Source organism: Streptosporangium sp. NPDC049046 (assembly GCF_040649155.1).
Lineage (GTDB): Bacteria > Actinomycetota > Actinomycetes > Streptosporangiales > Streptosporangiaceae > Streptosporangium.
In genome coordinates this window covers 343,933-457,176 of the sequence record NZ_JBEZEZ010000001.1, presented here as the reverse complement: position 1 = coordinate 457,176, position 113,244 = coordinate 343,933, and the positions used below count along the sequence as shown (strand labels likewise).

Genomic DNA, 113,244 nt, shown 5'->3' with positions numbered 1-113,244 from the left:
CGTCCGTGGGAGCCGGCATGAGCCGAGGATGCCGGGCCTGCGCTCCGGCTCGGCCCGTGCAGGCCGAGGTCATACCCCGGTGCTCGCCTACATCGTCTCCGTCAGTCGGACTCGCCGAGGCCGATCGAGAAGGCGGCGTCCAGGTCGTGCCGCGAGTAGGCGCGGAAGGCGACGTGGGTCTCGGTGTGCAGCACTCCGTCGACCTTGTTGATCCGGCCGGGGACGACCTCGGCGATCTCCTCGTAGGAGGTGACGCGGACCATGGCCATCAGGTCGTACTCCCCGGTTATGGAGTAGACCTCGCTCACCCCGTCGATCTCGGCGACCGTCTGGGCGACCTCGGGGATCCGGTCCACCTCGGCGTTGATGTGAACGATCGCGGTGACCACGAGCTTCCTCCTCGTTGAGTGCGGCTTGCCGCCTCAGAAGCTATCAGCGCGGCCGTCAGCGCAGCGGGCGGCCCTCACGTGCCCTGCGCGGCTCGGCCGTCTGGTAGGCGCGGTCGATGCGGGCCTTGAGCCGGCCCGCGCCGGAGACGGGCAGGCTCCAGGTGCCCTCCACCTGCACCAGCCGCACCCCCGGCGACTCCAGCCAGCGCAGGACGCACTCCGTCTCCTCCGCGCTGGCGGCGTGGACCGGCCCGGGCCCTCGCGCCACCGTCTCCGCGGTGGCGGTCAGCGCCTCGACGAACGGGGTGGGGTGGGCGCCCCTCGGCATCACCCCGGCCGAGGCGAGCCGCCCGTAGCGGACGACGTGGATCTCCCAGGCGCCGTCGGGCAGGGGGGCGGCGGCGACCATCTGGGAGATCGTGGTCAGCGATCGCAGCCGTTGCATGCGGGCCGAGGTGCGGACGTAGGAGGCGAGCCGGTCGCGGTCGGCCGCGGCCTCCTCGTAGCGCTGGTCCAGGGCGAGGCGCTCCATCCTGGCCTCGATCGCGGAGAAGACCGGGGCCGCGTCCAGCTCCATGGCCCGGCGGGCCGCCACGACGTGCACGGCGTACTCGTCCGGGCTCTGGCGGCCCTCGCACGGCGCCCCGCACCTCCCGATCTCGGCGAGGGCGCAGGCGGAACGCCTGGTGCGCGGGGTGATCCGTTCGGTGCACTGCCGCAGCGGGACCGTCTCGTGCAGGGCCGTGCGGGCGTCCTCGGCGGCGCGGACGCTGTTGAACGGGCCCAGGTAGGAGGCCGCGTCGTCCTTGACCTCGCGGACGACCGACAGGCGGGGGAACGGCTCGTCGGTCAGCTTGAGCCAGAACATCTTCTCGGGGAAGCGCGACCTGCGGTTGTAGCGGGGCTTGGCCGAGCCGATCAGCCGCAGCTCCCTCACCTCGGCCTCCAGCGAGGTCGCACAGCCGATGGTCCGCACCCTCGCGGCGATGCCGATCATCTCGCGGACGCGGGGCCTGGTCTCGCTCGCGGTGAAGTAACCGCGCACGCGGTTGCGCAGGTTGGTGCTCTTGCCGACGTAGAGCGGGTCGCCGCCCTCGTCCTCGAACACGTAGACGCCGGGACCCGCGGGAACCGCGTCGGCCAGGTGCCGCTTGCGACGCTGCTCGGGGGTGGGAGCGCGGACGAAGCCCTTGAGCTCCTCCAGCGTCCGCACCCCGAAGGAGCCCGCCCGCTCCAGCAGGGCGTGCAGCACGTCGACGGTGGCCTGCGCGTCGGCGAGCGCCCGGTGGCAGGGCTCGGTGCCGCTGAAGATCCTGGCCAGGGTGGCCAGCTTGCAGTTGGGCGCCTCGTCGCGGGTGAGCAGCTTGCGGGCGAGATCGACGGTGTCGACGACCTGGTGGGCCGGCGGGGGATACCCGTGCGCGGCGCAGGCCGCCTTGAGGAATCCGAGGTCGAACCCCGCGTTGTGCGCCACGAGGGTGGAACCCGTGGCGAACTCCAGGAAGGACGGCAGCACCGACTCGATCCTCGGCGCGGCCACCACCATGCTGTCGGTGATGCCCGTCAGCACCGAGATGAACGGCGGGATCGGCGAGCCGGGGTCGACCAGGGTGGCGAACTCGCCGAGCACCTCGCCGCCCCTGACCTTGACGGCGCCGATCTCGGTGATCGCGTGCTCGCCCGCGGAGACGCCGGTGGTCTCCAGGTCGAACACGACGAAGGTGACCTGGCTGAGCGGGGTGCCCAGCTCGTCGAGTGTTCCCTGTACGGCGTAGTCCACGATTCACGACCATAGAAGCCTCGACCGACATTTACCGCACCGGCCTCTTCCGCGCCCGGTGCGCGCCGGGCGCGGGGAGAGCCCGCGGCCTCCACGGATCCGCGAGGGCCTCCGACGGGCCTTCGATCGGGCTTCCGACGGGCTTTCGAGTGCCTTCACGAGTGCCTTCAGGGGGACTTTCACGGGTGTTCTCTCCGGGGCCTCAGCCCCAGTGGCTTCCGTCCAGCATCCGTTCGAGGGCGGCCCGGTGCATCACCAGGTCGTCGGGATCGCCCGGCATGACCCGCTCGCCGAAGTGGATCCTGCGGTGCTCGATGCGGGCCATGATGATGCCGTGCCTGAGGGCGGCGTACGTCTCGTAGAACTCCATGTCCCGAGGCTTGTATCCCGTTATTTCGTAGTACGTCTGGCAGACATCCTCGCGCCGCATGAAGTCCGGCATCCCCGGCAGTTCCATGAACTCGGTGATCTCCTGGAAGAAGGCGTGCAGGAAGATCATCCAGGAGATGTCCAGCTCACGGGGGCCGATCGCGGCCATCTCCCAGTCGAGCACCGCCACGGGGGTGAAGTCCTGGTACATCACGTTGCCGATACGGGCGTCACCCCAGTTCAGCACGTCGGGTCCGGGATCCGCCGGCCAGTGCTCCTCCAGCCAGGCGAACGCCCGCTCCAGCAGCGGCACGGGCATGGAGCCGTGCGCCCACTCGTAGTAGGCCCGCTGTTCCTCGACGTGCCTGCGCAACGCCGTTTCGCCCGTCCCCGGGCTCCGCAGGGGGCGTAGCTCCTCCGCGGTGAACCGGGCGTCGTGCAGCGTGGCCAGGATCTCGACGCTGCCGCGCTGCAGCCGGTCGCGGTCGGCGGGGGAGGCGTCCAGCAGCCGGCTCCCGAAGGTGTAGGGCATCACGTCCGGCGGTATGTCGCCGGTGAGCCGCTCCATCACGAAGAACGGGGCGCCCAGCGGGCCGGGGTCGGGCTCGTACCACAGGGTCCGGGGCGCGAGCACGCCCGCGCGCTCCCTCGCCAGCCGCATGACCTCGTACTGCCTGCCGAGGTCGTAGCCGGGGAAGACCGGGACGGCCTCGTCCGCCGGGGCCATCCGTGCGACGCACGGAAGGTCGTACCCGCCCTCGGCCGAGGTCCAGGAGGCGTCGAAGAACAGGGTCTCGCTGGACATGCCGTTGTTCAGGGGACGGGAAAGCGGAGAGATCGTGACCGGGCCTCCCACCCTCAGGGAGAGCCACGACCTCATCCGCTCGCGTAACTCCCCGAGGTCGCGGGTCGAGGTCCGTATCTTCTCGCTCCGCCGGTCGTGCTCGTTCGTCGGCTCATGCATCGCGCTCTCCCGGGTGGCGTACGTCACAAGGTGATCCGCACAGTCGTAACCCAGCAGCAAGCGCTTGTCCATAAAGCGTTCACGGCCTCGTCGATCACCGGCCCACGTACGGTCAGGTCGGGGTCACGGTGCGGTAGCCGTACCCTTGACGTGAAGACCGATCCGAGTAGGGGCCGTGATGAGTTCAGCCGGAGAGGGCCTGTCTCGTCCGTTACCCGAGCAGGTTCGCTTACACGTCGTGGAGCTGGCCGCCCAGATCCTCGGTTCGATGCCCGCGGCCTCGGTGCCACTGCCGCTGAAGGGGATCGCCAGGTTCGATCCCCGCAAGAGGGCCAGGCTGGGCGGCGCCCCGATCGCCGCGCAGCTGGAGGTCGACAAGAAGTTCCGTGAGCTGGTCGCGGAGACGCTGACCGCGGGCTGGCCCGAGCTGGTCGCGAGCCTGGCCGAGGGCACGGTCCCGCCGGCGGCCGAGCCCGTCATGGTGGCCGCCGCCGCATACCTGACCAGGCCGCCGGGCTGGGCGGACATGGTGGAGGCGGCCCGCGCCGAGCTGGAGAGGTCGGCCGTCGCGGCCGAGGGCTCCGCCCAGGAGCAGACGGTCTCCCGGCTGCGCGAGCAGCTGGCCGCCCAGAAGACCGCGGCCAAGGAGGAGTCCGAGCGGCTGCGCGAGCAGCTCAAGACCTCACGTTCGGAGGTCTCCGACCTGCGCCGCAGGCTGCACGAGGCCCGCGAGCGGACCAAGGCGGCCGAGGCGCGTGCCGCCGCGGCCCAGGAGGTGGCCGACGAGGCCAAGGCCGCCGCGCTCTCGGCGGGCAGCACCGTGGAGAGCGAGCTGCGCCGCCTGCGCGAGCGGCTCGCCGACGCCGAGCGGCAGCTGGAGTCGACGCGCAGGGCCGCGCGCGAGGGCCGCAGCGTGGAGGACACCAAGGTCCGGATGCTGCTCGACGCCCTGCAGGACGCCGCCGCCGGGCTGCGCAGGGAGCTCGCCCTGCCCTCGGGCATCCACCGTCCCGCCGACTCGGTCGCCTCGGTGGCGCCGGGCAGGCAGGGGGTCCAGGCGGTTCCCGCGCGGGCGCTCGCCGACGACGACCCCGCCCTGCTCGACCAGTTGCTCGCGCTGCCGCAGATCCATCTGATCGTCGACGGCTACAACGTGACCAAGGCCGGTTACGGAACGTTCACCCTGGCCGACCAGCGAAGCCGCCTTCTCACCGGTCTCGGCGCGCTCTACGCGCAGACCCGCACCGAGCTGACCTGCGTCTTCGACGGCGCCGAGCTGAACGGGCCGGTCCCGGTGTCGGCACCCAGGGGGGTGCGCGTGCTGTTCAGCGCCCCGAACCAGATCGCCGACGACCTGATCCGCCAGCTGGTCCGCGCCGAGCCCGCGGGACGCGCGATCGCGGTGGTCTCCTCGGATCGCGAGGTGGCCGAGTCGGTGCGCAGGATGGGCGCGAGGCCGGTGCCCTCGGTGCTTCTTCTCAGACGTCTGGGCCGCGCGTAAACCTTTTGAGGTCGTGGGGCATCGGATCACCCAGGAGGCTCGATTCGTTGACTTTCTCCCCACGGCTGAAGGCGGGGGTCTCCGTGCTGAAAGGGTCCAGATGAAGAAGATCATAACGCTCGCCCTCGCCGTCCTGGCCGCAGGGGCGACCGTCACCACCCCCGCGACGGCCGAGGCGGCCGCCATTCCCAGGGGTTTCCTGCTGTACGAGAAGGACGCGGCCAAGAAGGACAACGATCCCGAGACCAACTGGACGGTCGGCAACTCGGCGAAGGCCAGGCTCGCCGTCAACCCGTGCGACAGGCGCACACTGGCCGCGACCGGCCGCGTGGCCGCCCGGACGGTGACCTTCACCGGCGTGCCGGACTTCATGAAGGTCGAGCAGGTGATCCTGTACGGCTCACGGGCCTCGGCCGCCTCGGCCGTCGCCCAGGTGCGTGCCGCCCTGGTCAAGTGCGCGGCCAGGACCGACTCCGGCGCGAGTTACCGCTACGCCTCCTCGCGCCTGACCGGGCTCGGTGACGAGGCGCTGAGGATCTCCGGCCAGGTCTACTACGGCAGGAAGGCAGGGGTGGGCGGTGACCGGAGCGTGCTGGTCAGGAAGGGCAACGCCGTCCTGGTCTATCTCTGGGCGGGGGAGTACGACAAGCCGGGGAAGGGGGACTGGAGCGTCCAGTTGCGCGACGCCAGGAGGATGACCGCCAAGATCTGCGACATCGCCGCCTGCGGGTAGTGCGACCGGAGTACCGGCGGGGGTGCTTCCCGCGGCCGGGACACCACCTGTTCCCAGAGGGCGCTTCCCGCGGTGCCCCCCTGCGGCCGAGGTACCGCTCCTGACAGGGCCGTCTCCCGCGGCCGACGACGCCCTCCGGGGAGAAAACCGTCGGCCGCGGGTAAAGCGGTCACCTGCGAACAAGGAGCAAACCCGGTGAAAAGGTGAGTCAACCATTACTTCTTCTGTACTATTCGCCGCAGGTCTGGTGCAGTCGGGAGGCGTTGACGTGGCCGTGGCGGGTTTGCCGGTTGGACTGATTCGGATACCGGTGGCGGTAGGGCTCGCTCTCGCGTTGTTGACGATGCCGGTGAGCGGAGCGTCCGCCCAGCTGAGGCCGACCCCCGCCGAGGCGAAGAAGAAGCTGGAGAAGCTCAACGAGCAGGCCGACCAGATCGTCGAGAAGTACAACCAGGCCTCGGAGAAGTGGAAGCGGGCCAGGAAGAAGTACGGCGATCTGAACGCCGATCTGACCCGCCAGAACAAGCAGGTCGCCGGGCTGCGCAAGGAGCTCGTCTCGATGGCCGTCAGCAGCTACCAGGTCGGGTCGATCAACGGCTGGGAAGGCATGATCTACCAGTCCGACCCCGGTGCCCTGCTGAGCGGCCTGGCGGCCGCCGACCAGATGTCCACCTCCCGCGCCCAGTCGCTGAACGCCTTCGACGAGGCCACCAAGGCGCTGCGGATCGGCCGGGACGAGGCGAAGAAGGCCCTGGTCGACGCCGACAAGACGCGGGACGAGCTGGCCGAGGAGAAGGCCAAGGCCGAAAAGATGGTGAGGGCACAGACGAAGCTCCTGCGCGAGCTCAACGCCTTCAAGGTGGGCAACCCGCAGAGCACCGGGGTCCAGTACACCGGCTCAGCCTCGGGCAACGCCCGCGCCGCCCTGCAGTTCGCCTTCGCCCAGATCGGCAAGCCCTACCGGTACGGCGGCACGGGTCCCAGCGGCTGGGACTGCTCCGGTCTGGTCCAGAGCGCCTGGCGCAACGGGGGAGTCTCCCTTCCCCGGACGACCTGGGAGCAGTGGAGCTGGGGTGCGAGCCGCAAGGTCTCCCTGAGCGACCTCCAGCCCGGCGACCTCATCTTCAGCGAGGGCCTCGGCCACGTCAGCATGTACGCGGGCAACGGCCAGATCGTGCACGCCCCGCAGACGGGCGACGTCGTCAAGACCGTTCCGCTGTCGTCCTACGGCCGTCGCATCGTCGGAGCCGTCCGCCCCTGAGCGTTGCCCCCGCAGCGTTGCCCTGCAGCGTTGTCAGTGGCCGTCAGTGGCCGCCATGGCTCCCCGGTGGCGCCCGGTGCCCCAGGCGGTCCCCCGGTGCTCCCCTGTGGCTCAGCGGCCCCACGGCGGCTCCGTCCGCAGTGGCCTGCGAGGCGACGGCGCGGCTCCCGGCCGGGTGAGGTGCCGGGAAAAACCGGATGTGCCGGGCGCGGTGCTGCTGCGAGCATCGGAACATGATCAAACCATGGATACCCGACGAGCTCGCGTACGCCGGACCTGAGCACCTCGACGCCGCGTTCGTCGCCGGGTTCGACCGGAAGCAGGGCAGGCCCGACCCCGAAGAGGACCTCGCCGTGCTCGCGAGGCACGGCGTGGGGGAGAGCGCGACGGTGGTGGAGTTCGGCGCGGGGACCGGACAGTTCGCCCTGGCCGCGGCGCGGCGGTTCTCGCGGGTGGTGGCGGTGGACGTCTCCCCGGCGATGCACGACTTCCTGGCCGCCCGTGCCGCCGAGAACGGGCTCTCCGCCGTCGAGTGCGTGCGGGCGGGCTTCCTGTCCTACGAGCACACCGGGCCGCCCGCCGACGCGGTCTACACCCGCCACGCACTCCATCAGCTCCCCGACCTCTGGAAGGCCGTCGCGCTCGACCGCGTCGCGCGGATCGTACGGCCGGGGGGCGTCCTGCGCCTGCGTGACCTGATCTTCGACTTCCGGCCGGACGAGGCCGACGCCGTGTTCGGCCGCTGGCTCGACGGCGCGGCGGACGACCCCGCGCTCGGCTACACGCGCGAGGACTACGCCGAGCATCTGCGCACCGAGTACAGCACCTTCAGATGGCTGCTCGAACCGATGCTGGACGCCGCCGGCTTCGAGATCGTCGAGGCGGACTTCCAGCAGTCGATCTACGGGGCCTACACCTGTGTCAGGCGCTGAGAGCGTCCGGCCGACCGTCCGGGAACGGTCCATCATCAGTGGATCGCGATGAGTGTGACGAACATTACGAAACCGTGATTTGCCGGGCGTGATGCGAAGGATGTGACGAGGGTCATATCTCATTAGCATAAATGGCCATTAAGCAGGGATAACAGGAAGATCAAGAAGGGTGTCGGCTCTCCCGGATTTGGGGAATGCTTTGCCGAACGTTGGGGATCGGGGTAACTTCTGGCGTCGCGACGTGCAAGCCACGCCGTCGCGGCGAATGTCGGTCTTCGGGCCGGTTCCCTTATAAGAATCCAGCCGGCCGCCGTGCCCCCACCCGGGGGTGGAGATCATTACGGCGGCCCGCCGAATCCATGCAGCCAGGAGGCATGGAACCGGGGACCCAAAAGGCCCAGCACGCTGCGGCCAGGGGTGAATCGGCATGTTTATGCCGTAGGGCATCTTCCAAGCCCGAATCCGTCAGCTAACCCGGTAGGCATCAGTGGAAGCCCCAAGGAGAAATCCTGTCCAGCACCCTGCACAACCCTCGTCTGTCGCGCCTTTTCCGCCTTTCCCTCGGCGGTATCGCCCTCACGTTGACCGCCTCAGCCGGAGCGGTCACCCTCGGGCCCACGGCGGCGCAGGCGGCGGACGGTCCTCCCGAGATCCTGGTCAACAGTGCGGCCGGCGTCTCTGAGAAGACCGAAAGCACCACCAAGACCGTCACTCAGGCCTCGGCCACAGCCACGGCGAAGGCCAAGGCCACGGCGAAGGCCAAGGTGAAGGCCAAGGCCAAGATGAGCAAGGCGGCACGACAGAAGGTACGGGCCGGTAAGGCGGTCTCGACGGCCAAGAAGCAGATCGGCACCCCTTACCGCTGGGGAGCCTCCGGGCCCGGAGCGTTCGACTGCTCGGGGCTCGTCCGGTACGCCTGGAAGAAGGCGGGTGTGTCCCTCCCCAGGGTCACGCACAGCCAGTACAGGGCGATCAAGAAGAAGGTCTCGTGGAGCAAACTGCGCCCCGGTGACCTGATGTTCTTCAGCGGGAAGGGCCACGTCGGCATGTACGTCGGCAAGGGCAGGATGGTCCACTCGCCGAGCAGTGGCAAGACGGTTCGTGTCGTGAAGCTGGCGGGCTACTACAAGTCCTCCTTCGCCGGAGCGGCACGGCCCGGAGCCTGAGCCCGCGCCCGGGTGGGGGACCCGGGACCGCGTCGAGCGCGGCTCCCGAACTCCGAACCCGAGTGCCGGACCCGAGCACGGCGCCCGAGCGCCGGACCCGAGCACGGTGCCTGAGCACCGCGCCCGAGTACGGGAGCCCGAGCCCGCGTCCGGGCACACGCCGGAGGCGCGTCGAAAGCGCGTGCCGAAAGCACACGCCCGAGCACGGAAAAGCGGCCCCGGCCCTCCACCAGGAGGGCCGGGGCCGCTCCATGCCGGTCGAGATGCCGGTCAAGTACCATCGGCTCGTATGTCCGTCCCGAAAGGGCGCCGCGCCGTGCTCGCCGGGATGCTGGCGCTGATGAGCGCCGGTCCGTTCGCCGGGACGGGCCCCCTCCTGGCCGGAGCCGCCCCGCTCCTCCCGCACGGCCCGTACGACGCCCGGCGCCTCCTCCGGGACCCGGGCGACCTCCGCGACCTGTGGCCGGGTGCCGCCGTCACCGTCACGGGCGAGCACTCCCTCGTGATCGGCCACGGCGTCCCCGACGCCGTCCTGCGGGATCTGGCGGCGAGGGCCGACCGCGCCCGCGCGACGATCGCGGAGATCTGGGGGCCGGTCCCCGCGGTGATCCTCTTTCCCGCCGACGACGCCGAGGCCGCGACGCTCGCCGGAGCCGGCAGCACCCGCGGCCTGGCCGCGATGGCGACCGCGGACCGGGTGATCGTCCTGCCCTCGGGATACGCCAGGCTCACCGAGACCGGCAGGGACGTGGTGATCACCCACGAGCTCGCCCACGTGGCCACCGGCGCGACCCGTGGTGGCCGGGTGCCGATGTGGCTGTCGGAGGGCTTCGCCGACTACGTGGGCTACCGCGACGCCGGGATCGCGGTGCGCACGGCCGCCGCCGAGCTGGCCGCCGAGGTGCGCGCGGGCGTCCTGCCCGAGCGTCTGCCGGGACCGGCCGACTTCGCCCCCGGTGCGCCGAGGCTCGCGCAGGCGTACGAGGAGGCGTGGCTCGCCTGCCGGTTCGTCGCGGAGCGCTTCGGGGAGAAGGCGCTGGTGAGGCTCTACGGTAGCGATGTCGGGAGCGCGCTCGGCCTGTCGCCGGCCGAGTTCACCGCATCCTGGCGCGACTACCTCGGGAAGGAACTCACGTGACGCTGAGCACGAAGGACGCGCCCTCGGGCGTGCGGTCGGCGGGATGGGCGACGGCCGGCCTGGGGGCGGTCACGCTGGCGGTCGTGGCGTTCACCACGCCCTGGAGCGTGCTGCCCGACGGAGCTCCGCCCGTCACCCCTGATCCGGCCCGCGACTTCACCGCCGAGCAGATCGCCAGGGCCGAGACGTTCGACGCGCTGGTCAGCCTTCCCGGCTACCTGTCGCTCGGCCTGACGCTGGTCGTGGCGGGGGTGCTGATCGCCACCCCGCTGGGCGCGCGGCTCGTCGACCGGCTGCCGGGGCCGTGGTGGCTGCGGACGCTGCTCGGCGTGCTGGCGCTGTCGGTGGCCGTGGCGATCCTGCGCTGGCCCCTGGGGATGTGGTCGGAGGGCTACCTGCGCGACTTCGGGCTGTCCACCCAGGCATGGCCCGCGTGGGCGGCGGACCGGGCCAAGAGCACCGGCATCGGCGCCGGGCTGACCGCGATCATGGTGGTGGCGGTGATCGGCCTGGCGCGACGCTACCGGCGCTGGTGGATCCCCGCGGCGGCCGGGGCGTTCGTCCTGACCGTCGCGGCCTCCTTCGCCTACCCGGTGCTCATCGAACCGGTCTTCAACGACTTCAGGCCGCTGGAGGCCGGGCCACTTCGCGACGACCTGCTCGCGATGGCCGACAGGGACGGCGTGCCGGTCGAGAACGTGCTCGTCGCCGACGCCTCCCGGCGGACCACCGCGCTCAACGCGTACGTCTCCGGATTCGGCGCGACCCGCAGGATCGTGGTCTACGACACGCTGCTGCGCGCGCCCGCCGACGAGGTCGAGCTGGTGGTCGCGCACGAGTTGGGCCACGCCAAGGCGGACGACGTGCTGTGGGGCACCCTCGTCGGCGGTCTGGGCGCGGCGTTCGGGGCGTGCCTGCTGTACGTGGTGACCTCGGCGGGAGGCGTGCGGCGCAGGGCCGGGGTCACCTCACTCGGCGACCCGAGGGCGGTGGGACTGGTGATGGGGGTGCTGAGCCTGGCCACGGTCCTGTCGGGGCCGGCCCAGAACCTGGTGAGCAGGCATATCGAGGCCCGCGCGGATCTGCACGCGCTCGACCTGACGAGGGATCCCGCGACGTTCGTGGCCATGCAGAAACGGCTGGCATTAACCAATATTTCGGATTTGTCGCCTGATTTCGTTGAGTATGTACTTTATGTATCGCATCCCACGGCACCGCAGCGCATCGCCATGGCACGTTCCTGGGCCGGGCTGAACGGCCTCCCCGAGCCGTGAGCCGCACGCTGGTCGTCACGAACGACTTCCCGCCCCGCGCGGGAGGGATCCAGTCGTTCGTGTACGGTCTCATCGCCCGACGCCCGCCCGGCTCGGTCGTCGTCTACGCGCCCCGGTGGACCGGCAGCGCGGCCTTCGACCTGCGCCAGCCGTATCCCGTCGTACGGCACCCCACCTCGCTGATGCTGCCCACGCCCGCCGTCGCCCGCCGGGCCGCCGAGCTGGTCGCCGAGTTCGGGTGCGACACCGTGGTCTTCGGGGCGGCGGCGCCGCTCGGGCTGATCGCGCCCAGGATGCGCGAGGCCGGGGCCCGCCGCGTCGTCATGGTCACCCACGGCCACGAGGCGGGCTGGACCGGGATCCCGGTCGGCCGCCAGGTGCTCGCCAGGATCGGGGCGAGCGCGGACGTGGTCACCTATCTGGGGGAGTACACCCGGCGCAGGCTGGCCGGGGTGATAGCCGAGGACAAGCTGGTACGGCTCGCTCCCGGCGTCGACACCGAGGTCTTCCACCCGGGGGCCGGGGGAGGGCGGGTGCGCGCGAGACTCGGCCTGGGAGAGCGGCCGGTGGTGGTCTGCCTGTCCAGGCTGGTGCCGCGCAAGGGGCAGGACACGCTCCTGCGGGCCTGGCCCGGCGTGCTCAGGGACGTGCCCGGCGCGGTGCTCCTCATCGTCGGCGGGGGCCCGTACCGCAGGACCCTGGAGCGGCTGGCCCGGCCGCTGGGCGGCTCGGTCAGGATGACCGGCCCCGTGTCCGAGGCCGAACTGCCCGGCTACCTCGCCGCGGGCGACGTGTTCGCGATGCCGTGCCGCACCCGACTGGGCGGCGTCGACGTGGAAGGGCTCGGCATCGTCTACCTGGAGGCCTCCGCGAGCGGCCTGCCCGTGGTGGCCGGCTCCTCGGGCGGCGCCCCCGACGCCGTACTGCGCGGGGAGACGGGCCTGGTCGTCGACGGCACCCGCCCGCGGGAGGTCGAGGCGGCCCTGATCGGCCTGCTCAAGGACGGGGCCGGGGCGCGTGCCATGGGGGAACGCGGGCGCGAGTGGGTGGCGCGCGAGTGGAGCTGGGACCTCGCGGCCTCCCGCTTCGCGCGCCTCCTGGAACCGGCGGAGACCCCCTGACGGCAGAGGGGCTCCGCGAGGACCTGCCTCCTGGCCGTGCAGGGGCCGCTGAGACCTCTGGCGGTGGAGAGACACGAGGCCCCGGGGCCGTGAAGGGATCCCGCTGAGACCTCTCGCGAGAGGTCTCAGATGGGCACCCGGCCGTAAGCGGGGCCGCGCGGACCTCTCAGCCGTAGAGGGATTCGACGGGGACCTCTCGTGAGAGGCCCCAGCGGGCATCCGGTTGTAAGCGGGGCCGTGAAGATCAGCCGTAGAGGGATTCGACCTGCTTGGCGAAGTCGCGCATCACGATATTGCGCTTGATCTTCAGGGTCGGGGTGAGGTGCCCGCTCTCCTCGTTGATGTCGAGGTCGAGGATGACGAACTTCTTGATCTGCTCGGCCTTGGAGACGGACCTGTTGGCGCCGTCCACCGCCTTCTGCACCTCGGCGACGATCGCCGGATCGGAGCTGAGGGTGGCGAGGTCAGCACCGGTCCTGTCGTTGGCGGCCTTCCACTGCTCCAGGGCCTCGACGTCGAGCGTGATGAGCGCCGCGACGAACGGCCTGTCGTCGCCGACCACCATCGCCTGGCTGATCAGCGGGTGGGCCCGGATGTGGTCCTCCATCGGGGCCGGGGCGACGTTCTTGCCCGCGGCGGTGACGATGATCTCCTTCTTCCTGCCGGTGATGCGGAGATAGCCGTCCTTGTCGAGCTCGCCGATGTCGCCGGTGTGGAACCAGCCGTCCGCGTCGATCGCCTCCGCGGTGGCCTCCTCGTTGTTCCAGTAGCCCTTGAAGACGTGGCGCCCCTTGACGAGCACCTCGCCGTCGTCGCCGATGCCGATGGTGACGCCGGGGAACGGCTTGCCGACGGTGCCGATCTTGTTGGCTCCCGGCATGTTGACCGAGGACGGCGCGGAGGTCTCGGTGAGGCCCCAGCCCTCCAGGGTCTCGATGCCCACGCCGCGGAAGAAGTGGCCGAGCCGCTCGCCAAGGGCGGAACCGCCGGACACCGCCGTCGTCAGCCTGCCTCCGGTCGCGGCGCGGATCTTGCCGTAGACGAGCTTGTCGAACAGGGTGTGCTTGAGCCGAAGGCCCAGCCCCGCGCCACCCGCCGACTCGGCCCTGCTCCAGGCGACGGCGGTGTCGGCCGCGGCGTGGAAGATCTTCCCCTTGCCCTCGGCGGTCGCCTTCTGCTCGGCGCCGTTGTAGACCTTCTCGAACACACGGGGCACGCCCAGCAGGAACGTGGGCTTGAAGGCCTGCAGGTCGGGGGCGACGTTCTTCATGTTGGGGGTGTGCGCGAGGATCGTGGCCGTCTCGATCAGCACGATCTCGATGATGCGGGCGAAGACGTGCGCGAGCGGCAGGAAGAGCAGCGCCGCCCTCTCCTCCACGACGAACAGCCGCTCCAGCGGGCCTTTCGCGACGTTCCTCGCGGTGAACAGCAGGTTGTCGTGGGTGAGGCTGCAGCCCTTGGGCCTGCCGGTGGTCCCCGAGGTGTAGACGATGGTCGCCAGGTCGGCGATGCCGCGACTCGACCTGCGCTCCGCGAGCGTCTCGTCGGTGACCTCGGCGCCGAGCGCGGTGAGCTCCTCCAGGGCGCCGCCCTCGATACGCCAGATGTGCTTGAGGCCGGGCAGGCCGGACGCGTCCTCGCGGATCGTCTCCTCGTGCGACTCCAACTCGGCGAACACGGCCTTCGCGCCGCTGTCGGAGATGATCCAGGCGACCTGGTCGGCGGAGGAGGACTCGTAGATCGGCACGCCCACCGCGCCCGCGGTCCAGATCGCGTAGTCGATCACGGTCCACTCGTAGCGGGTGCGCGACATCAGGGCCACCCGGTCGCCGGGCTCCACCCCGGCCGCGATCAGGCCCTTGGCCACCCCGGCGACCTGGTCGCGGAACTCACGGGCGGTGACGGCGATCCAGTCGTCGCCGACCTTGCGCCGCAGGGTGACGACGTCGGGCTCCTCCTTCGCGCGGCGGAACACGGTGTCGGTGAGGTTGGCGGAGGCGGGGACATCCACCAGCACGGGGACGCTGTACTCGCGCACGGGTCACTCCTGGAGACGCACGATCGATGGGCTGTCTGGAAGTTATCGCGATAAGTTACGTGTGGGTAAATTCGTCACCCAGGCGTTATGAAGACTGATTTCACCGTAGCAAGTACCGTCGCAGCGGACCGTCGGCCGCGCCGTACGCCTTCACGCCGGGCTCACGCCCTGCGAGGTTCATCCCATATGGCCCTACTCGTTGGTGGTGAGGATGCCTGACATGCGGGTTCACGTCGTCAGTGACGTACACGGAAGAGCCGACGCGCTGGCCCGCGCGGGAGACGGCGCCGACGCGCTCATCTGCCTGGGCGACCTCATCCTGTTCGTCGACTATGAGGACCACTCCCAGGGCATCTTCGCCGAGCTCTTCGGGGCCGAGCGGGCGGGGGAGTTCATCGCGCTGCGTACGGCCAAGCGGTTCGAGGAGGCGCGGGCCATGTCCTCCGCGCTGTGGGCCTCGCTGGAGGGCGACCCGCGCGACCACATCGAGCGCTCCGTCCGGCGGCAGTACGGCGAGATCTTCGCCGCGATGCCGACCCCCGCGTACATCACCTACGGCAACGTGGACCTGCCGGTCTACTGGCCGGAGTACGTCAGGGAGGGGCACCGGGTGCTCGACGGCGAGACCGTGGAGATCGGGGGGCTGCGGTTCGGCTTCGTGGGGGGCGGGCTGCGCACCCAGTACCGGACCCCGTACGAGATCGACGACGAGGAGTTCGCCCGCAAGGTCGAGGCCGTCGGCGAGGTCGACGTGCTCTGCTGCCACATCCCTCCCGCGATCCCCGAACTGCTCTACGACGTGGTCGCCCGGCGCTTCGAGCGGGGCAGCGAGGCCACCCTGGAGATGATCAGACAGACCCAGCCGCGCTACGCCCTGTTCGGCCACGTCCATCAGCCCCTGGCCGCCCGCACCCGGATCGGCAGGACCGAATGCCTCAACGTGGGGCACTTCAGAAACAAAGGCGTCCCCTACGTGCTGGAGCTTTAGCCGATCCGGCGCCGGACGGGCGCCTCGGGGGCACGGCTTCCCGTCGTCGGGTTCCCGTCACCGGCCCGTCACCGTCCACCGCCGTCGTGGTGTCCCCGCCTGGCCACGCCCGGCCCCGCCGGGCGTACATCGGCGATCGTGAGGCAGTACGGTTGCCCCATGGCTGATCGCACCACCTCCAGCATCAAGATCGGCGCGGACCGGTCGACCGTCATGACGGTCATCGCCGACTTCCCCTCGTACCCGGAGTGGGCCGGTCAGGTGAAGGCCGCGCGCGTCCTGTCCACGGGGGAGGACGGCCGGCCCGCCACGGTCCGGTTCGTCCTCGACGCGGGTGTGATCAGCGACGAGTACACCCTCCGCTACACCTGGCACGGTGAGGAGTCCGTCGACTGGAGCATCGCCGAGGCCGGAAAGATGGTCTCCGGGCTCACCGGGAGCTATCGTCTTGCCGACGCGGGCAACGGCACCGAGGTGACGTACGAGCTCGCCGTGGATCTCAAGGTCCCGATGATCGGCATGATCAAGCGGAAGGCGGAGAAGGTCATCATCGACACCGCCCTGAAGGGGCTGAAGAAGCGCGTCGAGACCCCATGAGGGTGGGGGAGGCGCGGTACGGCGCGGAGCGCGGCTCCACGTTCTTCCGCCGGGAGGTGGCGTGAGCAGGGTCCTGCTCTTCACCGGCAAGGGCGGCGTCGGCAAGACGACCGCCGCCGCCGCGACGGCCACACTCGCCGCCCGGTCCGGGCTCAAGACCCTGGTGGTCTCCACCGACACCGCCCACTCGCTCGCCGACGCCCTCGGCGTGCGCGCGGGCGGGGAGCCCACGGAGATCGCGCCCGGTCTCTCCCTCTACCAGGTCGACACCCAGAAGGTGCTGGAACGCCAGTGGGGCGAGCTGCGCGACTACGCCAGGGGCGTCTTCGCCGAGCTCGGCCTCGACGAGGTGACCGCCGAGGAGATCACGGTGCTGCCCGGCGCCGAGGAGATCATCGCGCTCCTCGAACTGCGAGAGCAGGCGCGCACCGGCCTGTGGGACGTCATCGTCATCGACTGCGCCCCGACCGCCGAGACACTCCGGCTGCTCGCTCTGCCCGAGGCCCTCGACTGGCACGTGAACCGGCTGCTGCCCGTCGGCAGGCGGCTGCTCGGCGCCCTTTCCCCGCTGGTCCGCCGCCTGGCGCAGGTCAGCATGCCGGAAGACCACGTGATCGGCGCGGGCGAGCGGCTCCACCGGGGCCTGCTGGAGGTTCGCGAACTGCTCACCGGACCCGACGCGAGCGTCCGGCTGGTGCTCACCCCCGAGGCCGTCGTGCTCGCCGAGGCCCGGCGCACGCTGACCTCCCTCAGCCTGTACGGCTACCGGGTGGACGCGGTGGTCGCGAACCGTGTCTTCCCCGCGGAGGGCGCCGACCCGTGGCGGGAGAGATGGGTGCGAGCCCAGGCCCGCCACCTGGCCGAGGTCGAGGAGTCGTTCGCGCCGCTGCCCGTGCACATCGTGCCGTACCTGGAGGCCGAGCCCGTCGGCCTCGATGCCCTCATCACCGTCGCCGAGGCCATGTACGGCGAGAGCGACCCCTTCGCGCCGCCCTCCGTCGACCCGCCGCTGCGGATCACCGCCGACGGCGAGCTGTTCCTCGCCCTGCCGCTCGCGGACAAGGACGAGGTGGATCTGGCGCGCAAGGGCGACGAGCTGATCGTCAACGCCGGTTCCTACCGCCGTGTCCTGGCCCTGCCCGCCGCACTGGCCCGCAGGTCGGTGCGGGACGCCGCGCTCCGAGATGGGTTTCTCCGGGTACGGTTCGAATCGGGAGGGCCTGATGACCGATAACACGAATGACGCTGAGAAGACCCCGAAGCCGCGTGCGCCGAGGAAGCCGCGGAAGAGTGCCGCCGCGAAGCCGCCGCCCGAGGTCGGAGACATCGGGGGCGCCGGGAGTGCCGAGAGCACTGAGAGCACTGAGAGCACCGGGAGCACAGGAAACGTCGAGGCCGCTGGGGGCGGGGCCGCGGGCAAGGCTCAGAGGAGCCGCCGACCGGCGAAGACGACGGCCAGGAAGAGCCGGCCCGTAGAGCCGGTCGAGGAGTCCCCGCAGGGAGGACCTGCCGGGTCGTCCGAGCCCGTCGAGCCCGTCGAGCCCGTCGAGCCCGTCGAGCCCGTCGAGCCCGTTGTGCGGGCTGAGCCGGTGGAGGCCGTCGAGCGACAGCAGGACGCGGGGGAGCCCGTGCGGGCCGAGCGCGTCGAGAAGGTCGCGCGCCTGGAGGTGGTCGAGGTGGAGACCGTGGCCGAGGCCGCGCCCTCCGAGCGGCCCCCGGGCTCCGGCCAGGCTCCGGGCTCCGAGCAGGTCTCGCCCGCCGAGCAGGCCGAGCGCGACGCGCGCGCCGAGTGGTTCGAGCGCGCCGACCGGGCCAGGCGTGAGGAGCGGGCGGCCGGATGGACCCCTTGGTCCCGGCCGGGCGACCGCGCCGAGGCCACGAGCCGGGAGAAGGACACCGCCGCCGAAGAACGAGCGCGTGAAGAGCGGGCACGTGAGGAGCGTGCGCGCGACGAGCGGGCGCGTGAGGAGCGGCGGGCACGGGAGGAGCGGTCCCAGGGGGGCAAGGACCCGCTGGGCACCGCCGCCGAGGAGGCGTTCAAACTCTTCGACACCCTGCAGCAGAAAGCCACCAGGGAACTGCGCAAGAATCTGATCAAGGGCACGATGACCGGGGTCGGCAGCGCGCTTTCCGGTGGCGGGCGCGGAAGAAGAGAGCGGGACGTGTGGGAGGAGGCGGTCTCGGAGCATGAGGAGTACATCTGCCGGGCCTGCCCCGTCTGCCGCGCGATGGCCGCGCAGCGTGAGTCGGGCGGCGGCGCCGTCACCGACCACCTCATGCAGGCGGGCACCGAGCTGTTCGCCGCCTTCAAGTCGGCCGTCGACGGACTCGGCAAGCCCGCGCCCGCACAGCGGGAGCGCGAGCGCGAGCGAGGAGACACCCCCGTGGAGCACATCGACCTGGGGTGAGCCCAGGGGGAGAGGATGAATGGACAATGGCGCTGACCATCGGTGTGGACATCGGCGGTACGAAGGTCGCGGCGGGAGTCGTCGACGAGGACGGCCTGATCATCGAGCATGCTCTGCGACCCACCCCGGCGGAGAATCCGGACCAGGTGGCCAACACGATCGGTGATGTGATCCTGGAGCTCTCCAAGGACCGGGAGATCGAGGCCGTCGGACTCGGCGCGGCCGGGTTCGTCGACGAGACCAGGTCCATTGTCCGCTTCGCCCCCAACCTCGCCTGGCGCGAGGAGGCGCTGCAGAAGAAGGTCTCCGACATGGTCGGCCTTCCCGTCGTGGTGGAGAACGACGCCAACGCGATGGCGTGGGGCGAGGCGAGGTTCGGCGCGGGACGCGGCGAGACCCACCTGGTGTGCGTGACCGTCGGCACCGGCATCGGCGGAGGCATCGTCTTCGACGGCTCCCTGTACCGGGGGCGCTGGGGCATGGGTGCCGAACTCGGCCATATGCAGGTGGTCCCCGACGGGCGCCTGTGCGGGTGTGGCAACCTCGGCTGCTGGGAGCGGTACGCGAGCGGCAGCGCCCTCGTGATGGAGGCCAAGCTGATCGCCGAGGCCGAGCCGGACCGGGCCGTCAAGCTCCTGGAGATCGCCGGAGGAACGCCCGACCAGATCGAGGGCCAGGAAGTCACCGAGGCGGCCAGGCAGGGCGACCCGGCCGCGCTCGCCGCGTTCTCCTCGATGGCCCGCTGGATCGGCCAGGGCCTGGCCGACCTCGCCGCCGTCCTCGACCCGGGCTGCTTCGTCCTCGGCGGCGGCGTCTCGCGCGCCGCGGACCTGTGGATCGACGAGACCCGCGAGTTCTTCAACACCCACCTGAGCGGACGGGGGCACCGCCCGCTGGCCGAGGTCCGCTGCGCCGAACTCGGCCCCTCGGCGGGCCTGGTGGGCGCCGCGGACCTCGCCCGCAGGCGCTGACGGCTTCCTCGCCATCCGTACCGGTCGCCCGCATGCCAATCGGAGCGGGCGACTGGTATGCCCTGCGGCGCGCGGTTATCCTCGCGGCACGCGTCGCGAATCGAGGTGGCCGGGTGCTCAGGATCGCCAGCTACAACGTGCGCTCCATGAAGGACGACGTCCCGGCGCTGGGACGGGTGGTCGCCGCGCTCCGCGCTGACGTGCTCTGCGTACAGGAGGCGCCCCGTTTTCTGTTCTGGCGTCGCAGGAGAAGGCGGCTCGCCTCATTCGGCGGGCTCGCCGTGGCCGCGGGCCGCCGCAGGGGCGGGGTCGCGGTGCTGACCGGCCCCGGGGTGCGGCTGCTGCACGGGGAGGGCCGTCTCCTGGAGTCCTTCTTTCCTCTGGAGCGGCGCGCCATCGCGATCGCCGTGGTGGAGTCGGGGGGACGGCGGGTCGCCGTCGGCTCCGTCCATCTGGATCTCGACGAGACCGCCCGGCGCCGCCACGCGGACGAGGCGGTGAGGTTGCTGAGGGCGGTGGCCGACCGGTTCGACGCGCTGCCGGTGCTGGCGGGAGACATCAACGAGCAGTCCGGTCAGCCGAGCTGGCGTCACCTCACCGAGCGGCTCACCGACTGCTACCCGGTCTCGCCGCGCGGCGACGGTTTCACCTTTCCCGCCAAAGGCCCGCACAAGCGGATCGACGCGATCTTCGCGGTGGAGGGCCTCTCGGTGGTCTCCTGCGGCGGGGCCGACGCGGACCCCGCCGACCTGGTGGCCGCCACCGACCACCTGCCGGTGATCGCCGAGCTTGACCACTCGCGCTCCGAGACCGGCCAACCGGCTCCGGTCACGGGTACCGGCTCCGGTACGGGTCCGGTGAGGTCACCCGATGTGGGCGGGCCGCCGAGCGCCACGCGGGGCGACCCCGATACGGGCCTTTCCGGGGAGCCGGACGTGGGTCTTATGAGGGAGCCCGGATGACGAGTGGTTCCGTGCCAGGGAAAATTTCCGTGACGGGGGAAGGACGTCTTTCCAGATAGCGCCCGTCAAGTGAGGAGACCGGCACGCGGGGAGTGGATGAGCCCCGTACCATTTGAAACATGACCCGTCGCCTTCCGCGGCGTGCGCTGGTTCTCTGCGCGGGAGGCCTGCTCCTGCTGTCCTCGCAAGCGTTCCCAGCCCATGCCGACCCTGTCAGCCCGCCCGCGATCGAGGCGTGGCAGGCTCCGGTGAGCGCGGGCCTGAGCAGTGACGGGTCGCTGTCCGACGTGGTGGGCGTCTCGGCCACGAGCGTCTGGGCGGTCGGCCAGCAGAGTGTCTGGGACGTCTGGCAGAGCCGGGGCGCGATCACCCACTGGGACGGCTCCTCGTGGAGCGAGGTCGGCATCCGCAACGACCCGACCGGCGCCGGGCCGCTGCGCTCGGTCGCGGCGGCCTCGCCGACCGAGCTGTGGGCCGTCGGCGAGGGGCACGACGGCCTCCCCTACCTGGCGAGGGGAGACGGGGCGTCCTTCGACAGGGTCATCGTCGACAAGCTGCACGCCGGCGACTGGCTGGGCGGGGTGGCGGCCGTTCCGGGCCGGGTGGTCGCCGTCGGGCGGCGCGACAAGGTGCCCATGGTCGTGACCGGCACCGGCTCGAAGTGGAAGCTCACCCAGCTTCCCGACAAGGGCGCGCTGTACGGGGTGGCGCTGTCGGGCAAGAGCGACGGGTGGGCGGTGGGCGACACCGGCGGCAAGCCGTTGATCATGAAGCAGTCCGGCGGGCGCTGGAAGACCTACAAGACCCCCCGGATTCCGGGCGGCTACCTGCGTGACGTCCACCTCGACGGCCCCAAGCGGGCCCTCGCCGTCGGCGGCGTCTACCGGGAGAACGGGGGGATCGTCCCGCTCGCCCTGTCGTGGAACGGCAAGAAGTGGTCTCGGGTCTCCCTCCCCGAGGGAGACGTCCGGCTGTACGGGGTGACGGGCGACCGCAAGGGCCGCTACTGGATCTCCGGGGTCGATCTGGATCGGCCGGGGGAGGCCTTCCTGCTCCGGTACGACGGGCGCAAGGTCAAGACGCTGCGCGGTCCTGAGACCGCCGCTCCCCGGACGGTGCGGCTCCAGTCGGTGGCCTACCTGCCGGGCACCGACACCGTGTGGACCGTCGGCCACGTGGTCGACGCCTCCGGCAAGTACACCGACGTGATCGAGCGCTTCGGCAACTCGGCGCGTGCCGGCTCGGCACGCACCAAGCAGTAGCGGACTCGGGGCGCACCGACTCGGGGCGCCAAGCAATGGCGGACTCGGGGCGCACCGAGCAGCAGGCCGCTCAGATGACCGCGCCGTCGTCCCAGCCGGAGTCGTTGGGCGGGCCGTCACCCATGCGGACCACCAGCGCCACGAAGCCGCCGATGAACGCCGCGACCGCGGTGAAGAGCATCCATCCCTGCAGGTTCCAGCCGAGCGCGGCGCTGAGCAGCAGGTAGGCGGGGCCGCCGAACAGCGCGAGCCATGCGATCTTGGTGGTGGCGTCGGTCTTGGGCAGCGGGGGTGGGGGCGGAGGCACGTAGTGCCCCTCCTCGTCCTCGCCGCCGGACTGCTCCGTGCCGGTTTCGGCCTCGTCGGCGGGATCGTCCTCACGCAGGAGGTCTTCCTCGTCCGATTGCTTGATCACCCGTCGCGGAGGCTCGGCCGGGAGGTTCTCGCTGTCCGGCCACGGCTGATCTGCCGAGTCGCGCTCGGCGGTGTCGTTGAAGGACGCGACGATCTGACGCCAGACCTCGTCCTCATCGCTTTGAGGTGTCACCTAGTTGGGCTCGTTGCTCATCGGTCGATCACTTTCTCCCGAAGACCGCGCATCCCCCGCTCGCGATCAGTCTCTCTGCAAGGGTACAGACGCGTTCGAGGTGATGAACTCCAGGCTCCCCGCGAAGATCCGTTCAGCGTCGTTGTCAAGCGTCGCGACATGGTAGCTGTCGGCGAGCTCCACCACATTCAGATTCCCCTTGGTCAGCCTCTCCCGCAGAATACGCACACTCATCGGTTTCACAACATGATCCTGCGGACTATGGAAAACCAGGACGGGTTGGGTGATCTTACCCAGCTCCGATCGGGTCAGCGACCACAGCCGCAGGAGGGTGGCCGCGGCCTTGACCGGCGTACGCGTGTAGCCGAGCTCGGCCGCCCCCTCCTTCTTGATGTCCCCGGCCACGCCCGGCACCGACGCGACCACGAACTTGAGCAGGGGAGCCAGTCTGAGCAGTGGCACGTCGTTGACGATCGACGGGTTGACGACCACCACTCCCTTGATTCCGTCGCCGTGCACCTCGGCGAGCCGCAGCGCCATGCACCCGCCCAGTGAAAGGCCCATCACGAAGACCTCGGCGCAGCTGCCGCGCAGGTCCGCCAGGGCCTTGTCCAGCTCGGCGTACCAGTCCTCCCAGCCGGTGCGGGCCATCTCCCGCCAGGTGGTGCCGTGGCCGGGCAGCCTCGGCAGCGCCACCGTCAGGCCCGCCGCCGCCAGGTATTCGCCCCAGGGACGCAACGACTGCGGCGATCCGGTGAATCCGTGGCAGAGCAGGACGCCGATCTGTCCTCCCGCATGGTGGTACGCCTCCGCACCGGGCATGACTGGCATCGCGGCTCCTAGTAAGGTTCGCCTGATCGTCGCACGACTGGGACATGTTTTGCGAGAGGTCGATTTGGGTGGTTCGGTGGGGTAGGTGGCCGGGATCTGAAGTGGGAGGATAACTCCAGATTCTCGGCTGTCAATCGAAGGAGCATCGAGTGTTCTACTGGGTGGTGAAGGCCATCCTCTCGCCCTTACTTCATCTGATTTTCCGCCCCTGGGTGGAGGGTGTGGGGAACGTGCCGAAGCAAGGGCCGGTGATCCTCGCCGGAAACCACCTGTCGTTCGCCGACCACTTCTTCGGGGCGCTGTTCCTGCGGCGCAAGGTGATCTCTCTCGGCAAGTCCGACTATTTCACCGGCCGAGGTCTCAAGGGGCGGTTGAGCAAGGCCTTCTTCAGCGGCGTCGGCACCGTGCCCATCGACCGCTCCGGCGGCAAGGCGAGCGAGGCGGCGTTGCGCACCGGCAAGCGCATCCTCGGCGAGGGGAACGTGCTCGCCATCTATCCCGAGGGTACGCGTTCCCATGACGGCCGCCTCTACAAGGGCAAGACCGGTGTGGCCCGCCTCGCGCTGGAGGCGCGGGTGCCGGTCGTCCCGTGGGCGATGGTCAACACCTTCGAGATGATGCCCCCGGGCAGCGTCCTTCCCAAGCTGGGCATCCGCCCGGGGGTGAAGTTCGGCAAGCCGCTCGACTTCAGCCGCTACTACGGGATGGAGGAGGACCGCCTCGTCCTGCGCGCCGTCACCGACGAGATCATGTACGCGCTGATGGAGCTCTCCGGCCAGGAGTACGTCGACAAATACGCCGCGAGTGCCAAGGTCGAGGCCGCCCGCGCCGCCAAGGAGGCGAAGGAGGCCGCCAGGCAGGCCGCGAAGGAGGCGCGCAAGCGCTCCTGACCGGGCCGGGCGTCGTCACCGGTGCGGCGGGATCAAAGGGCGGTGAAGCCGATCCGAGGGCTGGGCGGAGTGACCGGCGAATCGGGATCAAAAGGGTGAGGCAGGGTGACCGGTGAGGCGGGTCAGCGGGTCGACTCGCGGATCACCAGCTCGGGTTGGAACATGATCTGCTGATGGGCGTGCGAGTCAGGGTTGTCGCACTCGTCCAGCAGTAGCTCGGTGGCGACCCGGCCCAGCCGGTGGGTCGGCTGCCGGATGGAGCTGAGCGAGACCGTCGACGCCGAGGCGAAGTCGATGTCGTCGTAACCGATGAGGGAGACGTCCTGGGGGACCCGTACGCCCGCCTGGAGCAGCCCGCGCAACATGCCCAGGGCGAGCAGGTCGTTCGCGCAGAACACGGCGTCGGGCAGCCGCCCCTCGGCGATCAGCTTCTCCGCCGCCTGCTGTCCCGACCTGGCGTTCATCGTGCTCACCGCGATCTCCTGCAGCACCTCCCCGGGGTCGTGGCCCGCCGTGGTCAGCGCCCGCTCCGCGCCGGTCAGGCGGTCGGCGCACTGGCGGATGGTGTGCGGGCCGGTGACGTAGGCGATCCGCTCGGCTCCGATGGAGAGCAGGTGGGAGACCGCGAGCGAGCCGCCGGTGACGTCGTTGACCGCGACCGAGCACTGGTCGGCGCGTTCGGCGGGGTGGTCCACCAGGACCACGCTGATGCCGCGCTCCTTGAGCTGGTCGAGTTTGGCCAGGTTCTCCCCGGCGGGCGTGATGAGCACGCCGCGGACCCGCTGTTCGGCGAAGACCAGGAGGTTGCGCTCTTCCTTGAGCAACTCGCCCGAGGAGTTGCCCAGGATCACCGCGTACCCGCGCTCGCTGGCCACCTCCTCGACCCCCGCCGCCACGTCGGTGAAGAAGGGGTTGCCGATGTCGATGACAGACAGACCGACTGTGCGGCTGTGCCCGGCCCGCAGGCTGGAGGCGGAACCGTGCCGGACGAACCCCAGGTCGCGGATGGCCTCCTCGACCCGGGCGCGGGTGGACTCGGCGACCTTCTCCGGCCAGTTGAGCACGTTGGAGACCGTTCCCGGGGAGACCCTGGCGCGCGTCGCGACTTCCTTAATACTCACCGAGCTCATGTGCACTGATTAAAACGTAACAACCTTTGATTCGCTAGTGACTTTAGGCGCTTTTGTGCCACTTGACTGGTTTCGTCTCTCGACCCGACGTGGCGGTGTTGACGGTGCCCGTGGGTGTCACGCGACTTTTTCGCCGTCGTTGAAACGTTTTCAAGAAGCGCTCGGATCTTGCGCGACGGTCTTCCCGGCGTCCGGGGGAGGAGCGAGCGGAGAGGATCGTCCGGCCTGTTCACGCTCTCGCCGACAGGCCGGACCCCCTTCAGACAGGGGATCCGGCGTTCGCGGGTGTGGGAGGCACGGTGGCCGCTCAGGGCCTCACGGGGTGTCCGTCCCCGTGAGGTGGGCGCGGATCTGGCGGATGTGCTCCGGGGTGGTGCGGCAGCAGCCGCCGACGAAGGCCGAGCCGGCGGCGGTCCACTCGGCCGCGGCCTCCCCGAACTCCACCGGGTCGGCCAGCCCGAGCCAGCGCCGGTTCGCGGAGTCCCAGACCTCGCCCGAGTTGGGGTAGACCATGGTGGGCTTGCCCTTGATCTGCGAGATCAGGCTGGGCACGTGGCGCGGTGCCGTGCAGTTGACGCCGATCGCGATCACCTGGGGGTTGCCGGCGAACAGACCGGCCGCCATCTTGAGCGGGGTGCCGTCGTTGATGTGCTCGCCGTCGCGGCAGGAGAAGCTCACCCACGCCCGCATCCCCGGCGTCTCGGCGAGCAGCCGCCTCAGCGCCCTCGCCTCGGTGTAGGACGGGATGGTCTCGCAGGCCATCAGGTCGGCCTCGCTGTCGGCCAGGATGTGCCAGCGGTCGCGGTGCCAGTCGGTGAGGCCGTCCTCGTCGAGGTCGTAGGCGCCGGTGTACTCGGCGCCGTTCGCCAGATAGGCGCCGTACGGGCCGACGCTCGCGGCCACCGTGCCCGAACCGTGGGCGTCCCTGGCCTGGGCGGCCAGGTGCACGGAGAGCAGGATGAGGTCCTCGGCCTCGGTGGCGCTCAGCCCTCGCTTCACGAACGCGGGGATGCTCGCCTGATAACTCGCCGTTATCGCCACCTCGGCGCCGGCGGTGAAGTAGTCGAGATGCGCCTGCCGGATCACGGAGGGGTTCTCCAGCAGGAGTTTCGCCGACCAGAGGTCGTCTCGCAGGTCCGCGCCCAGCTCCTCCAAATGGGTGGCCAGGCCGCCGTCCAGAATCACCATCCCGCTACTTTATGTGGCACGGCCGAGGTTGGAACCCCGCTCTTCCTGACCTTGGTTCCGCTCTGTCCCATATCGGCCTCGTGGCGTCTTCGCCGCGTACGGTGATCCGCGCCCGCACGAGCGCCGGATTCGCAGGGGGCGCCGTTGACCGCGAAGGGCTCGTGCCTCGCTCGCGCGAGGCGAAGGAAAACGGCCACACGTCACCTCCCGCTGTCGTCCGAATCGGCCCGCCGCCCGGTAGATGTCTGTAAGGCCTCAGGACGGAGATCGTGAATGGACGACGGGTTCGACGGTTACGTGGCGACACGTTACGAGCGGCTCCGACATACGGCGTATCTGCTCACGGGGAACAGGGCGACCGCCGAGGATCTCGTGCAGACGGCGCTCGCCAAGGCATGGGTGGCGTGGCGGCGGATCGAGGGCGATCCCGATCCGTACGTGCATCGGATCATCGTCAACACCCACGCCTCGTGGTGGCGCAGGAAGTGGCGCGACGAGGTGCCCGCCGAGCACCTTCCCGAGCACGCCGATCCGAGGGACTTCACCACCGAGGTCGGTAGCCGCCAGGTGCTCTGGGAGGCGATCGGCGGCCTGTCGAGGCGGCAGCGCGCGGTCATCGTCCTGCACTACTTCGAGGAGCTCACCCTCGCGCAGTGCGCCGACGCGCTCGGCTGCTCCCTCGGCACGGTGAAGACCCAGCTCGGCCGGGCGTTGAAACGCCTTCGCGTCCATTCCGAGATCCAGACGACGGGGGCGAAGCGATGACCCATACCGAGGACGAGTTGCGCGCGGTGCTGGCCGGGAACGTCTTGGAGGGTCCCCCCGACATGCGGGAGATCGTGCGGCGTGGCCGTCGCATCAGGCGGCGCAGGGCCGTGACGGGCGTGGTGGGCGTGGCGCTCGCGGGGGCCGCCATAGCCGTCGCGGCCTTCCAGGCCCAGGGATTCCGGGAGGGCGCCGAATCGATGGAGAAGGAGCCGCCGACGGCGGCGAGGGTCTCACCGCCGACCGAACTGCCCTCGCAGGACGTCCTGGACGCCCCTTTGATCGCGTCATACGGTTCCGCGACCGTGCCCGGCGGCACGACGCTCACGTTCCGGCCGTTGAGCGACTACACCTCCTACCGGGTCGTGTGCGCTGATCCGAAGGCGGTGGTGGTGATCCGGGCGAGCGACGGAAGCAGCTCGGTCGGTACCTGTGGAGAGGAGGGCAGACATCAGTACCACTATGAGAGGCCGCTGACCTCCAGCTGGTCGGAGCGACCCCAGCGTCTCAAGGTCTGGGTCCTGCCCGGTGACGCGCCGATCGATCCTCCCGCTCCTCCCTCGCCGTCGAAGGATGACTGCAAGGTGGTCAAGAAGGAGCTGGGCATGTGTGACGGCAGGTACAAGATGACGTGGTTGACGGATCCAGGGGTCATCGAACGGGTGATCGCCGAGTTCGAGCGGCGACCGGGGCGGTGGGCGGTGGGGGTCTACGACCGGACGGGCAGGCCCGCACCGTCGAGGACGACCCCGATGCCGACGAGGACCGTCACCGTCGGACCGGACGACCGAGTCGGTACGGCGACACCGCCGGGGCCGATGCCCACGAGGACCGTCACCGTCGGACCGGACGACCGAGTCGGTACGACGACACCATCGGGGCCGATGCCGACGAGAATCGTCACCGTCGAACCGTGAGCCGGACCGTGCGGAGAGTGGGACCGCCCGCCGGCGGGTCCGGGAGACCTGCCCGGAACGCACTCCTCTCGGGTGCTCGTGCCGGGGGTGGTCCGGTGACCGTTCGAACGGTCACCGGACCGGGCCGGTCCCGCCGGGGCGCCCCGATCCGGTGACCGGAGAGGGTCAGCGCTTCCAGAACGGACGTCGCCCGGTGGAACCCGTCAGAGACTCCAGGACCTCCACGGCCCTCCGCCACAGGACGTCCACGTCCCCACCGGCCTGCAGCTCGCTCGCCAGGGCGGCGAGTTCGGCGTGGCCCCCGAGGTAGACGACGAGGGCCGCGAGGCGGCTGCCCAGGTCCTCCAGCAGGAGCAGCCGCTCGGCGGCGGGCAGGGAGGCCGCGGCGCGCAGCCGCTTCAGCTCCTCGGCGAGCTGCTCCTTCGGCGGGTCCTGGGGGGCGCCCTGGGACTTGCCGCGCTTCGGGGCGGCCCCCGCCGGTGCGGGACGCAGCATCCTGGCGCGGTCGTCGAAGCCTCCGGCCGCCGCCTCGTGCGGCATGCCGCCGACGGCGGGGCTCGCCGCGAACCTCGGCATGGAGCCGGGGCGGGCCATCCCGGGCGGTCCCGTGGGCGCGGGGGGCGGCGGGGCCGCCGCGTTCTCGAAGGCCATCGAGGTCATCATCATCGGAGCGGCGGCGATCGGGTTCTCCCAGCCGCTGGGCGGCTCCACCGGCTGGATCACCCGGTGTCCGGGACCGCCCTCGGCGACCACCTGCGTGTCGACCGCGACGAAGGCGGTGAACCTGCAGAGCACCCCGTACCTGAGCGAGGTCTCGACGATCTCGGCCTCCAGCGACCGGTCACCGGCCGCGTAGCGGTCCTCCAGGGCACGCAGCCGCGCCCGCGCCCAGATCGCCCGTACGGCCGGATTGTGCACCACGGAGGCGGTGACCCTCCGCTCCCACGGCGAGCCGTCGGCGCCCACGCCCCGTACGGTGATCGCCCCTTCGGCGGGGCCACGGTAGCGGCCGAGCACGGTGAGCGGGACGCCCGAGTAGACCGAGCCGATGTGGCTGACCGTCTCGGTGATCAGGTCGATCCCGTCGGCCTCGATGGACAGGTCGGTGACGAGTGGGGCGCCGATCCGGCGGTGGATGTGCTCCATCGCCTCGTCCAGCCGGTCCTCGGACTCGACCAGCTCGCACCTACCCCCGCCCACCCCGGCCAGCCTGCCCAGGAAACCGGCGTTGACCGCCCTGTCGATGCCGACCGTGTGCACCCGAACCCCGGCCAGCGCGGCGCCGGTCCGCGCCAGGATCTGGTCCTCGTTGCCGACCTGTCCGTCGGTGACGAGCACCAGCACCCGGTCCCTGGCGGAGTCGGCGAGCAGCTCGGCGGCCCGCTCCAGCGGGGACAGCATCTCGGTGCCGCCGCGCGCCTCCAGCCTGGCCAGGTGCTCCACGGCGCGGTAGCGGTTGCGGTCGGACGCCTCCGACAGCCCTTCGCCGAGACCCTCCGGGTATTCCACGACGCTGTCGAAGGAGAGCACCGCGAACCGGTCGCCCGAGGTGAGCGTGTCGACGATGCGCGCGGCCGCGCGCCGGGCCGCCACCATCTTCCAGCCGGTCATGCTGCCCGAACGGTCGAGGACGAGCACCACGTCCTTGGGCCTGGCCCTCGCGGGGGCAGGTTCAGGGACGACGGTCAGCGTGAACGTGCCTTCATCGTTCTCCGGGCCGTTCTCCTCGTCGTTCTCCTCGGGGGCGAGCGCGAGGGAGGTGGAGGCGCCGGTGGCCAGGCGCAGGATGAAGTCGCGGTCCAGCCGCTCACCCGGCTGGAGGCGGATCACACCGCCCTCTTCCTGGACCACGTGCAGGCTGGAGCGGACCTCGCGCAGCTCCAGGCCCGCGGGGTCGACGGAGACGGCGAGCGAGAGGCGGACCGGGTTGGGGAAGCCGGGCAGCAGCACCGGCGGGGTGATCCGGGAGGCGTCGGGGACCGCGTCGGTGTCCGGTGCCCACCCGTCGCCCGCCCGCTCGCCGTCCAGCGGGGTGCCCGGGATGTAGCGGGGGGCGACGACCAGCGGGAAGCGGAAGGTGGCCGCGCCGTCCTCGTACGGGAGCGGCTGGTTCAGCGTGAGGTGCACGGTGACCCGCTCGCCCGGCACGATGTTGCCGACCCTCATGGTGAAGACGTCCGGCCGGTCCTCCTCGGCGATCGCGGCCCGCTTGCCCTGGGAGATCGCCTGGTCGTAGTCGGCCCTGGCCTGGCCGCGCTCCTTGAGCACACCCTCGATGACCCGGCCGTCGGCCTCCATCCTGAAGGCGGTCACGGCGGCCCGGTCGGGCAGCGGGAAGACGTACGTCGCCTCAAGCGCCACGTCGTGCGGGTTACGGAAACCCTGGACCACCTCGACCCCGGCGCTCAGGCCGGACACGGCGGCGGTCACGTCCACGCTCTCCAGCGGCAGGTTGCCGAGCTCGGTGGCGAGCGCCCCCAGCCCGGTGTCGGGGACGGGGTGGCACTCCTCCGGCGGCAGTGTTGTGATTGAGGTAATCATGAGCGAGTTCCTTCCGGAGGTGTGAGGCCGCGTTCGCGGAGGAGTGACAGGAGCCCTTCCGCGGCGGCGGCGATCTCGGCGAGGTCATCGGGAGTGGGGGCGTGCTCGCCCGTGTCGAGCAGGAGCGTCACGCCGTTCGCGAGCCGTACGCCGTGGACGGCCACCGCCTTCGGGACGGGTGGCGAGGACGGCGCGGGCCGGGTCTCGGTCGCGGGGGGCGGGGGCGGCTGTGCGGCGTGTGCGGCGGCCGGTCGGGGCGGCGGTGCGGGCACCTCCGGTTTCACCGGTTTCACTGGTTTCACCGGCTTGGCCGGCTCCGGTGACTTCGGTGGCGTCGGCGGCTCTGCGGGGGAGGGCGGTCCGGCCCAGAAGCGCGGGCGTGCCGGCGTGCCGGTCGCCGCCGGAGGGGGTGGGGGTTGTGGTGGGTGGTCGGGGAGGCGGGCGATCGACTCCAGGGTCTGGTCGGTGGCTCCGGCCAGCTCGGCCTGGATCTCGGCGATGGTGCGGCCGTCGGACTGGCGTCGCTTCACGGCGACGATCTGGAGCAGGTGGCGTCTGCCGTACATGGCGACGCGACCTCGGCGGGCCGACGGGGGGTCGAGGAGGCCGATCGTCGAATACCAGCGGATGAGGCGTTCGTTGGGCATGTCCCGCACCCGCCCGTTGAGCTGGGCGGTGGGGGCCAGCGCCGCGGATGCCCGCTCAGCCAGTTCACCGATGGTCCATTCCATGCCTCGATAGTGACACTGTAATCATGACAGTGTCAACATTTCGACCGGCGTAGGGGGCCGATAGATGGGTACGGACATTTAGCAGCAAAGAGGAAACTAGGTTCGAAACAGGGGGAAACTCTATGTCTGCGATCACCAGTCCACTCAACCCGGAAGACAAGAAGGTCGTCGGCAACGTGCTCCAGGGGGCGCTCATCGACCTGCTCGACCTGTCACTCCTGACCAAGCAGGCGCACTGGAACGTGATCGGCCACAACTTCCGGTCGCTGCACCTGCAGCTCGACAAGATCGTCTCGTCGGCGAGGAAGCACGCGGACACCGTCGCGGAGCGCGCCGTAGCCCTCGGGTGCAACCCCGACGGCCGGGCCTCCACGCTCGCCAAGACCAGCGAGGTGCCGCAACTGGAGACGGGCTACATCCACGACGGCAAGGTCGTGGCGGCGATGACGGACATCCTCGGGTCCATCGTCCGCCGGATGCGCGAGCGCATCGAGGCCACCGAGAAGCCCGACCTGGTCACCCAGGACATCCTCATCGAGATCACGCAGGATCTGGAGAAGCACCACTGGATGATCGAGGCCCAGCGCTAGATCGTCTCGCCAAGGCGCCCCGGCCGGGGCGCCTTGGGTGTTCTCCGGAGTCCTTCTTTCGGCGGCGACGTCATCGGGACCGGCACCAGGCCCTTCCGCCGGGCCCAGACCCAGACGCCGCCTCGGTGTCAGGGGCTGGCGCTCCTCGCCTGCGGGCGGTAGGACCGGCTTCCGGGGAGATTGGAACCGGATTCGGAGGTAGGCCCAAGCCGGGTGACAAGGCACACCGGAGAACGTGAAAGCCCGTGGTCCGCGTAGGGGGCTACGGGCGGGACGATGTCGATCAGATGCAGTTCACTGGATACGCGGCCTGCTTGGTCGGCTTGTTGTGGTTCAGCACCTCGATGGCGACCGTTCCGCTGGTCTTCGAACTCCTGGTCCAGTGAGCGGACTGGAGACCGAGGAATCCGCTGGATCCGACCTTGAGCGTGCGGGTGTCATCCGGCTTCCCGTCGATGACCCAGCGGTAGCTGATCTCCGTGTTCGGAGCCGCATGGAGGTCCGCCCACGCGGTCGGGTACGGCGCGGCGTCGCAGTCGCCGTGGTAGGCCACCGAGGTCAGCCCGCCGATGCGGACCGTGCCCGGTGTCGGGTCCTTCGGCACACAGGTCCAGGAGTAGGTCTGCTGGGTGAACGGCTTGTTGTGGTTGAGCACCTCAAGCCGTACGGTGCCGTTTCCGCTGCTCTGCGTGGACTTGTTCCAGAAATCGCCGATCGTCTGGACGACGCCGGGCTTGAGCACCTGGCTCCTGACCGGCCCCGGCTGGCCGTCGGCCACCAGGCGGTACCTGACCTCGGTCTCCCGGTCCGTCGTGAACAGCCCGTCCACACGCATGCTGAAGGAACGGTCACAGTCGCCCGCGTAGAGCGGCACGAGCACGTAGCGGAAGGTCACATTGGCGTCGTTGGGCCCCTCGTCGCAGGTGAAGGTGTACAAGCGCTCGTCAGGCTGGGAGGGGCCGCCCTCGACCATGAGGCCGACCTTGTGCGGGCCGCCCCCTGCGGCACCGAGGGTCCAGGAGGCGGAGACGTCCTGGGAGCGGGCCTGGGCGGAGGCGGGGAAGTCCAGCACCTGTTTCTGCCAGGCGGCGCCGTCCACGAGCCACCAGTACGTGACCCGCTGCGCGGTTCCGGCGGGGAGCGTGACCCGCCCGGTGGCCCGGTACGCGACAGGCTCCACGCAGGTGCCCGCGTAGTCGCCCGGGGTGAGCTCCACGATCTGCCGTCCCGGCGTCACCGGAGGCTGCGTGGGCGTGGACGTCGGCGTGGACGTCGGCGTGGAACTAGGCGTGGAACTCGGAGTGGACGTCGGGGTGGGCGCCGGGCCGCTCTTGCAGGTCACCGCGTAGTCGGCGCGGCCGGAGTCGTGTCCGCCGAGGGTGAGGATGTGGACGGCCTTCCAGCCGCGGGCGGAGCTGCCCACGCTCATCGGCAGCGTGACCTGGCGGAGGCGCGGCCCGCCGGCGGCGAAGTACAGCGACTCCGGCCGTCCCTCGCCGGTGATGCTGTCGATCCACCGGTAGTCGACGGTGGCCGGGGTGCGCGAGACCTGGATGGTCGCGGTGAACCGCACCGTCGCCGGGCAAACGCCGTTGTGGGCGGCCGGGCTGACGTCCACGTCCGCCGCGGACTCCATCGGCCGTCCGGGCTGGGCGGGCAGCGGGTGGGAGATGTCCCACACCTGTGCGGGACCGTCACAGGCGACGCTGAAGCGTGCCTTGCCCGACAGACCCTTCTTGCCCAGGATCTCGACGGCCTGCCAGCCGGTGGTGTCGCGGTCGAAGGTCTGCCGGTCTCGCACGACCACCTTGCGCGAGCCGTTGACGCGGAAGCTCTTGACGACGCTCTTGCCGCCGTCGCCGCGTACCCACCTATAACGGATGATGCCCTTGCCCTTGGCCGCCACCACCGCGGAGAATCCCACCGTGGTCGGACACGCACCCGACCGCTTGGCGGGACTCGCCTTCACCTGGGCCACAGCGGTCTTGGGCGCGAGGGCGGAGGATGTGGCGGCGTACGAGGGGGTGGTGGCCAGCAGCCCGCTGAGCACCACCGTGCTCAGCAACAACGCTGTCCTCTTCATCATGATCCTTTCTGCTTCGCGAAAGGATCATGATCGAGTTCCTCACTTGCTGATCACTTGGTCTTTAGTTGTCACCCCGGCAGACCTGGCGGTCGGTGCGAGGTCGATGAGCGGTCCTGTGCCTTTCGCTTGCCTTCGCCGCGCTTCCGGCCATGTGCGATGCCGCATTCCTCGGCGGTGACCGCCTCCCGGCAGGGCGGCTCGTACCGGGAGCCGATGCCGGTGGCCGTGCCGCCGCTGTCTGTCGCACACCGACGCAGTGAATGCGAGCCGGGCATGGCGAGCGGCGGAGCCGGTGGTCGTCACCACCAGTAGGTGGGGTAGCGCGGGGTCACCCCGCTGCGTCCGACGAGCATGCCGACGAGTACCAGGATGACGGTCGCGGCGACGAGTATCGGCAGGAACGGCACCAGGGGCTGCTGCTGGGCGACCACGAGCGTCGCGGTGGCGGCGGCGGGCGAGTGCGGCGTACGCGTCAGGGCCGTGACCCCGAGGGCCAGGCCGCCGGCGACGGCGGCGGCCCAGACGGAGGAGCCGGCGACGGCCAGTACGGCGAATCCGGTGAGCGCCGCCAGGAACTGGCCGCCGATCACGCTTCGCGGCTGCGACAGCGGCAGGGTCGGCGCGCCGAAGACCAGGGCGGCGCTGGCGACGAGCGGGGGCATCAGCCAGACCTGGTCCAGCACGGTGCCGAACGCGACCAGGGTGAGCAGGGCGATCGTGGCACCCGCGGTGAAGACGGCGATGGCCGCCGTCTTCGGCCGGGCGGGTGCGCGGCTCCTGAGGCCACGCCAGGCGTCCGTCGCGGTGGTCTCGTCGTTCCCGCTCGCCGGCGAGACGAATGCCGTCCTCTCGTCGTCCCCGCCGAAGGCGACCGGGGGCGCCACATAGGCGGTCCGCCAGGGGCGCGACGGCTCCACCCGGGTCTTCGGATCCGGTCTGGCCTCGATGGGCCCCTTCAGGTGCGTCCTGCCTCCCGGCGAGACCTCCTTCGTGTCCTCGACGGCCCGCGGATCGAGCCGCGCGGCCGCCAGGACCTCTTCCGGTCCGGATGCCTGCGGCGGGAACGGCGTCGTCCACCTGCGCATCCGGTCGGCCGGAAAGAAGTTGCGAACCCCCATGGAAAATCTCCTGCGATCTCGGTATCGGTCACCAAAAGTCGCAGAAGGTACTTGTGCCTTACTTGGAGGTCGGCGCAAGCGCCCGCTCACGGGCAAACGTTGGCTGATACGGCACTACAGCGGCTGGGAGGGAAGCGCACGTCTCGTCCCCCTGACGGCGATCTCCAGGCCGAAGCCGACGACGAACCGCTGTCCGGCTCACAGGAGATAGCGGGCCAGGTCGGCGATGGGGTGGGGGGAGAGGAGGTCGCGGAGGGCTTCCAGGTGGGTGGCCGCGTCGTGCAGGACGGCTCTCGGCACGGTGTCCCGTGCCGGGAGTCGATGCCTGTGCATACCGGGATCTACCGGGTGGATTCCTGCATGCCGCCGTCGCCGAACCAGACCAGGTCGGAATGGAGTCGGCGGGCGGCGCTGCGGGGGCTCGCCCACAGGCCGAAGCCGCGGCCGTTCGCGCCGACGGTCGTCGCCGTGCCGCCCGGCAGCGCCAGCCCGTAGGCCACCACCTCGGGGTGACTCTCCTCGCCCTCGGCGAAGTCCTGGACCAGGGCGAACATGCGGGGAAGATCGCCGGTCAGCGTGTACGCACGCTCCAGAGCCACCTCTCGCGGGTAGTGCTCGCCGAAGTCCGGGCCATGGCAGGCGGATGGCTGGTCGGAACCAGGGTGGTGCTCCATGCCGGTGCTCCCTTCCGATGCTGAACGTGGGTGAAGATCTGCCGTACGGCTCCGCTCCGCCCTGATTCCTCTACGTTTTCGAGCGAACACCGAGCGTAACGGCCGATGCTTCGGTAGCGTTGCATCGAATTCGAATTTGCGCAAGCTTACGTAATGAGCTTGCCGGATTTGTTCGGATTTACCCAGAAGTGGCGACACGGTGAACTCGAAGGAGGCGGAGATGGGTGCGAGGCGAGGACCCACCCTGCGGGCGCAATGGCTCGGCAAGCATCTGAAAGACTTCCGTGAGTCGGCAAAAATAACGCTCAAGCAGGCAGGCGATTACCTGCAGCGTGACGCCGCGACCATCAGTCGACTGGAGTCCGGAATTATCCCGGCGAGGGTGTCTGACGTGCTAGCACTCCTCAACCTGTACGGTGTCGACGACCATAAGATTCGTGACGGACTGGAAGAACTGAGTCGCGATATCTGGCGCAAGGGCTGGTGGGACGGTTATGCCGCAGCTCCCCTTGGCGTGATGTTTGATCATGCCTGGCTCGAAACCCGGGCGGAGAGAATCCGCTTCTACGGAGCGATGGTCATTCCCGGTCTCTTCCAGACTCGGGACTACGCGCAGACGGTCATCGCGGCAGGTGGTATGGATGCTTCCGGCGAGCAGATCGAGCGCTGGGTGGACTTTCGGATAGACCGGCAACGTGTGTTCGATGCCGAACCCGCTCCGCACCTGGAGGTCATCCTTGATGAGGCTGTATTGCACCGCATGATCGGCGATTCGAAGGTGATGGGTGCCCAGTTGGAGCATCTGGCCGAGGTTATGAACAGGCCGAATGTGACCATTCGGATTCTGTCGTTCACTGCTGGGGCGCACGCCAGCCTGGAGGGCTCTTTTTCGATCTTCGACATGCGAGAGCCATATTCCGACATCGCCTGTGTGGAAACCCGGAGCGGCGCTGTTTATAGCGAAGCAGAGGGCGCCGAGAACTTCACGCGAGCGTACAATTCCATCCGGAGCATTGCTCTCAACCCGGATGAGTCCGCGACTGTCATCCGGACTGCGATCGGTCGTGTCAGACGAGCGAGAGGGAGAAGCACATGACGATCGACCCCAAAGAACTGGCGGGTGTCGCCTGGCACATCAGCACCAGAAGCCCTGATGCGGGTGGTCAGTGTGTTGAGGCTGGTCCGTTGGCTGATGGTAGTGGGCGGGTTGCTGTGCGGCACAGTCGTCGGCCTGGGGCTGAGGTGATTGTTTACACCCGCGCTGAGTGGGAGGCGTTCGTCGGCGGCGTCAAAGACGGTGAATTCGACTTCTCCGCCGGAGAAGGGAACGTGTAATGGCGGCCAGCGAAGAATTAGCCAACGTCGCTTGGCATGTCAGTGCCAGGAGTGCCAACGGTGGTGGTCAGTGTGTTGAGGCTGGTCCGTTGGCTGATGGTAGTGGGCGGGTCGCCGTGCGGCACAGTCGTCGGCCTGAGGCCGAGGTGATCGTCTATACCCGGGCCGAGTGGGAGGCGTTCGTCGGCGGCGTCAAGGACGGCGAGTTCGACTTTCCTGCCCGCTGACCGTACCGGTTCACGATGAGGCGTGGCCTCGGGTGACGGTGTAGCCGTTCGGGGTAGTGGACGCGGTCGAGTGTGGCGCGCTCTCCGGTTTCGGCCTTCGCGAGCCCGCCCTACCTCGGCGGTAATCGACGGGTGGCATTCGAAATAGGGATGCTTGCGACATGAGTGGTGAAACCCGTGACGTCGTGGAAGAACTGCTGGGTCGGATGGTCAAGGGCGATCATGATCGTACGGCGGAGTTGTTCGCCGAGCCGGTCGACTGGCAGTTGAACTGGCCCGCCGAGGGGCATCCGGCGGTGCCGTGGATTCGTCCCCGGTCAGGCCGGGCCGAGGTGGCGGACCATTTCCGGTCGCTGGAGACCCATCATGTGCCCGAGCTGAACGGCACGTCGGTGACGCGGATCCTGGTCGACGGGGCGGACGCCGTCGTGTTCGGGGAGATCGTGCAGACGGTGCGGGACAACGGGGCCGCGTACACCTCGCCGTTCGCGCTGCACCTCACCGTCGAGGACGGGCTCATCACCCGCTATCACATCTACGAGGACAGCCTCACGGTCGCGCGGGCCCTCAGCGCCTGAAGGTGCCCGAGCGTGCCCGAGATGTGATCGTGAAGGGGGCCGTCTCGTGTACGCAGGGGACTCTCGGCAGCCCAGGCCCGGAGGGGGCCTGGGTTTCTTCGTTGACGGGGGCCGTTCTCAGAACAGGTCGTGGGAGGGCCAGGCGGCGAACTGCTGGAACACCTCCCACATCATCGTGTCGAGGTCGATGCCGTTGCCGTTGGCGAGCGCCGCCCAACAGAACTCGTTGCTCGTCCGGGCGAGGATGCTCTCGGTGCCGTAGGGGATCAGCCGGCCGTCGTGCCACCAGTTGCCGAGGGCGTTGACGTGCCAGCCGCAGGCGTACGTCGGTTCGGCCGCGGACGGCGCGGTCATCGTCGCGATCGTGTCCGGCCGGAGCAGGTCGGGGACGGTGGGAAAGCCGTCGGCCCGCAGGGCGAAGCGGACGATGTCGACGGGTGACGCGAGCCAGCCGCCGTGGGAGTCCATCCGTCGCGCCGGGATGCCGTAGGGGTCGCCGGCGCCGTAGTAGACCACCTCGTCGGAGCGTCGTTCGGCCCGGGTGTTCCCCGCGAGGTGCATGTTGGTGATTCCGCTGGGCGTGAGCACGATCCGGTGTACGGCGTCGGCGTAGGGTTCCCCGGTGACCTGTTCGATGACCCGGCCCAGCAGGCAGTAGCCGAAGTTGGAGTACAGGTAGGTGGTGCCTGGCGTGTGCAGGAGGGGCCGGTTGTCGAGCACCCAGCCGATCAGCTGGTCGTGGTTCATCGCCGGGTTGCCGAACATGGGGTCGTTGACGTCGTTGGTCCAGCCCCCCGCGGTGTGCTGGAGCAGGTGCCTGATCGTGATCGCCCGAAGTTCCGCAGCGTAGGGCCTGCTGCCGTACCGGGTGCCGAGGATGCCGCTCGCGCCGAGGACGCGTTGGTCGAGCGTGAGCCGACCGGCTTCGACGAGCCGCATGACCGTGACCGCGGTGATCGGCTTGGAGACGCTGGCGATGCGCATCAGGTGCCGTTCGGTGAGCTGCTCGCCGGTCTCCCGGTTCGCCAGCCCGTACCCTCGGGCGAAGACGAGCGCGCCGCGCCGGGCGATCGCGAGTGACACGCCGGTCACTCCGGAGGCCCTCATGTGGCGGTCGACGACCGCGTGGACGGCGGCGAAGTTGCCGTCCACGATCTTGTCGCTCAGCCAGATCCCCGCGAACCGCTCCGAACCGGAACCGTAGCCGCTGACCCGGGCGGGCCGGTAGCCGTCTCGCCGGTGCTCCTCGAAGACCCCCTGGTAGTCCGCCCCCGCCACGCCGTGGCGGGCCGACCAGGCAGGGCCCGCACCCCGCACCCAGATCGCCGCGTACAGGTCGGTGCCGCCGACGGTGTAACCGCTGACGTGGAAGGGGCGGTATCCCTTCTTCGTCAGCTCGTCGAACTCGGCCTGGTACTGCGCCCCTGTCAGGTTGTGGCGGGCCTCCCAGTCGGGTCCCCGGGCTCCCCAGACCTTCTCCCAGATCGCCGCGAAGTGTGACTTTCCTCCGAGGCCGTACCCGTCCACGTGGATCAGCCGGTATCCCTCCTTGAGCAGCCGGTCGAACTCGGCCTGGTACCGCTCCGAGGGCATGTCGTGCTGGGTGACCAGGTGCGGCCCGCCGGTGAGCTCCCAGATCGCCGCGAAGTACACCTTCCCGGCGACCTCGTATCCGGCGACGTGGAGCAGGCGATACCCCTCCTTCTCCAGCCGCTGGTATTCGGCCCGATACTCCGGCTCGGTCAGGCCGTGGCGGGCGAACTGCGGCGGTCCCGGCGCGTTCTCCCAGATGGCCGCGTATCCCGCCCGGTCACCCATCTGGTAGCCGTCCACCTGGATCAGGCGGTACCCCTCCTTGGCCAGGCGGTCGAACTCGGCCTGGTACTCCTCCGAGTTCAGGCCGTGGCGGGCCACCCACGGGAACGTCCCCGCCGACATCGCCGTCCCGGTACGGAGCCTTTCCACGCTTTCCGCGACGCGGGCCGCCGAGGCGACCCCCGATCGTTCGAGGCCGAGGAACGCGGCCAGCCCGAGTCCCGCCAGGAGCGCGCCGCGACGGCTGAACGGCACCGATGAATCCCGCACGTCGAACTCCTGTCCTGGGCTGCCGTGCCCGGCCGGATAGCCGGATGTTCTGAATGTTCGATGATCCGAATCATCGGAATCCGCGAGACGTGAGCCGTACCGGCGATCGTTTCCCGCGGCCTTCGAGCGCGCGCCGTCGCCGACGAGCCGGGCGGAGCCGCCGTCTCAAGTGTGCGAACCCGCGTCGTCCGGCAGATGAGTACACCCCTACTCATTTCCGTCTCCATTGGTCGGAGCCGGAAGGACGCGTGCATCAGAGGAGATAGCGGGCGAGGTCGGCGATGGGGTGGGGGCGGGAGAGCAGGTCGCGCAGGGTGTCCAGGTGGGCGCCGCCGGAGGTGTGGTGGGCGACGAGGCCGGTGTCGCGGACGGCCCGCTCCCAGCCCGCGTCGTCGTTCGCGGCGTCCTCAAGCCGTCGCAGCACGCTCTCCCCGCCCGTCTCCATCGCCAGCAGTGTGAGCAGGTGCGGCCACTGGACGGCGAGCGCCGCGAGCTTGGCGACCTCGCCGTCCGAGGCGGGGGCCGCCCCGGCGAGGGCGCGGCGGTAGGTGAGGAACGAGTAGAAGCGGAAGACGTTCACGTACCGCTTGATCTCGCGCGGGTTGAAGAACGTCAGGGCCGGGAGCACGAACTCGATCGCCCGGTAGGCGTTCTCGTCGCTGTAGAGGTCGTCGAAGACCCGGTCGGCGGCCTCGCGGGTCGCCGCGCAGAGACCGCCGACGGCGTCGGAGCACTGGATGCCCAGGGCGTCCTGCGCCAGGCGCGCCGCCTCGTCAAGGGTCGTCGTGGTCGGGCGCAGCGCCCAGATGGCGTCCTGCAACCGGCTCACCTGGACCGGATCGGGCGGTTCCGCCGCCTGTGATCCGGGTTCCGGTGTCTCCGTCGGCGTTCGCGGTCCTGGTCTTCGTGGTTCCGCCCGCTGTCCCGACACGGCCGCTCCCGGTGGCGCGGTGGTGCCGGGACAGCCCGGTGTGACCGCGCCGAGCGGGGAGGGCCGTGCGGGAGGCAGGGGACCGCGCGAACGCGGTCCGGCCGGATCCGGTGGCGGGTCGAGCCGTTCCAGGGCGGCTGGGGGACCCGCCGGACGCGGTCCGGCCGGATTCGGTGTCCATGTGGTCTCCGGGGCCTGGGGTCGCGTGGTCTCCATGCTCGTGGAAACGTCTCCCGGGGAGATGCCGAGCGTGGAGACACTGCCTGTGGGGACGCTCGCGACCACGTCGGTCGCGGGCCGCGCCAGGTCGGGCACGCCCAGCAGGGCGCGTACGAAGGCGGGCAGCCGGTCGGCGTCGTCCAGCAGCGGCACGCTCAGCGGGAGCTGCACGATCTTCTCCAGGAACCGCCAGCCGAGGCCGGACCGCCCGGCGCCCGGCAGCGTCCCGGCCAGTTCCGGGTAGGCCGCCTCGACGTGCGCGGCGACCACCTCGGGCTCCATCGCCAGGACGAACACGCAGTTGGGGAACTCGCCGGCGAGGAACAGGTTGATCGCCTCGATGACCTGCGCCACCGTGGCGGACGAGCAGCGGTCCAGGTCGTCCACGAACACCACCAGCGGGCGCTCCCCGGTGGCGACCAGGTCGAGGACCTGGCGCATGTCGGTCTGCACCAGGTGCAGGAAACCGGTCCTCGACCGGTACCCGGGGCCGGCCGTGGCCTCGTTGACGAGTCCTTCCGCCGCTCCGGGGCCGAGCAGGTCGGGCTGCGTGACCAGGCCGCGGAACGCGTTGTCCGCCGACTCCCCGAAGAACCGCGCCAGCCGTAGCGCGCCCGCCCCGACCACCACCGCGGATCCGGCGGATCCGACGGCCGCCGCGGTGTTCCCCAGGAAGGTGCCGAGCGCGGGCAGCAGCGTGGCGGCGGCGAGGAGCGCCCCGGTGAGGACGACGGTGGCGACCAGGCCGAGGGCCACCGGGGCCAGGCGGGTGAGCGCGAGGTGGTAGGCGCGGCTGCGAACCGCCTCCCGGTCGATCCTGGACAGGTTCAGCTCCAGCCAGAACCGTTCCCGCTCGGCGCGGGGCAGCCGCCGGGTGACCTGGCTGATGATCTCGTGGGCCAGTCCGGCCCAGACCTGCTCGCCGTTCTGGTACATCCACGGGTTGAACCAGACCGTGGGCCGCCAGTCCGCCGGCCGTAGCGGGAGCGGGCCCGGCTCGGCCCGCCCGGCGTTCTCCCGGGGGCGCCGTCCGGTCCTGGCCAGCACCTCGGCGTTGGTCAGCGCCCGTTCCGCGCGGGAGCCGGGCAGGTGGATCGGGGCGGGGGCGTCCCCGGCGGCCCCGGGGTCCAGAAGGTCCTGGATCATCCGCATCAGGGAGGTCTTGCCCGCCCCCCATGGTCCCTTGACGCCGATCGTGAGCGGGGGCCTGGTCTCCGGGTGGCGGACGAACGCGGCGATCGCCTCGGCGTAGACACGGTGTCCGAGCTGGTCCTCGGTGGTCCACCGGTCGGCGGTGAGCCTCGCCCTGGGCCGTACCGTCCGCAGCCCGGCCCTGCGACGGCGCAGCAGTGCCGAGGTCTGCGCCCGCTCGGCCGCCGACAGCCGGGAGTGGCCGAAGGCTCGGACGTCGGGGTGGACGAACGTGGTCGTCTCGCCCAGCAGGCCCCATTGCCGCAGCTCGGCGGCGTCGCCGAGGATCTCGTCGATCGGCTCGTCCTCGTCGAGGAGGGCGGCCCTGCGCAGCAGCTCCCTGGCGGCCTCACTCAGGTGCAGCTCGTAGACCCGCCGTACGATCTCGACTCCGCAGGCGGGCGGGGCGTGGTCACCGAGCCGCGCCAGGACGTGGGCGAAGGCGGCGTGCGGTACGGCGGCGGTGTCCCTCGCCGGGGTGAGGGCGACCCCCGTGACGGCCCCGTACGAGATCAGGATGGGGGTGCGGGCGGCGGAGGCCGCGGCGTAGCGGGCGAGCGCGTAGGCGTGCAGGTCCCCGACGCTGATCGTCCCGTCCCCGTCGAGGTCGGCGGCCCGTGTCAGCAGGCCCTCCGCGATGACGTCGGTCAGCGTGCGCGCCGGTCCCGGCACCGTCTCGTCGAACCTCAGCGTGAGGGTGAGCGCGGCCGCGGCGACCCTCGGCTCCCCGGCCACGGCGAGCTGCCTGACCGGTTCCGCGGAGCCGCTCAGCGCGCTCCAGCCGAAGTCGACGATCATCAGTACGGCGGCGGCGAGCGACTCGCCGACCTGCCGCCCGAACGCGCCGATCATCGATCCGAGCTGTCCGGAGGTCCAGCCGCCGTCGGCGGGCAGCCGGATCACCAGCAGGTCGCCCTCCCGCGCCGAGCGCAGCAGGTTCCACACGCGTTCGCCGTCCGGGCCCGCCCCCTCGCTGACCTCGGCCTCGACGGTGAACCCCTCGGCGCGCAGGGCGCTCGCCAGCCGCGCGTCAGGTCGCGTCTCCTGGAGCGTTCCCGGCAGGGCGGTGTGCGGTCCGGCGACGGGGGTGCCCGTGCCCACGCCCGAGTCCGGCGCAAGTGAGGACGGGGACGGAACCGGGGACATGGGGGCGGACGGTGGCGAGGGCGAGGCGGGAGAAGAGTCGAGGAAGACGAGAGCTCGGCGGGTGCCCACGTGGGGCGTGGTCTCGAAGACTGGATTCGCGAACGCGAGTCCCTCGCTCAACGGTCCTCCCGATCTGACGGCGGTCATCTAACTGTGGACGCGTCGGGCGGGGCAGATGGCGATCTTGGCGATAGGTCGACCTGTTTTGACGGATGTTTGCTCCGCGGTTTCCGCAAAGTTTGCGGCGGCGGAGCCCTGGCGTTCGTGCGGGTTCGATCGACCGGTCGCCTGCCGAGAGGAGCGAACAGCCATGTTTCGCCGTATGCCGTCGAGAGGGCCGAAGGAGCCCGCTTCGCCGTGCACTGTCGGCCGCTGCCGGGACCGGCGGGCCGCACCTACGAGGTCATCGGCTCCGCCTGGCAACGTCGGGGGCGGCCGAGCCCCCCTCCGACGGCGTCACCCACGAAGTCACCGGCCGATCCTCGCACTGAAGACCACGATCAACACCATGGTCCGACGATCTCACCTATCAGGTCACCGGCCGTTTCCGCCGCTGAGCGACGCGGCCTGCCTGACGACCTCCGTCAGCTCCTCGCGCAACCCCGCGAAGAGCGGGTCGGTGCGAGGGTGGTCGCCGTACGGCAGGTTCGAGGCGCGGTCGAGGACCACCCGGCCCGGCCTGCCGCTCAGCGCGAGCACGCGGGTGCCGAGGTAGACGGCCTCGTCCACGCTGTGGGTGATGAAGACCACCGTCGTGCCCGCCCGCCGCCACAGCTCGCGGACCTCCTCCTGCATGCGTTCCCTGGTGAAGGCGTCCAAGGCGGCGAACGGCTCGTCCATCAGCAGCAGCGCGGGTCCCGGCGCGAGGGCGCGGGCGATCGCCGCGCGCTGCTGCATGCCCCCCGACAGCTCGTACGGTCTGGCCCTGGCGACGTCGGTGAGCCCGGTCAGCTCCAGCAACTCGGCCACCCGCTCGCGCCGCGCGGCCCTGGGCAGGCCGCGCAGCCCGAAACCGACGTTCCCCTCGACCGAGAGCCAAGGGAAGAGCCGATGCTGCTGGAACACGTACCCCCTGGCCGGGTCGGGGCCCACGACCGGTTCGCCGGAGGCCGTGATCGTCCCCGCCGACGGCGCGGTGAAGCCCGCCACCAGCCGCAGCAGCGTGCTCTTGCCGCACCCCGAGGGGCCCACGACTGTGACGAACTCCCCGGCGGCGATCTCCAGGTCGATCGGCCCGAGGGCGTCGACCGTCCCCGCGCGCCCCCGGTAGGAGTGCGACACCCCGGCGAGCGCGAGCGCCGTGGCGGGAGGGCCGGCGTCTTCGGATCCGGCGCTCCCGCCGGAAGCCGTGCCGAGGCCCGTACGGGCGGATCCGGTGTTCCGGCCGGTTGTGTCGGGATCGGGGTGAGCCGGGCCGGGAGTCGCGGCCGTGTCGGGGGCCGTGCGGGCACGGCCGGAGTCCGTGCCCGCGCGAGTGGTCTCAGCTTCCGGCGAAGGCATCGGCGAGCTCCTGCGTGGCCAGGCCCTTCTGGAAGACGCTCAGCTCGGGCACGGCGTCCACCTTCTGCTGGCCCTTGAGGAACTCGGCCGAGCTGCGCAGGTTCTCGGCGAACTTTCCCGGGGCCGAGGGGGTGCCGAGATACTCGGCCGAGCGCTGTTCCGTCGCGTCGAGGAGCACGAGCTGGCCGAGCTGGCGCGCGGCCTCCGCCGGGTCGAGGTTGAGCTGGCGGCCGATGGCCGCGGCGGCGGCGTCCTTGTCGCTCCTGGCCAGTTTGACCGCGCGGTCCTGCTGCTGGAGCCAGACGTGCAGCGCCTTCGGGTACTTCTTCGCGAAGTCGTCGCTCACCACCGCGAGGTCGGCGGTGAGCTTGCCCCGCTGGGCCAGCTCACGGCTGGTGACCAGCGTCGTGCCGCCGTTCTTCTGCAGCTCGGCCAGGGTGGGCGTCCAGACGTAGGCGGCGTCGACGTCGCCGCGCTGCCAGGCGGCCTGGATGTCCGGCGGCTCCATGTCGAGGATCTTCACATCGGCCTCCGACAGCCCGGCCTCGTCGAGCGCGGCGAGCAGGCTGTAGTGGGTGGTCGAGGCGAAGGGGGCGGCGACCCGCTTGCCCGCGAGCCCCTTGACGTCAGTCACGCCGCCCCTGGCGACGAGCGCCTCGTTGTCGCCGATCACGTCGAAGATCCACGGCACCCGGTACGGGATGTTGAGGGGCGCGGACAGGCCGCGGGTGACCGGGCTGCTGCCCGCCAGCCCGATGTCGAGCGATCCGGCGATCATCGCGGTGTTCACGTCGCCGCCCGAGTCGAACTTACTCCAGACGATCTTGGTGTTCGGCAGCGCCTTCTCCAGCCACTGCTGGTCCTTGACGATCAGGTCACCGTTGGGGATGAGCTGGTAGCCGATGCGCAGGGTCGCGGGGGAGCCGTCGGCGGCGGGCTTCGCCTCCTCCGTGCCGGACCCGCAGGCGGTCAGGGCGAGTACGGCGGCGGTCAGGGCGAGCGCGGCCCGCTTCACGGGGGTCATTGCCAGGTGTTTCATGGGGGTCTTTCCTAGGTACGGCCGCGCCAGGGAACCAGGCGGCGGTCCAGCGTTTGCAGGAGGAAGTCGATGAGCAGGCCGGACAGGCCGATGACGATGATCCCGAGCACCACCACGTCCGTCTGGTTGTAGCGCTGGGCGTCGCGGACCATCCCGCCGATGCCGGGCACGCCGTTCACGGTCTCGGCGGCGACCACGGTGGTGTAGGCGACGCCCACGGCCACCCGTACCCCCGTGATGATCTCGGGCAGCGCGCTCGGCAGTACCACCCGCAGCGGCAGCTCGTGCCGGCGGGCGCCCAGTGAGCGGGCCGCGTTCAGGTAGTCCTCGTGCACGCCGCGTACGGCGTCGGCGGTGGCCACCGCGACCGGCGGGAGCGCGGCGAGCAGCAGGAGCCAGATCTTGGGCTCCTCGTCGATGCCGAACCAGATCACCAGCAGGCTGAGGTACGCCAGCGGCGGCAGGGTGCGCACGAACGTGACCAGCGGGCCGAGCAGCGCGCGCAGCGTGGGGACCATGCCGATCAGCAGTCCCAGCGCGATGCCGCCCGTCACCCCGTACAGGCAGCCGAGCAGGATGCGGCGCAGGCTGGTCAGCAGGTGCTCCTGGAGGGTGTGGCCGCTCACCCCCTCGGCGGTGGTGCGCAGGAACCGGTCCCAGACCGCGACGGGCTCCGGCACGAAGACCGGTGGCCAGATCCCGGCCATGGCCACCGCCTGCCAGATCGCGACCAGCGCGACGATCGCCCCGGCCCGCAGCGCGAGGGCCCGCCAGAGTCCGGGGCCCTGCTCGCCTCCGGAGACGCCGGTGCGGCGGGGGCGGAGACGGGGGAGGCGGGGAGGGGCGGTGAGGACGCTCACGTGACGAGCGCGGGGGTCGCGAGCCGGGGAAGGACGAAGTCGCCCACCCGCCAGGCCTCCTCCAGATGCGGCCAGCCGGACAGCACGAACTCCGACAGGCCCAGCTCGGCGTATTCGCGGACGCGCTCGGCGACCTCCGCGTAGCTGCCGACCAGCGCGGTGCCCGCGCCCTCCCTGACCAGCCCGACCCCCGCCCAGAGGTTGGGCGAGATCTCCAGCGCGTCCGCCGACCCCCTGTGGAGGTCGGCCATGCGGCGCTGTCCCACGGAGTCCATCCGGGCGAACCGCGCCTGGGCGGCGGCGATCCTGTCCGGGTCCATGCCGTCGAGCAGGCGCCGGGCGTGCGTCCAGGCCTCCTCGGAGGTGTCGCGGGCGATGACGTGGAGCCGGATGCCGAACCGCAGCTCGCGGCCCGCCTCGGCGGCGAGCTTGCGCATCCTGGCGACCCGTTCGGCGATCATCGCCGGAGGCTCGCCCCACATCAGGTAGACGTCCGCCCCGGCGGCGGCCACTCGCTCCGCGGCGGGGGAGGCCCCGCCGAAGTAGATGTCGGGGGTGTCGAGGAGCGGTGTGGCGAGCCCGCCCCCCGACACCCGGTAGTGCGCGCCCAGGTGGTCGAACGGCTCGCCCGCCCAGGTGCGCCTGAGCACCTCGATGAACTCGCCGGTGCGCTCGTAGCGGGCGTCGTGGTCGAGGAAGTCGCCGTAGGCGCGCTGCTCCAGGGGATCGCCGCCGGTGACCACGTTGAGCAGGAGCCGTCCCCCGCTGATCTCCTGGAAGGTCTGCGCCTGCTGGGCGAGCAGCGTGGGGAGGGTGAAGCCCGGCCGGAAGGCGACCAGCAGCTTGATCCGCTCGGTTCGCGCCGCGACGGCGCCGCACACCACCAGCGGGTCGGGGCAGCCCGCGCCGACCGGGGTCAGCGCCGCCTCGAAACCCGCCGCCTCGGCGGCGCGGGCCACCTGGGACAGGTAGTCGAGCGTCGCGGGCCTGGCCGCGGCGCCGCCCGCCGCGACGGTGGTCGTGGCAGGCCTGACGTGGTGGCCGTCGCCGGTGGTCGGCAGGAACCAGTGCAAGCGCATCTTCGCCTCATCGGGCTCATACGGAACGGGGTGGTGCCCCCGATAGTAACCACATAATACCTATCTATAAAGAGGGAATTAGGGGGTGGTCGGGACAGGGTCCTGACCTCAAGGTTCATGGCCGGCCGCGCGGGATGGGCGGCCCGCGGGCCTTCCGGGCCGGTGATTCAGGTGCCCGGTTCCCGGCCGGAGTCCGTGGAGGCCGACAGGTAGCCCGTGAGCAGGGTCTTGAGTTCGGCGGTCAGTTCCGCCGCGCGTTCCGGCGGTCCGGCCGCGACCAGCGGGAGCACCGCCCTGATGGTGGCCAGCATCATCGTGGCGATCAGCAGGCGCCGCTCCTCGCCGAGGCGGGGTGCGCGTACGGAGAGGGCTTCGGCGATGCGCCGGGCGATGTCCCGGTGGAGCCGCTCGGACGCCGCCGCCAGCCGGTCGCCGGTGGCGGAGCCGTGCAGCAGGGCCCAGTAGGCCGGGCGGGAGGCCTTGTAGGCGACGATCTCGTCGACCACCTGGTCGATCAGGTCGGCCGCGGGCATCCGTATGGCGTCGCCGGAGAGCCTGGCCTCCCAGTGCGCGCTCCGCCCATCGGTGAAGCGGCTGAGCAGGCCGTCCAGGATCTCCTCCTTGTTGCGGAAGAACTGGTAAAGCGAGCCTGGGGACATGCCCGCCCGCTCGGCCACCGCGTTCGTGGTCATGTCGGCGTAGCCGACCTCGGCGATCACATCCTCGGCGGCGTCGAGGATCTCCTCCATCCGCCTGAGGCCGCGCGCCTGCCGTCTGACCGGCCGCCGCGCGGTCGCGGCCCGGCTGTCGCCGGCCTGGTCGTCGGCGGCTTGGTCGGTGGCGTGCCGGGCGGTCCGTCGCGTGGTCGTGGGCCGGTCGTCCGCCGGCTGTCCGGTCGCCGGACGTTTCTCAGGCATGCGTCATCCCGTTGACAAATACGAGCATTTACTTGTATTTCTGTCTCGAACCCTAAAACACGAGCAGTTTACCGAATTTCGGGGATGATCATGAAGACTGATCCGCGTCCGGTCGCGGCGCCTCCCGGGCCGCCGCTGAGACGGCTCGGCCGCCTCCTCGTACGGCGACGCCGCCTGGTGATGGTCCTCGCCCTACTCGGCGCCGTCGTGCTGGGAGCGCTGGCCTCGGGTACGGTGTCCGCGCTCTCCCTGGCCAGGTACGAGGCGCCCGGCTCGGAGTCCGACCGGGCGCAGGCGGAACTGGCCGGGAGGTTCGGCACAGGGAGCGCCGACCTGGTCCTCCTGGTCACCGCCAGGAACGGGACCGTCGACACCCCCGCCGTCGCCGCCTCCGGACGGGCGCTCACCACCCGGTTGGCGGCTTTCGAGGGCGTGGCCGAGACGGCGTCCTACTGGTCGCGGGGCAACCCCGCCACGCTGCGCAGCGAGGACGGCAGGCACGCGCTCGTGGTCGCCCGCATCCCCGGCGACGCCGATCGGGTCCGCTCCGAGATCCTGCCAAAGATCATTCCCGAGGTCCTGCGCGGCGACGCCGCGACCACCGTCAGGGCGGGCGGCGGCGAGGAGGTCTTCCGTCAGGCCGTTCCCCTGGCCAGGCAGGACTTCGTCCGTGCCGAGCTGGTCGTCGTCCCCATCGTGCTCGTACTGCTCTGGGTCCACCTGCGGCGCGTCCTCGCCGCGGTGCTACCGGTCGTGCTCGGCGCGCTGGCCATGGTGATCGGGCTGGCGCTGCTGCGGATACCGCTCCTGTACGCGGACGTGTCGACGTTCGCGCTGAATCTCACCCTGGCCATGGGACTCGGCCTGGGCGTTGACTACTCACTGTTCATGATCGCCCGTTTCCGGGAGGAGGTGGGGCTGGGCAGGGACAGGCACGAGGCGGTCGCCCACGCCGTCGAGCGGGCCGGCCGTACGGTGATCTTCAGTGGGGTGACGGTCGCCGCCTCGCTGAGCGTGCTCCTGTTCATGCCCTTCGACTTCTTCCGCTCCTTCGCCTATGCCGGGATCGCGGTCGTCGCCGGGGGAGTGGTCGGCGCCGTGGTCGTGCTGCCCGCGATCCTCGCCGCCGTCGGCGACCGGGTGCTGTCGCGCCGGCCCGGGGCGGCGGGAGGAACCCTCTGGCGCGGCCTGGCGGCCCGCGTCATGCGCAGGCCGGTCGTCTACGGCGGGGTCGCGGCCGCAGTGCTCCTGCTGCTCGGCTCACCCTTCCTCGGCCTGCGCTTCGGCGTCGCCGACGACCGTGTCCTGCCCGTGTCCGCGCCCGCCAGGCAGACCTCGGACGTGATCCGCGCGGAGTTCCCCGCCGAGGAGACCGACGCCCTCCAGGTCGTCTCCGTGGGCGCGGCCGGAGCGCCCCCCGAGGCCGTACCCGGTTACGCCGCCGCGCTCTCCCGCCTCCCGGGCGTCGCCCAGGTCGACTCCGCCGCGGGGTCGTACGCGAAGGGCACCCGGATCTCGGCCGGAGACCCGTCGAGGTTCGCGGGAGCCGGGGGCACCTGGCTGTCGGTGGTCCCCTCCGCAGAGCTGATGGAGGACGACCCCGTTCGGCTGGTCCACGACGTCAGGGCGCTGAAGGCGCCGTTCGAGGTGCTGGTCGGCGGCTACCCGGCCGAGCTGGCCGACTACCGGCAGGCCGTGATCGAGCGGCTGCCGCCGCTGCTCGGACTGGTTTTGGCGATCACCTTCGCGGTGCTGTTCGTGATGACGGGCAGTGTGCTGATCCCGTTCAAGGCGACGGTGCTCAACCTGCTCAGCCTCTCGGTCATGTTCGGCGCCCTGGTCTGGATCTACCAGGACGGCAACCTGTCGGGCTGGCTGGGCTTCACCCCCACGGGGACCCTCGACCCGAGCATCCCGATCCTGATGTTCTGCGTCGCGTACGGGCTCTCGATGGACTACGAGGTCTTCCTGCTGTCACGGATCAAGGAGGAGTACGACCTGACCGGCGACACCTCGGGGGCCGTGGTGACCGGGCTCCAGCGCGGTGCCCCCCTCATCACGGCGGCGGGCGGGATCCTGGCGGTGTCGTTCGCGGCCTACGGCACCGCGGAGGTGGTCTTCGTGCAGATGCTGGGCGTGGGGATGGCGGTGGCGATCCTCGTGGACGCGACGGTGATCCGCGCGATCCTGGTTCCCGCCACGATGCGCCTGGCCGGTGAGGCCAACTGGTGGGCCCCGGGCCCCCTGCGCCGCCTCCACGCCCGTATCGGCCTGTCCGGCTGAACCCCGCCCGCCCGCCGGACGGAGGGCGGGCACGTCCGGCGGGGAGACGCGCCGTCGTGGCGGATTCGGCGCTCCCGCTCCGCCGCGAAGGGGGTGGGGTCAGAGGTCGCAGGCCCGGGTCTCCTCGAAGAAAGGGCCGGGGATCGTGGGTCCAGATCTCCTCCACGGGGTCAGAGGTCGCGGGCCCAGATCTCCTCGACGAAGTCTTCGCCGCCCTCGTTCCGCTCCTTCTCGACCAGCTCGAAGCCCGCCGCCCGGTAGATGCGCCTCGCGCCCAGCAGCACGTCCCTGGTCCACAGCATCATCCGCCGGTATCCGGCGGCCCTGGCGAAGCGCATGCACTCGTCCACCAGGTGGGTGCCGATCCCCATTCCGCGCGCGGACGGCTCGACGAGCAGCATCCGCAGCTGCGCCGTCTCGTCGTCCCTGCGTACGCAGAAGACGCACCCGGCGCGCTCGCCGTCCACCTCGGCGATCCAGCCCGCCTCGCGCCGGGGGTCGTGGTCGTTCACGTATTCGGCCACGACCCCGGCCACCAGCGCCTCGAAGTCCATCCCCCAGCCCTGCTCCTGGCTGTAGAGCGCGCCGTGGCGGTAGACCACCCAGCCGAGGTCGCCGGGACGTGGCGGGCGGATGACGTACGGCCGATCCGGCTTCGGCGCGCGGCCGAGGATCTCCTCGATCGTCGCCATGCTCGCGACCAGCCGTCCGCGGTCCTCCTCGGTCAGCCCGGCGAGCAGTTCGCGCACCTCCGCCGCCGCGCGCTCGTCGAAGCCCGCGAACCTCGTCCTGCCCTCGCCGGTCAGCTCGACCACCTGCCGCCGCGCGTCGGCGGCGGACCGCTCGCGCACCACGAGCCCTTCGCCCTCGAACCTGCCGAGCATCCGGCTGAGGTATCCGGCGTCGAGGCCGAGCAGCCGCCGCAGCTCGCTCGCCTCCATCCGGCCCGCCCGGTCCAGCTCGAACAGCACCCTCACCTCGGTGAGCGAGTAGGAGCTGTCGAGGATCCCCTGGTGGAGCAGGCCGATGTGCCCGGTGTAGAAGCGGTTGAAGGCGCGGACGTCCGCCACGTGTCTTTCCATGCTTGACAGCATCAACCGATTTATTGACGCAGTCAATGAATTAATCGGCGCGGGCCGATGTGAGATCGGCCGTTTACTGCGCTAACTTCGCATTTTGGCCGAGAACAGATGATGATTCTGGGGGCGGCGCGTGCCGTGCCCATGACGGGAGCATGATGGCTGAGGTCGCGTACATCGGTGGGTACACCCCCGACACCGACGGGTCCGGGCCGGGGATCACCCTGGTCGAGCTGGGGAGCCTCGCGCGGCTCGGGGAGACGACGGCTTCCGGCCCCTCCTTCCTCGCCGTCCACCCCGCCCTCCCGATCCTGTACGCGGTGGGAGAGAGCGAGCGCGGCACCGTCGGCGTCTTCGCCCGAGCCGAGGACGGCACGCTGAGCCCGCTCGCGCAGCGGCCCAGCGAGGGATCGGCCCCCTGCCACCTCGCGGTGGACCCCACGGGCACGCGTCTGGCGGTGACCAATTACGGCGACGGCACGGTCAGCGTGCACGGTATCGACGGATCCGGCCTCCTGACCGACGTGTGGATCTTCCCCTACCGTGAGGGCGCCCACGCCCACCAGGCGGTCTTCGGTCCCGACGGGGTGCTGCACGTGAGCGACCTGGGCTCCGACGAGATCCGCCGCTACCTGGTCGGGGACGAGGTGGTCCCGCACCCCGCGGGGCCGGTGCGGCTCGCGTCCGGCATGGGGCCCCGGCACATGGCCTGGTCGGACGGCCACTGGTACGTGGCGGGCGAGCTGGACGGCACCGTGCGCGTCTACGAGGCCTCCGACGGCGCCGGTCCCGCCGACGCCTCCGGTCCCTCGGGCGGGCAGTGGCGCGAGATCACGGTCGTCGCGGCCAGTGGGAGCGAGGGGCGCAACCAGCCCTCGCACCTGGAGGTCTCCGGCGGCCTCGTCTACGTCGCCAACCGTGGGCCCGACACGATCTCGGTCTTCTCCGGCCCCGAACTGGAGCGGGTGGCCGAGGTTCCCTGCGGTGGTGTCTGGCCGCGGCACTTCGCCATCGCCGACGGTCACATGTACGTGGCCAACCAGCGCTCGAACGGTGTCGCCGTGCTCCCGCTCAAGTCCGGCCTCCCGCAGCCCGCGGAAGAGGTCTTCGCCGTCGGCACCCCCTCCTGCGTACTGCCCCTGTCATAGGGTCGTGTCATAGGACGCCGTGTCGCTGTCACGGGGCCGCTCCCGCAGGGCCCCGCCGCCCTCGTCGTGAAGGTGCTCACCGGAGGCTTTCCCGAGGCGTCCGGTGAGCCTCCGACGTGCGCGCCGGGCAGGACGCGGGAGGAGACGGGCGCCGCCGCGCGGCCCGGACGCTCCACCGTCGATCGTGAGAAACGACATGTGAGGCCTACTACACTTGGTCTAGACCACTGGGGCATCTGCGGGCAGAATGCGTTGCGTCGGTGGCGAAAATCCGTTGCCGGACGACCAAGCCACCTAGTCTGGCCATCTTGAACCGACACTCATTACCGGAGGATGCCATGCGTATCGGAGTGCTCACCGGCGGCGGCGACTGCCCCGGCCTGAACGCCGTTATCCGCGCCGTCGTGCGCAAGGGAGTGGGTGTTCACGGGCATGAGTTCGTCGGGTTCCGCGACGGCTGGCGGGGTCCCCTCGAGGGCGAGACCATGCCGCTCGACATCAATGCCGTGCGTGGAATCCTGCCCCGTGGCGGAACGATCCTGGGCTCGTCGCGGACGAACCCGATCAAGATCGAAAACGGTGTTGAGAGGATCAAGGAGAACCTCGCGAAGAGCGGGGTCGACGCGCTGATCGCGATCGGCGGCGAGGACACCCTCGGCGTGGCCAAGCAGCTCTTCGACAAGGGCGTGAAGGTCGTCGGCGTGCCCAAGACGATCGACAACGACCTCAACGCGACCGACTACACCTTCGGCTTCGACACGGCCGTCAACATCGCCGTCGAGGCGATCGACCGGCTGCACACCACGGCCGAGTCCCACCACCGCGCGCTGATCTGCGAGGTCATGGGCCGCCACGCGGGCTGGATCGCCCTGCACGCCGGAATGGCGGGCGGCGCCAACGTCATCCTCATCCCGGAGAAGCCCTTCGACATCGACAAGGTGTGCGCCTACGTCGAGTCCCGCTTCGAGACGAAGTACGCGCCGATCATCGTCGTGGCCGAGGGTGCGCACCCGGTCGAGGGCCAGATGGCGCTGCAGGCGGGCGAGCTCGACGCCTTCGGGCACGTGCGGCTCGGCGGCATCGGCGAGACCCTCGCCAAGGAGATCGAGAAGCGCACCGGCAAGGAGGCCCGCACCACCGTGCTCGGCCACATCCAGCGCGGTGGCACCCCCACGGCCTTCGACCGGGTGCTGGCCACCCGGTTCGGCCTGCAGGCGATCGACGCGGTGCAGGAGGGCGACTTCGGGAAGATGGTCGCCCTTCAGGGCACCGAGATCGTCCGGGTCGGTCTCGACGAGGCCACCAAGGAGCTGAAGACCGTGCCGACCGGCCGTTACGAGGAGGCCGAGGTCTTCTTCGGCTGAGCCACGCTTTCCGAGGCGTCCCCCTTGAGGGGACGCCTGCAAGCGTTCTGCAAGCGGCCTCTCCTAACCTCCCGGCAGGGCGGCCGCCCGCGATTCCCCTCCGTGTACGGCTTGCGCCTTGACCAGGCAGAAGCGGGGGCGCAAGCCGTACACCATCGCCCTCCTCGCTCCGGGACCCACCGGGCGCGAACCGCTCGGGGACGAACGGGAGCCGAAGAGGGACGGATCTCTCGTCGGCGAATCATCGCGGCTCGTCGCCTTTCTGATGAGCGGCTCGTCGCCTATCCGATGAAAGGTGCGGGCGACGGGTGACGGGAATCGAGGATCCGTTCTGGCGTGCGATCGCGGTCTTCCGCGTCGCGTCCCTCGCGTACGCGGCGGTCCTGCTCATCCGCGCCGGAGGGTACGCCCACCCGGCGACCGGCTGGGTGGTGATCGGCGTCATGGCGCTGTGGACCATGGCGACGATCTTCGCCTACTCCGTCGAGGAGTTCCGCGGCCGGCCTCTGCTCGCCGCCGACATGCTCGTGACCATGGGTTGCCTGCTCGCCACCCCGGCCGTACAGGGCGTCTACCAGCAGGGCAGCCTGCCGATCACCGGCACCTGGATGGGCGGGGCGGTGCTCGCCTGGGGAGTGTACGGCGGGCGGCGGCTGGGGGCGGTGGCCGCGCTGATCGTCTCGCTCGCCGACCTGTGGCTGCGCGGCATTCCCGGTGGCGACTTCGAGACGCTGCCGATCAACGGCACCGTCCTGCTCTTCCTCGCCGGTGTGGTCGTCGGGCACGTCGCCCGGCTGGCCAAGAAGGCCGAGGAACGCATGCAGCAGGCGATCGAGCTGGAGGCGGCCGGCCGGGAGCGGGAACGGCTCGCGAGGGGAATCCACGACTCGGTGCTCCAGGTGCTCGCGCTGGTCCAGCGGCGCGGGCAGGAGATCGGTGGTGAGGCGGCCGAGCTGGGCAGGCTCGCGGGCGAGCAGGAGGCCGCCCTGCGCGAGCTGGTCAGGCTCAGGCCGGAGCCGCCCGCCCTCGGCACCGCGGACCTGTGCGCACTGCTGCACCGGTACGGCTCGGCCACGGTCACCGTCTCCGCCCCGGCGACCCCGCTCACCCTGCCCGCGGCCACCGCGACGGAGCTGGCCGCCGCGGTCGGGGCCGCCCTGGACAACGTCGCCCGCCACTGCGGGGCGCGGGCGCCCGCCTGGGTCTTCGCCGAGGGCGAGGACGGGCTGGTCACCGTGACGGTGCGGGACGAGGGGCCGGGCATCGCCCCCGGACGCCTGGAGGAGGCCGCCGCCGACGGGCGCCTCGGTGTCGCGCAGTCCATCAGGGGCCGTATCGCCGACCTCGGCGGCACGGTCACCGTGATCTCGGGTCCCGGCCGGGGCACCGAGATCGAGATGTCGGTCCCGGTCGGTTAGGTCGGTGAGAGAGCCGGTCGAGTGACCGCACAAAGTGTCGATCAACACCGGACGCGGCCGGGCCGACCTGTCGCGACCTGCGGTTCACCCGAAGGCCGAACACCGCGTGGGCTGTACTCGACCGCCGCTCCAGGCGTGTCGCCCGGGACGGAACAGTCCTAAGGTGGGCCAATGCGCGTGATGGTGGTGGACGACCACCCGATGTGGAGGGACGGGGTGGCCAGGGATCTGGCCGAGGCCGGGTACGAGGTCGTGGCCACGGTCGGGGAGGGGCGCCAAGCCGTCCGGGTGGCCGCGGCGGTCCGGCCGGAGCTGGTCGTGCTCGATCTGCAGCTGCCCGACCTGCCGGGGGTCGAGGTGGCGAGGAGCCTGGCCGCGTCGAAGCCGCCGCCCCGCGTGCTGGTCCTGTCGGCCAGCGGCGAGCAGGAGGACGTGCTGGAGGCCATCAAGGCGGGCGCGTCCGGATATCTCCTGAAATCCGCGAGCAAGGAGGAGTTCCTCGACGCGGTCAGGCGCACCGCCGAGGGCGACGCGGTGTTCACTCCAGGGCTGGCGGGACTCGTCCTGGGAGAGTACCGCAGGCTGGCGGCCAGACCCGCGCCCGAGGCGACGCCCCGCCTGACCGAGCGGGAGACCGAGGTGCTCCGCCTGGTGGCCAAGGGCCTGTCGTACAAGCAGATCGCCGAGCGTCTCGTGCTCTCCCACCGGACGGTGCAGAACCATGTCCAGAACACGCTGAACAAGCTCCAGCTCCACAATCGGGTGCAACTGGTCCGCTACGCGATCGAACAGGGCCTCGACGGGTCGTAGGGACGACCCGGGTGTGGCGGAGGCGCCCCGGACGGCGATCACGTGGACGGGTCTCGGCGGGGTGCGGGCGACGATCCGGGCGACGGCGCAATCGGATTGACGGCGCGACTAAAGTGGCAAGGTCGAGACGTTGTCTTTACGCGAGAGACTTGACGGTGACTCCCCGACGTCCCCGACTCCCCGTTCCCCTCGAAGCTCCACCGGAGGTCGCACCATGACCATGTCCGCCTTGGGCGAGCCCTGCGTTCTGCTCAAACTGGGCGAGGTCGTCCTCAAGGGCAACAACCGCGAGCTCTTCGAACGCAGGTTGCAGGCCAACATCAAGGCCGCCCTGAAGGACGTCGGCGTCAAGGTCGACGTACGGCAGCGCCACGGTGTCATCGCGCTCTTCCTGCCGGACGGCAGCGAGGTCGAGGTCGCCGACGCGGTCGCCGAGCGCGTCTCGTACGTCCCCGGCCTGGTCTGGGTGCACCGCGCCTGGCGGGTGGAGAAGGACCCCTCGGCGATCACCAAGGCGGCCATCGAGTTGCTGGCCGACCGCGACGACGTGAGGCGCGGCGTCTCCTTCGCGGTCCGCTCCCGTCGCCGCGACAAGCGCTTCCCGCTCACCTCGATGCAGCTGGACCGCTCGGTCGGCGGCGAGCTCAACGACATCTACGGCCTGCCGGTCGACCTGAAGCGCCCGGAGTTGGTCGTCTCCATCGAGGTCGACCGCGACGAGGCGTTCGTCTTCACCGGCGGGCAGCCCGGCCAGGGCGGGCTGCCGGTCGGCACCAGCGGCAGGGGCCTGGTGCTGATGTCGGGCGGCATCGACTCCCCGGTGGCCGCCTACCGGATGATGCGCCGGGGCCTGCGGGTCGACTTCCTGCACTTCTCCGGCATCCCCTTCACCACCTCCGAGTCCATCTACAAGGCGTACGCGCTGGTCAGAGCGCTCGACAAGTTCCAGGGCGGGTCCCGGCTGTGGGTCGTCCCCTTCGGCAAGGCCCAGCAGTCGATCAAGGCTTCGGGACAGGACCGCCTGGCGATCATCACCCAGCGGCGCCTGATGCTGAAGACCGGCGAGGAGGTCGCCCGTCGCCTGCGCGCCGGCGCCCTGGTCACCGGTGACTCCCTGGGACAGGTCTCCTCGCAGACGCTGCAGAACATCACCGCCCAGGACGACGCCGTCGACATGCCGATCCTGCGCCCCCTCATCGGCCTCGACAAGACCGAGATCATGGCCGAGGCGCGCCGCATCGGCACCCTGGCGATCTCCGAGCTGCCCGACGAGGACTGCTGCACGCTTCTCGCCCCCCGCCGGGCCGAGACCGCCGCGAAGGTCGCCGACCTGAAGAAGATCGAGCGCCGCCTGGACGCCGAGGAGCTTGCCGTCCAGCTCGCCGGGTCCCTGCAGGAGTACAGGCTCGACGCCTGAACCACCCCCCTCGGGCGACGGGCGTCGCCCGAGGGGGGTGGCTACCGGGGCCACCGAGGGGCCACGAGGGCCACAGGGGCGCTACTGAGGGGCTACCGAGCCGACCGGTGAGACCGAACCGGCGGCTCCCGTCAGGCGGGGGCGAGAAGGTCGCCGGCGGCGACCTTGCCCAGCAGCGGCGGGAGGTGCTCCATCACCTGGGCGAGCTCCTCCAGGTCTGCGTCGACCAGCGCCTGAGGGCCGTCGCAGAGGGCCTGGGCGGGGTTCGGGTGCACATCGATGATCACACCGTCGGCGCCGACGGCGATGGCCGCGCGGGTGAGGGGCAGGACCAGGTCGCGGTGCCCGCCCGAGTGGGACGGGTCGACGATCACCGGCAGGTGCGACAGCCGCTGGGCGAGCGGCACCGCCGAGACGTCCAGGGTGTTACGGGTGGCGGTCTCGAAGGTGCGGATGCCGCGCTCGCACAGCACGATGTCGAGGTTGCCGCGCTGGGCGACGTACTCGGCGGCCATCAGCCACTCCTCGATGGTGGCGCTCATCCCGCGCTTGAGCATCACCGGCTTGCCGGCGGCGCCGACGGCCTGCAGCAGCGCGAAGTTCTGCGCGTTGCGGGTGCCGACCTGGAGCATGTCGGCGTAGGAGGCGACCAGTTCGACGTCGGCGGCGTCGACGACCTCGGTGACGACGGGAAGCCCGGTCTCCTCGCGCACGTCGGCGAGGATGCGCAGGCCCGCCTCACCGAGCCCCTGGAAGGCGTACGGGGAGGTGCGGGGCTTGTAGGCGCCGCCGCGCAGCAGGGTGGCACCGGCGGCCTTCGCCATCAGGGCGGCCTTCAGGGTCTGCTCCGGGGTCTCCACCGCGCACGGCCCGGCGATCAGGGTGACCGTGTCCGGGCCGATCGGCACGCCGCCGACGCGGACGGTGGACCGTTCGGGATGGTTGTCGCGGCTCACCAGCTTGTACGGCGCGCTCACCCGCATCACGTCGGCCACCCCGGGCATCCCGCGCAGGTCGAGGGTGGCGAACTGGGCGATGTCGCCGACCAGGCCGATGATCGTGCGGCTCACCCCCCGGCTGACGAACGCCTCCCCTCCCACCGAGCTGATGATCTTCACGATCGACTCGACGTCCTCCCGCGTGGCGTCCGGACCCATGACGATGACCATTTCTCTCCCTCTCGATCACTCCGTCGGCGCCCGCCGATCCCGGCCGGCTCCGATGTTTCCTGCAGTGGTTGTGACGTTCTCGACGAAGGCCGGAAAAGCAGAAGGCCCCGGGTCCGAAAACCGGACCCGGGGCCTTCTGTTCGCCAGGCTGTCAGCGCAGCATCTGGAGGCGAACGGTCCGACCTGAGGGTCCGTCGCCATACCAAAACCAGAACGCGGTGCGCATAGCGGGAAATGATAGCGCACGCGGAGAGCACACCCTTCCCGCGACCCCGGGGCCAGGCAGAAGAGCGCTATGCGACAGCCACCGAGAGGCCGGGAAATCCGCGATGGCAGGATTACCCCGTGCCATGGGGGAAACGGCGAGGGGAGTGATGGTGGAGCAGTCCGAACCTTCGGAGGAGTCTCGCCTGCCCCCGGGCCAGTACGTCCCACGGGGCAGGCCGGTGATCCACTACGGCCGGGTGCCCACGTTCCGCCCGGCGACCTGGCAGCTGCACGTCATGGGGGCGACCGCCTCCGGCGAGCAGCACCGCTTCAGCTGGCCGCAGTTCTCGGAACTGCCACGCACCACGATCGTGGCCGACTTCCACTGCGTCACCAAGTTCTCGATCATGGGCAACGAGTGGAACGGGGTGTCCACGGCGACGCTGATGGAGATCGCCCCGCCCGCGCCCGACGTGAGGCACGTGATGATCTGGGGTGAGTACGGCTACAGCGCCAACATCCGCATCGGCGACTTCACCCGCCCCCAGACGATGTTCGCGCTGGAGTTCGACGAGAAACCCATCTCCCCGGAGCGCGGCTTCCCGGTGCGGATGATCGTCCCGCACCTGTACGCCTGGAAGAGCGTCAAGTGGGTCCGCGCCGTGGAATACCTGCTGGAGGACAGACGCGGCTTCTGGGAGGAGCGCGGCTACCACAACATCGCCGACCCCTGGCGTGAGCAGCGCTACTCCTATCAGGAGGAAGCGGGCGAAGGTCCACCGTGATCGGTGTTCGCCCCTGATCAGAGGGGTCGGTTGACTACCGTTTCCCGCATGTCGACCACCGGCTGGACGCTGCTCTGCGCCTTCAGCGCCATCCTCGGATTCCTCCTCCCCCGCCCGCGCCGGGAGCATCCGGACCGTTCGGGCACCCCGATGGACGAGGCCACCTTCCTCGCACTGCACATCGCGGCGATGGCGGCACCCTCGCTGCGGGCCGGGCTCACCCGCGAGTCCGCCGGCAAGGCGGCCCGCCACCTGCGCGCCCTGCTGGGCACCGGCGCCGTCGCGGTCGCCGACACCGGCGGCCTGCTCGCCTGGGACGGCGCGGCGGGCTGCCATCGCGACCACCTGCCCGAGCACGCCCGCGGCCTCCTGGCCCCGGCCGGCCCTCGGGCGGTGGCAGGACAGGATCTGAGCTGCGGCACGCCAGGCTGCGTCATCCGGAGCGGCGTCGTCGTACCGCTCACCGTCGACGGGCGGGTGGTCGGCGCACTCGCCGCGTACGACACCGTGATGGGCGCGGCACTGGCGCGTACCGTCACCGAGGTCGCCCGCTGGGTCTCCGGGCAGCTGGAGCTGGCCGAGGTCGCCTCCTCGCGGCGGCGGACGATGGAGGCCGAGATGCGGGTGCTGCGCGCCCAGATGTCCCCGCACTTCGTCTACAACGCGCTGACCACCATCGCCTCGTTCGTCCGTACCGACCCCGACCGAGCGCGGGAACTGCTGGTGGAGTTCGCCGACTTCAACCGGTACGCGCTGCGCCGGGCCCGTGATTTCGCCACCCTCGCCGAGGAACTGCACTGCGTGGATCGCTACCTGCTGCTGGAACGTGCCAGGTTCGGCGACCGGCTGCATGTCACCCTCAAGGTCGCGCCGGAGGTGCTGTCGCTCTCCGTCCCGTTCCTCTGCCTGCAACCCCTGGTGGAGAACGCCGTCAAGCACGGGGTGGCCGCCGCGGGACAGCGCGGCGAGGTCCGGGTGGTCGTCAGCGACGCCGGCCCCGAGGCCCACATCAGCGTGCAGGACGACGGCCTGGGCATGCCACCCGAGCGGACCCGGCTGCTCCTCGACGGCGGCTTCCCGCGCGAAGGCTCACATGAGGGCTCACCGGGAGGCCCGCCCGAGGACGGGGAGGGGGGGATCGGGCTGGCCGGAGTCGACGTGCGGTTCCGTCAGATGTACGGAGAGGACTACGGCCTGGTCGTGGAGAGTGCCCCGAACGCGGGCACCACGGTGAGACTCCGCGTTCCCAAGCTCCCACCGCCGATAGCTATTTGTAGTCAAACTATTACCTGAAGTCGCCGCGGGGCTTGCGGTGGATGCGATTGGAAGGGCAGCGTAGGGCCATGTTGCGAGTCCTGGCCGTTGACGACGAGGTCCCCGCTCTTGAGGAGATCGCCCATCTCCTCCGCCAGGACCCCCGGATCGAGCACGTCTCCACAGCCCTGGGCGGTGTCACCGCGCTCCAGGACATGGTCCAGATGATCGGTACGGGTGAGCGGCTGGACGGGGTCTTCCTCGACATCCGGATGCCCGGCCTCGACGGCCTCGACCTGGGCAGGCTCATCGCGGGCTTCCCCAACCCGCCCCGGCTGGTCTTCGTCACCGCCCACGAGGATTGCGCGGTGCAGGCCTTCGAGCTGGAGGCGGTGGATTACCTGCTCAAACCGGTCAGGGCCGACCGGCTGGCCGAGGCGGTGCGGCGTCTGGAGTCCATGGTTCCCGCGGCGCCCGCCCTCGTGCCCGAGGACGTCATCCCGGTCGAGCTCGCCGGACGGACGAGGTTCGTGCCCCAGCAGGCGGTCTGGTTCGCCGAGGCGCAGGGGGACTACGTCCGGCTGCACACCGACGAGGGCAGCTACCTGGTCCGCATGCCGCTCGCCGCGCTGGAGCGGCGGTGGGCGGGATCGGGGTTCATCAGGGTGCACCGCAGCACGCTCGTCTCGGTGCGGCACGTGAGCGAGCTGCGCTTCGACGGCGGCCGGGTGATGCTCAGGGTCGGCACCGAGACGCTCCCGGTCAGCCGCCGCCACACCCGCCAGGTCCGCGAGCGGCTCGTCCGCCAGTTCCGCGACCGCCCGGCCGTCCCCGGCGTGACCCGGACCAGGCCCCTGCCCTCCGCCGCCCTGCGCTAGCCACCCGCATCTCCCTCGCGGATCGAGGAGCCCCGTCCAACGGGTCCGGTCGCTTCCTCCTCGCGGGAATTCCGTCGCATCGGCCCGGCTCCGATGGGAGTTCCGTCGCACCCGCTTCGTCGGCTTCGTCGGCGCGAACCCGGCGCTGACGGTCAGGGCTCACCTCTCGAAGACGCGGGGTCGGGGCGGGTCCCGCCCGTTCTCTGTCTTTCGTGGCTTTCGCGGGCGTTCTACCGGACGCCGTGCGGGGTTTCCCCGGCGGCTCCTTGCCTCTCTCGCGGCCGTAGACCGCTGTGGGGACCGGGTCGTCGCGGCCTCCTGTGGCGATTCACGCCCGCGTGGACCCCGGGGCGCCCCCTTCGACCGGTGGACCTTCGTCCGTGTCCCCGATCGCGGCCCCCGACGGCCTGCTCCCGGTGACCCGCGTCCGTCCCGGCGGTTGGTCCTGGGCGACGCGTGCCCGTCCAGGCGATCGGTCCGGGGTAACCCGCACCCGCCTCGGCGGTGAGCCGGGGAGGCCCGCACCCGACTCGACAGTGGGCCGGGAGGCCTGCGCCTGGCGTAAGCCCCCCGCCTGGGACGCCCGCCGGTCGTCGCCGGACTCCCGGTCGCGGAGTCCGGCGGGCGTTTCGCGCGCCCTGCCGACCGGTGTTCACGCAGGCCCCACGAGCCCCCGATCGACCGTTCGTCGCCCGTCGGCGGCCGCTCGTCGCGTCGGCACTCTCCGCACATCGACAACTACGAACCGTTAATCGCGCTGGAGGGAAAGCGCCGCTCGCTCGTCTGGACGCGCCTCTAGTGTTCCCTCATCGGAGAACGGGACCCGCCGCGTCAGGGGGGGACAGAGAGCCGCGAGGCTCGGGTAAGACCTGACGTGCGGACATCGGGTGACCGTCGAGAGCCGGCGACATCCGGTCACTCGGCCGCCGGGTCCTCGGCCAGAAGGGGAGGGGCCGCCGATCTCCGATATGACGGGACGCCCGCGCCAGCCGACGGGCCGGACCGTGATCCGGCCACACGGGGGCGGTCGGATCACGAGGACGGGCGTCCCGTCCGACCCCACGAGCCCGATGACGCGGGCTCTGCCGGACGGCGAACGCCCGGACGAACACCCGAAGGAAAACCGGGGCGAACGTTCGGGTGAACGGACGCCGGGACGACTCGTCGGGTGAACGCCGAGGTGAGCGGGCGGGACGGCTGTTCGGGTGGAGGCCGGACCGGGCACGCGGGGTGAGGCCGGAGCGGACACCCGGGGGCGGCCGGTCGTCGCGTCAGGTGTCGCGGAGCTTCTTGAGCAGGTCGATGTCCTCGCGGTGCTTCTCCGCGCCGCCCGGCGTCTCGATGCAGAACGGGACGCCCGCCACCACGGGGTGGCGCATCATCTCGGCGAAGGACGCGGCGCCGATGTGGCCGGCGCCGATGTTCTCGTGCCGGTCCCTCCTGGAGGCGCACGGGTCCTTGGAGTCGTTGGCGTGGACCAGTTTGAGCCGCCCGGGGGCGATCGCGTGCAGGGCGTCCAGGGTCTCGTTGAGGCCCTCGGAGGTCGACAGGTCGTGCCCGGCGGAGAAGACGTGGCAGGTGTCGAAACAGATCCCCGCCTTCGGATGCCAGCCGAGGGCCTCCAGGTAGGGCTCCAGGTCCTGGACGGTCGCGCAGAGGACCCCGCCCTGCCCGGCCATCGACTCCAGCAGCAGATCGGGCCCGTCCTCGGGGATCTCCTCCAGGAGCGGCAGGAGATGCTCGTGCAACTGCCGCAGGGCGTCCTCACGGGACTGGCTCACCGCCGACCCCGTGTGGATCACCACTCCCTTCGCGCCGATCGCGTGGGCACGCAGCAGGTTGTGCCGCACGGCGGCCACCGACTTCTCCAGCGTCTCGGGACTGGGAGACCCCATGTTGACCAGGTAGGAGGCGTGCACGAAGGAGAGCACGCCCGATTCGCGCAGCTTGGCGTCCTGGACGGGGTCGCCTGCGGCGAGCGCCCAGCCGCGGGGGTTGCTGACGAACACCTGGATCATCTCGGCGCCGATGTCCGCGGCGTAGCGCAGCCCGCCCTTGGCGAGGCCGCCGGTGACGGAGACGTGCCCGCCGATAGGGGAGAGTGAAGTCATAGTGTCACCATTTTAGGCGTCGTCCAGGGGGCAGGCCCGCTTCCGGCGATCGGCGTTTCTTATCGCGTGACCTCGGCCGCCACGGAGACGGGCGGAGGGTGAAGATCAACGAGTTTGGAGCATGTTACGAAAATCCGGGGCAAATCATGGCTCAGTTTGCGCTTCGTGGCGCTGGACCGCACACACCGGTGGTGTGTGTACTGCTGCCATGCCTAACGTGAACTCCGCGCCGCCGGTTTCGGGGCTGGCCGCGTTCAACGCGCTGGGCGCCGAGGAGGCCGAGGCCGGTCTGCTCGCCTGCTGCGCCTGCCGGGCCTTCGCCCGGGAGGTGGCCGCGTCGCGCCCCTACCGCGACCTCGACCGGCTGGCCGAGACGGCGGAGGCCGTCGTACGAGGGCTGGACTGGTCCGGTGTCCGCGAGGCGCTGGCCGCCCACCCCCGGATCGGCGAGCCGCCTCGCGCGGCGGAGCGGCCCCCCGCCGAGGAGCCGTCCCGTGAGGGAGGGCCGGTGCCGGGTTCCGGGTCGGCCGATCGCCCGGAAGGACACCCGGAACGCCCGGAGCACCCGGAACGCTCGGAAAGGGAGGCGGCCTGGTCGCGCGGGGAGCAGGCGGGGGTGGACACGGCAGGGAAGGACATCCTCGACAGGTTGGCGGAGGGCAACCACGCCTACGAGCGGCGGTTCGGTCACGTCTACCTGATCTGCGCCACCGGTCTGTCGGCGGAGGAGATGCTGGCCCGTCTCACCGAGCGGCTCGGCAACGACGAGGACACCGAGCGGGACGTCGTCAGGACCGAACTCGCGAAGATCACCCGTCTGCGGCTGGCGAAACTCCTGGGAGCCGCCCCATGAGCTCCGCGCCTCGGAAAGTCGTCACGGATTCCGTGTCTCCGGGGGATGCCCCATGAGCCTCGCGCCCCGAGTTGCCATCACGAACCGCGTACTCCTCGAAAACCGCACGCCAGAGGAAGGTCCCGCATGAGCCTGTCCACCCACGTGCTGGACGCCGCCCTGGGCAGGCCCGCGGCGGGGGTCGCCGTACGTCTGGAAAGGGACGGCGAGGTGCTCGCCGAGGGGGTCACCGACGCCGACGGGCGGATCGCGGGGTGGACCTGCGGGGCGGGAGAGCACCGCCTGGTCTTCGACACCGGCGGCTACTTCGCCGCCCGCGCGGTGGACGCCTTCTACCCCCGGGTCTCGATCGACTTCACGGTGGCGGACCCCGGTGAGCACCACCACGTTCCCCTGCTGCTCAGCCCGTTCGCCTACTCGACGTATCGAGGGAGCTAGATGGCCGTCGTTCTCGGTCCCAACCGCTACGGCAAGGCGGAGACCCGCCTGGTCCGCGTCGTCAGGGACGGCGGCGTCCACCACATCAAGGACGTCACCGTCGGCTCGGCGCTGTCGGGCACGATGGAGGAGGTCCACCTCACCGGCGACAACGCCGCGGTCCTGCCGACCGACACGCAGAAGAACACCGTGTACGCCTTCGCCAGGAAGTACGGCGTGGCGGAGATCGAGGACTTCGCGATCCTGCTGGCCCGTCACTACGTGGAGGCGCAGCCCACCGTCCACCACGCCCGCGTGGAGATCGAGGAGCACTTCTGGGACCGCATCCCGGTGTCGGAGGAGGCCGAGAAGAAGGGCGGGCGGCACTCCTTCGTCCGCTCGGGAAGGGAGACGCGCACCTGCGTCGTGCACCACGACCGTGACGGCACCACCACCGTGGTCTCCGGGCTGAGGGACCTGACGGTGCTCAACTCGACCGACTCGGAGTTCTCCGGCTTCATCCAGGACGAGTACACCACCCTCGCCCCCACCAAGGATCGCGTCCTCGCCACCGCCGTCTCGGCGCGCTGGCGGCACCTGCCGGGGATGGCCGGGCAGCGGACGGCGTACCGGGAGTCGTACGACGAGGTGCGCCGCCACCTGCTCGGGGCGTTCGCCGAGACCTACAGCCTGTCGCTGCAGCAGACCCTTTACGCGATGGGCGAGCGGGTACTGAACGCCAGAGAGGAGGTCTGCGAGGTGCGTCTGGCGATGCCCAACAAACATCACTTCCTGGTCGACCTCACCCCGTTCGGGCTGGACAACCCCAACGAGGTGTTCTACGCGGCCGACCGTCCCTACGGGCTGATCGAGGGCGACGTGCTCCGCGACGACGCCCCCGACGCCCGCTTCGCCTGGGAGTGACGACCATGGACTTCCTGCGACCCGCCACCTGGTCGGAGGCACTGGCGGCCAAGGCCGGCCTGCCGGAGGCCGTGCCCATCCAGGGGGGCACCGACATGATGGTCGAGCTCAACTTCGACGTGCGGCGGCCCGCCGCGCTGCTCGACCTGAACCGCGTCGCCGAGCTCACGGCGTGGAGCGAGGAGGCGGACGGCAGGCTCAGGATCGGCGCGGGCGTGACGTACGCCCGCCTGATCAGCGATCTGGGCGACCGGCTCCCCGGCCTGGCGCAGGCCTCCCGCACGGTCGGCTCGCCGCAGATCCGCAACCGCGGCACCGTGGGGGGCAACCTCGGCGCCGCCTCGCCCGCGGGGGACAGCCACCCGCCGCTCCTGGCCGGCGGCGCGGTCGTGGAGGTCGAGTCCGCGGCCAGGGGGACGCGGATGATTCCGGCCGACGAGTTCTACCTCGGGGTCAAGCGCAGCGCGCTGGAGGCCGACGAGCTGATCCGGGCGTTCTGGATGAGCCCCGCGAGCGGCCCCCAGTACTTCTCCAAGGTCGGCACCCGCAACGCCATGGTGATCGCGGTCTGCTCGTTCGCGATCGCGCTGCACCCCGGCGAGCGCCGGGTCGGCACCGGCATCGGATCGGCCGCCCCGACCCCCCGCCGGGCCGTCGCCGCCGAGGAGTTCCTCGCCGCCGAGCTCGACTGGGAGGCCAGGCTCGACCCCGGGGTGCTGGAACGCTTCGGGGAACTGGCGGCCGGGTCCGTCTCCCCGATCGACGACGTGCGCGGCACCGCCGACTACCGGCGCCACGCCATCGCGGTGATGGCGCGGCGCACCCTCACCTGGGCGTGGAACGAGTTCCGCTCGGGACACTTCGAGAGGAGGGCCGGATGATGCGCGTCACCTTCACCGTCAACGGTCGCACAGAGGTCGCCGACGACGTCTGGGAGGGCGAGAGCCTCCTGTACGTCCTGCGCGAGCGCGTCGGCCTGCCCGGTTCCAAGAACGCGTGCGAGCAGGGCGAGTGCGGCTCCTGCACGGTCTACCTCGACGGGATCCCCGTCTGCGCGTGCCTGGTCGCGGCCGGGCAGGCCGAGGGGCGTGAGGTCCGCACCGTCGAGGGGCTCGCCGACGGCGACCGGCTCGACCCGATCCAGGAGGCCTTCGTCGAGTGCGGCGCCGTCCAGTGCGGCTTCTGCACCCCCGGCCTCCTCGTACAGGCCCATGACCTGATCGAACGGGTCGCGCGGCCGTCCGACGCGGAGATCCGCGAGGCCCTGGCGGGAAACCTGTGCCGGTGCACCGGCTACGAGAAGATCCTCGACGCCGTGCGTCTGGCCGCGGCGCGGAAGGCGGAGGCCTCGTGAGCGCGACCCTGATCGAGAACGTCCACATCGCCCCGGTGGTGGGCGAGGAGATCCCCTCGGGGCACATCCACGTCGAGGGCGACAGGATCGTGGCCCTGGGCGCCGGCCCCGCGCCGGACGTCCCCGGGGCGGCCAGGATCGACGGCACCGGCTGTCTCGCCACCCCCGGCCTGGTCAACACCCACCACCACCTCTACCAGTGGGCCTCCCAGGGGCTCGCCCAGGACGCCACCCTGTTCGAGTGGCTGACGGCGCTCTACCAGGTGTGGGCCGCGATGGACGCCGAGGTCGTCAGGGGCGCGGCGGGCGCGGGGCTGGGCTATCTGGCCCTGTCGGGCTGCACCACCTCCAGCGACCACCACTACATCTTCCCCTCCGGGCGCGGGGACCTGTTCGCCGCGGAGATCGAGGCGGCGAGGCAGGTCGGCCTCCGCTTCCACCCCGCGCGGGGCTCGATGGACCGGGGCAGGTCGCAGGGCGGCCTGCCGCCGGACGTCGTGGTCGAGCGGCTGGACGAGATCCTTGAGGCGACGGCCGAGGCCGTCGACACCTACCACGACCCGTCCTTCTCCTCCATGCTGCGTGTCGCGGTCGCCCCCTGCTCGCCGTTCTCCGTCAGCGCCGACCTGATGACCGAGGCCGCCGCGCTGGCCAGGTCCAAGGGCGTGCGCCTGCACACCCACCTCGCCGAGACCCTCGACGAGGAGGAGCACTGCCTGCGGCAGGTCGGGCAGCGCCCGGTCGACTACATGGAGAAGCTCGGCTGGCTCGGCCCGGACGTGTGGTTCGCCCACGCCGTCCACCTGAGCGACGGCGACATCGACGTCTTCGCCCAGACCGGTACGGGTTCGGCGCACTGCCCCAGCTCCAACGGCCGCCTCGGCGCCGGGATCGCCCGCGTCTCCGAGATGCTCCACCGGGGGGCGAACGTCGGCCTGGGCGTGGACGGCAGCGCCTCCGCCGAGCTCACCTCCCTCTCCGGCGAGATGCGCCAGGCCCTGCTGTTCCAGCGGGCGAGGTACGGGCCCACCGCGCTCACCGCGCGCCAGGCCCTGGAGATCGCGACCCTCGGAGGGGCGAGGAACCTGGGCCGTCAGGAGGAGCTCGGCTCCCTGGAGGCGGGCAAGCTCGCCGACATCGCCCTCTGGCGCACCGACGCCTTCGCCTCCGCGGTCGCCGACCCGGTCTGCGCCCTGGTGTTCGGCACCCGGCAGCCTCCGCTGGCCCGCCTGCTGGTCGGCGGCGAGACCGTCGTCGAGGACGACGAACTGCGTACCGTCGCCCAGGACGAGCTCGGCCGCGCGGGAGGCGAGGCGCACCGCCGTCTCATGGGCCTGGCCGAGGAGCAGGGCTTCACGGCGGCGAAGGAGGTCGGCGGATGAGGCGGGTCGCGGGGCCGGGCGTCAAGGACGCGCGGGGACGAATGTGATGATGGTGCTCCGTCTCATCGGGGTCCGGCGTCCGCCTCCCGGCCGTTCACGCCGGCCGGGGGCGCGTGCCCCCCGTCCGTCAGCAGGGAGCAGGGTTGTCTGAGTCTTCGGGACACATCGTGATCGCCCCGGACAAGTTCAAGGGCTCGCTCACCGGCGCCGAGGTCGCCGCGCGGGTCGCGGCGGGCCTCGGGCCGGGCGTCGCCACGGTCGCGTTACCGGTGGCCGACGGTGGTGACGGCACCGTGGACGCGGTCGTGGCCTGCGGGTTCACCCGCGTCGAGGTCGAGGTCACCGGTCCCGTCGGCGAGCCGGTCCTCGCCTCCTACGCCTGGCGCGACGCCTCCTCGGGGGAGGGCGCCCTCGCGGGAGTGGACGTGCCGACGGCGGTCGTCGAGCTGGCCGAGGCGTCAGGGCTGCGGCGGCTGCCGGTCGCCTCGGGGCGCGCGGCCACCGAGGGATCTCCCGCGCACGAGGGGGTGGAACTCGCCCCGCTCACCGCGACCAGTCACGGCACCGGCGAGCTGATCGCCCACGCGGTACGGCGCGGGGCGAGGCGGGTCGTGCTCGGCCTCGGCGGCAGCGCCTGCACCGACGGTGGCGCGGGCATGATGCGGGCGCTCGGCGTCCGCTTCCTGGATTCCGGGGGACGGGAACTTCCCCTCGGGGGAGCGGCCCTCCGCGACCTGGAAAAAATCGATATTTCCGGACTTATCGCGATTGATGAGGTTGAGTTCGTCGTCGCCGGTGACGTGGACAACCCGCTGCTCGGCCCGCACGGCGCCGCCGCCGTGTACGGACCGCAGAAGGGCGCGAGCCCCGAGGACGTGAAGCTGCTCGACCGGGCACTCGCCAGGCTCGCCGCCGTCGCCGCGCACACCCACGGACTGGTCGGCGCCATCGAGCACGACGGTGTCGTCCGCTCGATGGGGGTGGCGGGGCGGCCGGGCGCGGGCGCCGCCGGGGGAGTGGGCTTCGCCGCGCTCGCCTTCCTCGCGGCCGACTTCCGTCCCGGCATCGACTACCTCCTTGAGCTGCTCGGCTTCCGCGACCGGCTTGAGGGAGCGCGCCTCGTCATCACCGGTGAGGGCTCGCTCGACGAGCAGACACTGCGCGGCAAGGCCCCCGCCGGGGTCGCGAGCGCCGCCGCCAAGGCAGGCGTTCCGGTCGTCGCGGTCTGCGGGCGCCGCACGCTGGGCGACGAGGAGCTGAACGCGGCGGGGATCACCGCCGCCTACGCGCTCACCGACATCGAGCCCGACCCGGCCGTGTGCATGTCCCAGGCGGGCCCGCTGCTGGAACGGCTCGCGCGCACGGTCGCGGAAAGGCACCTCTGACAGGCGGCCGACCGGCAGGCGGCTCATGGACGGCTCATGGACGGCTCATGGACGGCGAGGAACGGAGAGTGGATGAGCGCAGGGGTTGAGGACGTGGCGGATCTGGTCATCAGGTCCCGCAGGGTCGTACTGCCCGAGGGAGAGGGGCCGGCGGCGGTCGCCGTGAGGGGCGGGAAGATCGTCGGGGTGTACTCGCACGACGCCGCGCCGGACGCCGTCGAGCAGGTCGACCTCGGCGACGTCGCGCTGCTGCCCGGCCTGGTCGACACCCACGTACACGTCAACGAGCCGGGCCGTACCCACTGGGAGGGGTTCGCCTCCGCCACCCGGGCGGCCGCCGCGGGCGGCGTGACCACGATCGTGGACATGCCGCTCAACTCGCTGCCACCGACCGTGAACGCGGACGCCCTGGCCGTGAAGCGCGAGGCGGCGGACGGGCAGTGCGCGGTGGACGTCGCCTTCTGGGGCGGGGCGATCCCCGGAAACGCCGGGGACCTGCGGCCGCTGCACGAGGCGGGCGTGCGCGGGTTCAAGTGCTTCCTGTCCCCGTCCGGAGTGGACGAGTTCCCGCCGCTCGACGAGGACGGGCTGCGGGCCGCCATGGTGGAGATCGCCTCCTTCGACGGGCTGCTGGTCGTCCACGCCGAGGACCCCGCGCTGCTCGCCGACCCGGAAGGACCGGGATACCCGGAGTTCCTCGGCTCCCGGCCAGGAGAGGCCGAGTGCCGCGCCGTCGAACGGGTCGCCGCGCTGGCGGGGGAGACCGGGGTACGGGCGCACATCCTGCACGTGTCGTCCGCGCTGTGCCTGGAACCGCTGGCGAAGGCGAGGCGGGAGGGGGTGCGGATCACCGCGGAGACCTGCCCGCACTACCTCACGCTGATGGCCGAGGAGGTGCCCGAGGGCGCCACCCAGTTCAAGTGCTGCCCGCCGATCCGCTCCTCGGCCAACCGTGACGAACTCTGGCGCGGCCTCGCCGACGGGGTGCTCGACTGCGTCGTCTCCGACCACTCGCCCTCCACCCCCGACCTGAAGGTGCCCGACTTCGCCGCCGCCTGGGGCGGGATCTCCTCCCTGCAGCTCGGCCTCACCGCCGTCTGGACCGAGGCGGCCCGGCGCGGGCACGGCCTGGGCGACGTCGTGCGCTGGATGGCGGAACACCCGGCCGCGCTGGCCGGGCTGCGCGGCAAGGGCGCCATCGCCGTGGGCGCGGACGCCGACCTCGTCGCCTTCGACGCCGACGCCGTCCACACCGTGGACGTCTCCACCCTGCACCACAAAAATCCGGTCACCCCCTACCACGGCAGGACGCTGGTGGGCGAGGTCCGTACGACGTGGCTGCGCGGCCGGGTCGTGGGGAACGATCCCCAGGGCACCCTCCTGTAGGACGACGCGCCATGACGATCCCGGTCCGCGGTGGGACCGCCACGGCGGCCCGGCCGGTTCACCGTGAGAAAGGCCCTCTCCTTGACCGACGCGACCGACGCGACCGACGCGGCCGAATCGACCGACGCGGCCGAATCGACCGACGTGACCGACGTGACCGAGCCGACCGACGCGACCGAGCCGACCGACGTGACCAAGCCGACCGACGTGACCGACGTGACCGAACCGGCCAACGCGACCGACGCGGCCGGCCCCACCGAATTCACCGCGCTGCCCGACCTCGCCCTGCGTACCCTCGGCGGCGCGGTCGTCGCGGCCAACGACGAGTCCTTCGCCGAGAGGGAGAGCCTCATCAGGCCGGGCCGTCCCGGCTTCATGCCGCACACCTTCGGAGCCAAGGGCCAGGTCTACGACGGCTGGGAGACCCGCAGGCGACGCGAGCCCGGCCACGACTGGGCCCTGGTCAGGCTCGGCATGCCCGGCGTGGTGAGGGGCGTGGTGATCGACACCGCCTGGTTCAAGGGCAACTACCCGCCGTACGCCTCCGTCGAGGCCGTCGAGGTCGAGGGCTACCCGACGGTCGCCGAGCTGGAGGCGGCCGACTGGGTGGAGATCGTTCCCAGAAGCGGTCTCAGGGGGGACGCCGAGCACCTCTTCGCGGTGTCCGGCGAGCGCCGCTACACGCACGTGCGGCTGAACATGTTTCCCGACGGGGGCATCGCCCGCCTGCGGGTGCACGGCGAGGTCAGGCCCGACCTGTCCCTGTACGAAGGACTCGGCCTGGACCTGGCCGCCCTGGAGAACGGCGCGCTCGTCACCGCCTGCTCCAACGAGTTCTACTCCTCGCCGAACAACGCCATCTCACCGGGTCTCGCCCGTCACCAGGCCGAGGGCTGGGAGACCGCACGCCGCCGCGACGGCGGCAACGACTGGCTGGTGATCCGCCTGGCGGGCTCCGGTGTCGTCGGCCTCGCCGAGATCGACACCACCAACCTGGTGTTCAACGCCCCCGCCGAGGTCTCCGTCACGGGAAGCGCGGACGGCACCACCTGGTTCCCGCTGCTGCCCAGGACCCGCCTGCTGCCCGACACCCGGCACCGCTTCCGCATCCGCGACGCGCCCGCGGCCACGTACGCCAGGGTGGACATCTATCCGGACGGCGGCCTGGCCAGGGTCCGCCTGCACGGCTTCCTCACCGAGACCGAGAGCTGACGCGGTCCCGGCGACGAATGGTGACCCGCGGTCCACACCCCGCCCGTACGGCCTCCTTCACAGGGGCCGTACGGGAGGTCAGTACCAGATGGTGACCTGGGTGCCGGGCGGGACCGCCTGGCCGCCCGGCGGGACCTGGGCCAGGACCCTGCCCTTGCCCAGGGTGCGCTTCATCTTCACCGTGACCCCCGCGGCGCGCAGCTCGTCTCTCGCCGCCCGGTAGTCCTTGAAGACGATGTTCGGGATCACCACGACGTTGCCGCCGTTGTCTCCGTTCTCCCCGGGCGGGACCTGGCCGTCGCGCTCCCAGGGCCAGCGCCACTCGCTGGCGCACTGCGACAGGGTGAGCCGGACCACGGCGCCCTTGTCGATCTCGGCCTTGGGTTGCGGGTCCTGGGCGATGACGGTGCACGGCTGGGCCGAGTCGGTCTGCTCGACGAACTCGGGAGCGAACCCCGCCCCGCGCAGCACCCCGTCGGCCTGGTCGCGAGGCATGCCCCTCACGTCCGGCATGAGCAGGCCCGCGCTCACGATCAGGTCGACCTTGCTGTTCTCCCTGACCGGGTTTCCCACGGCGGGGACGGTCCGCATCACCTGGCCGCGCGGCACGGTCTCGCTTTGCTGCTTCTTGACGTCGTCGACGAGGAGTGAGGATTCGGCCAGCCTGCTCCTGGCCTGCGCTTCGGTCATCCCCACCACATTGGGCACCGCGACCCGCTTGGGGCCGGCCGAGGCGATGAGGATCAGCTTGCTCCCCGGCTCGGCCTCGGTGCCGGCCACGGGCTCGGTGCGCAGCACGGTCCCCTTCGGGGCCTTCTCGTCGTGCTCGGCCTTGCCGGTCTCGACGGTGAAGCCGCGCTGCTTGGCCTCGCCGGTGGCGGCCGTGATGTTCTTGCCCACCAGGGTGGAGGGCACCACGATGGAGGTGTTCTGCGAGAACAGCCAGCCGGTCACCCCCACCGCGATCACCATGACCGCGGCGAGCCCGATCAGGAACCAGCGGGCGCCGGACCTCCCGCGTGCCTTGGGAGCGGTCGTGTGGTGGCCGTCGGCCGGGCCGGTGGGCAACTCCACGCGGGGCTGGATCAGCGTGTGGTTGGCCGGGGCGGGGGGCGTGGGCGCCGCCGTCTCGGGGCCGTGCGGCGGGCCGACGGGCAGGGACGGCACCGGGCCGCTCTCCCTGGGCAGCATCCGGTGGGCCTCGACGGCGGCGACGAGCAGCGCGGTGGCGTCCACGGGGCGGTTCGCGGGATCGCGGGCCGTCGCCTTCGCCACCAGGGTGTCGAGCAGCGGGGGAGAGCCGGGCAGCAGTGCCGAGGGCACGGGAACCGTGTCGTGCACGTGCCGGTAGGCGACCGACATCGGGGTCTCGCCCTCGTAGGGCTGGCGGCCGGTCAGAAGCTCGAACAGCATGATGCCGGCCGCGTAGACGTCGCTGCGGGCGTCGGCGCCTCCCGCGGTCACCTGCTCGGGCGACATGTAGCCGATGGTGCCGATCATGACACCGGTGCGCGTCTGGTTGCTCGCCTCGATCGCGCGGGCCAGGCCGAAGTCGACGACCTTGACCCGGCCGTCGTCGGCGAGCAGCACGTTCTCCGGCTTGACGTCCCGGTGGATCAGGCCGGACTGGTGGGCGGCGCCCAGCGCGGCGAGGACCGGGATCATGACCTCCAGCGCCTCGCGGGCGGGCAGCCTGCCCCGGGCACGGAGCACGTCGCGCAGGGTCCGGCCCGGCACGTACTCCATCGAGAGGTAGACGTTGTCGCCGTCGGTGCCCTGGTCGAACACGTGCACCACGTTGGGGTGCGACAGGCTGGCCACCGACTTGGCCTCGCCGATGAAGCGACGCACGAAGGCGGGGTCCTCGGCGAGCGAGCGGTGCATCACCTTGACGGCGACCGTGCGGTCGAGCCGGACGTCCAGGGCCAGATAGACGGTCGCCATTCCGCCCCGGGCGATCCGGGACTCGACGCGGTAACGCCCGTCGAGGAGTTTCCCGACCAGGGGGTCCGTAAGCGTCGTGTCCACGTGGCCGAGTTTACGGGCGATTTGGCGCCGACAGGATCCCCGAATCCCAAACCGATGCCGAGACGTGGTGGTTTTCTATCGATGGACCGCCGGCGGCCTGTCGATCGAGGGAGAGGAGGCTTCCGCGTAGCGACGCCGGGGTATCCGCCCGGCCATACGCGCGAACCGGCCTGCGCAGACGGCCGAGCGCATCGCCTGGGCCATCAGGTCGGGACGCTGTGCCCGGGTGACCGCCGTGGCCAGCAGGACCGCGTCGCAGCCGAGCTCCATGGCGAGTGCCGCGTCGCTGGCCGTGCCGATCCCGGCGTCCAGGATCACCGGCACGCTCGCGAACTCCACGATCAGCTCGATGTTGTGCGGGTTGCGGATGCCGAGTCCCGAGCCGATCGGCGCACCCAGCGGCATCACCGCCGCGCAGCCCGCCTGCTCCAGCCTGCGTGCCAGTACGGGATCGTCGCCGATGTAGGGCAGCACCGTGAACCCGTCGGCGACCAGCCGCTCCGCCGCGTCGAAGGTCTCGATGGGGTCGGGCAGCAGGGTGCGCTCGTCGGCGATGACCTCCAACTTGACCCAGTCGGTCTCCAGCGCCTCCCTGGCGAGCCTGGCGGTCAGCACGGCCTCACCGGCGGTGAAGCAACCCGCGGTGTTCGGCAGCACCTTGATGCCGCGCCGTCGCAGCACGTCGAGCACCGAACCCCGCGCGGACGGGTCGAGCCGCCGCATCGCGACGGTGGTCAGCTCGGTCCCGGAGGCGGCGAGCGCCTGGTCGAGGATCTCCAGGGACGGGGCGCCCCCGGTGCCCATGATGAGGCGGGAGGAGAACTTCTCTCCGCCGATGACCAGGTCGTCCACCGGGTCCGCCGTCAACCCGTCGGCCTCCCTCGCGTCCGTCGTCACCCTGTCGCCCCCTCTCGCCTTCGTCGTCGGCCGGTCGGCCTCCCTGGCGTCCGTCATCGACCGGTCGGTCCCTCTCGCGTCCGTCGTCATCGGTCAGCCTCCCTGGACCGCGGTGAGCACCTCGACCCGGTCGGCCTCCGCGAGCGCCGTGGAATCCCAGGCGCCGCGCGAGACGACCTCGTCGTTCACCGCGACGGCCACCCCGTTCCGCACCTCGGTCAGCCGCCGTACGGCCTGCGCGACGGTCGCGCCCGAGGGCAACTCGTGCGCGGCGCCGTTGATGGTCACGTTCATCTGTACTCCTGCGGTGTGTGGTCGCGGAGGCGGTGCTCCCGTGGCGAAGGTTCTGGGGAATCGAGTTCCCGGGAGTCGTGCTTCCGGTGGTGCTCTCCGAAGCGGTGTTCCTGATGTTCCCGCTGTTCCCGGTGGTGGTCCTGAGCACCGCGATCACCGAAGCGGAGCGGCGAGCAGATCGCGGAGAGCCCGGCGTCCGCCTCGCCCGCCTCCTGCGAGCAGAGGTCGGCGGTGAGCGGCGCGAGCAGGACCCCGCCCCGGTGATGCCCGGTGGCCAGGTGGAGACCGGGCACGATCGTGGCGCCGATCAACGGCAGGTTGTCCGGGGTGCCCGGACGCATGCCCGCGGTCATCTCGGCCACCTCCAGCTCGGTCACCCCGGGGACGAGCTCCCGCGCGTCGCGCAGCAGTTCCCACAGCCCACCGGCCGTGACGCGGGTGTCGAAGCCCATCTCCTCCTGGGTGGCGCCGAGGACCGTCTCGCCGTCGCCGCGCGGAACCAGGTAGACGTGCGAGCCGTGAACGACCCCGCGTACGCACCGCCGCAGGATCGGCGCGGGGGAGCGCAGTCGCATGATCTGGCCCTTGACCGGCCGTACCGGGGGCAGCGCCTCCGGGGGCACCCCCTCAAGGGAGCCCGACCAGGCTCCGGCGGCGAGGACCACCAGGTCGGCCCCGACACTCTCGCCGGTCGAGAGGCGTACCCCGGTGGCCCTTCCCGAGGCGGTGATCAGCTCGGCCGCGCGGGCGCGTACCAGGGTGCCGCCCGCGCGCTCCAGGGCCGCGAGGAGTGCCGCGGTGACCCGCCTGGGGTCCACCCAGGCGTCGCCGCCGGCCAGCAGGCCGCCGCGGACCGCGGGGGCGAGCATGGGCTCCAGGCGGCGGCACTCGCGGCCGGTGAGCCGCTCGGCGGGCAGCCCCAGCTTGGAGACGAAGGCGGCGAGGTCGTCCAACGCCGCCAGGTCGTCGGAGCCGAAGGCGACGTCGAGCGTGCCGTCGGTGCGGTAGTCGAGGTCGTGCCCGCTCGCGTCCGCCAGCTCGGCGGCGAAGGCGGGCCAGCGCTTCAGGGAGGCGAGCCCCAGCCGCAGCAGCGGCTCCTCGGTGTAGGTGACCTCGCTCACCGGGGCCAGCATGCCCGCCGCCGCGTGCGAGGCGCCGGAGGCGGGCGCGGGGTCGGCGACCATCACTCTGTGGCCCCGGACGGCGGCGCGCCACGCCACCGACAGGCCGATCACGCCGCCGCCCACGACGAGGAGGTCGAGATGGTCCGCCATACGTGCTCCGCTCCCTTCGCCGGCATGACCCGGATCAGGTTCGTGGCGGTCGAGGGCCCGCTCGCGGTCGTCTCCGGACCTCGCTCGCCGTGCCGTGCGGGGCGTTCCTCCTCGCACATCACCAGCTCGCAGGGGGTCCTTCCTCGTCCGCAGCCCTCCTCTCAGCCCGGTGCGTTCCGGGCTCCCGCGCGTCTTCTCCTCTCACCCTAAGGGCTGGGACAACACGCTTAGCGCGTTAGATGTGAGGTAAATCCCGTTTTCGTTATCAACGACCGTTGGTAGGAGTACGGGGTTCCCGCTTATCGTCGGGAAGTGTGAATCATGTCGTGGTGGTTGGAGCCGGCCTCGCCGGTGTGCGCAGCGTGGAGGCGTTACGAGCCCGTGGGTTCGGCGGCAGGATCACCCTGATCGGGGAGGAGCGGCACCGGCCCTACGACCGCCCGCCCCTGTCCAAGGGAGTGCTGCTCGGCGAGACCGATTCCACGGTCGTCGACTCCGACCTCGACGCGCTTGAGATCGACTTTCGCGCGGGCGTGTCGGCCAAAGGGCTCCATCCCGGTGTGGTGGAGACCACCGAGGGCGAGATCGCCTACGACGGCCTGGTCGTCGCGACCGGTGCCCGCCCGATCAGGTTGCGCGGGGACGGCCCCCAGCACGTGGTGCGCACCATCGACGACGCGCTCCGGCTGCGCTCCCTGCTCGGCGAGGGAGTCAGGGTCGCCGTCATCGGCGCGGGCTGGATCGGCGCGGAGGTGGCCACCGCCGCCCGCAGGGCGGGCTGTGCCGTGACCGTCGTCGAGGCCGCCCGCACCCCGCTGGCCGCCGCGCTCGGCCAGGTCGGCGCGTACACCACCCCCTGGTACGCCGAGGCGGGCGTCGACCTGCGCCTGGGCACCATGGTTGCCTCCGTCGACCACGGAGGGCTCACCCTGGCGGACGGCTCCGCGCTGGAGGCCGACGTGGTCGTCACCGGCGTGGGCGTGCGGCCCGCGACCGAGTGGCTGGCCGGATCCGGCATCAGGCTCGACAACGGCGTGGTCACCGACGAGCACCTGCGCACCTCGCTGCCCGACGTGGTCGCGGTGGGTGACTGCGCCGCCTGGTGGTCGCGCCGCTACGGCATCCGCCTGCGCGTCGAGCACTGGGACACCGCCCTGGGCGCCCCGGACGTCGCGGTGGCCACACTCCTCGGCGACGCCGCGGTCTACGACCCGGTCCCCTATTTCTGGTCCGAGCAGTTCGGCCACATGGTCCAGTACGCCGGCCACCACGACGGTGCCCGGCTCGTCCTGCGCGGCGACCCTGCGGCCGAGGGAAAGCCCAGGTGGGCGATCTGCTGGGTGACCGAGGACGACCGGCTCACCGCGGTGCTCTCGGTCAACCGCCCCCGCGATCTGGTCCAGGGGCGCCGCCTCATCGAGGGCGGCCAGCGCCTCGACGTCGATCGCCTCACCGACCCTGCGATAGCGTTGCGCGATTGTACGGTGGCGTAACCTCGCCGCCGGGTGTTTGGCGAAGGGCTCGATGTGGTAGTGGTGGATTCGTGACGCTTTCTGTTGCGCAGATCGACCGGGAAACCGACCAGCTGGTGGGCGAGTGGCTCACCCTGACCGAGGTGGCCAGAAGGCTCAACCTGAGCGCCGGTCGCGCCAAGCAACTTCTCAAGGACCGTAAGCTCATCGGAGTGCGCAGGGGCGGTGGAGAGCCACAGGTTCCCGCCGTGTTCCTCGTCGACGGAGAAGTGATCAAGGGCCTTCCCGGGACCCTCACGGTGCTCCTGGACGCCGGATACGACGACGTCGAATCCCTTCGCTGGCTTTTCACCCCCGACGACACGCTGCCGGGCTCACCGGTGGACGCGATCGTGGCGGGCCGCCACACCGAGGTGAAGAGACGTGCCCAAGCCCTCGGTTTCTGACGCCCGCCTGTATCTCTGCACGGACGGGCGCCGGGACCGGGGAGACCTCGCGGACTTCCTCGACGCCGCCCTCGCGGGCGGGGTCGACATCGTGCAGCTGCGCGAGAAGGGCCTTGAGGCGCGCGAGGAGCTCGACCTCCTCGCCGTCTTCCGCGAGGCCTGCGACCGGCACGGCGCCCTCCTGGCGGTGAACGACAGGGCCGACATCGCGTACGCGATCCGTCCCGACGTGCTCCACCTCGGCCAGGATGATCTGCCGGTGCGGGTCGCGCGCGACATGCTCGGCGACGACATCCTCATCGGGCGTTCCACTCACGCCCCCGAGGAGGCGTCCGCCGCGGCCGTCGAGCCCGGAGTCGACTACTTCTGCTGCGGCCCGATCTGGCCGACCCCCACCAAACCGGGAAGGTCCGCCCCGGGCCCCGGCCTGCTCAGGCACGCCGCGGCCCTGGAGACCGACCGGCCATGGTTCGGCATCGGCGGCATCGACCTCGCCAACCTGGAGGAGGTCATGTCGTACGGCGTGCGCAGGGTCGTGGTCGTCCGGGCGATCACCGAGGCCGACGACCCCAAGGCGGCGGCGGCGGAGTTCAGGCGGAGGCTGGACGCCCCCACCTGAGGTTTCCGCCGCCCCGGTGGCTCGCCCGGCGGGCCCGTGCCCACGGCCGGGCGGATCGCCTTGATCGTCGGCCCGGTCCTGTTCGCCGCCCGTCGGGAGCCGCCTCTGCCGGAAGTCGCTCCGTCGTGGGCGACCACGCCGCGGGCCGTCCCGTCGTGAGCCGTTCCGCCATGTGCCGGGTACGGTCAGGTCCGCCGGGAGGTGGCGGCCACCGCGAGGTCGGCCAGGGCCGCGCGGGCCTCGGGGAGGATCGGTGCGCCTTCCAGCGAACCGAGGGCGTTCTCCAGATACCCCTTGATCAGGTCCTCGCACGCCACGAGAGCCCCCGTCTCCTCGATGATCTGGCGCAGCCGGTCGATCCCCGTCTCGTCCAGGCCCGGGTCGCCGAGCGTGGTGCGCACCACCTGGGCCTGGGACTCCGAGGCCACGGCGAGCGTGCGGGCGATGAGCATCGTCCGCTTGCCCTCGCGAAGATCGTCGCCGGCCGGTTTGCCGGTCTCGTCCGGGTCGCCGAACACGCCGAGGATGTCGTCGCGCAGCTGGAAGGCGATGCCCACCGACTGCCCGTACTCCTCGCAGAGCCGGTCGATCCAGGGCTCCCTGCCCCGGGCCGCCAGCACCAGACCGAGCCTGAGCGGCTGCTCCACGGAATACTTGCCGCTCTTGAAGAGGGCGACCCGCAGCGCGCTTTCGAAGGTGCCCTCGCCGTGCGCCTGCTCCAGCAGGTCGAAGTACTGACCGCACATCAGCTCGGTGCGCATGTCGTCGTGGACCTTCTGCGCCGCCGCGAGAGAGGCGGCCGGCAGGCCGCTGTTGCGCCACATCTCACCGGACCAGATGAGCATCAGGTTGCCCAGCAGGATGGCGGCCCCCTCGCCGAACTGCTCGGCCGAACCGTGCCAGCGGGCCTTCCTGTGCAGGTCCTCGAACCTGCGGTGCGCCGAGGGCATGCCCCGGCGCAGATCGCTGGCGTCCATCACGTCGTCGTGCACCAGAGCGCTGGCCTGGAGCAGCTCAAGCGAGGCCGCGGCGGAGAAGATGGCGGGCTCCTCGCCCCCGCCCGCACCGTGCCAGCCCCAGTAGCAGAAGGCGGGGCGCAGCCGCTTGCCGCCCGCGAGGAAATCCTCGGCCGCCGAGATGAGCGGCGCCAGCTCCGGAGCGCTGACCTGTGGGCGCTGTTGTTCGACGAATCGCCGAAGAGAACGATCCACCTCGGACCGGATCATGTCCAACGCGGCTGCAGAAGTGATCATCGAATACCTCCAGTGTGGAGACCCTGGGCTTCAGCTCTGGGGGGAAAACGCGGTACGGCGCCGTGCATCCCGGCGTCGTGACCGGCGGTGATGACACCCCGACCACCGTACGCATGATGGACAAGATCCTCTCCACCGGTCCGGCGGAGAGGTGGAACGCCTGTGGAGCCGGTGTGGGGCACGACACCTCCGGGTTCCTTGCGACTGAGGATGAGGCAGGGAACCCAATCTATGAAAATTGGAATCCCCCGGCTTTGACGGCGTGAGGAGGTCAGGTAATGAGATTAACGGTCCAAGGGGACATTTCGATCTAGAGGGGTGGTGGTTTACGTGCTAATTGTGACAAGTTCGCGCCATGTCCGGCGGAGATGATCTGATCGGGCGGCCGAGCGGCCGGGCAAGTATCCTTGACCCCATGGCTCTGGGTCGCGCGTCTGTCCTCCCTGATCGTGTCGCCACCGTCCGCGAACTCCTCGCTGCCGGTGCCCGCTCGTTCTCCTTCGAGTTCTCCCCCCCGAAGACCGACGAGGGGGAGCGTCAGCTCTGGCGCGCCGTCCGTGAGCTGGAGTCGCTGCACCCCACCTTCGTGTCCGTCACCTACGGCGCCGGCGGCAGCACCCGAGACCGCACGGTCGACATCGTCGAGCGGATCGCCCACGAGACCACGCTCACCCCGGTCGCCCACTTCACCGCCGTCAACCACTCCGTCCGCGAGCTGCGCCATCTGATCGGCCGCTTCGCGGGAGCGGGCGTGCGCAACATCCTCGCCGTGCGGGGCGACCCGCCCGGCGACGTGACGGGCGAGTGGGTGCGCCACCCCGAGGGCGTCCTGTACGCCGAGGAGCTGGTCCGGCTCATCCGGCAGTCCGGCGACTTCTGCGTGGGCGTGGCCGCCTTCCCGTACAAGCACCCCAGGTCGGCCTCGATCGAGTCCGACACCGACTACTTCGTGCGCAAGTGCCGTGCGGGCGCCGACTACGCGATCACCCAGATGTTCTTTCGTGCCGAGGACTATCTGCGGTTGCGTGACCGGGTGGCCGCCGCCGGCTGTGACACGCCGATCATCCCCGGCATCATGCCCGTCACGCAGATGAGCACCATCGCCAGGTCCGAGCAGCTCTCCGGCGCGCCGTTCCCGCCGGAGGTGGCCGAGAGGTTCGCGGCCGTCGCCGACGACCCGGCCGCGGTGCGCAGCCTCGGCATCGAACACGCCGCCGAGCTCTGCCAGACCCTGCTCGACGAGGGCGCGCCGGGCATCCACTTCATCACCTTCAACCGCTCGAGCGCGACCCGGGAGGTCTTCCAGGCGCTCGACCACACGCCGGAGATCGCCCCGCTGCCGACCTGAGACCGCGGATCCTTCGGGACGGCTCAGCCGCCCAGCGGCAGGGGAGTCCCGAGGATCGCGTAGCGCTCGTGCCCACCGGGGAAGACGAACTGCGTGAGCAGGTCCACGAAGCCGATACTGCGATAGAGGTGGCGTGCCGCGGTGGGCCGGTCGCGGGTCGACAGCACGGCGGTGCGCTCCAGGCGGCCCGCGCACATCCCCGTGATCATCGCCCGGCCGATGCCCTTGCCCTGGTAGTCGGGGTGGACGTGGATCTCGGCGAGCTCCAGCGCGTCGCCCAGCCAGTCGTGGGCGCCGCCCTCTCCGTACTCGTCCGCGAGGGCTCGCCTGACCACGTCGTGCCACCACTGCCCGGGAACCCCGTGGAAGCCGTAGGCGATGCCCACAGGAGTGCCGTCGGGGAGCTCGGCGAACAGGCAGGTGAAGGCGGGATGGGTGGCGTGGTTTCCCATGATGAGCCTGCGGCCGGCGATCTGGTCGGCCGGAGGGTTCATCGCCTCGGTGTAGACGCCGAGGACCGCGTCCAGCCGGAGCGTGAACTCGTCGGGGCCGATCCGTCGCAGTCCGATCACGCGTCGCACCCTAGCAGGGTGGCCGTGGCACGGGTCACCGTGTGGCGAGGGAGGGTCATCCGGCGCTCACCAGGGAGTTTCCCGGCCTTTCCCACCCGCCTGTCGGCCCGGTCACGAAGGGCCTGACCGGCTTCTCGCGACCGCGCCCGGAGCCGTGCGGCTCCCGGGCGCGGTCGCGAGCGTCGTGCGCACGAAGCGCCGGCGTGCTCGCCCGCGGTCCGTTCGGTGTGGGACCGGTCGTGTCGCGCGTACGAGCCCGCCGGGTCGCGGGCGCGCAGGCCCGGCGGTGGGCACGGAGCCCGTGGGCACCGAGTTCGAAAGCCGCGCGAAGCCGTTATTCGACCTCGACGGGCACCCCGCCGGTGATGCGGACGAGCTCGTCGAAGGAGGTCGGGAAGACGGTGTGCGGGTGGCCGGCCGCGGCCCAGACGACCTCGTGCTTGGCCAGCCAGGTGTCGACCAGGGTTCTGACCGGGGCGGGGTGGCCGATCGGGGCGACGCCGCCGATGACCTGGCCGGTGGCCGCCCGCACGAAGGCGGGGGCGGCGCGCTTCACCTTCGCCGCTCCGGCCGTCCTGGCGATCAGGTCGGTGTCGACGCGGTGGGCGCCGCTGGTCAGCACCAGGAGCGGCTCACCGTCGGCGTCGAATATCAGGCTGTTGGCGATGGCGCCGACCTCGCAGCCCAGCTGCGCGGCCGCGGTGGCGGCGGTGGGGGTGGCCTCCGCGAAGATGACGATCTCGCCGGGGACGCCGTGCTCGCGCAGGACGGCGGCGACCTTCTCGATGTTCGGATGCAACTTTTCTGGCACGCGGCCACTCTAAACAGATTGACCGTTGATTGCCGTTTCATGACCGGCTGTCTGCACAGGGAAACCGTGCGCTATGGTCCCTTGACCCGATCCATAGTGATATGAGGAGTTGATCGAAAGTGGGGGTTGGACTGCGGCCGGGAGTGGCCGCGCTGATGACGGCGGGGGCCGTGCTCCTCTCTTCCGTGTCTTTCGTGGGCGTCGCCCTTCCCGCCGGCGCCGCGGCGGCGGGGACGTCGGGTTCCCCGGCCGTCACGGCGGGGGTGACGGGCGTGTCCTCGTTCGTCGCGCCCGGCAAAACGCTCAAGCTCGGTGCGAAGGGCGCCGCGGTGAAGGTGCTCCAGACCCGGCTGGCCGAGCTCGGCTACGCCCCGGGCAGGATCGACGGCCGCTACGGCGGGGCGACCCTGACGGCGATCTGGGCCTTCCAGAAGGTGAACGGCATCTCGCCGACCAGCACTGTGGCACGCAGGACCTGGGACGCTCTGGAGGCACCCCAGGCGCCGAAGGTGCTCGTCCCCAACGGCAAGCCGACCCGGGTGGAGGTCAACCTCGCCAAGCAGGTGATGGTCCTCTACGTGAACGGCACGGTGAAGCTGATCAGCCACACCTCCTCCGGCAGCGGGATCGCCTACTGCGAGACGGCCACCTGGGAGGGCAGGACCCAGCGGTTCTGCGGCGACGCGCGCACGCCGACCGGCGACTACAAGACCACCTGGCGCAGGGACGGCTGGCACAAGTCCTACCTGGGCCAGCTCTACAACCCGATCTTCTTCAACGGGGGCATCGCCTTCCACGGCGCGCTGTCGGTGCCGCTGGCGCCCGCCTCCCACGGTTGCGTACGACTGCCGATGCACGTGGCGGAGGTCCTTCCCGGGCTGCTCGGTACGGGAGTGCCGGTGCACGTCCGAGGCAGGTTCGTCCGCTAGGGGCGAGCCGGCGAAACGCGAGCCGCCGGTCGCGCCCGCGCCGGTCGAGAGCAGGGGCCCCGGGAGACGGTGATCTCCCGGGGCCCTTTCGCGTGCTCCAGAGACCCGAAGATCGAACCTTTGTTCGTCGTTTTACTTGACAGTATTAGTGATCGAATTTATGTTCGATGTGATGACACGGGGCTCGCGGCTCGTGTTCCAAGAGCGGCCGATCGGGTCCATGTCGTCGGCGGAGACGATCGGACCAGGTCAGGGCGGACGGGGAGAGGGGAAGCTCCTCGTCCGGCCGTCCGGCGGATTTGTCGGTGGGGTCTGCGAATGTGATACCACCGGCGAAAACGCCGGAGCCGCTTGCGACCAAGGAGGCTGAAGCGCTATGACCCCTCGGCTCGGCGATTCCGGTGGGCCCCGGCTGTCCCCCACGGTGCGGGCACACCTCTCAGACGCGCGCGACTGCCTCGAAGAGGCCGCCGCCGCCCGGACCTCCGCCGCGCGTTACGTCGCGGCCCATCTCGCCGCGCTCAGGGCGGCAGCCGCCGTCCTGGCGGCCCGTCCCCGTCCGATGCAGGGGCGCAGGCGCAGGCTGCGCAGCGCCTGGGAGCTGCTGCCCGAGGCCGAGCCCCGCCTGGCCGAGTGGGCACCCTATTTCGAGACGAGCGCGGCCAAGCGGGCCGCCGCCGAGGCGGGCCTGACCCGCACGGTGTCCTCGCGAGACGCCGAGGAGCTCATCTCCGAGGCTGAGCGGTTCGTCAGCACCGTGGAGAAGCTGCTCGGTGTCCCGAGCCAGCCCATGCTCCCGGGCCGGATCCCGCTAGCCGGTTAGAGCGGGAGCGGCCCTCCACCCGGAGCGGGCCGCCCGAGCTCATCGGCGCCGTCCCCGTGCGTCTCGCCTCCGCCGGTCCCGCCGGCGGGCGCAGGGCGTACGGGGACGTTCTCGTGCCGTCGTCCCCTCGCGCCTCGTTGTTCTCCCAGGCTTTTCTCGCGCCGGTGTTCTCTCACGCCGCCGTGAAGCCGGTTTCGCGCAGCCGTTCCCGCTCGGGGCCCTGCCGGCGCTCTTTCTCACGCCGCCGTGGAGTTCTGGCGGGCGGCGCGCTGGCGCAGCAGGAGCATCGCGGCGTCGTCGCTCAGCGGCCTGCCCACGTGGCCGAGCAGGTCGGCGCGCAGGGCGTCCAGCGAGCCCTGGGGGTCGTCGCCCTCCAGCAGGTGCGCCCGCTCCAGCAGCGGATAGAACTCGCCCGCGTCGTCGCGTGCCTCGATGACCCCGTCGGTGTAGAAGAGGACCTGGTCGCCGGGCTCGAAGGGGATGTGGTGCGGCCGCGGCTCGACGGCCTTGAGAGCGCTCATGCCCAGCGGGAGCGCCTCGTCCGGGGGGTCGGCGAACCAGATCCCGCCGTCGGCGTCGAGCACCAGGGGCGCCGGGTGGCCGCAGTTGATGACGGTGATGGTGGAGTCGCCGCTGATCTCGGCCAGCACGGCGGTCACGAACTGCTCGCCGGACAGCTCGCGGGTCAGGGCGTTCTCCAGGCGGCCCACGACGCCCTGGAGCGTCCTCTCGTCGTGGGCCGCCTCACGGAAGGCCCCGAGCGCGACCGCGGCCGTCTCCACGGCCTCCAGGCCCTTGCCCTGGACGTCTCCCACGATGATCCGCACCCCGTGCGGGGTGGTGACGACCTCGTACAGGTCGCCGCCGATCCTGGCCTCCGCCGTGGCGGAGGTGTACGAGACGGCCACGCCGATGCCCGGTCCCGCGCGGCGGGGCACCGGGCGCAGCAACACCCGCTGGGCGGCCTCGGCCACCGAGCGCACGTCGGCGAGCTGGCGTTCGTGGCGCAGCCGTCCGGCGCTGGCCAGCACACTGGCCACGGTGACGCCGAGGATGGCGATGAGGGTGATGTTGATGCGGGACGAGAGGATGTCGTTGTAGAGGCCGAGCGCGAAGCACAGCGCCAGGGCGACGACGCCGACCACCGTGGTGCGGGTCAGGTCGCAGGCCACGCTGGCGAAGGCCGGGCCGAGGGCGAGCAGCGGCAGCAGGCCGGACGTGGGGCCGGTGCCGAAGTCGATCGCGGCCACCACGGCCATCACGACGAACGGCAGCAGCTTCAGGGTGCTCTGGGTGCGGTTGGTGCCGATCGAGCTCAGCAGCCGCGGAAAGGCACGCCTCCTGGTCGATCGCGGCTGCGCCGGGGCGGTGCGGAGACGGGTCTCGGAGGTCGATCGAGAGTGATCGATCCGATCATCTCCCCTGGCCATGTCCACCACACCTCGCTAAATGCGTGTCTGCCTTTTCCTACCACAACGGCTGTAGCCCGGGGCGGAACTAAGGACAGGTTCTGCTGAGAACGAGGAGCTCTGCGGGGTGGGTACGCCGGTTGCGGCGCACCCACGACCGGTCAGGGGTCGTCAGAAGGCTTCGACGGCTCGGCGGGCCTCCGGGTCCAGGACACCCCAGCCGATGAGCTCCTCGGTGAGCTCACTGGGGGACTTGTCATAGATCACGGCGAGGGAGCGGAGATCCTCCTGGCGGATGGACAGCACCTTGCCGTTGTAGTCGCCACGCTGGCTCTGGATGGTGGCCGCGTAACGGGCGAGCGCGCCCGCCTTCTCCTTGGGGAGCTGGGCGAGACGCTCAAGGTCGATCACAAGCTTCGGTGTCGGGCCAAGAGGGCTCGGAGCCGAACCCCCCGGCAGCAACTCCGAGACCGGCACCCCGTAGAAATCAGCCAGTTCGGCAAGCTTCTGCACGGTGACGGCACGGTCGCCACGCTCGTAGGAGCCCACGACGACCGCCTTCCAGCGTCCCCGGGACTTCTCTTCGACTCCGTGCAGGGACAGGCCCTGCTGGGTGCGAATGGCACGGAGTCTTGCACCCAGTGACTTGGCGTACTCAGACGGCATGGTGTGGCCCCCCGGCTCTGTTATGTAGTGCTCTCAACTTGATTGTGCTACCTCGCAACTTATGCCCCGTTCACCGGGTTGGCGCCTGAGGCTGGCACCTTCGGTGACCGGTGCGTCAGGGTTCACCCGATAACGCCACGAGGTGTGGTTACGGACAGTGACGGTAAAGCTGTGGGCGCCTAAGGTCAAGCTGATTGGAAAAAAGATGTCGAATCCGATCCGGTGGGGTCCGCGTCAAACGCCGCACTTGTCCTACCCGACATGACGGAAACTTCGACTTTTTCGGTACTTTCGCTTGATTCCCGCGTCTTCTGGATGGCTTGCGGCAGCGGCGTCGCGAGGGGCGGCGACGGGCGTATGATCTTGAACGACGCTCCCTCCGGGGAATACCCGGTGCGACGGTCCCGTCCGCCGGAGACGGTGGCCTGCGGCGTGCCCGCGTGCCGGTCGCGGGCCCGCGAGCGTCGTCCCGGCTTCCCGCGAGGGAGGGTTCAGATGCCCTCGCGTTCGAGCGGGCAGCTCATGCAGCGCGGGCCGCCCCGGCCCCGGCCGAGCTCGCTGCCCCGGATCGTGATGACCTCGATCCCGTTCTCGCGCAGGTGGTTGTTGGTGGTGGTGTTGCGCTCGTAGGCCACCACCACGCCGGGACGCAGGGCGAGCACGTTGCAGCCGTCGTCCCACTGCTCCCGCTCGGAGGAGTACACGTCCTGCGTCGCGCTGAGGACCTTGATGTCGTCCAGCCCGATCGCCCGGGCGATGGCCCGGTGCATGTCCTCGGGGGGATGATCGGTGATCTTGAGTTCCTTCTCGTTGTCGCCGGGTTCGACCGTGTAGGAGGGCAGCATGCCCAGTCCCGCGAACTTGGTGAAGACGCCGACGTCCACGTTGGTCATGACCGTGTCCAGGTGCATGAAGGCCCGTGCCTTCGGCATGTCCAGCGCGACGATTCTCGTCGCGGCACCTCGCCTGAACAGGCTTCGCGCGAGCATCTCGACCGCCTGGGGCTGCGTACGCTCGCTGATGCCCACCAGCACCGCGCCCCGGCCGATGACGAGCACGTCGCCGCCCTCGATGGTGGCGGGAGCCGCGGGGGTACCCGGCATCCAGACGTTGTAGCCGCCCTCCTCCGGACGGTCGTAGCCGGACGCGAAGGCCGGGTGGTAGCGGTAGATCGCCTCCATGTTGAGGGTCTCGCGGCGGCGTGCCTTCTTCCTCATCGCGTTGATCGAGACGCCGTCGTAGATCCAGCAGGAGGTGTCGCGGGTGAACAGGTGATTGGGCAGCGGGGGCAGGACGAAGTCGTCCGGCCTGAGCGTGTGGAAGGCGAGGCTCTTGGGGTCGGTGCCCAGCTCCACCAGCTCGCGCTTGGTGATGCCTCCGGTGAGATAGCGCTTGAGCGTGACGGAGTCCATCGAGTCGAGCGCGTTGCGGATGGCGTCGACGGCCATCGGGCCGAAGTAACGCTCGTCGGCGATGCCGTCCAGGATGTGCTTGCGCGCCTCGGGGATCTCGACCGTCTCGTGGAGCAGGTCGGAGAGCATGTGGACGGTGACGCCCTGGTCGACCAGAAGCCTCTGCCACTCCTCGTGCTCCTCCACGGCGCGCTGCACCCACAGCACGTCGTCGAAGAGGAAGTCGTCCTTGTTCGACGGCGTGAGCCGTTTCAGGGCGAGTTCCGGCCTGTGCAGCAGGACCTGGTGGAGCCGGCCGACCTCGGAGTCGACGTGAAAGGTCATTTCTCTTCCTTAGCGGCTGGTTGACGGGAGTGGCCGGGGGCGGGCACGCCGGGACGGCCGCGTCAGGGAGGTGGCCGTCATGCTTCGCCTTGGTGCGGATGTAAAGCGCATACCCGGAAGACCAAGGGGAAGTCAGCGAAGATCGTGATATTTATTCACTTTTGAGAAGATTGTCGAGCCGGACCCGCGCTGTTCGCGAAGCGGACCCCTGTTCGGGCGAACCGTCACCGAGCTGGTACCTTGAGGTCGTTGACTTCCTTTAAGACCCGTCCCGTGAGGCGGGAAAGGTGGTGTTCCTCCTTGGCAGAGGCCATTTCGCGTGCGCTGTCGCACGCACAGGGCGGTGCCCGCGCCGTCCTCGAACAGCCCGACATCAACCGGGCCCTCATCCGCATCTCCCACGAGATCCTTGAGCGGACCAAGGGCGGTGAGAACGTCGTCCTGCTGGGCATTCCCACCCGCGGCGTCCACCTGGCCCGCCGGCTGGCCGCCCACATCAAGCAGTTCGAGGGCCGCTCGGTCCCGGTGGGCTCCCTCGACGTCACGATGTACCGCGACGACCTCCGGCTGCGGCCCGCCCGCGCGCTCGGCCGCACCGAGCTGCCCGCCGACGGCATCGACGGCAGGGTGGTCGTCCTCGTCGACGACGTCCTCTACTCGGGCCGCACCGTCCGCGCCGCACTCGACGCGCTCAACGACCTGGGCCGCCCGCAGGCCGTGCAACTCGCCGCCCTGGTCGACCGGGGTCATCGCGAGCTGCCCATCCGCCCCGACTACGTGGGCAAGAACCTGCCGACGTCGAAGTCCGAGATCGTCAAGGTCTACCTGGAGGAGAACGACGGCAGCGACGCGGTCCTGCTGCTGAAGGGGGACGAGCGATGAAACGCCACCTGATCTCCGCGGCCGACCTGACCCGCGACGACGCCCTGCTCATCCTGGACACCGCCGACGAGCTGGCGAAGATCTCGGAACGTTCCATCAAGAAGCTCCCCACCCTGCGGGGACGCACGGTGGTGAACCTCTTCTTCGAGGACTCCACCCGGACCAGGATCTCCTTCGAGGCCGCTGCCAAGCGACTGTCGGCCGACGTCATCAACTTCTCCGCCAAGGGCTCCAGCGTCTCCAAGGGCGAGTCGCTCAAGGACACCGCGCTCACCCTGGAGGCGATGGGCGCCGACGCCGTGGTCATCCGCCACGGCGCCTCGGGCGCGCCGCACCGGCTGGCCGGCTGGGTGCGCGGCAGCGTCGTCAACGCCGGAGACGGCACCCACGAGCACCCCACCCAGGCCCTGCTCGACGCCTTCACCATGCGCCGCCGCCTGGGCCCGCTGGACGGCAGGAGGGTCACCATCGTCGGCGACGTGCTGCACAGCAGGGTGGCCCGCTCCAACGTGCTGCTGCTGGCCACGCTCGGCGCCGAGGTGACCCTGGTCGCCCCGCCGACCCTGTTCCCGGTCCAGGTCGGCTCCTGGCCGTGCGAGGTCTCCTACGACCTCGACGCGGTGCTGCCCAAGTCCGACGTGGTGATGATGCTGCGCGTGCAGCGCGAGCGCATGAACGCGGCGTTCTTCCCCACCGAGCGGGAGTACAGCCGCCGCTACGGGCTCGACCGCGACCGCGTCGCCAAGATGCCCGAACACGCCATCGTGATGCACCCCGGCCCGATGAACCGGGGCATGGAGATCGCGGCCGAGGTGGCCGACTCGCCGCGCTCGACGATCGTCGAGCAGGTCGCCAACGGTGTGACCGCACGCATGGCCGTCCTGTACCTGCTGCTTGGCGGCGCCGACCTCCGAGGAGAGATCTGATGAACGACCGCATCGGGGCCACGCGTGACGGCATCGTCATCAGGGGCGCCAGGATCCTCGGCGGTGAGCCGGTCGACATCCTGGTCCGCGACGGCCTGCTGGTGGAGATCGGCCGGGGACTGTCCGGCAGCGAGGTCGTGGAGGCCGAAGGGCTGATCGCCCTGCCCGGCCTGGTCGACCTGCACACCCACCTGCGCGAGCCGGGCCGCGAGGACGCGGAGACCGTCGACACCGGCACCCGCGCAGCCGCCCTCGGCGGCTACACCGCCGTACACGCCATGGCCAACACCGAGCCGGTCGCCGACACGGCCGGCGTCGTCGAGCAGGTCTGGCGCCTGGGCCAGGAGGCGGGCCACTGCGACGTGCACCCCGTCGGCGCCGTCACCGTCGGCCTGGGCGGCGAGCGCCTCGCCGAGCTCGGCGCGATGGCCGACTCCACCGCGCGGGTCAGGGTCTTCTCCGACGACGGCAAGTGCGTCTCCGACGCGGTGCTCATGCGCCGCGCCCTGGAGTACGTCAAGGCGTTCGACGGCGTCGTCGCCCAGCACGCCCAGGAGCCGCGCCTGACCGCGGGCGCGCAGATGAACGAGGGCGCGGTCTCGGGGCGGCTCGGCCTCACCGGGTGGCCCGCGGTCGCCGAGGAGGCGATCATCGCCCGCGACTGCCTGCTCGCCGCCCATGTCGGCTCGCGCCTGCACATCTGCCACGTCTCCACGGCCGGTTCCGTGGAGATCATCCGCTGGGCCAAGTCCAAGGGCTGGGACGTCACCGCCGAGGTGACCCCGCACCACCTGCTGCTCACCGACGACCTCGTCGAGGACTCCCCGGTCGGTTCCTACAACCCGATCTACAAGGTGAACCCGCCGCTGCGTACGCGCGAGGACGTCGAGGCGCTGCGCGAGGCCCTGGCCGACGGCACGATCGACTGCGTGGCCACCGACCACGCCCCGCACCCGGTCGAGGACAAGGAGACCGAGTGGGCCGCCGCGGCGATGGGCATGATCGGCCTGGAGACGGCGCTGGCGGTGGTTCAGGAGGCGATGGTGGACACGGGGCTGCTCGACTGGGCGGGTGTCGCCGAGCGCATGTCCGTCGCCCCCGCCAGGATCGGCAGGCTCCAGGGCCAGGGGCGGCCGATCGAGGTCGGGGCCCCGGCCAACATCACCCTCTACGACCCGTCGGTGCGCGCCGCGGTCGACCCCGGGGGCTACGCTTCAAAAAGTCGTAACACGCCCTACGAGGGCCTCACCCTGCCGGGCCGTGTCGTGGCGACCCTCCTGCGCGGCAGGCCGACCGTCCTGGACGGAAAGCTCACGTGAGGGGCCTCGTCCGCCGAGCCCGGACCGTCGCGGGCGCCGCCCCCGACGGCTTCTCCTCTCCCTCGCCGAGGCGTGGGGGTTCCTCCCGAGGACACGAGGGTGTCCCGTCCGGCGGCGGGGCGGCGACCCAACGTGCCGGATATTTCATACTTTGCGGAGCTGTAACCGAGATGATCGGGGTGTGTGAGTGACCGCAGTGCTAGTCCTGGAAGACGGGCGCGTCTTCCACGGGACCCCCTACGGCGCCGAGGGCGAGACCTTCGGCGAGATGGTCTTCAACACGGGGATGACCGGCTACCAGGAGACGCTGACCGACCCGTCGTACCACCGCCAGATCGTCGCGATGACCGCGCCCCACATCGGGAACACCGGGGTCAACGACGAGGACCCGGAGTCGTCGAGGGTGTGGGTGGCCGGATACGTGGTCCGCGAGCCCGCCCGGGTGGCCTCCAACTGGCGCTCCAACCGTTCCCTGGACGACTACCTCAAGGAGCAGGGCGTCGTCGGCATCGCCATCACCGGCACCCGCGCCCTCACCCGCCACCTGCGGGAGCGGGGGGCGATGCGGGCCGGGGTCTTCTCCGGCAAGGCCCTGGCGCCCGTCGAGGAGCTGCTGGAGCGGGTGCTGGGCAGCCCCGCGATGGAGGGCGCCGACCTGGCGGGCGAGGTCTCCACCCCGAAGCCGTACGTCGTGCCCGCGATCGGTCCCAAGCGGTTCACCGTGGCCGCCGTCGACCTCGGCATCAAGGCGATGACGCCGCACCGGATGGCCGAGCGCGGCTGCGAGGTGCACGTGCTGCCCGCCTCCGTCACCGCCGAGGAGATCCTCGCGATCGGCCCCGACGGGGTGTTCTTCTCCAACGGTCCCGGCGACCCCGCCACCGCCGACGGCCAGGTCGAGGCGCTTCGCGGCGTCCTCGACGCGGGCGTGCCGTTCTTCGGCATCTGCTTCGGCAACCAGCTCTTCGGACGGGCGCTCGGGCTGGGCACCTACAAGCTGCGCTACGGCCACCGGGGCGTCAACCAGCCGGTGCAGCACCGGGGCACCGGCAAGGTCGAGATCTCCGCGCACAACCACGGCTTCGCGGTACGCGCACCGCTGGAGGGCGTGTTCGACACGCCGTACGGGCCGGCGGAGGTCAGCCACGTCAACCTCAACGACGACTGCGTCGAGGGGCTGCGGCTGCTCGACCGCCCGGCGTTCAGCGTCCAGTACCACCCCGAGGCGGCGGCGGGCCCGCACGACTCGGCCGGCCTGTTCGACGACTTCTGCGCGTTGATGGCGGGCGGGCGGCGAACGGCCGGCGAGGGACGAGGCGTCCGCGGAGCCGGCGAGGAGCCGAGCGCGACCATGAGTGCGGAGCGGTCGAGGGGACGAGCGGGCGGAGTGGCCGGCGAGGGACGAGGCGTCCGCGGAGCCGGCGAGGAGCCGAGCGCGACCATGAGTACGGAGGGAAGCAAGGGTGCCTAAGCGTACGGACATCCAGTCGATCATGGTGATCGGCTCAGGGCCGATCGTGATCGGCCAGGCCTGCGAGTTCGACTATTCGGGCACCCAGGCCTGCCGAGTGCTGCGCGCCGAGGGCTTCCGCGTGATCCTCGTCAACAGCAACCCGGCGACGATCATGACCGACCCCGAGTTCGCCGACGCCACCTACGTCGAGCCCATCACCCCCGACATCGTCGAGAAGATCATCGCGAAGGAGCGGCCCGACGCGCTGCTGCCCACCCTGGGCGGGCAGACCGCGCTGAACGCCGCGATCTCCCTGTACGAGGCCGGGATCCTGGACCGCTACGACGTCGAGCTGATCGGGGCCGACGTCGACGCCATCCAGGCGGGCGAGAACCGCGAGCTCTTCAAGGGCATCGTGGCCAAGGTCGCCGCCGAGCGCGGCCTCAACGCCGAGTCGGCGCGCTCGTTCGTCTGCCACACCATGAACGAGTGCCTGGCCGCCGCGCACGAGTTGGGCTACCCGCTGGTGGTGCGGCCCTCCTTCACCATGGGCGGGGTGGGTTCCGGCTTCGCCCACGACGAGGAGGAGCTGCGCCGCATCGCCGGGGCGGGCCTCGACGCCTCGCCGACCACCGAGGTGCTCCTTGAGGAGTCCATCCTCGGCTGGAAGGAGTACGAGCTGGAGGTCATGCGCGACCGGGCCGACAACGTGGTGATCGTCTGCTCGATCGAGAACATCGATCCGATGGGCGTGCACACCGGTGACAGCGTCACCGTCGCCCCCGCGCTCACGCTGACCGACCGCGAGTACCAGAACATGCGCGACGTGGCCATCGCGGTCATCCGCGAGGTCGGCGTCGACACCGGCGGCTGCAACATCCAGTTCGCCGTCGACCCGCGCACCGGCCGCATGGTCGTCATCGAGATGAACCCCCGCGTCTCGCGCTCCTCGGCGCTGGCGTCCAAGGCCACCGGCTTCCCGATCGCGAAGATCGCCGCCAAGCTCGCCATCGGCTACACCCTGGACGAGATCCCCAACGACATCACGAAGGAGACCCCCGCGTCGTTCGAGCCCTCGCTCGACTACGTCGTGGTCAAGGTGCCGAGGTTCGCGTTCGAGAAGTTCACCGGCGCAGACCGGACCCTCACCACCCACATGAAGTCGGTGGGCGAGGCGATGGCGATCGGCAGGTCCTTCCCCGAGGCCCTGCAGAAGGCGCTGCGCTCGCTGGAGAAGAAGGGCGCCTCCTTCACCTGGGCGGGGGAGCCCGGCCCCAAGGACGAGCTCCTGGCCGCCTGCCGCGTCCCGCACGACGGGCGCCTGTTCACCATGCAGCAGGCCATCCGCGCCGGGGCCACGATCGAGGAGCTGTCGGAGGCGACCTCCGTCGACCCCTGGTTCCTGGACCAGCTCTTCGCGATCGACGCGATGGCCGCCGAGTTGCGCGAGGCGCCACAGCTCACCGCCGAGGTGCTGACCGGGGCCAAGCGGTACGGGTTCAGCGACGTGCAGATCGCCGAGCTGTGCGACATGACCGAGCCGCGGGTGCGCGACCTGCGCCACGCGCTCGGCGTCCGCCCGGTCTACAACACCGTCGACACCTGCGCCGCCGAGTTCGCCGCCCAGACCCCCTACCTGTACTCCACCTACGACGAGGAGACCGAGGTCCCCTACGGGGAGCGTCCCAAGGTCCTCATCCTCGGCTCTGGACCCAACAGGATCGGCCAGGGCATCGAGTTCGACTACGCGTGCGTGCACGCCTCCTTCGAGCTGTCGTCGGCCGGATACGAGACCGTCATGGTCAACTGCAACCCCGAGACGGTCTCCACCGACTACGACACCTCCGACCGCCTCTACTTCGAGCCGCTCACCCTGGAGGACGTCCTGGAGGTCGTCCACGCCGAGCAGCAGACCGGTCCGGTGGTGGGCGTCATCGTCCAGCTCGGCGGCCAGACCCCGCTCGGCCTGGCCCAGGCGCTCAAGGACGCCGGGGTCCCGATCGTCGGCACCTCGCCCGAGTCGATCCACCTCGCCGAGGAGCGCGGCGCGTTCGGCAGGGTGCTGGCCGAGGCGGGCCTGCCCGCGCCCAAGCACGGCGTCGCGGTGACGGAGGAGGAGGCGCTGGCCATCGCCGCGGAGATCGGCTACCCGGTGCTGGTGCGGCCCTCCTACGTGCTGGGCGGCGCCGGTATGGCCATCGTCTACGACGACGACACCCTGACCTCCTACATGGCCAAGGCCGGCGCGGCGAGCGACCATCCGGTGCTGGTGGACAAGTTCCTCGACGAGGCCGTGGAGATCGACGTCGACGCCCTGTTCGACGGCGAGGAGCTCTACCTCGGCGGCGTGATGGAGCACATCGAGGAGGCGGGCATCCACTCCGGCGACTCGGCGTGCTCGCTGCCGCCGATGACGCTGGGCGGCTACGACATCAAGCGCATCCGCGCCGCCACCGAGGCGATCGCCCGGGGAGTGGGCGTGCGCGGCCTGCTCAACGTGCAGTACGCCATGTCCGCCAACATCCTGTACGTGCTGGAGGCGAACCCCCGCGCGAGCCGCACCGTCCCGTTCGTCTCCAAGGCCACGGCGGTGCCGCTGGCCAAGGCGGCGGCCAGGGTGATGATGGGCGCCACGGTGGCCGAGCTGCGCGCCGAGGGCCTGCTGCCCGCGACCGGCGACGGCGGCACCATGCCGCTGGACGCGCCCATCGCGGTCAAGGAGGCCGTGCTGCCGTTCAACCGCTTCCGCGGCGTGGACATCGTGCTCAGCCCCGAGATGCGCTCCACCGGCGAGGTGATGGGCATCGACGAGTTCTTCGGCACCGCCTACGCCAAGTCGCAGGCCGCCGCGTACGGCTCGCTGCCCACCAAGGGACGGGCGTTCGTCTCGGTGGCCAACCGCGACAAACGCGCCATGATCTTCCCGGTCAAGGCGCTCGCCGACCTCGGGTTCGAGATCCTCGCCACCGAGGGCACCGCCGAAGTGCTGCGCCGCAACGGTGTCCATGCCAAGATCGTGCGCAAGCACAGCGAGGGGACGGGCCCCGAAGGCGAGCAGACGATCGTCCGGCGCATCCTGGACGGGGAGGTGGACCTCATCGTCAACACCCCCTTCGGCAGTCCCGGCCAGGCGGGGCCGCGCCTGGACGGCTACGAGATCCGCACCGCCGCGGTGCTGCGCGCCATCCCCTGCATCACCACCGTCCAGGGGCTCGCCGCGGCCGTACAGGGCATCCAGGCGATCGTCCGTGGCGACATCGGCGTACGGTCACTCCAGGAGCACGCGAAGCGTTTGCGGAGCGGCTGAGGAGCGGGCCGGTGCCTTAGCGGAGGTGAGGGAGACGCCTGTTACCCCGGTACAGGTGACCGGCACGGTGCTGACGACGCGCCGCGTCGACGCCTACCATGCGCTGACCGTGGTGGCGCCCGGCATCGCCGAGCGCTTCCGGCCCGGCCACTTCGTCGGGGTGGCCGTCGGTGGTGCCCGGACGTCGATGCTGACGCGCCGCGCCTTCTTCGTCCACGACGTCAAGCCCGACTACGGGGGTACGGTCGAGTTCGTCTTCTCCGTGCGCGGCCCCGGCACGGCCTGGCTCGCCGAGCGCCGTGCCCGCGACACCCTCGACCTGGTGGGCCCGCTCGGCCGCCCGTTCCCGCTCCCCAGGGACCCGGTGACCTGCGTCCTGGTCGGTGCCGAGCACGGTGCGGCGACGCTGTTCACCGTGGCCGACGCCCTCCAGGGGCGCGGCTGCCGCGTCGACTTCGTCCTCGGCGCGGTCTCCGCCGACCGGGTCTTCGGCGCCCTGCGAGCCAGGAGGATGGGGGAGACCACCACGCTCACCACCGAGGACGGCTCCCTGGGCATGCGCGGCCGGGTGACCGACGTGCTGCCGGGGGTGATCGCCGACGTGCGGGCCGACGCCGTCTACGCCTGCGGCCCGATGCCGGTGCTGCGCGGCGTCACCGCGGTGGCGGTCGAGTTCGACATCCCCGTCCAGGTGGCCGTCGAGGAGGGTATGGCGTGCGGGATCGGCGTGTGCATGACGTGCGTGCTGCCGGTGATCGGGGACGACGGGGTAACCCGGATGGTGCGCTCGTGCGTCGAAGGACCGGTCTTCAGGGGCGAGCGCGTCCGCTTCGACGACGTCGGCACGATCCCGTTCGACGCGCTGGGAGCACCCGGTGGGGGAACGCGGCATGCCGGTTGACATGCGGACGTACCTGGGGCACGTGGAGCTGGTCAACCCCGTCACCACGGCCGCCGGGTGCGCGGCGTCCGGCTCCGAGCTCGCCCAGTTCTTCGACCTGGCCAGGATCGGCGCGCTGACCACCCGGTCGATCACGATGGCCCCCAGGGCGGGCCGCCCGACCCCGAGGATGGCCGAGACGCCCTCGGGCATGCTCAACGCCGTCGGGCTCCAGGGACCGGGCGTGGACGCCTTCCTGGAGCGTGAGCTGCCCTGGCTGTCGCAGCGGGGCGTACGGACCGTGGTGTCCATCGGCGGCGGCACCGTGGCCGAGTACACCGCGCTGGCCCGCAGGCTCACCGACGCGCCCGGCGTCACCGCCGTGGAGGTCAACCTGTCGTGCCCCAACATCGAGGACCGCGGCCGGGTCTTCGCCCGCGACGGCGCCGCCTCCGCCGAGGTGATCGCCTCGGTGCGCTCGGTGATGCGGTACGACGTGCCCGTGGTGGCCAAGCTCTCCCCGGACGTCATGGACATCGTGAGCGTCGCTCGCGCGTGCGTGGACGGCGGGGCCGACGCGCTCTCGATGATCAACAACCCGCTCGGCATGAGCATCGACACCGAGGCGATGCGCCCCACGCTCGCGGCGGTCACCGGTGGTCTGTCGGGACCGGCCATCCGTCCGCTGGCCGTACGCTGCGTGTGGCAGGTCCACGCGGCCCTGCCCAGCGTGCCCATCATCGGCATGGGTGGCGTGCTCACCGGCAGGGACGCCTTCGAGCTCATCCTCGCCGGCGCCTGTGTCGTCGCCGTGGGGACGGCGCTGTTCCACGACCCCTACGCCTGCCTGCGCATCCTCCGCGAGCTGGAGGAGCTTCTGGCGGCCCGGGGGTTCCACCGGCTGGCCGACGCGGTCGGGCTGGCCCACCGCCCGCCGGGGGCGTCCACCCGGCACCGGATTGATCTTGAGGAGAGTTCCCTGTGACGCCCGCACCCATCGCCGTCGCCCTGGACGCGCCAGATCTCGAGACCGCGGCCCACTGGGCGAGCATGGTGACCCCGCACGTCACCACCGTCAAGGTCGGTCTGGAACTCTATCTCCGCTACGGCCCCGACGTGATCGCCTCCGTCCGTGGGGCGAGCGGAGTGCGGGTCTTCCTCGACCTGAAGCTCCACGACATCCCCAACACCGTCGCGGGCGCCGCGAGGGCCGTCGCCAGGCTCAAGCCCGCCATCCTGACCGTCCACGCCGCCGGCGGCCCCGCGATGATCCGGGCGGCCGTGGAGGCGATGCCCCACACCCAGATCGCGGCGGTGACGCTGCTCACCTCGCTCTCGGAGGCTGACCTGGACCTGATGGGTGTCAGGGGCCCCTCAGAGGACGCGGTGCGCCGCCTGTCGGCGCTGGCCGTCGCCGCGGGCGCCCAGGCCCTCGTCTGCTCGCCGCGCGAGGTCGCCGCGGTGCGCGCCGAGGTCGGACCCGACATCACCCTCATCACCCCCGGCGTCCGTCCCGCGGGCGCCGCGAGCCAGGACCAGGCGAGAGTGGCCACTCCCGAGCAGGCTCTGGCGGACGGGGCCGACCTCCTCGTGATCGGCCGCCCGATCACCGGCTCCGCCGACCCGGGCGCGACGGCCGCGGGCATCGCCGCCGCCCTGCGGCGGGTTTCGGCCGCCACGGGGCAGCGCGCCTGAGGACGGCCGGGATACGGCCGGGATTCCGTCGGGCGCTCGTGGGTCTCGTGGGTCTCGTGGGTGAGGACGGCCCGGGATCCGTCGGGCGTTCGCGGCTGGGGGGCGGCCCGGATTCCGTCGGGCGTTCGCGGCTGGGGGGCGGCTCGGGATCCGTCGGGCGTTCGCGGGTGGGGACGGTCCGGGATCCGTCGGGCGTTCGGGGGTGAGGTGGTTCGGAAGGCCGGCCGGGGTCGCGGTCGGGTTCGAGGAGCGCCGGGCGTCGCGGATGAAGGTTTGGAAGCCGTCGGGTGTCGCGGGTGGTTTTTGAGACCGCCGGGCGTCGCGGACGGGGGTCCGCGGACCCCGGGCGTCGCGGGTGGGGTAACGCCGGAAACCACCCGGCTCCGCGCGCGAGGCGATGCGGGAAACCAGCCGGTTTCGCGTGTCGGGAGGCGTGGGAGACCGTCGGGCGTCGCGGGTGAGACAACCCCTGAAAACTCGGCGATGAGAGCAGTTTTGTCGACGGAAAGCGACATGGCGCGCACACAAAGTCACGAAGTAGATTTTCTAGGGGGATAAAGTGGCCTTGACGTTGCTTGAAGCGCCATGACCAGCTAGTTTCCCATCCCGTCCGAGTACATCGACAGGAAATTCGAGGTGACCCGGCGTGGCTCTTCCTCCCCTTACCCCTGAGCAGCGCGCCGCAGCCCTAGAGAAGGCTGCCAAGGCCCGCCGAGAGCGTGCCGAGGTGAAGAACCGCCTGAAGCACGGTGCGGTCTCTCTGGCTGAGGTGCTCAAAGACGGGCAGGCCGACGACGTCATCGGCAAGATGAAGGTTTCGGCTCTTCTGGAGTCGCTTCCCGGCGTGGGCAAGGTCCGCGCCAAGCAGCTCATGGAAAAGCTCGGCATCGCAGAGTCCCGCCGTGTGCGGGGTCTGGGTACGAACCAGCGAGCTTCGCTCGAGCGTGAGTTCGGCGGGGCCGAGAGCTAATCTCGGTTCATACGACCACGCTCGCCCCGCATGGGGGACGGCATCACGGGGGGTTTGGAGTGACCGCAACGTCGTGGTCCGACGAGAGTCGGACTCCGGAGGCAACCGCCGAGGGCGGGGCCGGTCGCTCCACATCCCCGGCCGTAGGTCCGGAGAGGGCGCGAGCCTTCCCCGGGCTCCCGGCAGGTAAGCGCCTGACGGTCCTGTCCGGGCCGTCGGGCGTCGGCAAGTCCACGGTCGTCGCCGAGCTTCGGCGGGCACACCCACAGGTGTGGCTGTCGGTCTCGGTGACCACCAGGAAGCCCCGTCCGGGGGAGACCCACGGCGTCGAATACTTCTTCGCCGACGACGAGGAGTTCGACCGCCTCGCCGCCTCGGGCGAGCTGCTGGAATGGGCCGAGTTCGCCGGTAACCGGTACGGAACCCCGCGCGGCCCCGTGATCGAGAAGCTTGAGGCCGGGGTGCCCACGCTGCTGGAGATCGACCTCCAGGGCGCCAGGCAGGTCCGCGCGACCATGCCCGAGGCCCTGCTCGTCTTCCTGGCCCCCCCGACGTGGGGCGAGCTGGAGAAGCGCCTGCGTGGCAGGGGCACCGAGCCCGAGGACGTCATCGCCCGCCGCCTGGCGGCCGGCCGGATCGAGATGGCCGCGGAGCAGGAATTCGACCTGACACTCGTCAACACGTCCGTCCAGGACGTATGCCATCGGCTGATAGCCTTGTTGGCTGATGCTCCCGAGGATTCGCACCTCGGACGTTCACCTAGCTAGGGGAAATCACACGTGGCAACCAGCGCCGCCTACTCCGAAGGCATCACCAACCCGTCGATCGACGCCCTGCTCGACATCGTCGACAGCAAGTACAGTCTCGTGATCTTCGGCTCCAAGCGGGCGCGTCAGATCAACGCCTACTACTCACAGCTCGGCGAGGGCCTGCTCGAGTACGTCGGCCCGCTCGTCGAGACCCACGCGCAGGAGAAGCCGCTGTCCATCGCGCTGCGCGAGGTCAGCGAGGGCCTGCTCACCTCCGAGCCGATCGAGGGCTGAAGCCACCTCGATGCGGACCCCCGAAGAAGCCGGGTCTCCTGACAGGCCCAGGGTCGTCCTCGGCGTGAGCGCGGGCATCGCCGCCTACAAGGCGTGTGAGCTGCTGCGCCTGTTCACCGAGTCGGGCCACGACGTGCGCGTCGTCCCGACCAGGGAGGCTCTCCGCTTCGTCGGCGAGCCGACCTGGGCCGCGCTGTCCGGCAACCCGGTCACGACCGATGTCTGGGAGTCCGTGCACGAGGTTCCGCACGTCCGCATCGGGCAGGGCGCCGACCTGGTGGTCGTCGCGCCGGCCACCGCCGACGTGCTCGCCAAGGCCGCCCACGGGCTGGCCGGCGACCTGCTGACCAACACCCTGCTCACCGCGCGCTGCCCGGTGGTGTTCGCCCCCGCGATGCACACCGAGATGTGGGAGCACCCCGCGACCCGCGCCAACGTGGCCACGCTTCGCGAGCGCGGCTCGATCGTCGTCGATCCCGCCGTGGGTCGCCTGACCGGCGCCGACACCGGCCCCGGCCGGCTGCCGGACCCGAAGGAGATCTTCGAGGTCTGCCGCCGCGTCATCGCCGGGCGTCCGGCCGACCTCGCCGGTCGCCGTCTGGTGATCTCCGCCGGGGGCACCCGCGAGGCGATCGACCCGGTCCGTTTCATCGGCAACCGCTCCTCGGGCCTGCAGGGTTACGCGCTGGCCCGCACGGCCGTCGCCCGGGGGGCCGAGGTCACCCTGGTGGCCGCCAACGTCGCCCTGCCCGATCCGGCGGGAGCCAGGGTCGTCCGGGTCGAGTCGGCCCTGGAGTTGCGTGACGCCGTGCTGGAGGCGGTGGAGGGAGCCGACGCCGTGGTGATGGCCGCCGCCGTCGCCGACTTCCGGCCTTCGGCGCGGAGCGGATCGAAGATCAAGAAGACCGCCGACGAGCCTGATGCCATCCATCTCGTGAAAAATCCGGACATCCTGGCGGAGCTGGGGGAGCGGCGCCGCGAGGGTCTCAAGCCGTACCCGCAGGTGATCGTGGGATTCGCGGCCGAGACCGACGACGTCCTCGCCAACGGGCGGGCCAAGCTCGCCCGTAAGGGCTGCGATCTCCTCGTCGTCAACCAGGTCGGCGACGGCCTCGCCTTCGGCACGCCCGACAACGCGGCCGTGGTCCTGGCCGCGGACGGGGGGCGGGTCGACATCCCGCGCGGGCCCAAGGAGTCCCTCGCCGACACGGTCTGGGATCTCGTCGCCGCACGCCTGGCCTGATCCGCGCCTCGGACGCGGACCGAGACCGGGCGGGCATCTTGTCACCGCGCGCCTGGCCTGACCCCTTGCCGTAGGCCACCTCCCGGCGGATACTTCGTCCGAGATGACCTGCGATGTCGCGCCTGGGAGGGGTTTCGATCATGCCGGTCGCCGCCGCCGTGAGGGCTCGATGCCGGGCGTTGCTTCCCCCGGGTGAGGAGATCCACTACGTCCTGCCGGCGCTGTCGGTGGGAAATCCGTGCATGGCGACCTTCCTCATCGTGGTCACCGATCGCACCATCTGCGTGATCTCCACCAAGTTCTTCGATCGTGACGCGCCGACCTCGGTGTACGCCACTCACTCCCGTCGCACCCGGCTCGGCCCGCTGGAGCTCTCCATGGGCGCGGCGATCGAACTCGGCGGGATGGTGTTCGAGATCGACGAGGAGTACGCCGCGGTGATCGCCGCCGCCGACGCCGAGGTCTTCGCCCCCGAGACGCTCCCTCCCGATCCGTTGCCCGATTTATGAGTAAGGGCGGGCTTTGGGGTACTTCGTCGCTGTGTTGCGGTCGAGCGCATCCCATGTGCCGGTCGCGGACCTTTCGATCCCGGCTCCGCACGGGACGGGGCTCTTTCCCGTATGCGAGCCGAGACTTTAAGGTGACACGATCTGAGACGATTTCGCGGCTCCACATCGGGTGGGGCTAGAATTCGCCGGAGCGCTACTGGTGTCCGCCGACGCCAGAGCCCCCAAACGCCAGCAGCCGCTGCATGAGGAGCCACTGACTTGTCCCGTCGCCTTTTCACCTCCGAGTCGGTCACAGAAGGCCACCCGGACAAGATCGCCGACCAGATCAGTGACGCGATTCTCGACGCCATGCTCAAGGGTGACCCCAAGAGCCGTGTCGCGGTCGAGACGCTGATCACCACCGGTCAGGTCCACGTCGCCGGAGAGGTGACGACGGAGACCTACGTCGACATCCCCGGCCTCATCCGGGAGAAGATCCTCGAGATCGGTTACGACGCCTCGCACAAGGGCTTCGACGGCGCCTCCTGTGGCGTGTCGGTGTCCATCGGCGCGCAGTCGCCCGACATCGCGCAGGGCGTCGACGACGCCTACGAGAACCGTGAGGGCGAGGCCGGCGACGACCTCGACCGCCAGGGTGCCGGTGACCAGGGGCTCATGTTCGGCTACGCCTGCCGCGAGACCCCCGAGCTGATGCCGCTGCCGATCCTGCTGGCGCACCGTCTCGCCGAGCGTCTGTCGCAGGTCCGCAAGGACGGCACGGTGCCCTACCTGCGCCCCGACGGCAAGACCCAGGTCACCGTCGAGTACGAGGGCGACACGCCCGTCCGGCTCGACACCGTGGTGGTCTCCACCCAGCACGCGGCCGAGATCGACCTCAAGGAGATGCTCGCTCCTGACATCAAGGAGCACGTGGTCGACCCGATCCTCGCCGGCCTGGAGATCGCCACCGAGGGTTACCGCCTCCTGGTCAACCCGACCGGCCGCTTCGAGATCGGCGGCCCCATGGGCGACGCCGGCCTGACCGGCCGCAAGATCATCGTTGACACCTACGGCGGCATGTCCCGCCACGGTGGCGGCGCCTTCTCCGGCAAGGACCCGTCCAAGGTCGACCGCTCGGCCGCCTACGCCATGCGCTGGGTCGCGAAGAACATCGTGGCCGCCGGTCTCGCCGACCGCGCCGAGGTCCAGGTCGCCTACGCCATCGGCAAGGCACACCCGGTCGGCGTGTTCATCGAGACCTTCGGCACCGAGAAGACCGACGTCGAGAAGATCCAGCAGGCCGTGCTCGAGGTCTTCGACCTGCGTCCGGCCGCGATCATCCGCGACCTCGACCTGCTCCGCCCGATCTACTCGGGCACCTCCGCGTACGGTCACTTCGGCCGCGAGGGCTTCTCCTGGGAGTCCACCGACCGCGCCGACGCCCTGCGCTCCGCCGCCGGTCTCTGACCCGCACGTTCCAAGACGGCCCCCGCGAACTCCTTCGCGGGGGCCGTTCGTGTTCCCGGCCGCTGTCCCGCCCGGCGGGATACCGGATCACGACCGCGAAAGCGCGTCCCTCGACGGCGAGTGATATCACTTTCAAGGCTTTGATTGATATCATCGATGAATGAAGCAACTCCTTCTCCGCATCGATGACGATCTTCATCGTCGCATAACGCGAAGGGCCCGCCGCACCGGCCGATCCATCAACGCGACCGCCGGGGAGATCCTCGCCCACGGCGTCTCCGACGAGGCGCTGGACGCCCGGGCGGAGCTTCGCGCCCGAGCGCGAAGGCTCGGAGTGCTCGCCGAGCGACCCCCCTCCCCTCCCGTGACCGAAGCCGACCGGGAGCGCGCGCTCGCGGCCACCGAGGGCGCGGGACCGGTCCTCGACGACCTCTGGGCGGAAGGCCGCTGACCTCGTGCTCACCTACGTCGATTCCTCGGTTCTGGCCTGCGCCTACCTCCGCGACGAACCCGGTCACGACCGGGCCAGGGACCTCCTCGAAGACCCCGAACACCTCCTCGTCACGAGCACCTTGACCGTGGTGGAGGTGACCGGGCTGCTGGTCCGCGCCTCTCGCGCCAGGCGGCTGCTGGAACTGGACACCAGGCTTGCCGTACTGGCGGCGGACCTTGGAGAGGACGGCCCGGTCACGTTGCTGAGCGCTTCCCGTGACGCCGTGGAACGCCGGGCGGTGGAGATCGTCTACACCCATGCCCTTCGTGCGCTCGACGCCATGCATCTCGCCACCGCGGAGCTGGCGGCCGTGCCGCTTCTGGAGGAGCCGGGGGACAAGCTCGGCTTCGCCAGTCGTGACACCGCGCAGAGCGAGGCCGCCGCGGCGCTTGGTTTCACCTCTGTCTAGTACTCCGGTGACACTTCGGGATCATGGTTGGGATCTGCGCCGTTAGTGGCAGCGGTGGTCGATCAGCTCGACAAAGGCTTGCCGGTCCTGCTCGGAGAGGCTTCGAGAAGGTGTGGCTGCGCAGCACCGGCAGCGGCGGCGTGACGTACGTCATTCACCCGCCGGACCACCCGCCGCCTCCGACGACCTCAGGGGTGCCCGCGAACCGGTGAGCAGCGCCCTGGCGGATTTGCGGAACGCCGACACCAGGCGGTTGCGGTCGCCGGCCCGGGTCGCCAGCACGACGTGGCTCGGCTCGACGCCCTCCAGAGGGATCGAGGTGATGTCCGGGCGGAGGTTGACAAGGGGCGGGCCGCCTATGATGGCCACCACCTCCCCGGCGGCGATCAGCTCGGACTTGTCCTCGATGTCGGTGACGACGGGGCCGTCGGGGGCCGGGCGGCCGTCGGGCCTGGGATCGATGCGCCAGTACGCCTCCCAGGCCGGGTCCGGGTCGGCCAGTCGGGGCAACGGCTCGTCGGCGATGTCGGCGAGCGTCACGGATCCCCTGCCCGCCAGGCGGTGGTCGCGCGAGAGCAGCAGCACGCGCGGCTCGCCGTAGAGGATCGTCACGTCGAGCCCGTCGGTCGCCAACGGCAGCCGGGTCACCACCGCGTCCACACGGTAGTCGAGCAGAGCGGGGCGCGGCTCGTTCCAGGCCACGTGTGAGGTGCGTACGTCGGCATCCGGATGCAGGCGGCGCAGTTCGCGCACGGCCGGCGTGACGATGAGGCCCATCGTGTACCCGATGGTGATCCGGCTGGGCCGAGCGGCGGCGCGGGCCTGCGCCGCCGCCTGGGCGGCCGCGTGCAGCAGTGTCTTCGCGCGGGGCAGGAAGACCTCGCCGGCCTCGGTGAGTCGCGTGCCCTGCGGGGTTCGGTCGAGCAGGAGGGCGCCCAGTTGCCGCTCAAGGGCGCGGATCTGCCGGCTCAGCGACGGCTGGGTGATGTGCAGGGCCTCGGCGGCGCGGCCGAAGTGCCGGTGCTCGGCGACGGCCGTGAAGTAGCGCACGAGCCGCAGATCGAGATCGGGCGACTGGGGCATGCCCGCAGCCTACTGCGGTGATGCCTGAAACGTATCGCCCGATGAGCGACAGGCCTTGGACGCCGCACGGCACCGGCTCCGACGATGGGAACACCGCTGAAGAAGGAGATCATCATGCGTGTTTTCGTCACCGGCGCCACGGGTTTCGTGGGGTCCGCCGTCGTACGTGAGCTCATCGAGGCCGGGCATCAGGTGACCGGTCTGGCCCGTACGGATGAGGCCGCCGCCGCGTTGAGGGCCGCCGGAGCCGAGCCCCACCCCGGCTCGCTCGACGACCTCGCCGGCCTGCGCGACGGGGCCGCCGCCGCCGACGGCGTCATCCACCTGGCCTTCGTGCACGACTTCGCGAACTTCGAAGCCGCCAACCAGACCGACCGGCGAGCCATCGCGGCGCTCGGCGAGGCGTTGGCGGGGTCCGGCCGGCCGCTCGTGGTCACCTCGGGCACCGGCCTGCTCCCGCCCGGCCGCGTCGGCACCGAGAAGGACGAGCCGGGGACGCATTCGCCCCGAGGGGCGGCCGAGCAGGTGGCGCTGTCGTTCGCGGAGCGCGAAGTGCGGGTCTCGGTAGTGCGGCTGCCGCTGGTGCATGGAGAGGGTGACCCGGGGTTCGTCGCGGCCGCGATCGGCATCGCCCGCGCGAAGGGCGTCTCCGCGTACGTGAGCGACGGCGACCCCCGGTGGCCGAGCGTGCACCGGCTGGACGCCGCTCACCTGTACCGGCTGGCCCTGGAGGAGGCTCCCGCGGGCGCGCGGCTGCACGCCGTCGCCGAGGAGGGTGTGCCGGTACGCGACGTCGCCGGCGTCATCGGGCGCCGGCTCGGCGTGCCGGTGACCGCGATCCCCGCGCGGGAGGCGGGCGAGCACTTCGGCTGGCTGGCCTCCTTCGTCACGCTGGACATGCCGGCCTCCTCCGCCCTGACCCAGAAGCTGCTGGACTGGCGTCCCGGCCTACCTGGGCTCATCGCCGATCTGAACGCGGGACACTACTTCAAGAGCTGAGCCCGCAGCTTCGCCGGTCATTCCTGCTCGGTCCTGACCGGCCGGCAGCAGAACGCGGCGATCGGTACCTACGTGCGCCGGCGCAACGCCCGAGCCCAGCCCAAGACGAACTTCGCCGTCGGCTCACCCATCCGCAGCTGGACCGGTTACCCAACCAAGGTTGCGTGACGGGCCACCAGAAGGCCAAGGAACGCCCCGGTCGTGCTGCCCCGAGGGGACGTCACATCAAGGTCTTAAGTGGGCTTTTAGGGCCCGGAGGCCAGACTCCAACCCGATCGCAAATCATGTCCAAGGGGTGTCGCCTAACGTCTCCCTGGACGTTAGACCGGGAGCGTCCGGGTATCGAGACGCGTACGCAATATGCGCCTCAGTTCCTCCCGGCTTTCCATGGCGAAGTATCAAGGAGCAGCTCATGCAGATCGGATATACAGTCCCGCAGTACGGCGCCTTCGCCGACCCGGATTTCATCCGGCAGGCCAGCGCGGATCTGGAGGCCATGGGTTACAGCAGCCTGTGGGCGGGTGATCGGATCATGGTGCCGCTCGAACCCAGCGACCCCTACCCGGGAGGAGACGGCGAGATCCCTCCGGCCTTCGCGACGTTCTTCGACCCGCTGACCGCGTTGACACTCGCCGCCGTCAGCACTCGGGAGGTCAGGCTGGGAACCAGCACGCTCAACGCGCTGTGGCAACCGCCGGTCCTGCTCGCCCGCATGCTGACCTCGCTCGACCTGCTCAGCCACGGACGGCTGGACGTCGGCATCGGTCTCGGATGGCTGCGTGACGAATACACCGCTACCGGGGTGCCCTGGCAGGGGAGGGGAGCCCGGCTCGAAGAAACGCTCGACGTGATGGAGGCCGCCTGGAGCAGTGAGGTCGTCGAGCACAAGGGTGCGCTGTGGACCGTGCCGCCGTCGCACATCGACCTCAAGCCCTTCCAGCGGCCGCGCCCCCCGATCCTGCTCGCCGGTTACACGCCCTCGTCCATGGAGAGGATCGGCAGGCGAGCCGACGGCTGGCTGAGCGCGGCGATACCCATGCCCTATCTGACCTCCCTGTGGGATATGGCGCTGCAGACCGCGGCACGCGTCGACCGGGACCCGTCGGCCCTGCGAATGGTGGTGCGCGTCAATCCGAAGATCACCGATTCTCCCGCGCCCGACGACCAGGTACCGCACGTCGGAACCGTGCGGCAGATCGGTGACTACCTGCTGACCCTCGCCCAGGCCGGTGCCCACGAGGCGTTCGTCGACCTGCAGACGACGACGTCCTCACGCGATCAGTTCATGGACGTCGCGCATGAGCTCATCACCAGGCTGAACGCCGGCTGAGAATTCGAACTCCGAGCAGGCCCCAGTGCTCATGACGGCCCGCTCGTCATGAGCACTCGGGGGATGCGGGGTGCCTCTCGCCGGTGAACTGGGCCCAGACGGCGTGGCCGTGGGACCGGGTGCCCTGGCAGCCGACCCGGGAGGCGAGGGCGACGACCAGGGGAAGACCTCGGCCGCCCTCGCGGAGAAGGGTGGGGTGGAGGAGGGTGGGGACGGCGCCCTGGCCGGAGTCGTAGACCGTCACGCGGGTGACCTCGGGCCTGCGGACGACCTCGACGACGAACGTGCCGTACGGTCGCCCGCTCGCGGTGTGGCGGATCGCGTTGGCGGCGAGCTCGGCGACGACCTGCTCCGCGTCCTGGCCGAACGGGGAGTCGACCAGGAGAAACCGGACGAAGCGTCGAGCCTCGGGAACCTGACAGGGATGACCGGGGAAGGTCCGCCGCCAGGTCATGCCGCCCGGGCTGAGCCGTACCATCGCCTCGATGAGTTCCGGGGCCACGCCGTCGTGGGCAGTGGTCATGCGCGCTCTCCTGCTCTCCTGGTCAGGGGAAAATCGTTGGCAGAACAGTGGCCCGGCGCTCCCGTGCGGTAGCCCTCCGGGACGCCGCCGATCGGATACTCCGCGTACAGCAGTTCTGACCTGCGAGAACGCCGCGTCCAGCGGTCGAGGATCCCCACTTCCCCCACGGACTGTCATTCTCCGTAACCGTGGGCATACGATCCGTGTGTGTTCGGGGAAGGGAGTCGAGGATGCCCGGAGAGGGATACCGGATCCTGCTGGGATGCAGGCGGCGCAGCGAGGCGCTGAGGGCCTGCCGCCTCACGTTCGACCAGATCGCCGGGGTGTTCGCCCTCGATCACCAGGTCAGCCCGTTGCGCCTGTACCGCTACGCCCACGGTCGCACGGCGGGCGACGTGGTGGCCGCCTACAACGACCTCGACCCCGCGGGCACCGCGACCCTGCGCGCCGCGCGCTTCTACGACTACGAGGCCTGGCCGCAGGCCGGGAGGCGTCCCGGTGCTGGGGCGATCGCCATCTTCGCCCGCATCTACCAGACCACCGCCCGCCGCCTGGTCACCGACGAGATCTACGCCTTCTACGGGGTACGCGACCGCGACCTGATCGACCAGACGGATCACTGTCACCTCGACGCGCACTACCGCCGCGAGGTGTCCGCATCGGCCATCCCGGGCACCAAGGGAACGAAGGCACTTCCCCCACTCGTTCCCGTGCCCACCCTCTGCGCCGACCTGCTGCGCGCGGTCGGCGCAGAGGAGGCCGACGTGAAACGCCGCGAACTGCTCTTCGAACTCGCCCTGCTCCTGGGCGGAACCCCGGCCCTGGGCCTGCTGCGCCACCTCACCCCACCGGAACGGGAACGCCTGGCAGCGGCCGCCCGCCACCAGCACCCGATCGACGCGGCCACCATCGACGTGCTGGAGCGACTCACGGCCCGGCTGTGGGCTATGGACGAGGCGTCCGGCCCTCAGCAGGTCCTTCCGATAGCCGAGGCCAAGCGCGCGTTGGTCGACGACATCCTCAAGCGAGGCTCCCTCGCTCAGTCACTACGAGAGCGCCTCCTTCGCGTCTACTGGAGCCTGAGCCACCTGACGGGTTGGTGTCACTACGACCTGATGGACTACACGAACGCTGGCCGTCGCTACAGAGAGGGGTTGGCGGCGGGTTACGAACTCGGTGATCCCGCTCTCCTCGCTCATCTGCACGGGCTGATGGCCGATATGGCGATCTATCAAGACAAGTGGACCATGTCAATTGATCATGCCTTCGCAGCTGAGGGATGGGCCAAGAACAGTGGCAACGGCCTGCAGCAGGCGGCGACCTTCTCCATAGTCGCCCGGGTCCTCTCGAATACGAGACGCGACGGGGAAGGGCTTCGGATGCTCGACCGTGCTGTCAGGCTGGCGGATGGAAGCCGGAACGGAGCGGAACTTCGGCATCTTTTCTGGCTTGAACCGGACCGCATCGCTCGCCACGCCGTGTTCTGTTTGATCAAAGCTGGACAGTTCGACCGGGCGATAGCCGAAGCAGAGCAAAAGCTCGCGAAGATGGGATCTGATTCTTCCCTGGTTAAAAGCATTCTTCGACTCGAATGCGCGACTGCGCTGGTCAAGAAGCAGGAGATTCCGGCAGCCGTCGAGATGATCGACAAGGCCGCGCAGACTGTCGTGGCGCACAGTTCCGCCCGTCTGGTTCACTCCGTGCGGCAGGCCCGCGCTCAGCTTCACCCGTGGGAGGGCAACAGGCACGTCCGGGATCTCGATGAACGGTTGCGGCTGCTGTCCATCCCGGTTTGACATATTCCAGCGCTTTCCCTGGAAAATGCTTGATTGTCGGACATCATTGGACCTGGGTGATGTTGGTCGATGTGAACGGAGAGTTTCGCCATGCATCTTGCTTCCGCTCGCGCTGGATTAGCGGTGATCGCCGCCCTGGGGATGTTGGCCCTGGGGGCGTGTTCCTCCGATCCTCCAGGACCGACGGCGGCTCAGGCAGAGGCGACGCTGAAGGCCGACATCGACTGGCTGATGAAGCTACTTCATGCGAAAGGCGTCCAAGTGACGGACGAAGGGGAAGGGGCATTTGCGAAAAGACTTCATCCTTCGACTCGCTGGTCTGCCCAGAACGCTGCTGTTTCGGTCAGCTGTATGTGGCCCCTAAGATGCAGCCGCTGAGGGCGCTCCCTTGCACCCTGTGAACTTCAGGCCTGTTGCGCCGCTTCTCTAGCAATACCCCGTTGTGCGGGTCGTTGACTTCTCCGGACTTCACTGGCCTGAAATAGATGCCGACGGGCCAGGGCGACTCGTTGATCGCCTTGAAGGTGTACGTCTTGTTCGCCTCGATCGGCACATC

103 protein-coding genes and 1 riboswitch (1 of these 104 only partly in view) are annotated in these 113,244 nt (G+C 70.7%); of the genes, 66 read left to right on the top strand and 37 right to left on the bottom strand.

Going from position 1 to position 113,244, the window contains the following annotated elements; genetic code table 11:
* Positions 1-101 precede the first annotated feature (101 nt).
* The 3 genes from AB0B96_RS01905 to AB0B96_RS01895 all read right to left on the bottom strand — a co-directional run bounded on the left by AB0B96_RS01905 (position 102) and on the right by AB0B96_RS01895 (position 3,502).
* A complete protein-coding gene (locus AB0B96_RS01905) occupies positions 102-389 on the bottom strand; it encodes an Lrp/AsnC ligand binding domain-containing protein (protein ID WP_350947478.1) in 288 nt (95 codons plus the stop codon).
* Between the two features lie 55 nt (positions 390-444).
* Positions 445-2,169: a DEDD exonuclease domain-containing protein gene (locus AB0B96_RS01900; RefSeq protein WP_362895682.1), complete on the bottom strand. Its 1,725-nt coding sequence runs from the start codon at positions 2,167-2,169 to the stop codon at positions 445-447.
* A gap of 202 nt (positions 2,170-2,371) precedes the next feature.
* Positions 2,372-3,502: a phosphotransferase family protein gene (locus tag AB0B96_RS01895; protein ID WP_362895680.1), complete on the bottom strand. Its 1,131-nt coding sequence runs from the start codon at positions 3,500-3,502 to the stop codon at positions 2,372-2,374.
* A 178-nt stretch (positions 3,503-3,680) separates the two neighbouring features.
* Here AB0B96_RS01895 and AB0B96_RS01890 point away from each other — a divergent pair, with 178 nt between their 5' ends.
* From AB0B96_RS01890 to AB0B96_RS01855, 8 genes are all read left to right on the top strand, one after another.
* The gene (locus AB0B96_RS01890) at positions 3,681-5,003 is read left to right on the top strand and encodes an NYN domain-containing protein (protein WP_350947481.1); all 1,323 of its coding nucleotides are present in this window, start codon (positions 3,681-3,683) and stop codon (positions 5,001-5,003) included.
* Positions 5,004-5,103: 100 nt separating this feature from the next.
* A complete protein-coding gene (locus tag AB0B96_RS01885) occupies positions 5,104-5,736 on the top strand; it encodes a hypothetical protein (RefSeq protein WP_362895678.1) in 633 nt (210 codons plus the stop codon).
* Positions 5,737-6,079: 343 nt separating this feature from the next.
* A complete protein-coding gene (locus AB0B96_RS01880; RefSeq protein WP_362895842.1) occupies positions 6,080-6,997 on the top strand; it encodes an NlpC/P60 family protein in 918 nt (305 codons plus the stop codon).
* Positions 6,998-7,230: 233 nt separating this feature from the next.
* Positions 7,231-7,929 carry a class I SAM-dependent methyltransferase gene (locus AB0B96_RS01875; RefSeq protein WP_362895676.1) on the top strand — a complete coding sequence of 233 codons (699 nt, stop codon included), beginning with the start codon at positions 7,231-7,233 and terminating at the stop codon, positions 7,927-7,929.
* Between the two features lie 339 nt (positions 7,930-8,268).
* Positions 8,269-8,428, top strand: a riboswitch (cyclic di-AMP (ydaO/yuaA leader).
* A gap of 82 nt (positions 8,429-8,510) precedes the next feature.
* Complete coding sequence (locus AB0B96_RS01870) at positions 8,511-9,095, top strand: C40 family peptidase (RefSeq protein ID WP_362895674.1); 585 nt, start codon at positions 8,511-8,513, stop codon at positions 9,093-9,095.
* Positions 9,096-9,384: 289 nt separating this feature from the next.
* The gene (locus AB0B96_RS01865; RefSeq protein ID WP_362895672.1) at positions 9,385-10,233 is read left to right on the top strand and encodes a hypothetical protein; all 849 of its coding nucleotides are present in this window, start codon (positions 9,385-9,387) and stop codon (positions 10,231-10,233) included.
* A complete protein-coding gene (locus AB0B96_RS01860) occupies positions 10,230-11,507 on the top strand; it encodes a M48 family metallopeptidase (protein ID WP_350947487.1) in 1,278 nt (425 codons plus the stop codon). The genes AB0B96_RS01865 and AB0B96_RS01860 overlap by 4 nt, the downstream gene beginning before the upstream one ends.
* The gene (locus AB0B96_RS01855) at positions 11,504-12,628 is read left to right on the top strand and encodes a glycosyltransferase family 4 protein (RefSeq protein WP_362895670.1); all 1,125 of its coding nucleotides are present in this window, start codon (positions 11,504-11,506) and stop codon (positions 12,626-12,628) included. Before AB0B96_RS01860 ends, AB0B96_RS01855 begins: the two co-directional genes overlap by 4 nt.
* A 244-nt stretch (positions 12,629-12,872) precedes the next feature.
* On the opposite strand, the gene AB0B96_RS01850 is transcribed toward AB0B96_RS01855, so the two are convergent.
* A complete protein-coding gene (locus AB0B96_RS01850; RefSeq protein WP_362895668.1) occupies positions 12,873-14,666 on the bottom strand; it encodes a long-chain fatty acid--CoA ligase in 1,794 nt (597 codons plus the stop codon).
* A gap of 220 nt (positions 14,667-14,886) precedes the next feature.
* On the opposite strand from AB0B96_RS01850, the gene AB0B96_RS01845 reads away from it, so the two are divergent.
* The 7 genes from AB0B96_RS01845 to AB0B96_RS01815 all read left to right on the top strand — a co-directional run bounded on the left by AB0B96_RS01845 (position 14,887) and on the right by AB0B96_RS01815 (position 21,854).
* Entirely contained in the window at positions 14,887-15,654 is a 768-nt protein-coding gene (locus AB0B96_RS01845) for a metallophosphoesterase (protein WP_362895666.1), read from the top strand.
* Between the two features lie 159 nt (positions 15,655-15,813).
* Positions 15,814-16,251 (top strand): SRPBCC family protein, encoded by a 438-nt coding sequence (locus AB0B96_RS01840; protein ID WP_350947491.1) that lies wholly within the window; start codon positions 15,814-15,816, stop codon positions 16,249-16,251.
* Between the two features lie 61 nt (positions 16,252-16,312).
* Positions 16,313-17,485: an ArsA family ATPase gene (locus tag AB0B96_RS01835; RefSeq protein WP_362895664.1), complete on the top strand. Its 1,173-nt coding sequence runs from the start codon at positions 16,313-16,315 to the stop codon at positions 17,483-17,485.
* 340 nt (positions 17,486-17,825) lie between these two features.
* Positions 17,826-18,659, top strand: a complete 834-nt coding sequence (locus AB0B96_RS01830) for a hypothetical protein (protein ID WP_362895662.1) — start codon at positions 17,826-17,828, stop codon at positions 18,657-18,659.
* A 26-nt stretch (positions 18,660-18,685) separates the two neighbouring features.
* The gene (locus AB0B96_RS01825; protein WP_350947494.1) at positions 18,686-19,630 is read left to right on the top strand and encodes an ROK family glucokinase; all 945 of its coding nucleotides are present in this window, start codon (positions 18,686-18,688) and stop codon (positions 19,628-19,630) included.
* Between the two features lie 32 nt (positions 19,631-19,662).
* The gene (locus tag AB0B96_RS01820) at positions 19,663-20,592 is read left to right on the top strand and encodes an endonuclease/exonuclease/phosphatase family protein (protein WP_362895660.1); all 930 of its coding nucleotides are present in this window, start codon (positions 19,663-19,665) and stop codon (positions 20,590-20,592) included.
* Positions 20,593-20,711: 119 nt separating this feature from the next.
* On the top strand, positions 20,712-21,854 hold the full coding sequence (locus tag AB0B96_RS01815; RefSeq protein WP_362895658.1) for a hypothetical protein: 1,143 nt from the start codon (positions 20,712-20,714) through the stop codon (positions 21,852-21,854).
* Positions 21,855-21,924: 70 nt separating this feature from the next.
* Here AB0B96_RS01815 and AB0B96_RS01810 read toward each other — a convergent pair whose 3' ends face one another.
* Both AB0B96_RS01810 and AB0B96_RS01805 read right to left on the bottom strand, forming a co-directional pair.
* Positions 21,925-22,401: a hypothetical protein gene (locus AB0B96_RS01810; protein ID WP_350947497.1), complete on the bottom strand. Its 477-nt coding sequence runs from the start codon at positions 22,399-22,401 to the stop codon at positions 21,925-21,927.
* Between the two features lie 66 nt (positions 22,402-22,467).
* The gene (locus tag AB0B96_RS01805) at positions 22,468-23,232 is read right to left on the bottom strand and encodes an alpha/beta fold hydrolase (protein ID WP_362502170.1); all 765 of its coding nucleotides are present in this window, start codon (positions 23,230-23,232) and stop codon (positions 22,468-22,470) included.
* Between the two features lie 149 nt (positions 23,233-23,381).
* Here AB0B96_RS01805 and AB0B96_RS01800 point away from each other — a divergent pair, with 149 nt between their 5' ends.
* A complete protein-coding gene (locus AB0B96_RS01800; protein ID WP_350947499.1) occupies positions 23,382-24,122 on the top strand; it encodes a lysophospholipid acyltransferase family protein in 741 nt (246 codons plus the stop codon).
* Between the two features lie 122 nt (positions 24,123-24,244).
* Here the strand turns inward: AB0B96_RS01800 and AB0B96_RS01795 are convergent, their stop codons facing one another.
* Both AB0B96_RS01795 and mmuM read right to left on the bottom strand, forming a co-directional pair.
* Positions 24,245-25,252 carry a LacI family DNA-binding transcriptional regulator gene (locus tag AB0B96_RS01795; protein ID WP_362895655.1) on the bottom strand — a complete coding sequence of 336 codons (1,008 nt, stop codon included), beginning with the start codon at positions 25,250-25,252 and terminating at the stop codon, positions 24,245-24,247.
* A 315-nt stretch (positions 25,253-25,567) separates the two neighbouring features.
* Positions 25,568-26,440, bottom strand: a complete 873-nt coding sequence (mmuM, locus tag AB0B96_RS01790) for a homocysteine S-methyltransferase (protein WP_362895653.1) — start codon at positions 26,438-26,440, stop codon at positions 25,568-25,570.
* Between the two features lie 273 nt (positions 26,441-26,713).
* On the opposite strand from mmuM, the gene AB0B96_RS01785 reads away from it, so the two are divergent.
* Entirely contained in the window at positions 26,714-27,205 is a 492-nt protein-coding gene (locus AB0B96_RS01785; RefSeq protein WP_362895651.1) for a SigE family RNA polymerase sigma factor, read from the top strand.
* On the top strand, positions 27,202-28,122 hold the full coding sequence (locus AB0B96_RS01780) for a hypothetical protein (protein ID WP_362895649.1): 921 nt from the start codon (positions 27,202-27,204) through the stop codon (positions 28,120-28,122). Before AB0B96_RS01785 ends, AB0B96_RS01780 begins: the two co-directional genes overlap by 4 nt.
* Before the next feature lie 165 nt (positions 28,123-28,287).
* On the opposite strand, the gene AB0B96_RS01775 is transcribed toward AB0B96_RS01780, so the two are convergent.
* A complete protein-coding gene (locus AB0B96_RS01775) occupies positions 28,288-30,663 on the bottom strand; it encodes a VIT domain-containing protein (protein ID WP_362895647.1) in 2,376 nt (791 codons plus the stop codon).
* Complete coding sequence (locus tag AB0B96_RS01770) at positions 30,660-31,394, bottom strand: MerR family transcriptional regulator (RefSeq protein ID WP_362895645.1); 735 nt, start codon at positions 31,392-31,394, stop codon at positions 30,660-30,662. The genes AB0B96_RS01775 and AB0B96_RS01770 overlap by 4 nt, the downstream gene beginning before the upstream one ends.
* A gap of 122 nt (positions 31,395-31,516) precedes the next feature.
* On the opposite strand from AB0B96_RS01770, the gene AB0B96_RS01765 reads away from it, so the two are divergent.
* Entirely contained in the window at positions 31,517-31,984 is a 468-nt protein-coding gene (locus AB0B96_RS01765; RefSeq protein WP_362895643.1) for a DNA starvation/stationary phase protection protein, read from the top strand.
* 283 nt (positions 31,985-32,267) lie between these two features.
* On the opposite strand, the gene AB0B96_RS01760 is transcribed toward AB0B96_RS01765, so the two are convergent.
* The 4 genes from AB0B96_RS01760 to AB0B96_RS01745 all read right to left on the bottom strand — a co-directional run bounded on the left by AB0B96_RS01760 (position 32,268) and on the right by AB0B96_RS01745 (position 35,862).
* Entirely contained in the window at positions 32,268-34,070 is a 1,803-nt protein-coding gene (locus tag AB0B96_RS01760) for a hypothetical protein (protein WP_362895641.1), read from the bottom strand.
* Positions 34,071-34,369: 299 nt separating this feature from the next.
* Positions 34,370-35,188, bottom strand: a complete 819-nt coding sequence (locus tag AB0B96_RS01755) for an HPP family protein (RefSeq protein WP_362895639.1) — start codon at positions 35,186-35,188, stop codon at positions 34,370-34,372.
* Between the two features lie 198 nt (positions 35,189-35,386).
* Positions 35,387-35,521, bottom strand: coding sequence for a hypothetical protein (locus AB0B96_RS01750; protein ID WP_362895637.1), 135 nt, complete (start codon positions 35,519-35,521; stop codon positions 35,387-35,389).
* An 8-nt stretch (positions 35,522-35,529) separates the two neighbouring features.
* Positions 35,530-35,862, bottom strand: a complete 333-nt coding sequence (locus tag AB0B96_RS01745; protein ID WP_362895635.1) for a hypothetical protein — start codon at positions 35,860-35,862, stop codon at positions 35,530-35,532.
* A 220-nt stretch (positions 35,863-36,082) separates the two neighbouring features.
* On the opposite strand from AB0B96_RS01745, the gene AB0B96_RS01740 reads away from it, so the two are divergent.
* The 4 genes from AB0B96_RS01740 (at position 36,083) to AB0B96_RS01725 (ending at position 38,002) form a co-directional block, all read left to right on the top strand.
* Positions 36,083-36,958, top strand: a complete 876-nt coding sequence (locus AB0B96_RS01740) for a helix-turn-helix transcriptional regulator (protein ID WP_362895633.1) — start codon at positions 36,083-36,085, stop codon at positions 36,956-36,958.
* On the top strand, positions 36,955-37,197 hold the full coding sequence (locus AB0B96_RS01735) for a DUF397 domain-containing protein (protein WP_362895631.1): 243 nt from the start codon (positions 36,955-36,957) through the stop codon (positions 37,195-37,197). Before AB0B96_RS01740 ends, AB0B96_RS01735 begins: the two co-directional genes overlap by 4 nt.
* Positions 37,197-37,424 carry a DUF397 domain-containing protein gene (locus tag AB0B96_RS01730; RefSeq protein WP_362895629.1) on the top strand — a complete coding sequence of 76 codons (228 nt, stop codon included), beginning with the start codon at positions 37,197-37,199 and terminating at the stop codon, positions 37,422-37,424. The genes AB0B96_RS01735 and AB0B96_RS01730 overlap by 1 nt, the downstream gene beginning before the upstream one ends.
* A 161-nt stretch (positions 37,425-37,585) precedes the next feature.
* Complete coding sequence (locus AB0B96_RS01725) at positions 37,586-38,002, top strand: nuclear transport factor 2 family protein (RefSeq protein ID WP_362895627.1); 417 nt, start codon at positions 37,586-37,588, stop codon at positions 38,000-38,002.
* A 117-nt stretch (positions 38,003-38,119) separates the two neighbouring features.
* Here the strand turns inward: AB0B96_RS01725 and AB0B96_RS01720 are convergent, their stop codons facing one another.
* The 7 genes from AB0B96_RS01720 to AB0B96_RS01690 all read right to left on the bottom strand — a co-directional run bounded on the left by AB0B96_RS01720 (position 38,120) and on the right by AB0B96_RS01690 (position 48,969).
* Positions 38,120-40,087: a serine hydrolase gene (locus AB0B96_RS01720; RefSeq protein WP_362895625.1), complete on the bottom strand. Its 1,968-nt coding sequence runs from the start codon at positions 40,085-40,087 to the stop codon at positions 38,120-38,122.
* Between the two features lie 253 nt (positions 40,088-40,340).
* The gene (locus AB0B96_RS01715; protein ID WP_362895623.1) at positions 40,341-43,694 is read right to left on the bottom strand and encodes a P-loop NTPase fold protein; all 3,354 of its coding nucleotides are present in this window, start codon (positions 43,692-43,694) and stop codon (positions 40,341-40,343) included.
* Positions 43,695-44,108: 414 nt separating this feature from the next.
* On the bottom strand, positions 44,109-45,074 hold the full coding sequence (locus AB0B96_RS01710; RefSeq protein ID WP_362895621.1) for an ABC transporter ATP-binding protein: 966 nt from the start codon (positions 45,072-45,074) through the stop codon (positions 44,109-44,111).
* Entirely contained in the window at positions 45,055-46,113 is a 1,059-nt protein-coding gene (locus AB0B96_RS01705) for an ABC transporter substrate-binding protein (RefSeq protein WP_362895619.1), read from the bottom strand. Before AB0B96_RS01705 ends, AB0B96_RS01710 begins: the two co-directional genes overlap by 20 nt.
* Positions 46,114-46,124: 11 nt before the next feature.
* Positions 46,125-46,973, bottom strand: a complete 849-nt coding sequence (locus AB0B96_RS01700; RefSeq protein ID WP_362895617.1) for an ABC transporter permease — start codon at positions 46,971-46,973, stop codon at positions 46,125-46,127.
* Positions 46,970-48,052 carry an LLM class flavin-dependent oxidoreductase gene (locus tag AB0B96_RS01695; protein WP_362895615.1) on the bottom strand — a complete coding sequence of 361 codons (1,083 nt, stop codon included), beginning with the start codon at positions 48,050-48,052 and terminating at the stop codon, positions 46,970-46,972. Before AB0B96_RS01695 ends, AB0B96_RS01700 begins: the two co-directional genes overlap by 4 nt.
* Positions 48,053-48,219: 167 nt before the next feature.
* Positions 48,220-48,969, bottom strand: a complete 750-nt coding sequence (locus AB0B96_RS01690; RefSeq protein WP_362895613.1) for a TetR/AcrR family transcriptional regulator — start codon at positions 48,967-48,969, stop codon at positions 48,220-48,222.
* A 90-nt stretch (positions 48,970-49,059) separates the two neighbouring features.
* Between AB0B96_RS01690 and AB0B96_RS01685 the strand changes: the two genes are divergently transcribed.
* Positions 49,060-51,252, top strand: coding sequence for an MMPL family transporter (locus AB0B96_RS01685; RefSeq protein WP_362895611.1), 2,193 nt, complete (start codon positions 49,060-49,062; stop codon positions 51,250-51,252).
* 170 nt (positions 51,253-51,422) lie between these two features.
* Here the strand turns inward: AB0B96_RS01685 and AB0B96_RS01680 are convergent, their stop codons facing one another.
* Positions 51,423-52,334 carry a helix-turn-helix domain-containing GNAT family N-acetyltransferase gene (locus AB0B96_RS01680; protein WP_362895609.1) on the bottom strand — a complete coding sequence of 304 codons (912 nt, stop codon included), beginning with the start codon at positions 52,332-52,334 and terminating at the stop codon, positions 51,423-51,425.
* 155 nt (positions 52,335-52,489) lie between these two features.
* On the opposite strand from AB0B96_RS01680, the gene AB0B96_RS01675 reads away from it, so the two are divergent.
* From AB0B96_RS01675 to thiI, 5 genes are all read left to right on the top strand, one after another.
* A complete protein-coding gene (locus AB0B96_RS01675) occupies positions 52,490-53,479 on the top strand; it encodes a beta-propeller fold lactonase family protein (protein WP_362895607.1) in 990 nt (329 codons plus the stop codon).
* Positions 53,480-53,817: 338 nt separating this feature from the next.
* The gene (locus AB0B96_RS01670; RefSeq protein ID WP_350948005.1) at positions 53,818-54,843 is read left to right on the top strand and encodes a 6-phosphofructokinase; all 1,026 of its coding nucleotides are present in this window, start codon (positions 53,818-53,820) and stop codon (positions 54,841-54,843) included.
* Between the two features lie 308 nt (positions 54,844-55,151).
* Positions 55,152-56,261 (top strand): DUF5931 domain-containing protein, encoded by a 1,110-nt coding sequence (locus AB0B96_RS01665; protein ID WP_362895605.1) that lies wholly within the window; start codon positions 55,152-55,154, stop codon positions 56,259-56,261.
* A 180-nt stretch (positions 56,262-56,441) separates the two neighbouring features.
* Positions 56,442-57,071 carry a response regulator transcription factor gene (locus AB0B96_RS01660; protein WP_362895840.1) on the top strand — a complete coding sequence of 210 codons (630 nt, stop codon included), beginning with the start codon at positions 56,442-56,444 and terminating at the stop codon, positions 57,069-57,071.
* A 214-nt stretch (positions 57,072-57,285) separates the two neighbouring features.
* Positions 57,286-58,488, top strand: a complete 1,203-nt coding sequence (thiI, locus tag AB0B96_RS01655; protein WP_350948007.1) for a tRNA uracil 4-sulfurtransferase ThiI — start codon at positions 57,286-57,288, stop codon at positions 58,486-58,488.
* A gap of 131 nt (positions 58,489-58,619) precedes the next feature.
* On the opposite strand, the gene aroF is transcribed toward thiI, so the two are convergent.
* Entirely contained in the window at positions 58,620-59,657 is a 1,038-nt protein-coding gene (gene aroF / locus AB0B96_RS01650) for a 3-deoxy-7-phosphoheptulonate synthase (RefSeq protein ID WP_350948008.1), read from the bottom strand.
* Positions 59,658-60,007: 350 nt separating this feature from the next.
* Here aroF and AB0B96_RS01645 point away from each other — a divergent pair, with 350 nt between their 5' ends.
* From AB0B96_RS01645 to AB0B96_RS01635, 3 genes are read left to right on the top strand one after another with little or no spacing between them, the layout of a single operon-like run.
* Entirely contained in the window at positions 60,008-60,649 is a 642-nt protein-coding gene (locus AB0B96_RS01645) for a molybdopterin-dependent oxidoreductase (protein WP_362895602.1), read from the top strand.
* A 48-nt stretch (positions 60,650-60,697) separates the two neighbouring features.
* The gene (locus AB0B96_RS01640) at positions 60,698-61,942 is read left to right on the top strand and encodes a histidine kinase (RefSeq protein ID WP_362895600.1); all 1,245 of its coding nucleotides are present in this window, start codon (positions 60,698-60,700) and stop codon (positions 61,940-61,942) included.
* Positions 61,943-61,992: 50 nt separating this feature from the next.
* On the top strand, positions 61,993-62,781 hold the full coding sequence (locus AB0B96_RS01635; protein ID WP_350948010.1) for a LytTR family DNA-binding domain-containing protein: 789 nt from the start codon (positions 61,993-61,995) through the stop codon (positions 62,779-62,781).
* A 1,271-nt stretch (positions 62,782-64,052) separates the two neighbouring features.
* Here AB0B96_RS01635 and AB0B96_RS01630 read toward each other — a convergent pair.
* Positions 64,053-64,892 (bottom strand): deoxyribonuclease IV, encoded by an 840-nt coding sequence (locus tag AB0B96_RS01630; protein WP_362895598.1) that lies wholly within the window; start codon positions 64,890-64,892, stop codon positions 64,053-64,055.
* A gap of 208 nt (positions 64,893-65,100) precedes the next feature.
* Between AB0B96_RS01630 and AB0B96_RS01625 the strand changes: the two genes are divergently transcribed.
* The 9 genes from AB0B96_RS01625 (at position 65,101) to alc (ending at position 73,805) form a co-directional block, all read left to right on the top strand.
* Positions 65,101-65,745 carry a 2-oxo-4-hydroxy-4-carboxy-5-ureidoimidazoline decarboxylase gene (locus AB0B96_RS01625; protein WP_362895596.1) on the top strand — a complete coding sequence of 215 codons (645 nt, stop codon included), beginning with the start codon at positions 65,101-65,103 and terminating at the stop codon, positions 65,743-65,745.
* Between the two features lie 126 nt (positions 65,746-65,871).
* Positions 65,872-66,183 carry a hydroxyisourate hydrolase gene (gene uraH / locus AB0B96_RS01620; RefSeq protein ID WP_350948013.1) on the top strand — a complete coding sequence of 104 codons (312 nt, stop codon included), beginning with the start codon at positions 65,872-65,874 and terminating at the stop codon, positions 66,181-66,183.
* Positions 66,184-67,086 carry a factor-independent urate hydroxylase gene (pucL, locus tag AB0B96_RS01615; protein WP_362895594.1) on the top strand — a complete coding sequence of 301 codons (903 nt, stop codon included), beginning with the start codon at positions 66,184-66,186 and terminating at the stop codon, positions 67,084-67,086.
* A gap of 5 nt (positions 67,087-67,091) precedes the next feature.
* The gene (locus AB0B96_RS01610) at positions 67,092-67,967 is read left to right on the top strand and encodes an FAD binding domain-containing protein (RefSeq protein ID WP_362895592.1); all 876 of its coding nucleotides are present in this window, start codon (positions 67,092-67,094) and stop codon (positions 67,965-67,967) included.
* Positions 67,967-68,440: a (2Fe-2S)-binding protein gene (locus AB0B96_RS01605; protein WP_350948143.1), complete on the top strand. Its 474-nt coding sequence runs from the start codon at positions 67,967-67,969 to the stop codon at positions 68,438-68,440. Before AB0B96_RS01610 ends, AB0B96_RS01605 begins: the two co-directional genes overlap by 1 nt.
* A complete protein-coding gene (locus AB0B96_RS01600) occupies positions 68,437-69,822 on the top strand; it encodes an 8-oxoguanine deaminase (RefSeq protein WP_362895590.1) in 1,386 nt (461 codons plus the stop codon). The genes AB0B96_RS01605 and AB0B96_RS01600 overlap by 4 nt, the downstream gene beginning before the upstream one ends.
* A gap of 143 nt (positions 69,823-69,965) precedes the next feature.
* On the top strand, positions 69,966-71,207 hold the full coding sequence (locus AB0B96_RS01595; RefSeq protein ID WP_362895588.1) for a glycerate kinase: 1,242 nt from the start codon (positions 69,966-69,968) through the stop codon (positions 71,205-71,207).
* Between the two features lie 72 nt (positions 71,208-71,279).
* Positions 71,280-72,593 (top strand): allantoinase AllB, encoded by a 1,314-nt coding sequence (allB, locus tag AB0B96_RS01590; RefSeq protein ID WP_362895586.1) that lies wholly within the window; start codon positions 71,280-71,282, stop codon positions 72,591-72,593.
* An 81-nt stretch (positions 72,594-72,674) separates the two neighbouring features.
* Complete coding sequence (gene alc / locus AB0B96_RS01585; protein WP_362895584.1) at positions 72,675-73,805, top strand: allantoicase; 1,131 nt, start codon at positions 72,675-72,677, stop codon at positions 73,803-73,805.
* Between the two features lie 78 nt (positions 73,806-73,883).
* Here alc and pknB read toward each other — a convergent pair whose 3' ends face one another.
* The 4 genes from pknB to thiO all read right to left on the bottom strand — a co-directional run bounded on the left by pknB (position 73,884) and on the right by thiO (position 78,298).
* A complete protein-coding gene (pknB, locus tag AB0B96_RS01580; RefSeq protein ID WP_362895582.1) occupies positions 73,884-75,833 on the bottom strand; it encodes a Stk1 family PASTA domain-containing Ser/Thr kinase in 1,950 nt (649 codons plus the stop codon).
* 75 nt (positions 75,834-75,908) lie between these two features.
* Positions 75,909-76,685, bottom strand: a complete 777-nt coding sequence (locus AB0B96_RS01575; protein ID WP_362895837.1) for a thiazole synthase — start codon at positions 76,683-76,685, stop codon at positions 75,909-75,911.
* A 138-nt stretch (positions 76,686-76,823) separates the two neighbouring features.
* On the bottom strand, positions 76,824-77,024 hold the full coding sequence (gene thiS, locus AB0B96_RS01570; RefSeq protein WP_350948022.1) for a sulfur carrier protein ThiS: 201 nt from the start codon (positions 77,022-77,024) through the stop codon (positions 76,824-76,826).
* Positions 77,021-78,298: a glycine oxidase ThiO gene (gene thiO / locus AB0B96_RS01565; RefSeq protein ID WP_362895580.1), complete on the bottom strand. Its 1,278-nt coding sequence runs from the start codon at positions 78,296-78,298 to the stop codon at positions 77,021-77,023. Before thiO ends, thiS begins: the two co-directional genes overlap by 4 nt.
* 314 nt (positions 78,299-78,612) lie before the next feature.
* Here thiO and AB0B96_RS01560 point away from each other — a divergent pair, with 314 nt between their 5' ends.
* Genes AB0B96_RS01560 through thiE form a run of 3 tightly spaced genes read left to right on the top strand, consistent with a single transcriptional unit; the run spans position 78,613 to position 80,835 of the window.
* On the top strand, positions 78,613-79,791 hold the full coding sequence (locus tag AB0B96_RS01560; RefSeq protein ID WP_350948024.1) for an FAD-dependent oxidoreductase: 1,179 nt from the start codon (positions 78,613-78,615) through the stop codon (positions 79,789-79,791).
* Positions 79,792-79,841: 50 nt separating this feature from the next.
* A complete protein-coding gene (locus AB0B96_RS01555) occupies positions 79,842-80,216 on the top strand; it encodes an Rv2175c family DNA-binding protein (protein ID WP_350948025.1) in 375 nt (124 codons plus the stop codon).
* The gene (gene thiE, locus AB0B96_RS01550) at positions 80,194-80,835 is read left to right on the top strand and encodes a thiamine phosphate synthase (protein WP_362895577.1); all 642 of its coding nucleotides are present in this window, start codon (positions 80,194-80,196) and stop codon (positions 80,833-80,835) included. Before AB0B96_RS01555 ends, thiE begins: the two co-directional genes overlap by 23 nt.
* Positions 80,836-81,020: 185 nt before the next feature.
* On the opposite strand, the gene AB0B96_RS01545 is transcribed toward thiE, so the two are convergent.
* Complete coding sequence (locus AB0B96_RS01545) at positions 81,021-82,088, bottom strand: polyprenyl synthetase family protein (protein WP_350948027.1); 1,068 nt, start codon at positions 82,086-82,088, stop codon at positions 81,021-81,023.
* A gap of 415 nt (positions 82,089-82,503) precedes the next feature.
* Between AB0B96_RS01545 and metF the strand changes: the two genes are divergently transcribed.
* Positions 82,504-83,436 carry a methylenetetrahydrofolate reductase [NAD(P)H] gene (gene metF / locus AB0B96_RS01540; RefSeq protein ID WP_350948028.1) on the top strand — a complete coding sequence of 311 codons (933 nt, stop codon included), beginning with the start codon at positions 82,504-82,506 and terminating at the stop codon, positions 83,434-83,436.
* A gap of 23 nt (positions 83,437-83,459) precedes the next feature.
* On the opposite strand, the gene AB0B96_RS01535 is transcribed toward metF, so the two are convergent.
* Positions 83,460-84,008 carry a GNAT family N-acetyltransferase gene (locus AB0B96_RS01535; protein ID WP_362895575.1) on the bottom strand — a complete coding sequence of 183 codons (549 nt, stop codon included), beginning with the start codon at positions 84,006-84,008 and terminating at the stop codon, positions 83,460-83,462.
* 334 nt (positions 84,009-84,342) lie between these two features.
* Positions 84,343-84,819, bottom strand: a complete 477-nt coding sequence (locus AB0B96_RS01530; RefSeq protein ID WP_350948030.1) for a YbaK/EbsC family protein — start codon at positions 84,817-84,819, stop codon at positions 84,343-84,345.
* 119 nt (positions 84,820-84,938) lie between these two features.
* Between AB0B96_RS01530 and AB0B96_RS01525 the strand changes: the two genes are divergently transcribed.
* Together AB0B96_RS01525 and AB0B96_RS01520 are read left to right on the top strand one after the other, a co-directional pair.
* On the top strand, positions 84,939-85,748 hold the full coding sequence (locus AB0B96_RS01525) for a L,D-transpeptidase family protein (protein WP_362895573.1): 810 nt from the start codon (positions 84,939-84,941) through the stop codon (positions 85,746-85,748).
* Between the two features lie 376 nt (positions 85,749-86,124).
* The gene (locus AB0B96_RS01520) at positions 86,125-86,571 is read left to right on the top strand and encodes an SAV_6107 family HEPN domain-containing protein (protein ID WP_350948032.1); all 447 of its coding nucleotides are present in this window, start codon (positions 86,125-86,127) and stop codon (positions 86,569-86,571) included.
* Positions 86,572-86,807: 236 nt separating this feature from the next.
* On the opposite strand, the gene AB0B96_RS01515 is transcribed toward AB0B96_RS01520, so the two are convergent.
* From AB0B96_RS01515 to AB0B96_RS01505, 3 genes are all read right to left on the bottom strand, one after another.
* Positions 86,808-88,001, bottom strand: coding sequence for a PP2C family protein-serine/threonine phosphatase (locus AB0B96_RS01515; protein WP_362895571.1), 1,194 nt, complete (start codon positions 87,999-88,001; stop codon positions 86,808-86,810).
* A gap of 150 nt (positions 88,002-88,151) precedes the next feature.
* Positions 88,152-88,646: a transcriptional regulator gene (locus AB0B96_RS01510; protein WP_350948034.1), complete on the bottom strand. Its 495-nt coding sequence runs from the start codon at positions 88,644-88,646 to the stop codon at positions 88,152-88,154.
* A gap of 491 nt (positions 88,647-89,137) precedes the next feature.
* Positions 89,138-90,382 (bottom strand): arginine deiminase, encoded by a 1,245-nt coding sequence (locus tag AB0B96_RS01505; RefSeq protein WP_350948035.1) that lies wholly within the window; start codon positions 90,380-90,382, stop codon positions 89,138-89,140.
* A 300-nt stretch (positions 90,383-90,682) separates the two neighbouring features.
* Here AB0B96_RS01505 and pyrR point away from each other — a divergent pair, with 300 nt between their 5' ends.
* From pyrR to AB0B96_RS01425, 16 genes are all read left to right on the top strand, one after another.
* Positions 90,683-91,264: a bifunctional pyr operon transcriptional regulator/uracil phosphoribosyltransferase PyrR gene (gene pyrR, locus AB0B96_RS01500; RefSeq protein ID WP_362895569.1), complete on the top strand. Its 582-nt coding sequence runs from the start codon at positions 90,683-90,685 to the stop codon at positions 91,262-91,264.
* Positions 91,261-92,190 carry an aspartate carbamoyltransferase catalytic subunit gene (locus AB0B96_RS01495; RefSeq protein WP_350948037.1) on the top strand — a complete coding sequence of 310 codons (930 nt, stop codon included), beginning with the start codon at positions 91,261-91,263 and terminating at the stop codon, positions 92,188-92,190. The genes pyrR and AB0B96_RS01495 overlap by 4 nt, the downstream gene beginning before the upstream one ends.
* Entirely contained in the window at positions 92,190-93,509 is a 1,320-nt protein-coding gene (locus AB0B96_RS01490; protein WP_362895567.1) for a dihydroorotase, read from the top strand. Before AB0B96_RS01495 ends, AB0B96_RS01490 begins: the two co-directional genes overlap by 1 nt.
* A 187-nt stretch (positions 93,510-93,696) precedes the next feature.
* Positions 93,697-94,980 (top strand): glutamine-hydrolyzing carbamoyl-phosphate synthase small subunit, encoded by a 1,284-nt coding sequence (carA, locus tag AB0B96_RS01485; protein WP_362895565.1) that lies wholly within the window; start codon positions 93,697-93,699, stop codon positions 94,978-94,980.
* Positions 94,973-98,269, top strand: a complete 3,297-nt coding sequence (gene carB / locus AB0B96_RS01480) for a carbamoyl-phosphate synthase large subunit (protein WP_350948040.1) — start codon at positions 94,973-94,975, stop codon at positions 98,267-98,269. The genes carA and carB overlap by 8 nt, the downstream gene beginning before the upstream one ends.
* Positions 98,270-98,324: 55 nt before the next feature.
* Positions 98,325-99,170, top strand: a complete 846-nt coding sequence (locus AB0B96_RS01475; RefSeq protein ID WP_350948041.1) for a dihydroorotate dehydrogenase electron transfer subunit — start codon at positions 98,325-98,327, stop codon at positions 99,168-99,170.
* On the top strand, positions 99,160-100,134 hold the full coding sequence (locus AB0B96_RS01470) for a dihydroorotate dehydrogenase (protein ID WP_350948042.1): 975 nt from the start codon (positions 99,160-99,162) through the stop codon (positions 100,132-100,134). The genes AB0B96_RS01475 and AB0B96_RS01470 overlap by 11 nt, the downstream gene beginning before the upstream one ends.
* Positions 100,131-100,844: an orotidine-5'-phosphate decarboxylase gene (pyrF, locus tag AB0B96_RS01465; protein ID WP_350948043.1), complete on the top strand. Its 714-nt coding sequence runs from the start codon at positions 100,131-100,133 to the stop codon at positions 100,842-100,844. The genes AB0B96_RS01470 and pyrF overlap by 4 nt, the downstream gene beginning before the upstream one ends.
* Positions 100,845-101,490: 646 nt before the next feature.
* Positions 101,491-101,814 carry an integration host factor, actinobacterial type gene (gene mihF / locus AB0B96_RS01460; RefSeq protein ID WP_350948044.1) on the top strand — a complete coding sequence of 108 codons (324 nt, stop codon included), beginning with the start codon at positions 101,491-101,493 and terminating at the stop codon, positions 101,812-101,814.
* A gap of 194 nt (positions 101,815-102,008) precedes the next feature.
* Entirely contained in the window at positions 102,009-102,581 is a 573-nt protein-coding gene (gene gmk, locus AB0B96_RS01455) for a guanylate kinase (protein WP_350948144.1), read from the top strand.
* 12 nt (positions 102,582-102,593) lie between these two features.
* On the top strand, positions 102,594-102,857 hold the full coding sequence (rpoZ, locus tag AB0B96_RS01450; protein ID WP_030909981.1) for a DNA-directed RNA polymerase subunit omega: 264 nt from the start codon (positions 102,594-102,596) through the stop codon (positions 102,855-102,857).
* A gap of 10 nt (positions 102,858-102,867) precedes the next feature.
* The gene (gene coaBC / locus AB0B96_RS01445; protein WP_362895562.1) at positions 102,868-104,100 is read left to right on the top strand and encodes a bifunctional phosphopantothenoylcysteine decarboxylase/phosphopantothenate--cysteine ligase CoaBC; all 1,233 of its coding nucleotides are present in this window, start codon (positions 102,868-102,870) and stop codon (positions 104,098-104,100) included.
* A gap of 113 nt (positions 104,101-104,213) precedes the next feature.
* Positions 104,214-104,609, top strand: a complete 396-nt coding sequence (locus AB0B96_RS01440) for a hypothetical protein (protein WP_362895560.1) — start codon at positions 104,214-104,216, stop codon at positions 104,607-104,609.
* A 258-nt stretch (positions 104,610-104,867) separates the two neighbouring features.
* On the top strand, positions 104,868-106,055 hold the full coding sequence (metK, locus tag AB0B96_RS01435) for a methionine adenosyltransferase (protein ID WP_362895558.1): 1,188 nt from the start codon (positions 104,868-104,870) through the stop codon (positions 106,053-106,055).
* Between the two features lie 160 nt (positions 106,056-106,215).
* Positions 106,216-106,506: a hypothetical protein gene (locus AB0B96_RS01430; RefSeq protein ID WP_350948048.1), complete on the top strand. Its 291-nt coding sequence runs from the start codon at positions 106,216-106,218 to the stop codon at positions 106,504-106,506.
* A gap of 4 nt (positions 106,507-106,510) precedes the next feature.
* A complete protein-coding gene (locus tag AB0B96_RS01425) occupies positions 106,511-106,957 on the top strand; it encodes a type II toxin-antitoxin system VapC family toxin (protein WP_362895556.1) in 447 nt (148 codons plus the stop codon).
* Positions 106,958-107,107: 150 nt separating this feature from the next.
* On the opposite strand, the gene AB0B96_RS01420 is transcribed toward AB0B96_RS01425, so the two are convergent.
* Positions 107,108-108,040 (bottom strand): LysR family transcriptional regulator, encoded by a 933-nt coding sequence (locus AB0B96_RS01420; RefSeq protein ID WP_362895554.1) that lies wholly within the window; start codon positions 108,038-108,040, stop codon positions 107,108-107,110.
* Between the two features lie 114 nt (positions 108,041-108,154).
* Between AB0B96_RS01420 and AB0B96_RS01415 the strand changes: the two genes are divergently transcribed.
* Both AB0B96_RS01415 and AB0B96_RS01410 read left to right on the top strand, forming a co-directional pair.
* A complete protein-coding gene (locus AB0B96_RS01415; protein ID WP_362895552.1) occupies positions 108,155-109,039 on the top strand; it encodes an SDR family oxidoreductase in 885 nt (294 codons plus the stop codon).
* 412 nt (positions 109,040-109,451) lie between these two features.
* Complete coding sequence (locus tag AB0B96_RS01410) at positions 109,452-110,369, top strand: TIGR03619 family F420-dependent LLM class oxidoreductase (RefSeq protein ID WP_362895550.1); 918 nt, start codon at positions 109,452-109,454, stop codon at positions 110,367-110,369.
* Positions 110,370-110,415: 46 nt separating this feature from the next.
* On the opposite strand, the gene AB0B96_RS01405 is transcribed toward AB0B96_RS01410, so the two are convergent.
* Positions 110,416-110,892: an ATP-binding protein gene (locus AB0B96_RS01405; RefSeq protein WP_362895548.1), complete on the bottom strand. Its 477-nt coding sequence runs from the start codon at positions 110,890-110,892 to the stop codon at positions 110,416-110,418.
* Between the two features lie 230 nt (positions 110,893-111,122).
* Here AB0B96_RS01405 and AB0B96_RS01400 point away from each other — a divergent pair, with 230 nt between their 5' ends.
* Positions 111,123-112,688, top strand: a complete 1,566-nt coding sequence (locus tag AB0B96_RS01400; RefSeq protein ID WP_362895546.1) for a hypothetical protein — start codon at positions 111,123-111,125, stop codon at positions 112,686-112,688.
* A 343-nt stretch (positions 112,689-113,031) separates the two neighbouring features.
* On the opposite strand, the gene AB0B96_RS01395 is transcribed toward AB0B96_RS01400, so the two are convergent.
* On the bottom strand, positions 113,032-113,244 hold the final stretch of the coding sequence (locus tag AB0B96_RS01395; protein WP_362895544.1) for a hypothetical protein. Its footprint extends 822 nt past the window's final position; only the last 213 of its 1,035 coding nucleotides appear in the window; its start codon lies beyond the right edge, outside the window — the gene reads right to left on this strand; the stop codon is at positions 113,032-113,034.

Bases quoted from the DNA above. Each gene is read 5' to 3' on its own strand.
- AB0B96_RS01685 (WP_362895611.1), top strand. From the start codon at position 49,060: ATGAAGACTGATCCGCGTCCGGTCGCGGCGCCTCCCGGGCCGCCGCTG.
- AB0B96_RS01765 (WP_362895643.1), top strand. From the start codon at position 31,517: ATGTCTGCGATCACCAGTCCACTCAACCCGGAAGACAAGAAGGTCGTC.
- AB0B96_RS01430 (WP_350948048.1), top strand. From the start codon at position 106,216: ATGAAGCAACTCCTTCTCCGCATCGATGACGATCTTCATCGTCGCATA.
- AB0B96_RS01635 (WP_350948010.1), top strand. From the start codon at position 61,993: ATGTTGCGAGTCCTGGCCGTTGACGACGAGGTCCCCGCTCTTGAGGAG.
- AB0B96_RS01750 (WP_362895637.1), bottom strand. From the start codon at position 35,521: ATGCACAGGCATCGACTCCCGGCACGGGACACCGTGCCGAGAGCCGTC.
- AB0B96_RS01420 (WP_362895554.1), bottom strand. From the start codon at position 108,040: ATGCCCCAGTCGCCCGATCTCGATCTGCGGCTCGTGCGCTACTTCACG.
- AB0B96_RS01745 (WP_362895635.1), bottom strand. From the start codon at position 35,862: ATGGAGCACCACCCTGGTTCCGACCAGCCATCCGCCTGCCATGGCCCG.
- metF (WP_350948028.1), top strand. From the start codon at position 82,504: ATGGCTCTGGGTCGCGCGTCTGTCCTCCCTGATCGTGTCGCCACCGTC.
- AB0B96_RS01705 (WP_362895619.1), bottom strand. From the start codon at position 46,113: ATGAAACACCTGGCAATGACCCCCGTGAAGCGGGCCGCGCTCGCCCTG.
- AB0B96_RS01670 (WP_350948005.1), top strand. From the start codon at position 53,818: ATGCGTATCGGAGTGCTCACCGGCGGCGGCGACTGCCCCGGCCTGAAC.
- AB0B96_RS01610 (WP_362895592.1), top strand. From the start codon at position 67,092: ATGGACTTCCTGCGACCCGCCACCTGGTCGGAGGCACTGGCGGCCAAG.
- pucL (WP_362895594.1), top strand. From the start codon at position 66,184: ATGGCCGTCGTTCTCGGTCCCAACCGCTACGGCAAGGCGGAGACCCGC.
- AB0B96_RS01660 (WP_362895840.1), top strand. From the start codon at position 56,442: ATGGTGGTGGACGACCACCCGATGTGGAGGGACGGGGTGGCCAGGGAT.
- AB0B96_RS01675 (WP_362895607.1), top strand. From the start codon at position 52,490: ATGGCTGAGGTCGCGTACATCGGTGGGTACACCCCCGACACCGACGGG.
- coaBC (WP_362895562.1), top strand. From the start codon at position 102,868: ATGCGGACCCCCGAAGAAGCCGGGTCTCCTGACAGGCCCAGGGTCGTC.
- AB0B96_RS01895 (WP_362895680.1), bottom strand. From the start codon at position 3,502: ATGCATGAGCCGACGAACGAGCACGACCGGCGGAGCGAGAAGATACGG.
- AB0B96_RS01865 (WP_362895672.1), top strand. From the start codon at position 9,385: ATGTCCGTCCCGAAAGGGCGCCGCGCCGTGCTCGCCGGGATGCTGGCG.
- AB0B96_RS01410 (WP_362895550.1), top strand. From the start codon at position 109,452: ATGCAGATCGGATATACAGTCCCGCAGTACGGCGCCTTCGCCGACCCG.
- AB0B96_RS01710 (WP_362895621.1), bottom strand. From the start codon at position 45,074: ATGCCTTCGCCGGAAGCTGAGACCACTCGCGCGGGCACGGACTCCGGC.
- AB0B96_RS01415 (WP_362895552.1), top strand. From the start codon at position 108,155: ATGCGTGTTTTCGTCACCGGCGCCACGGGTTTCGTGGGGTCCGCCGTC.
- AB0B96_RS01770 (WP_362895645.1), bottom strand. From the start codon at position 31,394: ATGGAATGGACCATCGGTGAACTGGCTGAGCGGGCATCCGCGGCGCTG.
- uraH (WP_350948013.1), top strand. From the start codon at position 65,872: ATGAGCCTGTCCACCCACGTGCTGGACGCCGCCCTGGGCAGGCCCGCG.
- AB0B96_RS01875 (WP_362895676.1), top strand. From the start codon at position 7,231: ATGATCAAACCATGGATACCCGACGAGCTCGCGTACGCCGGACCTGAG.
- AB0B96_RS01470 (WP_350948042.1), top strand. From the start codon at position 99,160: ATGCCGGTTGACATGCGGACGTACCTGGGGCACGTGGAGCTGGTCAAC.
- AB0B96_RS01400 (WP_362895546.1), top strand. From the start codon at position 111,123: ATGCCCGGAGAGGGATACCGGATCCTGCTGGGATGCAGGCGGCGCAGC.
- AB0B96_RS01735 (WP_362895631.1), top strand. From the start codon at position 36,955: ATGACGATCGACCCCAAAGAACTGGCGGGTGTCGCCTGGCACATCAGC.
- AB0B96_RS01760 (WP_362895641.1), bottom strand. From the start codon at position 34,070: ATGATGAAGAGGACAGCGTTGTTGCTGAGCACGGTGGTGCTCAGCGGG.
- AB0B96_RS01815 (WP_362895658.1), top strand. From the start codon at position 20,712: ATGACCCGTCGCCTTCCGCGGCGTGCGCTGGTTCTCTGCGCGGGAGGC.
- AB0B96_RS01840 (WP_350947491.1), top strand. From the start codon at position 15,814: ATGGCTGATCGCACCACCTCCAGCATCAAGATCGGCGCGGACCGGTCG.
- AB0B96_RS01440 (WP_362895560.1), top strand. From the start codon at position 104,214: ATGTCGCGCCTGGGAGGGGTTTCGATCATGCCGGTCGCCGCCGCCGTG.
- AB0B96_RS01515 (WP_362895571.1), bottom strand. From the start codon at position 88,001: ATGGCCAGGGGAGATGATCGGATCGATCACTCTCGATCGACCTCCGAG.
- AB0B96_RS01695 (WP_362895615.1), bottom strand. From the start codon at position 48,052: ATGCGCTTGCACTGGTTCCTGCCGACCACCGGCGACGGCCACCACGTC.
- AB0B96_RS01545 (WP_350948027.1), bottom strand. From the start codon at position 82,088: ATGATCACTTCTGCAGCCGCGTTGGACATGATCCGGTCCGAGGTGGAT.
- allB (WP_362895586.1), top strand. From the start codon at position 71,280: ATGAGCGCAGGGGTTGAGGACGTGGCGGATCTGGTCATCAGGTCCCGC.
- AB0B96_RS01405 (WP_362895548.1), bottom strand. From the start codon at position 110,892: ATGACCACTGCCCACGACGGCGTGGCCCCGGAACTCATCGAGGCGATG.
- AB0B96_RS01645 (WP_362895602.1), top strand. From the start codon at position 60,008: ATGGGGGAAACGGCGAGGGGAGTGATGGTGGAGCAGTCCGAACCTTCG.
- AB0B96_RS01825 (WP_350947494.1), top strand. From the start codon at position 18,686: ATGGCGCTGACCATCGGTGTGGACATCGGCGGTACGAAGGTCGCGGCG.
- AB0B96_RS01885 (WP_362895678.1), top strand. From the start codon at position 5,104: ATGAAGAAGATCATAACGCTCGCCCTCGCCGTCCTGGCCGCAGGGGCG.
- AB0B96_RS01740 (WP_362895633.1), top strand. From the start codon at position 36,083: ATGGGTGCGAGGCGAGGACCCACCCTGCGGGCGCAATGGCTCGGCAAG.
- AB0B96_RS01845 (WP_362895666.1), top strand. From the start codon at position 14,887: ATGCGGGTTCACGTCGTCAGTGACGTACACGGAAGAGCCGACGCGCTG.
- thiI (WP_350948007.1), top strand. From the start codon at position 57,286: ATGACCATGTCCGCCTTGGGCGAGCCCTGCGTTCTGCTCAAACTGGGC.
- AB0B96_RS01680 (WP_362895609.1), bottom strand. From the start codon at position 52,334: ATGGAAAGACACGTGGCGGACGTCCGCGCCTTCAACCGCTTCTACACC.
- AB0B96_RS01730 (WP_362895629.1), top strand. From the start codon at position 37,197: ATGGCGGCCAGCGAAGAATTAGCCAACGTCGCTTGGCATGTCAGTGCC.
- AB0B96_RS01520 (WP_350948032.1), top strand. From the start codon at position 86,125: ATGACCCCTCGGCTCGGCGATTCCGGTGGGCCCCGGCTGTCCCCCACG.
- AB0B96_RS01820 (WP_362895660.1), top strand. From the start codon at position 19,663: ATGCCAATCGGAGCGGGCGACTGGTATGCCCTGCGGCGCGCGGTTATC.
- AB0B96_RS01640 (WP_362895600.1), top strand. From the start codon at position 60,698: ATGTCGACCACCGGCTGGACGCTGCTCTGCGCCTTCAGCGCCATCCTC.
- AB0B96_RS01690 (WP_362895613.1), bottom strand. From the start codon at position 48,969: ATGCCTGAGAAACGTCCGGCGACCGGACAGCCGGCGGACGACCGGCCC.
- aroF (WP_350948008.1), bottom strand. From the start codon at position 59,657: ATGGTCATCGTCATGGGTCCGGACGCCACGCGGGAGGACGTCGAGTCG.
- AB0B96_RS01490 (WP_362895567.1), top strand. From the start codon at position 92,190: ATGAACGACCGCATCGGGGCCACGCGTGACGGCATCGTCATCAGGGGC.
- AB0B96_RS01755 (WP_362895639.1), bottom strand. From the start codon at position 35,188: ATGGGGGTTCGCAACTTCTTTCCGGCCGACCGGATGCGCAGGTGGACG.
- AB0B96_RS01630 (WP_362895598.1), bottom strand. From the start codon at position 64,892: ATGACTTCACTCTCCCCTATCGGCGGGCACGTCTCCGTCACCGGCGGC.
- AB0B96_RS01605 (WP_350948143.1), top strand. From the start codon at position 67,967: ATGCGCGTCACCTTCACCGTCAACGGTCGCACAGAGGTCGCCGACGAC.
- mmuM (WP_362895653.1), bottom strand. From the start codon at position 26,440: ATGGTGATTCTGGACGGCGGCCTGGCCACCCATTTGGAGGAGCTGGGC.
- AB0B96_RS01805 (WP_362502170.1), bottom strand. From the start codon at position 23,232: ATGCCAGTCATGCCCGGTGCGGAGGCGTACCACCATGCGGGAGGACAG.
- AB0B96_RS01495 (WP_350948037.1), top strand. From the start codon at position 91,261: ATGAAACGCCACCTGATCTCCGCGGCCGACCTGACCCGCGACGACGCC.
- AB0B96_RS01880 (WP_362895842.1), top strand. From the start codon at position 6,080: ATGCCGGTGAGCGGAGCGTCCGCCCAGCTGAGGCCGACCCCCGCCGAG.
- AB0B96_RS01510 (WP_350948034.1), bottom strand. From the start codon at position 88,646: ATGCCGTCTGAGTACGCCAAGTCACTGGGTGCAAGACTCCGTGCCATT.
- AB0B96_RS01725 (WP_362895627.1), top strand. From the start codon at position 37,586: ATGAGTGGTGAAACCCGTGACGTCGTGGAAGAACTGCTGGGTCGGATG.
- AB0B96_RS01625 (WP_362895596.1), top strand. From the start codon at position 65,101: ATGCCTAACGTGAACTCCGCGCCGCCGGTTTCGGGGCTGGCCGCGTTC.
- AB0B96_RS01780 (WP_362895649.1), top strand. From the start codon at position 27,202: ATGACCCATACCGAGGACGAGTTGCGCGCGGTGCTGGCCGGGAACGTC.
- thiS (WP_350948022.1), bottom strand. From the start codon at position 77,024: ATGAACGTGACCATCAACGGCGCCGCGCACGAGTTGCCCTCGGGCGCG.
- AB0B96_RS01890 (WP_350947481.1), top strand. From the start codon at position 3,681: ATGAGTTCAGCCGGAGAGGGCCTGTCTCGTCCGTTACCCGAGCAGGTT.
- AB0B96_RS01775 (WP_362895647.1), bottom strand. From the start codon at position 30,663: ATGATTACCTCAATCACAACACTGCCGCCGGAGGAGTGCCACCCCGTC.
- AB0B96_RS01505 (WP_350948035.1), bottom strand. From the start codon at position 90,382: ATGACCTTTCACGTCGACTCCGAGGTCGGCCGGCTCCACCAGGTCCTG.
- AB0B96_RS01795 (WP_362895655.1), bottom strand. From the start codon at position 25,252: ATGAGCTCGGTGAGTATTAAGGAAGTCGCGACGCGCGCCAGGGTCTCC.
- thiO (WP_362895580.1), bottom strand. From the start codon at position 78,298: ATGGCGGACCATCTCGACCTCCTCGTCGTGGGCGGCGGCGTGATCGGC.
- AB0B96_RS01785 (WP_362895651.1), top strand. From the start codon at position 26,714: ATGGACGACGGGTTCGACGGTTACGTGGCGACACGTTACGAGCGGCTC.